Below are 115343 nucleotides of genomic sequence, written 5' to 3'. Positions count from 1 at the left end.
AGGCCGGGGTGGGCCATCAGCAGTTGTTCTTTAACATAATCTGCCTGCCATAAGGCCAGCGCACTTTTGCGGGTGGCAATACGGATGGTAGTTCGGGAAACGGGTTGTTCACTCATGGGTAAATCCTGAAAAGCTTAGTCGAGCACAGTTTGCAGCCAGCGGCTGATATCCTGTATTTCCTGCACACATACATTATGTTGCATAGGATAGGTTTGCCAGGTCGCTGAAAAACCATTGTCTTCAAGTGCGGTATGAGCCATTTTGCCCAGCGAAGCCGGCACCACTTCGTCATGGATGCCATGGGCCATCATCACCGGCGTAGACTTGTTGACGTCACTGGCTTCTTCTGCCAGCTTGCCCGGTTTGCACATGTAGGTAGACAGCGCCATGATGCCTGCAATTTTATGCCGCAGACGGGTGCCCAGGTGTAGGGCAATCACACCGCCCTGAGAAAAGCCGGCCAGTACCATTTTTTCATACCGGAAGCCTGCTTCATGCTGGGCTTCAAGTAGTGCATTTACCATCTCTGCAGATTCGATGACGCCGGCTTCATCAGCGCGGTTATCGAGATCCATGGTTTTAATGTCGTACCAGGCACGCATACGCATACCGCCGTTAATGGTTACCGGACGCTCCGGCGCATGAGGAAACAGAAAACGCACTGGAAGAGCCGCCGGTATCTGCAGTTCGGGGACAATAGGGGCAAAGCCGTGTCCGGAGTCACCTAAACCGTGCAGCCAGATAACACAAGCCTGCGGGTTGGCGCCCGTATTTGCTTCTACGTAGGGTAATAAGGCTTCTTTCATAATGTCGCTTCTGTTACTCAATTCTTAGCGCTATGCTACCATTGCCGTCTGAAATCACCACAACATGATGACAAAAAGCAAGATTATGGCTTCTCTACTTGGTAATTTGTTTATTCTCGCAGCCCCTTCAGGTGCGGGAAAGTCCAGTTTAATTAAAGCATTGCTGGAAAAGCATGACGGAAATCAACAATATCCCATGCAGGTGTCAGTTTCTCACACCACCCGTAAGCCACGGCCCGGAGAAGTCGACGGCGTACATTATCATTTTGTCAGTCATGAGCAGTTTGAAGCGCTCATCGAGCAGGGCGTGTTCTTCGAATATGCTGAGGTGTTCGGTAACTACTACGGCACGTCCCGTGTGACCATTGAGCAAACTTTGCACCGCGGTATTGATGTGTTCTTAGATATCGACTGGCAGGGTGCCCGTCAGGTGAAAAAAATCATGCCGGATACCTGTGGCATTTTCATCCTGCCGCCTTCTACAGAAGTGCTGCGCCAACGGCTGACAAACCGCGGGCAGGACTCAGACAGCGTTATTGAAGGACGCATGCAGGAAGCGGTATCTGAGATGTCTCATTATGCTGAATTTGACTACGTACTGGTGAATGATGATTTCTCTGTGGCGCTGGCAGAATTAGAAGCCATTGTGTGTTCTCGGCGCCAGCGTACTGTTAAGCAGCAACTACGTCACAAAGCACTGATTGCTGATCTGGTGGGATCGTAAAAGATCTTGCTGATTAAACCTACAAAATACTAGGACTTGAAAGGCATGTGTTGTATACTGCGCGGCCATTTTGAGTTTTACGCTTTTATTCATTTTCGGAGAGATACATGGCACGCGTAACTGTAGAAGACGCCGTTGATAAAGTTGGTAACCGCTTTGACCTCGTACTGGTTGCAGCACGACGTGCTCGCCAGCTGGCAACCGAAGGTAAAGAAGCACAGGTTGATGTGCAAAACGATAAGCCGACGGTTACCGCTTTACGCGAAATCGAAGAAGGCCTGGTTACTGCCGATACGCTGGATCAAGATGATCTGCGTGATCAGGAAAGACAAGAAAGCGCGGATTTCGCTTCTGTAGCGAACATCCTGTCTGAGCAATAATCAGCGGATCGCTGCTGTCATTCAGACTATACAAACGCCAGTGAGCTTTTAATCGGGTTCACTGGCGTTTTGCTATTGGCATTCCCTACAATACTTCATTATTCTGTTTCTATTGGCTTTATTCGCAGGAAAGTTGTCTACACGTGTATTTATTCGAGGGTTTAAAACAAAAAATCTCTGAGTATCTGTCAGCAGAAAGGGTTCAGCTGGTACAGGACAGCTTTGTTTTAGCTCATGAAGCCCATGACGGACAGATGCGATCCAGTGGCGATCCCTACATTACTCACCCTGTTGCTGTGGCCGGTATTCTGGCTGATATGCATCTTGATCACGAAACGTTGATGGCTGCGCTGCTGCACGACGTGATTGAGGACACCCACTACAACCAGGAAGATCTGGCTGAAGCCTTTGGCGATACTGTTGCCGAGCTGGTGGAAGGGGTAAGTAAGCTGGACAAAATTGCGTTCAGCAGCAAGCAGGAAGCACAGGCAGAGAACTTCCGTAAGATGATGATGGCGATGGTGCAGGACATCCGCGTGATCCTCATCAAGCTGGCCGATCGCACTCACAATATGCGTACGTTAGGGGCGCTGCGTCCCGATAAGCGACGCCGTATTGCCCGTGAGACGCTGGAAATCTATGCGCCGATTGCCCATCGTCTGGGTATCCACGATATTAAGAACGAGCTGGAAGATCTTGGTTTTCAGGCTATGTATCCCATGCGTCACCGTGCCCTGAAGTCTGCGGTGAAACAAGCCCGCGGTAACCGCAAAGAAATTATCGATAACATCCGTCAGGAACTGGCTACCCGTCTCGGCGAGCACAAAATTGAAGGCGATGTCATCGGCCGCGAAAAGCATCTGTATTCAATTTACCGCAAAATGAAGAATAAGGAGCTGATGTTCAACGAAGTAATGGACATCTATGCATTCCGTATTGTGGTTGAAAGTGTGGACAACTGTTATCGCTCGCTGGGTGCCATGCACAGCCTGTACAAGCCCATCGAAACACGCTTCAAAGATTACATCGCGATTCCGCGCACCAACGGTTATCAGTCGCTGCACACGTCGTTAATTGGTCCTCACGGTATTCCGGTGGAAGTACAGATACGTACACTGGCCATGGATCAGATGGCAGATAAAGGGGTCGCAGCCCACTGGCTGTACAAGGAACCGGGTGACAGTGACACAACAGCCCAGCTTCGTGCCCGTAAATGGATGCAGTCGTTACTTGAGCTGCAGCAGAGCGCCAGTTCCAGTTTTGAATTTATCGAGTCGGTGAAAACAGACTTATTCCCTGAAGAGATTTACGTATTCACGCCGGACGGCCGTATTATCGAGCTGCCCATGGGCGCCACTGCCGTAGACTTCGCCTATGCCGTTCATTCGGACATTGGTAACACTTGCGTGGGTGTGCGGGTAGAGCGTCGTAACTACAGCCTGAGTAAGCCGCTGGAAAACGGCCAGACGGTAGAAATTATTACCTCGCCGAAAGCCAAGCCGAATGCTAACTGGCTGAACTTTGTGGTCAGCGCCCGAGCCCGTACCCGCATCCGCCAGTATCTGCGCAGACAGCATTCGCAGGAAGCGGTGAATATGGGTAACCGTCTGCTTCGTCATGCGCTCGGTACAGTGAAACTGGATGATATCAGTCAGGAAGATATCGACCGGGTGGTTGCGGAAACCAAACATCAAACCTTCGAAGATTTGCTGACAGATATTGGTCTGGGTAATGAACTGAGCGCCATTGTTGCCCGGCGCCTGCTGGGTGAATCGGCAGAGATCCCTGATAAGAAAGGCAATGTGGCTATCCGCGGTACAGAAGGCCTGCTGGTGCACTATGCCCGCTGCTGCCATCCTATTCCTGATGATGAAATTGTGGCGGTACTCAGCCCGGGCCGTGGCATGACGATTCACCAGACAGGTTGTAAAAATATCCGTAAACTGGCTAAAGAAGAGCCTCAGCGTGTGCTTCCCATGCAGTGGGACGATACGCCACAGGGCGAATTTAAGGCTTCGCTGCGTATTGAACTGTACAATCACCAGGGTACACTGGCGAATCTGACCAATATGATTTCCAGCTGCGATTCCAACATTATTGGGCTCCAGACAGAAGAAAAAGAAAGTAATATTTATTTCATCGATATTGAATTAACGACACATAACCGCGTGCATCTGGCGCGAATTATGAAGAAGATCAGAACCATGTCAGAAGTGCAGAAGGTCTCGCGTCACAGTCAATCCCGACACTAATTTACACAGGATTCAACATGGCTAAAGCAATTATTCAGACCGATAAAGCGCCACAGGCGATCGGCACATACAGTCAGGCAGTTAAAGCAGGCACCACCGTTTATTTGTCTGGCCAGATCCCGCTGAACCCGGAAACCATGGAAATCGTATCTGACGATTTTTCCGAACAGGCTAAACAGGTTTTCGAAAACGTAAAAGCGGTTTGTGAAGCTGCTGGCGGTACTATCAACGATTTGGTTAAGGTAAATATCTTCCTGCCGGATCTGTCTCATTTCGCCACGGTAAACGAAATCATGGCGCAATATTTCACTAAGCCTTATCCGGCCCGTGCCGCCATTGGCGTGAAAGAACTGCCAAAAGCATCGCAAATTGAAATCGACGGCATCATGGAATTGCCTGAGTGATTTCACAGGTATAAATATGAAAACCGCACATAGTTGCGGTTTTTTTATGCCTGAAGGACGGACGATTTCACTGTTTATCTCCGGAAATGAAAATAGTTTGAAAGATAACGCTACAGGCGCAGGTCTCTTTAAATTCAAAACCTGAGGAGAGTGTTATGCGCTTAATTTTTATGTTGTTACTTATTGTTGCCGGCGGGCAGGTGTTCGCGGCAGCAATGCCGTCAAAGTCCCCGGATGAAGTTCGTCCTTTACTGGAAGGCATGACAGTGCCCGATGTAGTGGTATCTGATACAGGTGGTGCGCCGTTCAGTTTAAAAGCGCTGCTGATGCAAAAGCCGTCAGTGGTGTTGTTCTATCGCGGCGGCTGGTGCCCGTATTGTAACCGTCAACTGGCGGGCCTGAAGGATATCGAAAAGCCTTTATCAGATCTTGGCTATCAGATCCTGGCAATTTCACCCCAGTCATTAGAGCAGTTAACGTCACAAAAGCTTGAAAGTGAATTTGCAGCAAGGCTGTTGTCTGATGCAAAACTGAACGCCCTGAATGCGTTCGGGATCAGCTATTATGTGGATGATGAAACAGCAAAGCGTTACAAAGGCCATGGCATCGCCCTGACAACCGATGAGACAGGAAAGCCCGTCCTGCCGGCACCTGCTGTGTTCATCGTCGATACTGAAGGTAAAATTCAGTTCAGCTACGTTAACCCTGATTATAAAGTACGGCCATCTCCGGCATTGATCCTTGCTGCAGCAGAGGCAATTGCCAAATAAACCTGTCTTTTCTTACAAGGGCTGCCGGACCTGAACCGGCAGCCCCTCGCAAACCTGGTATGAATGGCTTACACTGCGCCTATCCGCAAATAAATATGCCTTAATTATCATGCAGTCACTCGCTCAAACACCCATTACCACGTTGAAAGGCGTCGGCGCAAAGGTGGCTGAGAAGTTAACAAAAATAGGTCTGCACACCGTACAGGATGTCCTTTTTCATCTGCCATCCCGTTATGAAGACCGCACCCAGGTTTACGAGATTGAAGATTGTAAGCCGTTTACTCACGTGAGTATTCAGGGTGAGGTAAAAACCGCCGACATTCAGTACGGCAAAAAACGCATGTTTGTGGTGAAGGTGTCTGATGGTACGGGCACCATCACGCTTCGTTTTTTCCATTTCGGCGCGGTTCAGCGCACCATGATGACGCCTGGCAACGAAGTGCGTTGTTTTGGCGAAATCCGGACGGGTAAATGGGGGCTGGAGATGATGCACCCTGAATTTGCTCTCATCGGCGAAGACGACGGCGAAACAGAAGATACTCTGACCCCGGTTTATCCCACCACAGAAGGTGTTAAGCAGCTCACGCTGCGCAGCCTCACCGATCAGGCGCTTAAACTGCTGGAGAAAGGCGCATTAAGCGATCTGCTACCGCAAGGCATGTATGAAGGACAAGTGTTGCTGGCAGATGCTCTGAAGCTCGTTCACCGTCCGCCACCGGATGTTCCGCTGGAAATGATAGAAGAAGGCCGGCACCCCGCGCAGAAGCGTCTTATTCTCGAGGAATTACTGGCACACCACCTGAGCGTACTGAAGGTGCGTCAACAGGCACAGGCCCAGCCGGGTATCGCCATTCAGATTAATCAGTCTCTGATTGACCAGCTACTGGGTAATCTGCCGTTTTCGCCCACCGGCGCACAGCAGCGGGTAGTCAACGACATTCAGAAAGACATGGCCATGAATTGCCCGATGATGCGGCTGGTGCAGGGAGATGTGGGCTCAGGGAAAACTCTGGTGGCAGCGCTTGCTGCGCTATCCGCGATCGGTGCCGGTTATCAGGTTGCCCTGATGGCACCTACAGAACTGCTGGCTGAGCAGCATGCCAGCAACTTCCGTGACTGGCTGTCACCACTGGGCATCGAAGTAGGCTGGCTGGCCGGTAAATTGAAAGGTAAGGCCCGGCAGGAAGTACTGACACGTCTGGCGTCCGGTGAAATACAAATGCTGGTGGGCACGCATGCCATATTCCAGGAGCAGGTGGAATATCAGCAACTGGCACTGGTCATCGTGGATGAACAGCACCGCTTTGGTGTACATCAGCGTCTGGCGTTAAGGGAAAAAGGTGAAAAGCAGGGGCGCTTCCCCCATCAGTTGATTATGACGGCCACGCCTATTCCCAGAACGCTGGCGATGACAGCCTATGCAGATCTTGATACGTCCGTGATTGATGAGCTGCCCCCCGGCCGTTCACCGGTAACCACGGTTGTGCTTCCTGATACCCGCAGAGGGGATGTCATTGCCAGAGTCTATGAAGCCTGTCATAACCAGGGGCGACAGGCTTACTGGGTGTGTACACTCATTGACGAATCTGAAGTGTTGCAGTGTCAGGCGGCTGAAGATGCTGCTATTACCCTGAGAACCGCTTTGCCGGATTTACGGGTCGGGCTGGTACACGGCCGCCTCAAGCCGGCAGAAAAGCAAGCAGTCATGGATGAATTCAAACGCGGTGAGCTGGATTTGCTGGTGGCTACCACGGTTATTGAAGTGGGCGTGGATGTGCCCAACGCCAGTATTATGATTATCGAAAACCCTGAGCGCCTTGGTCTGGCACAATTGCACCAGTTACGCGGCAGGGTGGGGCGTGGCGCGGTAGAGAGTCAGTGTGTGCTGATGTACTCAGCCCCGTTATCCAAAACAGCGACGCAACGTCTGGGCGTGCTCCGTGAATCAAACGACGGCTTTTACATTGCCCAGAAAGATTTAGAAATCCGGGGCCCTGGAGAATTAATGGGGACAAAGCAAACCGGTATTGCAGAAATGCGTATTGCCGATCTCGTCCGCGACGCGCAGTTAGTGCCTCAGGTACAAGCTATCGCTGAAAAATTGTGGCAGGACTATCCAAGCCATGCTCAGGCGATAATTAACCGCTGGATTGGCTTTAAGGAACAATACGGTAATGCATAACATTCCGGTGTTTATTGACGAAACGCAAAGCGAAGAACAACAGAACCAGTTAAAAAGGGTTGCAGAGCTCTGGCAGTTCAGTGTGCAGAATACGCTGCCAGCCGGGCTGGCACTCACCCTGGAAGACGGCAAGCTGGCAGTAAAAGATTTTTCCGAAGCAAAGCAGCAGGGCGTGTTTGTGGATTTCCTGTCTGGTAGCAGCGTGTATCGCCAGCAACATGGCGGCGGTAAAAAGGAACCCATTGCCAAAGCGGTGGGCGTGAAAGGTCAGGAAGTGCCTGTAGTTCTGGATGCAACGCCGGGGCTCGGGCGGGATGCCTTCGTGCTGGCGTCGCTGGGCTGTCGTGTAGTGATGATGGAACGCTCTCCTGTCGTCGCGGCTTTACTGGCCGACGGCTTGCACCGCCTTTCTATGCAAGCACCTGAAATGGAAGAAAAATTCAGGCTGATTCACGGTAACAGTATTGAATGTATGAATACATTGGATGAGCAAATAGATGTAGTTTATCTTGATCCAATGTTTCCACATCGCAAAAAATCTGCTTTAGTAAAGAAAGAGATGCGGGTCTTTCAACAATTACTGGGCAGTGACGACGATGCTGACAGTTTGTTAGCACCGGCAAGGGAACTCGCCGGAAAACGTGTTGTTGTAAAACGTCCCGCGTATGCAGAACCGCTGGCCGATGTGCCGCCTGCTATGGCCATCACCAGTAAAAAGCACCGTTTTGACGTGTACATTTCCACTCACTAGGAGAGAAGTATGATTAACGTTGGCAGTACATTGCCTGAAGTAACCTTTGGTTTGTTAAAGGATGGCAAGACAACCAACCCGCACACCAATGATATATTTGGCGGCAAACGCGTTGTAGTATTCGCCGTACCCGGCGCTTTCACCCCGACCTGTTCTGCGGCGCACCTGCCCGGCTATGTCGCCCTTGCTGACAAGATTAAAGCCAAAGGAGTCGATGATATTGTCTGCATTTCAGTAAATGATGCTTTTGTGATGGATGCGTGGGGAAAGTCAGCGAACGCGGAAGAAATTACTATGCTTGCTGACGGTAATGCGTTTTTCACCCGCACGATTGGTCTTGATATGAATACCAGTGACTTTGGCGGTGTGCGCAGTATGCGTTATTCCATGCTGGTCGAAGATGGTGAGGTGGTAAAACTGAATATTGAAGATCCTGGCCGTTTTGAGGTGTCTGACGCAGAAACAATGCTTAACAGCCTGTAAATAATCTTAATGCATTCAAATGATGGAGTTGACTAATACTTTAGTCGATTTCATCACTTATCTCCCTCCCTTTATTGTTCTGTATCTACCAGAAATTCATTGATTTTATAAATGTTTAGTAAGCGCTATCTATTTATGCGTTTTTTACAACATTTAATGTACAGTATGCGCCATTCTGCTATTCTTAAGGAATAGAGCGGTATACCTTTGCAGGTGAAGATTATTTGGTACTTCACGAAGAAACCATTAATCATCCGTGCGCTCATGCTGACAGGGTAAGTTGAGCAGCTCAAACGGAACCATGGAGGGAAAGTATGTTGAGCAAAAACCAGAAGTTTGGTGTCTATCTGATATCCAAATCATTATCTTCAGATGAAGCTAGCGACGAACAGGTCATCCTTTTCAAGCATCTTTTGCAAACCTGTGGTTATGAAATCACAGAACTCACATCTATAGAACAGTTAGAAACCACCTCCAATCAGGACCTCATTTTTTACGATGCCGCTAAGGCTGAAGAAAAAATGGAAGCGTTTTACCGTTATCAGGGCTTTGCCCGCTGGATTCTCTTTAATCTGGAACACGGCGATATTGATGAATGTGAGGCCATCATTGCGGGTGTGGAGGGAACCTTCTATACCTCTGACTCACCTGAATTATTACTGAAAGGTGTGCGCCGGCTGGCCAAAATGGATGTGTGGTTTAAACGCAACTCTATTAACGAGGCATTACGCCGGTTACGGCAACAAACCCGTAAAGCCAATGCGGCTATTGCCCGTCCCAAAGAGTTAAATAAAATGGCACTGCATCCCAAGCTTACCAAGCGGGAAGTGACCATTATCGAGCTGGTGGCACAGGGTTCGCAGAATCAGGAAATCGCTGATCAGCTGCATATCAGTGTGAATACGGTAAAAACGCATATATACAGTATTTTCCGTAAAACCCATTCGAGAAACCGGATTGAGTTGCTCTCCTGGTCACAGCAATTCGTCAGCGAGTACTCCTGACGCTTCAAGAATCTTACCGGGCACACTATAATCCGGCTTTTGAATTTGCCGGAGTCAGTTTGTGATCCAGAAAGATGTCATTGTAATCGGTGCGGGCGCTGCCGGATTGTTCTGCGCAGCGCAGGCGGGTAAGCGTGGCCGCGCTGTCGCTGTGCTGGATCACGGAAAGAAAGTCGGGCGTAAAATACTCATGTCCGGCGGCGGACGGTGTAATTTCACCAACATGTACGCTGAACCGGCCAATTTTCTGTCTGCAAATCCTCATTTCTGCAAATCTGCTCTGAGCCGCTATACCCAGTGGGACTTCATCTCACTGGTGAGCGAATACGGCATTCCCTACCATGAGAAAACCCTCGGCCAGTTGTTCTGTGATAACAGCGCATCAGACATCGTAGATATGCTGGTAAAAGAATGTGATAAAGCCGGTGCTGAAATCGTTACCCGCTGTGAGATTCTGAGTGTGGAGAAAACCGGGGCCGGCTATACGCTGAGCACTTCGCTGGGCGATTATGTTTGCGAATCCCTGGTTATCGCTACAGGCGGTCTGAGTATGCCGAAAATTGGCGCTACGCCATTCGGCTACAAAATTGCAGAACAGTTCGGCCTGAAAGTCCTGCCAACACGAGCTGGCCTGGTGCCCTTTACATTGCACGACAAAGACAAGCAGGCGCTGGAAGCATTGAGCGGCATCGCTGTCGATACGTCAGCAAGTTGTAACGATACATCTTTCCGCGAAGCGATGCTGTTTACTCACCGGGGTTTAAGCGGCCCGTCTATGCTACAAATATCGTCTTACTGGCATCCGGGGGACACCCTGCATATTGACTTACAACCTGCCATGAGCGCCGCTGAATATCTGACAGCCGCTCAACAGGATACACCCGACGCGCAACTCTCTACGGTACTCAGTAAGCTCTATCCCAAACGGCTGGTACAAACCTTTATCGACACCCGGCAGTGGCCTAACGAACCGGTAAAACGCCTGACCCACAGCCAGATAGCGGAAATCGACAATACCTTATCTGACTGGCAAGTCACGCCCAATGGCACAGAAGGCTACCGCACCGCAGAGGTGACACTGGGCGGCGTAGATACAGACGAACTGTCGTCGAAAACCATGATGAGTAAGAAAGCCGAAGGCTTATTCTTCATTGGCGAAGTGGTAGACGTTACCGGCTGGCTCGGTGGCTACAACTTCCAGTGGGCCTGGAGCAGCGCCTGGGCTGCAGGGCAGTATGTTTGATTCTTTTTTAGCATGTTCTAACTTTTTATATTGGGAGTAAAAATATAGGCTTTGGTACAGCTTACACATAATAAGTTGTTGCGGTATGTTAATTACGTATCCGGGCAACTTTCGAAATATGCCAAAGAGATACTCAGTTAGATAACTATAGGGAAATTTATTATGATTGAATTGAATCAAGTTGAAATTGAAGAAGTGTCCGGAGGTATTGTTGTAGCTCTGTGGGCATTATTAATTACAGGTTATGGATCTGGAGCCTTTGACCGAATCGGTAGTGAAATTGGCGCAGGACTTTATGATGGCTTACATAAGGTGCCTTAAAATATGAAAGATTTAACTAACGAAGAAATTCTGGTCGTATCCGGGGGCGAAGGTCTTTTCTATTATGTAGGTTATGGTATAGGAAGTGGAATAAGAGGTTTGAACCAATTTGGAAGCTGGCTTGGTTCAGAAGTCTACGACCTAACTCATAATATTCCATGATTTACTTAACTCTAATCAATATAGTCAATTTAGAGGGAAGTCGATGTGGAAAAAATATTCAAAAATTGAAAATATAGGTTTTTGGTTTATTCTTATCTTTATTTCTTTGATGTTAGTTGACTATTTTTTCTTTAGTAGTTAACTGAATTGCAATTAGAGTTTTGATACACTCTCTCAAGATAATATTCTCACATCATTGTGCAAGAAATAATGTGTTCATTTTAAAAAGTGACTTTTAAATTAAAAGTCACTTTTTTATCTCGATATCAGCTTGAACTTCAGTCTATTGTTCTAGTCGTTTTATGATACTTGAGTGGATGAATGTTTTCACCATCCCGGATATGGGATAGTGACTTTACCCGATCAGGCCTTGGGCTCGTTGATGGTGGTGGTGAGCTGTTCGGCTTTGGTTTCTATCTCAACTTCAACGGCGGCGCTGCCCTGAACCGCATTCTTTGAAACGCTGGCCGGGGTTACGGCGCTGATGCCTTTTAACAGGCGGCCAAGAATGTCGGCTCCGGTGATGATGCGGGGTTGTGCACCCCAAACCAGCACTACGTCAACATCGATGGTGCCATCGTCATGGGCGTCCAGTGTTTCCTGTGCTTTCAGGTGCCACAGCACTTCGGATAACATCAGAGATTCATCCCGCATCTACTCAACGCCTTCGCGGCCCAGCCAGCCATCAAGCAATAATGCGGAGGGCTTGGAAACGGGGTACAGGATGATCTGATAGAAACGCATTACCGGTGATAACACTGACGCCATACGCATGGCATTTCTGGAGAAATAAGCCTGCGGCATGATTTCACCGAAAATGGTAATAAAACCGGCAAAGCAAATAGTGTTAACCGGAATTTTTATCGACACGAAAGAATATGGGAATCGTAGCGTATTAAACAGGAACTGCCAGTACAATCAAGCGCAAACGGGGATTGGGCGTCATATCATTAAACGGATAACAGGTGATAAGCTGGATTTCATCTTTGTTCCGTTCGATGAACCAGCGGTGGTTGTGTGAATCGACAATATTGGTCTTGCTCACCCGATAGGTACGCCATTGTCCGTGGCTGTCCTGGATCTGAAAGGTATCTCCTGCCTGCACATGTTTCAGAAAGTTGAAATGGGTGTCACGGTGACCGGAATACACCTGTGTGCCGGTTTCCCCGGGCAGTGCGGTTCCGTCTATGTGGCCGGGGCCAAAGGCCAGGCTGCTGCCATGACTCCCCGACAACATATACAGGCGCTGGTTGTGGCCGGGAAAAGTCAGTACGGCCACGGGCCAGGTATCTGACCATGACCAGGGTTTAACAGAGTGGCCGGTTGCCATGGTTTCTTCCCATGCATCTGCAATAAGCCGTTGCGCTAATACTGCCTTTGCCGCAATCCATAATGTATTGCCAAAACACAGAATGCCGGTTACCAGAAGCAGAGCGGGGAGTGCGGTCTTCAGAAAGTTTGCTTTTATCCTCACTGCACGGCCGCCTTATCTTGCTTTTATCCGTTGCCAGAACAGTAAGGCGAGGCCGGCAACAATACACAGTATACCCAGCCAGAGTGTCAGTTCCGCTGTGGTGGCGGTTTGCGGATATTGCAGTTGCTGATGTGACATGCCCTGCGGCAGTTGATTCGCTACCCGCAGACGAAGCGGTGGACGGGGGCTGTTTTCATAAGTCACCGGTGACTGATCGATAGCAACAAATGAGGTAAAGCGGGACAACAGACTGTGTTGCAACGCCACCGCTGTCACTTGGTCTTTAACGTCTTCTTCGCTGAGAGAGCCGCTTCGCCCTTCATCTTCAATATGGGCAATTTTTTGTCTGGCCCAGTGTGCGCCGGCGCCGCTACCCTCCGGCATATCCGATGACGTGAGCGTTTGCGACCAGAGCCGACTGGCGGTTTCACCGCTTACGGTGACACTGCTGACAGGCGTTTTTGTGGAGGCAAAAGACAGCAGGGGTTCGTTAAGATACAAATCCGGCGTATTTGCAGGATATACCTCTGCATCTTCCGGCCAGCCCGGCTGGATGTTTTTGGCTGCACTGTGGTTAAGCTTTGCGAACAGACTGTTCATCTGCGGGGCAATATCCTGCGGATTGGCAATAAATTCATAGGTGCCACGGCCAGCCTGCGCTGCCTTGTGCATGAAGTAACTGTTGGGAGCAGAGCCAATCCCCACTGTGAATAACCGCGATGTGCCTGCGAAGTTGCTGATCAGGCTGAACAGCTCCGCCTCGTTACTTACAGCTCCGTCAGTAATGAATACCACCTGGTGGAGGCGTTCATTCTGCGCATTCTGTGAAAAGGCCGCAGTCAGCGCAGGTAACATTTGTGTGCCGCCATCGGCCTGCAACTGATTTACCCATTGCCGCGCCGCTTGTCTGGCGGGAAGCGTTGCAAAATTTGCCTCTGCGAACATCAGCGAAAAACGGTCACTAAACGCGATGATGTTAAAACGGTCGTTATCCTTAAGTTTATCAATGGCTGCAATCAGACTGGATTTAGCCTGAACAATTGACTGTCCCTGCATAGAACCCGATGTATCAATGACAAATGTGATGTCGCGGGGCAGCGTTTGCGGCTGTGTGATGGCCGGGGGCATCACCATTAGCAGGGAAAAATAATCATCACCGGATTGCTCGGTAAAAAGGGCTGCGACCGGTTCTGCAGAAGGGGCCGGGAGCCAGCGAAGCACAAAATCACGGTCCATTTCACTATGACCCTCTTTAAGTGTGATAGTGAACTTGTCGTTCTGTCTTGTCAGATCGATGTCATGATACAGTGCATACACCGAGGTAAGCGGCATGCCACCGTTCAGAGCAATAGTGAGTGCCAGAGGATTCGTCTTTCCACTGCCCGGCAGAATAAACGGCGGAAAAAGATCCGCAGGGTCTGCATACCCGGTGGTTGCCCGGGTCTCCGTTTCAAGGCTGTTCATGTTCATACCCGGCATGTACCTGGGTGTCAGTGTTGTTGGCAGCCTCCATGAGAATTCGCCCCGGCGGAACTCTGCAATATCAAGAAATTGCAGTGTGACCTCTATGGTTTCTCCCGGTGCGATATGACTAACTTGCTGGGTAAACAAATTGGGGCGCTGCTGTTCAGTCAGTGCAGCCCGTTTTCCCTGCACCACGGCGTCGCGGTAAAGGCGCCGGGCTTCCTGTCGTGGCTTGATAATGCCTTCAATCACCCGTGAGCCGGAACGGATAGTCATATGAGTAACAGCCGCCTTGTCCGGCAGCGGAAAGGTGTACACACCATTGGCCGGCCCGTCGCTCTGGTTTTTAAAAATCTGCCGGTACGTCACGTTCACCAGTACACCGTTGATCTGAACATCTGCATCCGTGAGTACATGTAAAGCGGCCTGCCCGTTTGCGTTGTTGCTTTGTAACATCATATTACCGGACTGATAGCGGGGTAGTGTGTCAGCAAACGAAGCAAAAGCCGGCCACATGAAGAGTATCAACAGCAACAAATTAAAGTGGCTGCGGGCAGGGCAGCGGCGGCTGGGGTTCGTGAGCATGAGCGTCTTCCGTTACGGTGTGTAGGATTATTTCAGCACCGTAATCTGGCAAGCTTGCGGAGGATATGTGGCGAAGAAGCAATGAATTCAGGCGAATTATGGAGTAAAGTGAAAGATAATCCTCTACACACAGCAACACGGTTCTGAGTTATCTATGTCGCACCGGACTAGCCGTAGAAACAGCATGTTAACAGCACCTTACCGGTGGTGTTTAATGCTGGGTGCCTGTGTGAGTCTGACGCTTGGGTTTATTGGAGTGGTCGTGCCGGGTATGCCGACAACGGTCTTCGTGCTGATTGCTGCCTGGCTGGCGGCCCGCAGTTCACCGTCGCTGGCTTTATGGCTGGACAATCACAAAGTCACCGGGCCGATAATTCATCACTGGCGAAACGGACGCTGTATGCCGCGCAGTGCAAAATATGCTGCCACGGCAGGTATGTCATTGTCAGCGGTGATCATGGCAGTAACAGCTACGCCGGTTTGGGTGATGGCCGGTACGGACATCATGATGTTGTGTGTGCTTATCTGGTTGTGGCGTCTGCCGGAACCTGAGTTGCCGGATGGCAAAGCCTGACATGACACTCTCCGCTGGTCATGAAGCAACACTCAGACACTTACAACTGACACTCTATGCGATGCAAAGCCGGTTTGAAGCGGGGATCAGCGAATTTGAGCTTATCAGCCTGTTACAAAAACCACCGTATTCGCTTTTCGATGAAACCGCTTTGCGCGACAGCCTGGCGCTTTTCCGTTGTCACTTTATTCTGTTCCATTGTCTTTACCGTCTTCAGGATGAGTGGCTGGCGGAAAAGCAGGGCTTACTGAACATCCACACGACGGCCATCCGGCTGGAACCCTTAGCGGAATCAACAAAAACCCCGGCACTGGCGGATCCGCTGCGGGATTATTATCTGAACTGGGATAATTTTGACAGCACCGGCAAAGAAGATGTGGATGCGCTGATAGACAGTTTCTGGGTCAAAATGGGCAGCGGCATTCACATGTCCGCAGACGAAAACACGATTAATGAAGCACGCAATGTGCTGGAGATCGCACCGGATATACGACTGACCCGCAGCCTGATAAAGAAACAGTATCGTCATTTACTGCACAGGCACCATCCTGACAAAGGCGGGGAGAATCCCGTTGCTGCTGAACTGGTGAGGGCCTGTGAAGTATTACTGAGTGCGGTTAAGCGGGAACCGCTGGCCTAAACATTATCGGTACGTAATCCGCCGAAATAGATTTTCATCAGGATGGGGGCTTTCGTGGTGATGTCGAAGGCTTCCGGCGCTTCCAGATATTCTGACAAAATACCACGCATAAAACAGTTCATCGCCAGGGTGTAATCTTCCGGTGTAATGTCCGCAGACAGCTGGCCTAATTTAATGGCCCGTTTGTAGTAGGCAGAGAACGCCTGAATCTTTTCGTATTTTGCCGTAGTGTGCTTTTCCTGACTACACTTTAAGTCACCACTGTAATCACATTTTAACATGAAAAGTGTAAGTGTTTTACGTAGTTGCTCATCTTGATCGAGATCGAGGAAAATGTTCGTACATAACTCCTGTAACTGACCGACAGGATTGGGGTGTTCAGCTTCCAGTCCTTCCATGATCCGTTCGATAAAAGGAGTATGCAGGTTCTCATGGAGCGCATCGAAGATCTCCATTTTGTTTTTAAAGTGCCAGTACACGGCACCCCTTGTCACATCTGCCTTGCGGGCGATTTCTTCAAGGGATGCTTTGGCGACACCGCGCTCTGTAAAAACATCGACAGCGGCCTTTAATATGGTCTGTTTTGTGAGCTCAGCATCTTCTTTTGTTCTGCGCATCGTATTCTCCGCGAGATTGACAACATACATACAAGAACGTATCTTTAGAAGGTAAACCTTTAATGTGCAATTGTCCAGCCCCCGTGGCTGTATCAGGAAGACTTATTGTTATGAAAAAACTGTTTTTAACTGCCGTCACAGCGATAGCGCTGGCCGTTGCCGGTGGCTGTTCTGACCAAAACGGGCAACAGGCCGCTCAGGCAAGCCAGGGTGGTCAGCAACCCGCACCTTCTGTGTCTGTAGTGACAATTGCCAGTCAGCAGGTAGAGCACACGGTTACACTGCCCGGACGTGTAAGCCCGATGCGCCAGTCGCAGGTGCGTCCGCAGGTAGAGGGTGTGCTTACCGAACGCTTGTTTGAAGAAGGTGCACTGGTGGAAAAAGGCCAGCAACTTTACCAAATCGATGACGCCCGTTTTGCTGCGCAGCTCGCCAGTGCGAAAGCTGATCTGAAAAGCGCGCAGGCGAGTTTGAAAACGCTGGAAGCCCGCTCAGCCCGTTATAAAGATTTGCTCAGCCGCAACGCCGTCAGCCGTCAGGAGTATGATGATGCACTGGCTGAGGCCGAGCAGGCAGAAGCGCAAATCAGTGTCGCCCAGGCCGCGGTAGATTTAGCCAAAGTGGATTTAGACTACACCAAAGTGTATGCCCCTATCAGCGGTCAGATTAGCCGCAGCTATGTCACCGTCGGTTCGCTGGTAACAGCCAATCAGGAACAACAACTGGCTACCATTACCCAGTTGAATCCGGTTTATGTTGATATGCAGCAAAGCGGCAAAGGTGTTCTGACACTGCGTAAAGCGATGCAGCAAAGTGGCACTCTGCCGGTGAAGCTGATTCTGGATGAAACCACAGGTGAAGCGTATGAACATCAGGGTGAACTGAAATTCTCTGAAGTGACGGTAGATGAAACAACCGGTGCGGTTGCACTGCGTGCAGAACTGCCTAACCCTGATTCACTGTTGATGCCGGGTCTTTTCGTGAAAGCCACCGTGGTGCTGTCTAACACCGATGAGTTACTGGTACCGCAACGTGCGACCACACGTCAGCCAGACGGTTCGATGGTGGTCATGACGGTGAATGCGTCGGACAAAGTTGAGCCCCGCCAGATCACTGTATCAGGTGCATGGCAGGATCAGTACATGGTGAAAGGTGGCGTGCAGGCTGGTGACAGAGTCATTGTGACCGGTTATCAGAAAGTGCAGCCGGGTATGCAGGTGAATGCTAAACCCTGGCAGGCCGGTAACGCTCAGGCGAAAAACGGACAGTAAGCGCGACTAATTTTCAGGCAGGAACACATTCTTTATGGCACGTTTTTTTATTGATCGCCCTGTGTTTGCATGGGTGCTGGCTCTGATCACAATCATGGCCGGCCTCTTGTCTATACAAGGTCTTCCCATCGAACAGTATCCCAAGGTTGCCCCTCCCTCGGTAACTATCAGTGCGTCTTATCCCGGCGCCTCTGCGGAAACTATCGAAAATACCGTCACCCAAATCATTGAGCAAAGCCTGTCGGGTATCGACAATCTGCGTTATTTCACATCAAGCAGTGAAAATACCAGGATGACGATTACCCTGACCTTCGAGCCTGGCACTGACCCGGACACCGCGCAGGTTCAGACTCAGAACAAGGTACAAAGCTCCGTCTCCCTGTTACCTACACAGGTTCAGCAGCAGGGCGTAACCGTGACTAAATCAAACGATACTTTTGCTGTGGTTATCGGTTTCTACTCAAAAGACGGGCGCTTGTCTCAGTTTGATTTGAGTGACCTGCTGGTATCAGAATATCAGGATCCCATTTCCCGTGTGAACGGCGTGGGTACAACCCGTGTATTCGGTGCCCAGCGTTCTATGCGTATCTGGCTGGACCCTGACAAACTGTACAGCTACAACATGACGCCTGTGGATGTTCAGGGCGCAGTACAAACTCAGAATACAGACATTTCAGCGGGACAACTGGGTGGTCTGCCGGCCATTGAAGGTCAGCAAATCAATGCCACTATCACGGCGCAGTCTATCCTGCGTACCGTGGAAGATTTCGAAAATATTGTATTGCGGGTTAACACTGACGGTTCACAGGTGCGCGTGAAAGACGTGGCACGGGTTGAACTGGGCTCTGAAAACTACAGCTACATTGCCCGTTATAACCGTCAGCCGGCGTCCGGTATGGCAGTATCGCTGGCAACAGGCGCAAATGCACTGGACACCATTGAAAGGGTAAAAGCCAAAGTTGAAGAAATGGCAGTGAACCTGCCTGACGGTGTTGAAGTGGTGTATCCGGTTGACAGCTCGCCGTTCATCAAACTTTCTATTGAATCAGTGGTTAAAACCCTGCTGGAAGCCATTGTTCTGGTATTCTTCGTGATGCTGCTGTTTCTGCAAAACTGGCGGGCGACACTGGTACCCACCATTGCCGTACCTGTTGTACTGATGGGAACATTCGCGGTTCTGTTTGCCTTCGGCTACAGCATTAACGTACTGACCATGTTTGCCATGGTTCTGGCCATCGGTCTGCTGGTGGATGATGCCATCGTTGTGGTAGAGAACGTTGAACGTATCATGGAAGAAGAGGGGCTTTCTGCCAGGGAAGCAACCCGTAAATCCATGGGACAGATCACCAGCGCGCTGGTGGGTATTGCTGTGGTGCTTTCCACAGTGTTTATCCCGATGGCTTTCTTCAGCGGCTCTGCCGGTTCGATTTACCGTCAGTTCTCAATCACTATTGTTGCAGCCATGACCTTCTCGGTACTGGTAGCCATTATCTTGTCCCCGTCTTTATGTGCCGTACTGCTGCGCAAAAAAGATGTGATGAACAAGCGTGAAACAGGCTTCTTCGGCTGGTTTAACCGTAACTTCAACAAAGGTCGTGACGGCTACGAGCGCGCGGCTGTGGGTATGGCGGGTAAAATCAAACGCTTCCTGCTGATTTACGTGGTACTGGTTGGCGGCATGGCATTTATTTTCAGTCAACTGGCAGGCTCGTTCTTACCGGATGAAGATCAGGGGCGGGTAATGGTACTGGTTAATGCTCCTCCGGGCGCAACAGCCGGCCGTACGCTGGAATCGATGAAGACGGTGGAAGATTTCTTCCTGGACACCAAAGGCGATGTGGTGAAAGACATGTTTACCATTGTCGGCTTCAGTTTCACCGGTGCTGCGCAGAACTCAGGGATGGCCTTTGCTCACCTGGTCGACTGGGAGAAACGGGACGAGTCCAGCAGTGCGTTTACCGTTATTAACCAGGCCTACGGTGCTCTGGGGCAAATCGAAGATGCCATGGCATTCCCGATTTTACCGCCACCAATCCGTGAACTGGGTAACGCAACAGGCTTTGACTTCCAACTGGTCGATCGCGCCGGTAACGGCCACGAAGCTTTGATGAATGCCCGTAACCAGTTCCTGGGCATGGCGGCGCAGAATCCGAAGCTGGTTGGTGTACGTCCGAATGGCCTGAGCGATGTACCTCAGTTCAAGATTAACATCGACAGTGAAAAAGCGTCTGCACTTGGCTTGTCACTCAGTGATATTAACAGCACGCTCAGCATCGCCTGGGGTTCTACTTACGTGAATGACTTCATTGACGCCGGACGTATCAAGCGTGTGTATATGCAGGCTGATGCCGCTTACCGTATGGATCCTGAAGATCTGGAAAAATGGTTCGTGCGCAACAGCGATGGTGACATGGTAGCGTTCAGTGCGTTCTCTACAGTAGAGTGGAATTACGGCTCACCTAAACTGGAACGTTTCAACGGTGTGTCTGCTGTGAATATTCAGGGTAGTCCTGCACCGGGCGTATCGTCTGGTGAAGCAATGGCCGTGGCACAGGAACTGGTGAAGCAGTTACCACCGGGCTTCGGTCTGGAATGGTCCGGCTTGTCTTATGAAGAACAGGCCGCCGGCTCACAGGCGCCTATGCTTTATGCATTGTCTATTCTGGTGGTATTCCTGTGTCTTGCTGCACTTTATGAAAGCTGGTCTGTACCATTCGCCGTTATGCTGGTAGTACCGTTAGGTATTTTAGGTTCGGTAGTCGCCGCGTGGTTATTCGGTTTGCCGAACGATGTTTACCTGCAGGTAGCGTTCTTAACCACAGTGGGTCTGGCAGCGAAAAACGCCATTCTGATTGTGGAATTCGCTAAGGAACAGTACGAGCACGGTATGGACTTGATGGAAGCGGTATCGACTGCCGCCAGGCAACGTTTTCGTCCTATCCTGATGACGTCCATGGCCTTCATTCTGGGTGTAACGCCGCTGGCTATTTCCTCCGGCGCGGGCTCTGAAAGCCAGAACGCTATCGGTATCGCTGTAATGGGTGGTATGTTCGCCGCAACCTTCCTGGCTATCTTCTTCGTACCTATGTTCTATGTAATGGTCGTGAAGTGGTTTGGCGCAAAGAAAGCCACTGAAGAAGAGTAATCCGTAGCACTTCTGAATGACGCCGCCCTGCAGCTTGCAGGGCGGCGTTTTTATTTCCCGCCTTTTAAACGTCTTGCGTGTCTGTTCCGTGTCCGCTTTTAGTCTTAAAAATTAATTCCGATCAATACCTTCAGAGCAGAATATGGCAAGATGCCGGTCATGCTGTAAAACGTATTGATGCGGAGAATGCTGACATGGCTGTGGTTTTACCTCCAAAACCGGTATGGAACCAACTCATCAAATCGGGCTGTCGTGTATTTGTAGGCGGTAATGCCTCTGTACCTTATGCTCTCATTCAGGATCTAATCGATCACAGTACAGGCTTCAGTGACATTGAAATGGTGCACATGCTGGCGTTGGGCGACACGCGCTGGGCAAAGGAGCAACACCGGCAGCTTTTTAAGGTAAACACCTTTTTTATTGGCGGCGAAGAAGTGCGCCGTGCTGTGGATGAAGGAAGGGCTGATTACACGCCTGTATTCTTATCTGAAATATCCAGTCTGTTTACTGACGGCACACTGCAACTGGATGCGGTGCTGGTCAACGTGAGTCCGCCGGATGAGCACGGTTACTGCTCGTTAGGTGCATCGGTGGATATATGTATGTCGGCTGTCCGGCATTGCGATATTGTGATTGCGCAAATCAATGAGTCTGTTCCGCGCACATCAGGACATTCCTATATTCATATCAGCGAAATTACAGCATGTATTCAGGCGGACCAGGAGCTGGTTGAGGTAGCCCCGCCACCCATAGACAGTATTACTGAAAGGATTGGGCAATATGTGGCGATGCTGGTGGAAGACGGCTCAACCCTGCAATTCGGCATCGGTAAAATTCCCAGCGCCACATTAAAGTACCTGCTGCACCATAAAGACCTGGGTATTCACAGTGAAATGCTCACAGACAGTATTATTGAAGTGATTGAGTCCGGTGCGATTTCCAACCGGAAGAAGACTTTTCACCCTGGCAAAGTGGTGACCAGTTTTGCTATCGGTACCCGCAAACTATATGACTTCATTGATAACAACCCGCATATTGAGTTTTACCCCAGCAGTTATGTGAATAAGCCTACCAACATCGCCAAAAACGACAAAATGGTAGCCATAAACAGTGCTCTTGAAGTGGATCTCACCGGACAGGTGGTGGCTGATTCCATTGGTTACGATTTTTACAGCGGCATTGGCGGGCAGGTGGATTTTGTCAGCGGCGCATCTATGAGTAAAGGCGGTAAGCCCATCATTGCTTTACCTTCTACGGCAAAAAACGAAACGGTATCCCGTATAAAGCCCTGTATCACAGAAGGGGCGGGCGTGGTGACCAGCCGCGGGAATGTACACTACGTGGTAACTGAATACGGCGTGGCGTCTTTGCGGGGCAAGAGTATCCGCGAACGGGCCATGGAGCTTATCCGTGTGGCGCACCCGAAATTCAGGGGGCAGTTACTGGAAGAGGTCCGCAAGAATTACTGGGTGCCCCATTATCAGGAAAAGTACCCGACGGATATTCCTGAACTGGGCGCAATTCAGTTACAAAAACTGGTGATTCAGGGGGAGACCTATTATCTGCGGCCGCTGAACCCGGCAGACGAACGTCGTCTGCAGGAGTTTTTCTATTCCCATACGAAAGAGACGCTGCGCCTGCGTTACAACTATGACCCTAAACAAATGTCACGGGAGAAATCCTGTAATCTGGTGAGTGTGGATCAGCGCACTGATGCGGCCTTGTGTATTGTGCGTCAGGAAGGTTCGCGGATCACGATTCACGCGGTGGGCCGGTTCTACTTTAATCCTGAAGATAATTCCTGCGAAGCAGCATTTGTTACCCGTGAAAATCAGCAAGGGAAGGGCATGGCCAAGTTGCTGTTGTCCCGACTGATTGATATCGCCAAAGCCAGAAAGATGCGCCGCATGCTGGCCTATGTGCGGGCTGAAAATAAGCCGATGATTGCGATTTTCGAGAATGCTAATTTTAAGCGCCTGTTTTCCAGTGATCCCAGCGATGTTGAACTGGAATTGAAACTGGAGGATGAAGCGTGACAGTGAGGATATTTCGCGGCAAGGACTGCCTGCATCATGATGTGGGGCATGACCATCCGGAATCCCCGGACCGCTTGTATGCCATCGACGATCAGTTACTGGCGTCAGGCCTGGAAATGACCTGCCAGCATGCCGATGCAAAACCTTGTAAAAAGGAACATCTGGTCTTAGCCCATGACCCCTACTATGTCGACAGTATTTTTGAACGCTCGCCGAAAACGGGTCTGGTGTGGGTGGAAGACGATACCGGTATGACCCCCATTACGCTGAGCGCTGCGCTGTATGCTGCCGGAGCCGGTATTGATGCTGTTGACTGGGTAATGGACGGAGAGGACCGGCAGGCATTTTGTGCCGTGCGCCCGCCGGGTCACCACGCAGAATACGCATCGGCCATGGGATTCTGCCTGTTTAACAACATTGCTGTCGCCGCCCGTTACGCATTGAAACAATATGATTTAAGCCGGGTAGCCATTGTGGATTTTGACGTACACCACGGTAATGGCACGGAGAATATTATTGCTGGTGATGAGCGCATTATGATGTGCTCATCGTTCCAGCACCCGTTCTATCCCCATAGCGGCGCACCGGTTTCTGCCAGCAACATTCTCGGTGTGCCACTGGACGCGGGAGCTACGGGTGAAGCATTCCGGGAAAAAGTGTCTTACTGGTTCGATGCACTGAAGAACTATGAACCCGAGCTGATCCTGATTTCTGCAGGGTTCGATGCCCATGCAGAAGACCACATGGCGCATTTACGGTTGCGGGAAGACGATTACAAGTGGATCTCCGCAGAACTGCGAAAAGTCGCTGATGCCTGTTGCCACGGCAGAATCGTGAGCACACTGGAAGGTGGCTACAACCACAGTGCCCTGGCCCGCTCCGTTGTCGCTCACATTAAAGGCTTACAGGGCGACGCTAACGAAACCGGCGGCGCGTGATTCTGGTTTGCATTGGTGGTCGTTTTCGCGTGCGGAGAGAGATATTGCCTGCAAAACTCTTTACAGAAAGTTAGTCTGCCTGGTGTTCGTAAAGAGCCGCAGGGAGCAAAGTAACCCGCAAAACCGTCAGCCGCATGGATGCGGCTGCCGAGCTTCCAGGGATGGATTTACAGCGAGTTTTGCGGGTTACTTTGCTCCCCGCTCTGCGCACCACTCCGCCGTCAGCTTCTGACTGCGCAATAGCAGCCTTCGCCGGCTATGTTCAGCATGGCGCCGTTGAAATCCGGTTTTTGTACTTCTGCGGCGATAGTGGTGACAAGATCATCGCCGGTATAGCAGCCGAGTCCTGTTGCATAAGCACCCAGATACCGGAGCTGGTTTTTACTGTCGATGACGGCAACGGCTGGAAAGCTGGGGATTTCAGCAACGAGCGAAGAATATTCGTTGATGTTCAGTGTTTTAAAATTGTAGCCGCCATCCTGCAGCAGGTTTGTCAGCTCTTTCTGATGCTGCCGGCTCAGGGAATTGCAGAAACAAGGCGTGTCTGCTTCAAGGTGAACGATGGTGCCGGGAGTGATGCCGGCCTTTGCCATTTCAGAAACAAAACGTGTATCGAAGTCTTTGTCCTGCGAAGCGGATGTGAGGAAAAGGTCGGGATCAAAAGGGACTGTCTGATTCCCGCCGTACACCCACAGACCGGTCATTAATAAGCAAAGCCAGACAATCATCAACAGCCAGCTGGCTTTGCCCTTCATCATACGCTGAATTTCTGTATGGCTGCCTGCATGTCCCTGCACAGTGAAGAAAGTTGTACTACCTGTTGCTCAAGTTGCGCTGCTGTGGCGGCTTCTTCCTGAGACAGCTCGTGCATTTTCGCCGTACTTTCCGCAATAGACTGGGAAGCGGCTTCCTGTTCAACGGCAGAACTTGCCACTTCAGTCATGTGCTCAGAGGCCGACGAAATTTGTCCTTCAATTTCAGACATGGCTGAGCTGGCATTGGAGGAATCTTCTACTGCCTTGTCTACCAGAGTAATACAGGTCTGCATCTGCTCCACGGAGCTGGCGGTGCTGGCAACTAACTGTTCGGTAATGGTGGTGATTTCATCCGCACTTTCTTTCGAGCGGATTGCCAGCGTGCGAACTTCGTCTGCTACCACCGCGAAGCCGCGACCATGTTCGCCGGCACGGGCGGACTCAATTGCCGCGTTCAGTGCCAGCAGGTTTGTTTGCTCGGCTACCGCGGTGATAGAGCGCATGGCATCTGAAATGTTACTGCACCGTTCATTGAGTTCGGCATTGGTTTTTGCTGCCTGAGTCAGCACACTCTTAAGTGAAGCGATGGAGCTTGCCGTTGCATCTATGGCTTGCTTTGAATCGCCGGTGAGTGAGGAAGCCTGACTGGTTTTATCGTTGGCAAGTTGGGTTCTTTCTGTCGTCAGCTGCATCGACACTGCAATTTCTTCAGAGGCGGATGAAACGCTGCTGACCTCATTGGCACTTTCGGCACTGGTACGGCTCAGTTCTACCGTGGCTGACTTTATGACTTCACTGGACGAGGCCACTTTGTCAGTTAACTGGCGGGCGTTGGCCACCAGAGACTTAATTTGCATGAGCAAATCAGCAAACTGACTGATGCCTTTGTTGTCCTGCGGGATTTTAATAGTCAGGTCAATGCGGTCCCGTTGTGCGAGTACCTGAGATACCGTATTACTGAGGGCAAACGCATTGACGCCTTCGTCGTGGGAGCGTTTGGCAACATACATAAGCGCCACACATTCAGCAATAGCGAACAGGGCATGTAAAACCAGAATGAAGAAAGTGATGTGCCCTTCTTCAAAGATGAAAACACCCGCTCCCTGAGTCTGCAGTACGAAAAAGCCGATGTGATGAACCGCAACAACGGCGGTAGAAATGCCAATTACCAGCCAGTCGCGGAATACAACAAGGATGGCCAGAAGAACGAATATTTCGAAGTGCCACTCAATGAGGCCAAAGGTCTGGTTAATGTGCAGTGCTGCCATCAACTGCACGGCAATGGCGATTGTCGCCCTGCTTAGCAGAGAGCCCGGTTGGGTAAAACTGAAAAACAGCGGCAGTGCGACAATAGGAATACCGAAGATAAAGGCGGGTAACAGTTCGCCGGTGTAAAAACCGATTGCTACAGCAAGCGCAAACTGTACGGGCAATATAATGCGAAAGATTCTGTGACCGTCAAGAATCCAGGGATATTGCATGGGGCGTCCTAAATGTAAATATCTACGCACTGAGTATAGGACAACTTTCTGTCAACGATGTGCGCCAGATCAAATTATTGCATAGCATAGTACGCATATGTGTACTGCTCCATGGCACTTTTGTCTAATCAGGCGCAATTGTCGCTTAAATTGTTCGTTTTACAGCCACCGCTTCCACAGCATCGCAATCAGCATAACCACGGCCAGTCCGCCCATTGCACTCATCAATAGGGTAAACGCGCCCGGAGATTCTGTACCCGGCAGTCCGGCTACATTCATGCCGAATACGCCGGTAAGAAAAGACAGTGGCAGGAAGATGGCGGTGACCATGGACAGTACATACATTCGCATTCCTTGCTGGTCAGCAATCCGGTTTCTCAACTCGTCTTGCAGGACGACAGCACGCCATGATCCAGCTGCATAGCCCTCGGGCGGGTTTCAGGCGCACACAGCGCATCACTGATGGCGCTGGTTACTGATAAATCTGCCAGAATAGCTGCAGAGTCAAGTGCGTCACTTTGTACGTGCACCCATTTGTATTCATCAGGCTGGCAGGGCTTTGTCAGTTCGTTCTGCTCAAGCGCCCGGGCATTGCCGTCAGCTGAGATAATGTAGGCGGTTAAAAATGCTGTACCCGTCATAATATGGGATCCCTGTGCTGCGTTAATTTTTGTGTCTGTGTTAAAGTAGCGCGAGCTAAATTTACCACGAGGTCTTATGCGTAATCTAACCCGTTTCACCTTTGCGTTAACTGTAGCAATGATGTTTTTTGTTACGCAGGCACAGGCATTTACGTTTCGTTTGTCTCAGCAGGACCTGAATCAGGTTGTGCGGATGACCTTTCCGCAAACGCAGTATTACCAGGATATGAAGGTTGTTATCAGCGACCCGTCATTGTTTCTGCAAGCTGATAATAACGTGGCTGTAGAAGTGAATTTGCTGGGTACGCAGGGCGGTCAGAAGATGGAAGCGGCAGCCAGATTAAGTGGTGAACTGTTTTATGACGGCAGTAAAGGCGAGTTGCAGATCATCCGCCCCAAACTGGATGATTTTAACGTGCTGAGCAGCACACTGGAAAATGAGAAGGACATCCTGCGCTGGGCTGAACAGCTTAAAGGGCAGTCTGCACCGGTGATCCTGCTGGTGAATTTTAAAGATCTGAACCTGTCTATACTGGGTAACCGTTTGCCACGGGATATGCGTGTGGAAAGTGGTCAGTTGGTTATCGAATTTTAATCTGTCCGGACGGAGTAGTTATGTCTGTGATTGCTTTTCTTTCAATGGATACGTCGGCCCTTGAAGATTTCTTCGTTTACGATGAAATGCTTATCCCTCATTTCAACGCACATGGCTACGATGTTGAAACCGTTGCCTGGCGGGATGGATCCGTGGACTGGAACAGATTTAGCCATGTGATTGTGCGAAGTCCCTGGGATTATCAGCAGGATCCTGATGGATTTATGGCGTGCCTTGAGCGCATTGAAGCTTCACAGGCCACGCTTCACAACCCCTTGTCTCTCATGAAGTGGAACATTGAAAAAACGTATCTGCAGTCGCTGGAAAGTCAGGGCGTACCGGTAGTGCCTACAAGTTGGGCAGACTCTTTTTCGGCAGACTGGTTTGTTAAGCAATTTGAAGTATTCGAAACAGACGAGCTGGTGATCAAACCGGCGCTGAGCGCTAATGCTGACGATACGTTTCGCATTCATCGTCGTGATGCAGCAAACTACACCGCTCAACTGAGTGAGCTTTTTCATAACCGTAAGTTAATGGTGCAGCCTTTTTTACAAAGTGTTACCGGCGAGGGTGAGTACTCACTCTTTTACTTTGGCGGGCAGTACAGTCACACTTTGTTGAAGCAACCTCAGGAAGGAGACTTCAGGGTGCAGGAAGAGCACGGTGGCAGGTTATCCGCTTTTACCCCTGATGCTGGCATGCTAAGTGTGTGTGAAGCAGCACTCAATGCTATGCCTGACAGCTATCTGTATGCGAGAGTCGACCTCATCCGGACTGATTCAGGCTGGGCAATTATGGAGCTGGAACTCATTGAGCCATCGCTCTATTTTAATATCGATGAATCCTCCGCCGCCCGTTTTGTTGATGTGTTTGTAAGCCGTCACGGTGAAGGCTGAAGAAAACAAAAAAGGGCTGCAGCCGGACTGAGCCCTTATTAATAAAACGCGGCGTTAATCTTTGTCCCGCATTCTCGCGCCGTTACTTACTTTCTCCCGGCTTTGCTGATGATATTGCGGCCGTGGAGCCGATTGTTGGCGGGAGACATTATTTTTCCCCGCATACTGATTTCTGCTCACGGCTGCGTCTCTGCCATTTCCCTGTGCGGCGTAGCTGTTCTGAGCCCTGTACTGTTTAACCTGACGTTCCTGCTGTACCGGCTGCGTGTAGCGCTTTACGTCCGGCGACTGGCGTACAATGTTGTTAGTCTCCGGTCCTTTGGCCCGTGGCTCAATCTGACGGTATTGTTTGTCCGGAGTACTGCGCTTATCTGTTTCATTGCCGGTATACCGTTTCACATGTTTCTGGCTGACCGGTTCCTGTCTGTTAACAACAGAGCGGCTTACAACAGTGGGCGCGCTGCGGGAAGAGCTGTTGTAGTCCACTTTATGCCTCACAGGCCGGGCGTCATTGATGTAACGGGTGTTTTTCGTGCTGACGACGCGGTCTGAATAGCGCACCCGGCGATGCTCCGCACTATGTTGCCATGGCTGATAATCACGGCTGTAAGAGCGCTTGATGTCACTACCATAGTAAAAGCGCTTCACCGGCCGGCGGGTAACAATCACATGGCGATCGTGCCAGCTGATACCACCGAAATAGAAGGTAGTAGACAGCCGGATCCCGGGATTCCAGTAGAAAGACGCGGTTTGATGGTAGTGAACAGGGTGATGCCAGTACACAGGGGCGATGGCCGGATGCCACCAGCTGCCGTAAACTACCCGCGTATCGTAGTAGGGAACATACACAATTTCTTTGCGTACCGGTTCAATAACAATCACTTCACGATCACGCTCAATGCGCTGATATTCATTGTTTGTCAGTGTGCCGGCATTCAGTGCGTGCTGACGCAATACCTGAACTCTGGCCAGTACACGGCTTTGACTGATTAGTACATTGTCGCCAAGGGCCTGTAGCCAGTCGAGATCATTGCTTAAAGTATGCAGTATGTCGCTGAAAGGTACGATTGCTTTAACGCTGGGATCCCAGTTGAAATCTTCAATTGCGTCTTCCACTTCCTCACTGTCCATTTCTGCATGAGCCTGACGCCAGCGGTCAGCAGCCACCACTTCCAGAGGATAAGTGGATGCAATGAGAATGTGGGTAAGAATGGTGTCCGGATAGAGGGCAACCGGCGCCAGCAAACTGTCGAGTTCAGCATCGGTATAGGTCGCATTCTGCTGCTGTATCTGCTGTGTTGCAGCACTGAATGCTGTGGATGGCAGTACCAGGGTTCCGGCAGCCAGAGAAGCGATAACGGCAAAGGTAACAGGTTTCATAGTCACTCCGTTATTCCGCAAAATGTCACGGAATGTAGTCAGTATATGAAACGTTATAGCCGGTTATACATTAACCAAACCTGAACCAACCCGTTACGGGTGGTTCAGGTTTGTCAGAATTATTTGAACATGTGAGGGTCGAAAACGTGGCCGAGCTTTTCGGTTTTTGTTTTCAGGTAATGTTTGTTGTCTTTTGTCATGCCGTGATCGATGGGCTTTCTGGCAACAATTTCAACGCCTAAGTCTTCCAGCGCTTTCAGTTTGCGGGGATTATTCGTCATCAGCTCTACTTTGCCGATTTTCAGTGTATCCAGCATGAGTTTACAGATATCGTAGCTGCGTAAATCTGCATCAAAACCCAGATGCTCATTCGCTTCTACGGTATCCATGCCGCTGTCCTGCAGGTTGTAAGCGCGGATTTTATTCAATAGGCCAATACCCCGGCCTTCCTGGCGCAAATACAGAATCACACCGAAACCGTGGTCGACAATATTTTGCATGGCCTTTTCCAGTTGGAAGCCACAATCGCAACGTGTACTGAATAAAGCATCACCGGTAAGGCATTCTGAATGAATACGAATCGGCACGGTGTCGCTTTCTTTCCACGAGCCGTAAGATAATGCCACATGTTCCTGTCCGCTTAATTCAACAAAGCCGTGAATGCGGAATTCACCCATACGGGTAGGGAGTTTGGCGGAACTGATATATTCGTACTTCGGTTGCTTACTGGTCATTGCACTTCTATGCCTGCTGTTACATCCACGATAATGTGGGGATGATGTGCTATTTTACAAGATTAGCGCCTGAGCATTATAGCAATTGTTTATGGATTAGTGCTGAGTATCACAACCTGACAAAATTATCCAGCGGAGCGGGGTGAGCAATTGCAAAACCCTGAGCGAAATCCACACCAATGGCACGCAGGGATTCCATCGCCAGCGCGCTTTCTACGTATTCGCCGACTGTCGACATGCCAATGGCCTTGGCCACATCATTGATAGACGACACCAGTACCTTATTCACCGGACTGGTATGCATGTCCTGAACAAAGCTGCCATCAATTTTCACGCAATTAACAGGCAAATCCCGTAAATAGCCGTAGGACGAGAATCCGGTACCAAAATCATCAAGGGCAAATTTACAGCCTAACTGTTTAAAAGTGCGGATAAATTCTAATGTTCTGTCCATCTGCACAATGGCGGCCGTTTCAGTAATTTCAAAACAAATTTTACTGTAAGGCACATTGTGTTGCTCAAAGGCTTTCAGGATTTGCAGTTTCAGATTTTCATCTGCCAGTGCCGTGCCGCACAAATTAATATTGCACTGGGCAAGGTTAGCCAGTTGAACAGGATGCGCTCCCAGCCAGCTGAGCGTATGGGTAACAACCCACTGGTCGATGAGGGGAGAAAGATCGTATCTTTCTGCTGTTGGCAGAAATGCTGCCGGTTCGTAGATCTGGCCCCGGTCCCCCTTCATACGTACAAGAATCTCAAAGTAATCACCGCCGGCTTCCGTTTGCAGAGGCATGAGCGGCTGGTAATAAAGTTCAAAGCCGCCGGATTGCAGGGCAGACTGAATGCGTTTTACCCAGTCGAGTTCTTCGGTGTAACGTTGCAGCGCTTCATCATTGCCTTTTAACTGATGTATGCAATTTCTGCCGTTCCGCTTGGCCATATAACAGGCATTATCTGCCAGACTTAACAGATGCTCCGCACTGGCATCGATTTGATCACTGTTCACCATGCCGATACTGACACCCAGGTTAAATACCTGGTTATCCCATACAAACCGGTAAGCCTGCACCGCATTCAGCATCTTGTTACCACACAAGAATGCTGATTCTTCTGTTTCAGTTGTGTATAAAGCCGCAAATTCATCGCCTCCCAGTCTGGCCAGCAGGCCCCGGTTGCCTAATGTGGATTTCAGCAGGCTGGCAATTTCTTTAATGAGTCTGTCACCTGCTTTATGACCACAGGTATCGTTAACTGTTTTAAATCTGTCCAGGTCGAGGTATTGCAGGATAACCGGCGGAGAGTTTTCTTTACGTGCCTGCATCGCGCTGGCCAGTTGCAATTCAAATTCTCTGCGGTTCATCGCGCCGGTGAGGGAATCGTGGCTGGCGAGGTATTGCAGGCTCAGGTCCATTTCTTTGCGGCTGGTGATATCAAATACCGAACCATAAAGGTAAATATCGTCACTTTCCCGTTTTAACTGACAGGAAAGAGAAAACCAGAACTCACTGCCATCAGCCCGGGTACCGCGGATTTCTTTTCCCAGAATCACATTTTTCTCAAGCAACTCGGCGACCAGCGCCTTACGGTCATTTTCATCTGCATAGAAGGTGGCTGTGTTGGTGACAGATTTGAGCATATCGCCTTCACTGTCATAGCCAAATACGGCACACATAGCAGGGTTGACCGTTTTGAGCTTGCCATCAAGGGTAGAGGTATACAGCCCTTCTGCGGCAGTGCGGAACAGATCGTAAAAGCGCTGGAGATCAGATATCCGGCGGCGCTGGGTAGAGAGCTGATCATCACTCACCGTGCGCTCTTGTATTTCAGCACCAATTCCCAGTGCCATCACCGACAGCACCACGATAAGGATTTCCGGGACCGGTGACACATCGTCAAAAGATATCCCGTTTACCATGTTAGAAAAACAATGGGTAAACGCCACCATGAACAGCCCCCAGGCCAGCAGGTATATGAAGGTGAGGGACGGAATACGGCGATCGCGATATATCAGTGCTTCAAGGGCAAACAGAGTGGTAAATACAGGCATTGCAAAGCAGCCTGTACTGAACGTGAAGAACGGATTACCTAATGCCAGTGCGGCAATAGCCAGTGCGCCAAGGGCGATACTTTGCAGAAGATGGACACGCTGAGGCACACGGGTGAAGAAGTGGCGGGTCAGCTTCAAAAGAACAAAACACACCATCAGCATCAGCAGAGTGAATATAATTTCAAAGTGTTGTTGCAGGCCGCTGGCAATAACCAGTTCCCCTTGCACCCAGACCAGAATTAACAGGCAATTTGCGGCCAGTGCTGACAGCCAGAATCTGCTGCGGGTTTGTTTATACAACCAGGTCAGCAAGAAATAGCCGAACAGCACGGTCAGTGAACCTGTGGTAAGGCCGAAAAGAAGTAAATTATTTTGTTGCCGCTCCGCCAGCTTTTGGGTGTCCCATAAATACACCGGAAATGCGCGGAAGCCATGATCTTTCAACCTGACAGCCAGTGTGGTAGTGACACCGGCCTGTAAGGTTACAGGAATAACCAGTGCGCCCTGCCGGTAATACTCTGCTGCCGGTTCAGATGCGGTTAAAACCGTGGCGCTTAGCAGGTTGCCACGGGCGTCCAGCGTGTAGACACCGGCCTCATCAACGCCGGGCTTTTCAATACTGACTACCAGTGACGACGCACGGTCGAGAACGGAATGGACATCAATGAACTGCCATAACGCCTCGCCATCCTCAAGGGGCATTAATGAATCGCTGACAGGCAGGTTTGAGCGGTTCTTCAGGGCTTCTGAGGGGGTGAGGTTGTCGCCGGCAACATAAACCGGTACTTCGGCATTCAGGTTGACTGACACAAAATCGCGGGATAGAAGTTTATCGGCGGCAATACTGCACAGCGGACTGAATAACAGCCCGGTAACTATCAGTAACACTGTGACAAAAAAATTGCCGGCTCCCGCCCGCTCAGCACGTCTCATTCCCTGCTCGCACCATCTTGTTTTGATTGTTTTTTATACTAATACAAACCTTGCAGGATCACGAATCCTATTTTGAGTTGATGCGCTGCCATAAAGTGTCTGTATTACTCGCGACGCCGCCAGCGGGCTCCAGCCACATGGCATCACATAACCATTCAATGCAAAGGAGAAAACGTAATTCTCCGGCAGAATAAATAACCTGCATACGATCTGCGCCCCATTCAGGAGGCTGGGGCACAGCATCCAGTAGTGCACCTAACCGGTTAGCAAAATGGGTTGCTCTGGCCGGTGTATCAGGCAGGGGAAACGCCAGTAAAATAAGTTCGTCCTGCCTTTTGGCTTGTTGTTTCAGAGCTTCTGCTGTTAACTGCTGCACGACAGCATACCTCCGCGGGTTTGTTTTGATGGTGTACTGAAAGGGTGGCTGTCCCATCGCGTATCGAAGGGCGAAATACATGCCTCCAGCAATTGCTCACAGGTTGTAAAGTCGCCGCTTTCTGCATCTTCAATGGCTTGTTGTAGAAGATGGGTTCGCGGGATCACCGCCGGATTAAACGGGCGGATATCCTCAGGCTGCGTTGTCTGTTCAAATCGTAATGAACGGTAATTTTGCCACCAGTTATCAAACGTTTCACGATCAGCAAAATCATCACGTAGCGGACAGCGTGAATCTGCAAGGTTTGTAAGTGCCAACTTTCTAAAAGAAAAAGTGTAGTCTGACAGTTGCTGTTCCAGCATATTAAGCCACTGATTAACCACAGGCATGGAAGAGGGAGAGGTGCTTTCCAGTCCCATCCGCCGGCACATCGCATTGCCGAACTGACTGATAAACGCCGGTTCGTAGCGTTGCAGAGCAGAGCGGATTTCGTCTACGGAGCAGTGGTCAGAAAAGCAGTGCGCCAGTACGTTCAGATTCCACAGGCCAATACCAGGTTGCTGATCAAATGCGTAGCGTCCCTGATGATCAGAGTGGTTAAAGACGGCATCAGCCTTAAACCCGTCCATAAATGCGTAAGGCCCGTAATCAAAGGTAATCCCGTGCACAGACATATTGTCGGTATTCATCACGCCATGGGCAAAACCGTGAGTTTGCCACAACGCAATCAGCCGTGCGGTACGTAAAGTGATGGCCGTGAGCAGGGCCAGATGAGGATTTGCAGCATCGAGGCATTCCGGGAAGTGGGTAGCCAACGTGTAGTCAAACAGTGCATTGAGCTTGTCTTTTGCGCCGCTGTGGAAGAAGTATTCAAAATGCCCGAAGCGTATGTGACTTGGGCAGGTGCGGATCATCATCGCTCCCTGTTCCGGCTGCTCCCGGAAAACGGTTTCTGCGCTGCTGAAGAGGCACAAACTTCGTGATGAGGGAATACCAAGGGCATGCAATGCTTCGCCGCCAATGTATTCGCGGATCGTTGAGCGTAATACCGCGCGGCCGTCTGCGCCTCTGGAATAAGGTGTCGGACCGGCGCCTTTGAGGTGCAGGTCTGTTACTTTGCCTTCTGTATCCACCGCTTCTGCCAGCAGTAAGCCGCGGCCGTCGCCAAGAAAAGGGTTCCACTGGCCAAACTGATGACCACCATATTTCTGAGCCACTGCGCTTTCGCAAAGTGCTGAGCTTTCATCCGCCAGTAACGTGGTAATGTGATTATCTGTCCACCATGCCTCAGGCAGGCCCAATTGTGCCGCCAGTGGCCGGTTCACCAGGCGCAATTGTTGTTGCTTAAGCACTGCCGGTTTTACAGGGGAAACCATGGATGACAGTGCGCTGGCATAACTGTGAGTAAGCTTCATGGGGGCCTTAAGAAATTCGGGAAAATTAGTCTGATGTGTTTTGATACTGATTTCCAGTTAACATCAGGCTATGTAGATTACTAAAAATTAATTATAAACTCAGCCCCGGAAGAGAGCGTAATCAATAATAATCCCACTAACCACGGCAATCCCACTCAACAAGGAGTATTGAGACGTGTTAACGATTCATCATTTAAATAATTCGCGGTCGCAACGGTTACTCTGGTTACTGGAGGAGCTGAATGTTGAGTACAAATTGGAGAAATACCAGCGGGATGCGAAGACGGGTCTTGCGCAGGTGGAGCTGAAAGCGGTACATCCACTTGGCCGTTCTCCGGTTCTGACCACTGAGAATGTGTCTCTGGCAGAGTCCGGCGCCATTGTTGAATACGTGGTGCGGCATTACGGAAATGGCGCATTTGCTGTGCCGGAGGAAGAAAGTAGCTACCAGCAATATCTGTTCTGGCTGCATTTTGCTGAGGGATCGCTGATGCCTCCCAGAGTGGCGATGCTGGTGTTCTCAAAAGCAAAACAGAAAGTACCGGCGCTGTTAAGACCACTGGCGAAAAAAATCCTCGACGGCATTATGGACGCTTACTACAAGCCGAATCTTATCCAGAGTTTAAAATTCACCGAGTCCCATCTGCAGAATCATGCCTGGTTCGCAGGTACGGAACCCACCGGCGCTGATGTGCAGATGCTGTTTCCGCTGGAAACACTGGTTGCCATGGGGCAGGCTGATGATTATCCGGCGATTAAGGCGTGGGTGAAAAAAATTCATGACCGGCCTGCCTATCAGCGGGCGCTGGAAAAAGGCGGTGAGTACGATTATGCCTGAGATTTCAGAGGTAACGGTGTGCCGGCTCAGTCGTTCAGAGTACTTTCGAGATAATCGTTTATCATCTGCAGGAACGCTTCACCATAGCGTTCCAGTTTGGTTTTACCCACGCCGCTGATATCCAGGAAATCGTTAACCGTAGTCGGGGTTTTCGCCGCCATATCTGCCAGCGTTGCATCACTGAAAATAACGTAAGGCGGTACGCTGTGCTCTTCAGCCAGTGACTTACGCAAATGCTTAAGGCGCTTGAACAGTGCTTTATCGTAAACAGCGGGCGCTTTACTTACCCGTGCATCAGGTTTAAAGCTGAGCCTTGGCACTGCCAGTTCAAGAGGGACTTCCCCTTTAAGTACAGAACGGGCATTCTCGTTTAGTCTGAGCATGGCACCGGCGGTTAAATCGACTCTCACCAGACCTTTGTGGATTAACTGGTTAATCATACTGTGCCAGTATCCGTCAGGCTTTTCTTTACCAATACCATAGGTGCTGAGCTGGTGGTGGCCGGCTTCCTGAATGCGCTTCAGTGCCTTGCCCCGTATCACGTCGATAACATATTGCGAACCGGCCTGTTGATTCAGGCGTAAAATACAGGACAGGATCTTCTGGGCGATAACCAGCCCGTCAATCAGCTTCGGCGGGTCAATGCATATATCGCAGTTGCCACAGGCGGTATCACTGTACTGAGAAAAGTAATTCAGCAGCACCTGACGGCGACAGGTTTGCGCTTCGGCAAATGCTTCCATTGACGCAAACTTTTGAATCTCCACATCCAGCCGGTCCGTTGCTTCTCCCTGGTCAATCCACTGGCGTACCCTGGCGGCATCTTTTTCATCGAACAACAGCATGGCTTCAGACTCCAGCCCGTCACGTCCGGCCCGGCCTGTTTCCTGATAGTAATTTTCAATACTTCGCGGTACATCATGATGCACCACGTACCGCACGTTAGATTTGTTAATGCCCATACCGAAAGCCACGGTGGCAATGACAATGTCCACCTGATCATTCAGAAAACGGCGCTGAACATATTCCCGCTCGTCTGCATCTTTACCGGCATGATAGGCGGCACAGCTGATGCCTTCGCGGTGTAGTTTTGCATGAAGGTCGTCCACTTTCGCGCGGCTGTTGCAATAAATAATACCGCTGCCATCCTGCTGTTTTACGTAATCCCGTACCTGGTCAAAGGCTTTATATTTGGGCATGACACGGTAGCGGATATTCGGCCGGTCGAAGCTGCCTTTGTATACAAACGGATCCTGAAGATTAAGCTGCACCAGAATATCGGCTTGTGTGGCTGCATCTGCCGTGGCGGTTAATCCGATTACCGGAATAGAGGGAAAACGTTGTTTCAGCAGACCGAGAGCACGGTAATCCTGTCTGAAGTCATGACCCCAGTGAGACACACAGTGCGCTTCATCCACGGCAAACAGTGAAACCGTTTGCGACTGCAGAAAAGACATCAGCCAGGAAGTGAGCAATTTTTCCGGCGAGACGTATAACAGTTGCAACGTGCCACCGGTAATGCGGCTGAGTACTGATTGCTGCTGTTCCTGATCCTGTGTGGAGTTGATGTACGCAGCACTCACCCCGGCTTCCCGCAGTTGTTCGACCTGATCCTGCATCAGTGAAATCAATGGAGAAACTACTACCGCAACCCCTTCTCTAACAAGCGCAGGAATTTGGTAACAAAGGGATTTACCGCCGCCTGTGGGTAATAACACCAGAGCATCCCGGCCATCAACCACCGCATTGATAACGGCTTCCTGGCCGTCTCTGAATTTGTTGTAGCCGAATACCTTCGACAGCACTTCAAGAGGTGTCGCAGTATCGCTTTCCGGCAATTTTTCAGGGGTGGGGGATTCGATAATCGTCATTGCCGGGGGATTTTACGTGTTTTCGCGCAAGTGTTCACGGCATTTGCAGTACAGTTTGCTATATGTTGTTGTGTTAGCGGAAAAAAAAGCTAACATCAGCAGCATCGAATGTGAAGGAGAGTAATATGGCTGAACCGTTACCCGATCTGATTGAAGAACTCGTATCAGAGGCGCAAAACGACGATCCCGCTGCCGTATTAACCACACTGGCCAGTGAAGACGATGTTTCTGTTGCAACAGTCCTTGAATCGTTACCGGTAGAGCACCGGATTGCCACCTGGGAAGGCTTGCCCCGGGACAGAAAAATCGACGTGCTGGTAGAGATGCGTAGCGATCCGCGGGAAATCCTCATCGACGCCACGCCTGACAGTGAATGGTCACTGATGTTTGCCGACATCGAAGCTGAATCACTGCTGGAACTGATGGATTCACTGCCGTCACGGTTGATTGATCTCGCATTTAAAGCACTGGATACCCAGCAACAGGTATTCTTCCGTGAAGCGACACAGTTCAGTGATGACGAAATCGGTCACTGGCTCTCCCACGAACAACTGGTATTGCCTATCAACGCAAAAGTGCGTGATGCATTGCGGCTTATCCGCCGTAATGTGCCGGGGCACTGTGACACCCTTTTTCTGACCAACCGCTCCGGTCAGTTTTCAGCAGCGGTAAAGCTAACCAAAGTGTTCGGCGCGCCGGAGCATGTGCCTCTGGTGGAGTTGACGGTTGAGAATATGCCTGTGCTTAAGGGGACCGACGATACCACCGCGGCGTCTTTGCAATTACAACGTTCGGGCTTTGCATCATTACCTGTGGTGGATGACTGCAATAAGTTACTGGGACGGCTGGATGTAACGTCCGCCAGTGAGCTGGTGAATGAAAATTATGAACGTCAGGTGATGGCATCTGCCGGTATGGATGAAGACGAGGATTTATTCTCGCCTGTCGCGAAGAGTGCCCGCAACCGTGCACTCTGGTTGGGTATCAACCTGCTCACAGCGTTTCTGGCGTCCTGGTTTATCGGTATGTTTGAAGGCACGTTACAACAGGTTGTGGCACTGGCGGTGCTGATGCCGGTGGTTGCCAGTATGGGCGGCATTGCCGGCAGCCAGACACTCACACTGATTGTCCGTGGTCTGGCACTTGGGCAGGTAACCAAAGCTAACTTCCGTGCCCTGATGATGAAAGAGCTTAAAGTTGGCGGCCTGAACGGCGTGATCTGGGCCATCATTATTGGCATAGTGGCCTCTTTCTGGTTCTCAAGTGCGGCGCTGGGCGTGGTGATTTGTCTGGCAATTCTGGTGAACATCGTGTCAGCAGCCCTGGCCGGTGTATTTCTGCCTGTGTTGCTGGAAAAACTGAATATCGACCCTGCGCTCAGCGGCTCGGTGATCCTCACCACCGTGACCGATATTGTAGGATTTGTTGCCTTTCTTGGTCTGGGTACCCTGTTTCTGCTCTAGCGCCGGCAGACCATCATAAGTGCCCGGCATTTTACCGGTACAGACTTGCTTCGGTTTGTACCGGCAGGAGACAATGTAACTTTCTCTTCTAACAAGGAACGTCATTGAACGACTTGCAAAGCCTTGCAGCATCCCGCGCTACCCGTACCGGTGTAATTTGTGCCATCACGGCCTACATGATGTGGGGCGTAGCGCCGGTCTATTTTAAACAGCTTCATGTTCTGCCGGCCATGGATGTGCTGATGCACAGAATTATCTGGTCTGCGGTCATTCTGCTGGTGTTAGTGCTGGCACTGAAGCAAGGGCCAAAGGTGATGGCAGCACTGCGCAGCCGCAAAGTGATGCAGGTGCTGTTTTTTGCGGGTTTACTTCTGGGAGCAAACTGGCTGCTTTTTATCTGGGCGATCAACAATGACCATTTGCTTGATGCCAGTCTGGGTTACTATATCAATCCGCTGATCAATGTGTTCTTCGGCCGTTTGTTCCTGGGTGAAGTGTTGCGTCCGGCGCAGAAAGTGGCGGTTGGTCTGGCTGCAACCGGCGTCACTATTCTCATTGTGACTTATGGTCAACTTCCCTGGATTGCGCTGGTGCTGGCGATGACTTTCAGTGTGTATGGTTTGTTGAGAAAGAAAGTGGCGGTGGACTCATTGCCCGGACTCTTCATTGAAACAACCCTGTTGTTACCTTTCGCGCTGATTTACTGGGTAGGGTTTGCCAGTGAACACAGCAATATGTTGCATAATGACTGGCAACTTAATGCACTGCTGTTTGCGGCGGGTATTGTAACCACTGCGCCATTGCTGTGCTTTACTGCCGCAGCCCGCCGTATCATGTATTCCACGCTGGGGTTCTTCCAGTATATCGGACCGTCAATCATGTTTATGCTGGCGCTGTTTGTTTACGGCGAGCCCTTTGATATGACCAAAATGGTTACATTTGTTTTTGTGTGGCTGGCTTTGGTGGTATTCAGTACCGATTCGTTGCGGGCCTACCGTCAGCAACGTAAAAAGCTTCAGATTGCGCGGGAGCAAACCTGATTACGACCCTGAGATTTGGCGGTGTAAAGCAGTTTGTCTGCATCGCCGAGCAGGGTTTCAAGGTTGTCATCGAAAGCACTGATTAATCCGATACTCGCTGTCACACTAAGCAACTTATCTTTGTAGAGTACCGGAGTTTCTGCAACTACCGCGCGGAAATTTTCAATCCGCCTGAGGGCATCTTCAGATGCCATATCCGGCAGATAAATACAGAACTCTTCACCGCCGAATCGTGCTGCCGGTACATCGTTAAACAGCGAGCTGATTAACTCTGCCACCGTTTTCAGCACGGCATCACCGGCATCGTGGCCGTAGGTGTCATTAATGCGTTTGAAATGGTCAAGGTCTACAAGGGCCAGTGACTGGCGTTCCACATGCTGGCGGTAGCGGGTGGCTACCGTGTAGAAAAAGTGACGGCGGTTCGGCAGGCCTGTCAGATAGTCAGAATTGGCGACCCGGCGGATGGTTTCCACGCTTTCCAGCAATTCAAGGTTTTGCATCACCCTGCACAGAAACTCTTCGTGACAGAAGGGGCTGCGCAGAAAGTCATTGGCACCGCTTTTGAGGAATGTTGCCGGCAAAATACCGGATTTTCCTGACGCAATACCGATAATCGCCATTTCTTCTTTAGCATATGCGCGGCGTAATTCCGCAATGTACTGGACGCCCTGGTCATCATCAATGCTATAGTCGATGAGCATCAACTGAATGTAGGGGTGTTCAGCAAGGTGCTCCTGCGCCTGCGCTTGTCCGCTGGCTGAGTAGACCAGGAAGTTATGTCGGCGGAGCAGGGAAACCATGGCCTGACGACTGCTGCGCTTGTCGTCCACCACCAGTACACCCACACTTTTGTTTTTATCGAGTCTGGCCAGAAGGCGGCTCAGATAGTCATAGATCTGATGATTTTCCTTTACCAGATAATCCACAATTTCTCTGCTGAGTATCGCTTTGCGGGTATCGTCGCTGGCGTTGTCGGTAACGACAATGGTGGGCACAAAAGCATTGATGGTGAAATCAATGGCTTCTCCGTGAGGAGCATCAGGCAGCGCATAGGCTACCACGGCACAAAGATATTCTTCAGGCATGGACGCAGAAAAGCGCATCTGTGCCTCGCTGAGAGAATTTGCCCCTTCGGGAATTAAACCGGCTTTTTTCACCAGTTTGGACACGAGCTGCAAGCTTTTCTGGCTATTTTCAATGACCAGTACTTTTCTTTGCATATCGTGCCTCAGTTGAATGAAATCGCTGCTTTAGCGGTTAATTAAATAATATCGGCTGACCGCAGGTGAAATTTAGAGTGGCTGCAATTTAGCATAGGCCAGTACCAGCCATTTGCTGCCGAATTCGTCGAAATTCACCTGCACTCTGGCGTGATCGCCGGAACCTTCATAGTTCAGTACCACGCCCTCACCGAATTTGCGGTGCATGACACGCTGACCCAACTGAAACCCGGTTTGTTCAAAACTTTCGTGAGACGTTGCCCTTGAAAAGCGGTTATGAACAGGGCGGGATACAGTTGATTTTAGCCGTACTTCTTCCACGCATTCCGAAGGAATTTCGCGGATAAACCGTGACGCCGTGTGATACTTGTCCTGACCATAAAGCCGGCGGCTTTCCGCATAGGTAATAAAGAGCTTTTTCATGGCCCGTGTCATACCCACGTAGGCCAGACGGCGTTCCTCTTCCATACGGCCGGGCTCATCATTGGTCATCTGGCTGGGGAACATGCCTTCTTCAACACCGGCCATAAAAACCAGCGGAAACTCCAGGCCTTTGGCGGTGTGAATGGTCATCATCTGAACCGCATCCTGGTCGGTGTCAGCCTGTGTTTCACCGGCTTCCAGTGAGGCATGAGCCAGAAATGCACTCAGCGGCGTCATTTCATCGGCTTCTTCCGGCACGATAAACTGCTTACAAGCTGTGACCAGTTCCTCAAGGTTTTCCAGGCGTGCCTGTGCTTTTTCACCTTTTTCAGCCTGATACATGGCATATAAGCCGGAATGTTTGATAGCTTTGTCGGCCTGTTCTTCCAGTGGTAAATCTGCCATTGCCTGTTCAAGATCGGTTATCAGTACAATAAAACTCTGCAAGGCGTTAGCTGCACGTCCTTTCAGGGAACCGTCGGTAAGTAACAAATTACTGGCCTGCCACAACGAGCAGTTGTGCGCTCTGGCCGTCTCACGGATAGCTGACAGGGTTTTCTCACCCATGCCGCGGCTGGGTGTATTAACTACCCGCTCATAGGCAGCGTCATCATGAGGGTGGTTAACCATGCGCAGATAACCCAGCGCATCTTTAATTTCCTGGCGTTCGAAGAATCGCAGACCACCGTAAATCCGGTAAGCCAGTCCTTCATGCAACAGCGCTTCTTCCAGTACACGGGACTGGGCATTGTTGCGGTATAAAATGGCACTTTCACTCAGGGCATTACCCTGCTGCAGCCAGCTTTTAATTTGCGACACAATAAAGCGGGCTTCATCCAGTTCGTTGAAACCGGCATATACAGATACCAGTTCACCGTCAGCACCGTCAGTCCAGAGCTCTTTGCCGAGCCGGCCGGTGTTGTTGTCGATCACCGCGTTTGCGGCTTTCAGAATTGTGCTGGTGGAGCGGTAATTCTGTTCAAGACGGATGGTTTCCGGCTTCGGGAAGTCCTTCAGAAACTTATGTATATTATCGACATTTGCACCCCGCCAGCCATAAATTGACTGATCGTCGTCGCCGACGATCATTATGGTGTTTTCGCCGGTGCTGCACAGCATGCGAAGCCAGGCATACTGAATGTTATTGGTGTCCTGGAATTCGTCGACCAGTACCGCACGGAAACGTTTTTGATAGTGAGCCAGAATCTCCGGATTACGGGCCCACAACTCATGCGCCCGCAAAAGCAGTTCGGCAAAATCAACCAGCCCGGAGCGGTCACAGGACTCTTGGTAGGCCGCATAAATATCGCGCATCTTCTGCTGGGTATGATCGTTATGGGTATCGATGTGCTGGGGTCTTAAGCCTTCATCTTTATTGCCATTGATGTACCACTGTACCTGTCTTGGCGGCCAGTGTTTCTCATCCAGATTCAGCGCTTTCAGAATACGGCGGATCAGCCGGTACTGGTCGTCAGAATCCAGAATTTGGAAATTTTCCGGCAAGCCGGCTTCGGCGTGATGTGCTCTGAGTAGACGATGCGCCAGGCCGTGGAAGGTACCCATCCACATGGTGTGCATGCTGCGCTTCATCAGATGTTCAATCCGGCCGCGCATTTCCTTGGCTGCTTTATTCGTGAAGGTTACCGCCAGAATTGAAAATGGCGCGATGTTCTCTACTTCCATCAGCCAGGCGATGCGGTGAACCAGTACCCGTGTTTTGCCACTACCGGCGCCTGCAAGCACCAGCATGTTCGACTGAGGGGCAGCAACGGCTTCGCGTTGTTTGTCATTTAGGTCGTCGAGAAGTAAAGATACATCCATCGGGCAGATCACCAGCGTAATTAATTTCAGACCGGCAGATTATGCCAGAGCAGGCTGTGAATTTATACAGTAAGGCAAAGGGAATCACTATTCTACCGTGCCATGTGACTGATGTTAAAAAGAAGTCTCAAAATTAGACTAAAGGCTAAGTGTGTGGAAAATATACACTTTGTTAGAGTTTACCTGTACAGTGCTATTCACACAGGAAATAGTATTCAAGGTGTCGGGTGCGTAGCGTAAATAAAATGGCTATGCGCGGAGGGTAGGAAACCTTGCCCTTTTTGCGCCTTAAATGACGGGATAGTCATGGATTACAACGTAGATAACGAAACCATTGATTTCGATAAACTGATTATCGAAATTTATGACGCAGCACTCACCCGTAAATGGGGCAGAGTGCTGGCGCAGTGCAATAAAGTGTTTCTGGCCAACAAAACATTTCTCGTACTTCGCGATGTGATCAACGACAGAGAAGTTGCCTGGCGTATGAAGACCGCCGGTGACGGTTGCCCGTCCTTTCCACCTGAAGTAGATTTATCTTCACTCTCCGCCCTGAAACCTTTTTTCTTCCGGCTTCATGAAGGGGATATCTTTGATACCTGTTCACCCGCATTTCGAAGTTCAGAATATTTTACAGCTATTGCAGGGAAAGTACTGACTCCGCTGGATGCAGAAAAAACACTGGCAGCACTGGTGTTGCGGGACGAACGCTACGAAGCATATCTTGGTGTATGCCGTCCGGAGCAGGATGACGATTTTTCAAAATACGAAGAAGTTGCTTTCAAACGTTTAGTGCCGCACTTTGTCCGCGCAGCCCGTTTCTTCCGTGATGAAGAAATATTTCGTCAGCAAAGACAACTGGCGCAGGGCGTTTACGAACACATTAAAACGGCATTTGTGGTGTGTGACAGCCAGTTAAGGGTGCAGGCCTGTAACAGTCAGGCAGAGCAATACCTGAATTCAGGTAAAGCCGTTGCGCTCAACAAAAAACGCCTTGTTTTTGCCATGCCACATCAGCACACCCGTTTTTGCGACAAAGTTCAAGCTTGCCTATCAGGCGCTGAGAAGGACGAAGTGGTGCACGTTGTTGATGATAACGTGGACGTGATTGAAATCTTCCATATTCACCGGCTTGCCTCTCAGGCAGAAGAGGAGCGGCGTGAGCCGTTAGCCGTTGTAAATATTGTATCCAGAGGAAAACCGGACTGGCAGAACATTCAGTCTTGCTACGCGCTTAACAAGCGGGAAGTATTGATTGCGCGCATGTTGTATAAGTGCGCTTCCTACCGTGATATTGCAGCGGCTGCGGGACTGACTACCGGTGAGGTGGATATTCAGGTACAACGTCTGATAAAAGCCATGGGCGTTAAAAATGAAGAAAACCTTATTGATAAGCTGGCCATGTTTTCCGGTACCGCACCGAAGTTCGCTTAATCTGTCTGCCTGTTCTTAAATCTGTTGTCGTGGTGCTTGTCGTAAGAGGAGTAACCGCTATCGCCTTGCATGGTGTTTTCGGACACTGGTTTGCACCATCTGCTGTAAAGTACGTATGAAATGCATATCTTCGACTCCGGAGCGTGCGAGCAGTGCAACTTTTCAAATCCCGCGAGGCATCTTCCACCGATGCCACATCCCTGACAGATTTTTCTTTGCTGGCGTGGTGGCAAATCCTTAAACGCACATACAGCAAACAAAATGCTCATAATTTATCGCTGGTGGCCGCCGGAGTGGCTTTCTATTTCCTGCTCGCCGTATTCCCGTTGCTTACTGCCGTTATTTCTCTGTATGGTTTGCTGGTCACACCGGAACAGTTGCAAAGCCACATGGCACATCTGGTGGATGTGGTGCCTGCTGACAGCCGTTACATTGTTGAGGAGCAACTGACCAAACTCACCGGAAATTCTGACTTTGCGCTCAGTTGGGGGGTCTCTCTGAGCTTGCTGCTGACAATCTGGAGCAGCAGTAAAGGTGCGAATGCGTTAATCACGGCGTGCAACATTACGTACAACGAACCTCACGGCAGGATGTTTCTGAAAGGTTTGCTGGCGCGGCTGGTACTGACCATTGGTATTATCGCCTTCGTGATCGCCGCATTACTGTGTATTTCTGTGTTGCCCGAGTGGATAAGCTACTTAGCCGGTTCTGTACTGAACGAAAAGGCGGCAACCTGGCTCACATGGCCTGTACTTATATTCCTGTTTAATGTCGCACTGGCAGCACTATACCGGTACGGACCCCACCGGAGACCGGCAAAATGGCGCTGGGTAACCGTAGGCTCGGCGTTTGCTTCGCTGGTGTGGGTGATTGCGTCTTTTGCGTTTTCTGTGTATCTGAACGAATTTGCTTCGTATAACAAAACCTACGGATCGCTGGGAGGGATTGTTATCCTGCTGATGTGGTTCTATCTGAGTGCTTACATCATTTTGCTCGGCGCGGAACTCAATTCAGCTACCGAATACCAGACCGATAAAGACAGCACTGCCGGCGAGGAAAAACCGAAAGGAGAGCGTGGGGCTTACGTAGCTGACCATTCACCTTCCGATAGTCAGACGAAGTGATCAGTACGCGGACAAAAAATGGAGCGCATTGAGCGCTCCATGTGAGGTATTAAGAGGGGATGATTGCTACTAGTTGAAGTAACGGTCCACTTCTTTTTCAGCTTCATCGCGGCTTTTGCCATAAGCTTTCTGAATTTTGCCTACCAGTTCTTCACGGCGGCCATCAATTTTATCTACATCATCGTCGGTGAGTTTTCCCCACTGTTGCTGAACTTTACCTTTTAACTCTTTCCAGTTACCTTCGATACGATCGCTGTTCATATCTTTCTCCTGTTTCAAAGTTTAATGATGTTACAAAATTCTGTCTGGACCGGTTTAACGGGTCCGGGCATGATCTGTCTGACGCACTGTGCAATCAACTTATTGCGAAGTCTTACGCCGGCAGTTACCCATACACAATCAACTCTTATTCCAGTTTTCTGGTGCTGAGAATAAGTCTCTGAATTACGGTTGTTATTTTATATTCCTTTTCGCTATAGCCGGAGAGAGCGGGCAGGCGTAGGATGTAGAACTTTCACGGTGCCGGCCAGTGATTTCACGGTCTGCGGTGATATTGAAATTTTGTAATGTGCGATCGGTTTGCCGGTGATGTGAGTAGAAATTGATGTCGTTGAACGATAATCCTCACCGGTTGATAACATGATGCTTGATCTGTGACGTTCAGCCCTTATCTTTCAGGCTTATTTCGGGGCCTTTAAGTTTTCACGCACTTACGCCAAACCAGGAACACCTATGCAAGTATCAACAAGAAACGCCGGCTTCTGGCTTACGCTTAAAAGCGAAGCGCAGCACATTGCTGACAACGAACCTTTGCTGGCGAGTTATATACATGCATGTATTCTGACCCATCATAATTTTGAGTCTTCACTGAGCTTTATTCTGGCGAATAAAATGGCTGACGATGTGATGCCGGCCATTGCTATCCGTGAAGTGTTTGATGAAGCCTACCTGCTTGACCCGTCTATTACGGAAGCGGCCATTGAAGACATCAAAGCCGTGTTTAACCGTGATGCTGCGGTGAAAGATTACTTAACGCCTTTGTTATATTTCAAGGGCTTTCACGCCGTGCAGACTCACCGTATGGCGCATTACCTGTGGCAGCGGGGCCGTCATCAGCTGGCATTGTTTTTACAAAGCCGGAATTCAGAAACATTCGGTGTCGACATTCATCCCGCTGCAAAAATTGGGAAAGGGGTGATGTTTGATCACGCTACCGGCATTGTGGTGGGTGAAACCGCAGTGGTAGAAGACAATGTCAGTATTTTGCAGAGTGTAACGCTGGGCGGAACGGGTAATGAATCCGGCGACCGTCATCCGAAAGTGCGCCAGGGTGTGCTGGTAGGTGCCGGTGCAAAAATTCTTGGCAATATTGAAATTGGTGAAGGGTCAAAAGTGGGAGCCGGCAGTGTGGTGCTGAACGATGTGCCGCCGCATGTGACTGTGGTAGGTGTGCCCGCTAAAGTTGTGGGTAAACCAGCCTGTCAGCGTCCCTGCGATTCCATGCGCCAGAATTTCCTCGAAGACAGCGAAGCTGCAACCGGTAAATAGTTTACCTGCCCGGTGCACAGCAGTGCCGTCCTGAAGTCGTTTGCTGTGCTGTTAAAGGCGTTTACTGTCAGGTAAACGCCAGCAATTCATCCAGCGACGATAATTCCACATGAGGAAGCAATGTGGCTGCCTCACGGTTCAGGAGCATGTCGCGGTTTGCTGCAAGCCATGCCGCCTGATATCCCGCTTTCACTGCACCCATAACGTCTTTTTCCAGATTATCACCCACGTGTAAAATCTGGCCCGGCGCTAACGACAGCATCGCCGCCGCTTCATCGAACATATGAGCGGACGGCTTGGCCGGACGGGTTACACTGGCGTGCAACACCACATTAAAGTACGCTGACAGTCCGGTTTTATGCGGGTCAACATTGCCATTGGTTATCGCAATCAGCGGCATTTTCTCTGCCAGTTGAGCCAGTACGCTGTGAACGCTGTCATCCAAAGTGAAATCGCTGCGGGCGTCATAAAAGCAGTCAAAACACGCTTTCGCGGCTGTCTCCAGTGCTTCGGGATCCTGAATATCCTGTTCCAGCGCCTGCCTGAGTGTATGCATGCGCAACTGACCCATATCTGAAGCCAGCGCGGGCTGTGCCTTGATCAGACCCCGCTTTATATCTGTCCATTCCTGCGGCGAAAGCTTTGCCGTTTGCGGATATTCCGCAGCAATATAATGCTTAAGAGTTGCTTCCGCCCGTTTGATAATGGGGTCATTGTTATAAAGTGTATCGTCCAGATCGAATGTCATGGCTTTCACTGGTGCTAAAGGCCGGTAAAATCGCATGGGACCTCGGTGTTAATTAATAAGTTATTTCTTCCTGGCGCGGGGGTGCGCGTTATCGTATACCTTCGCCAGGTGCTGAAAATCCAGATGCGTATAAACCTGCGTGGTCGATAAGTTCGCATGACCAAGCAATTCCTGCACTGCCCGCAGATCACCGCTTGATTCTAATACGTGAGTAGCAAAGGAATGGCGCAGTTTATGAGGATGTACAGTCTGATTCATATTCTGAGACTGAGCTAACTGATTGAGACGGTTTGCCACCTGACGGTTTGAGATCCTCGTCCCCCGTTTGCTCACAAACACGGCCGGCTCATAGGGCGATGCATACTGGCCCCGTACTTTTAACCAGGCATTCAGGGCTTTGGTCGCCGTGCGTCCAAGTGGCAGGATGCGCTGCTTATTTCCCTTACCGGTGACTTTAAGCGTCCCGTCGCCCTGACAATCAGCCAGGCGCAGGCCGGTCAGTTCATTCAGGCGTAACCCGCATCCGTAAAGTAATTCGGCCATTGCCATATCGCGACATTCTATGCCTTCATCCTGTGGCGAAGACAATAATTGTTGCATGTCATCCACACTGATTTGCTTTGGCAGAGGCTTGCCCTGTTTCGGCGCCTGAATACCCTCCACAGGGTTGCTGAACAGTTGTTCGTTACGCATCAGGTAATGACAGAATGTTCGCAGGGCAGAAAGCTGTAACGCAATGGAGCGGGCGTGCTTGCCCTGTCGTTTAGCGATGGCCATGACCCGCTTAACATCTGAAGGGGTCAGTCCTGACCAGTCTTCAAGGGCCAGTTCAGTGGCAATGGCGGTAAGCTGGCGGCGATAATTGGAAACGGTATGCTCTGATAATCCCCGCTCGATATCGAGATGCAAAAGAAATTTGTCCAGCCATTGCTGGCATGCATCACTGAGGCGAGGTTCGGGCGCCGCCGGTTGCATTAATATCCCAGCATGCCCGGCATGGTAATGTTCAGCACTTCCTGCAACTGTTTCAGCAGCAGAGTATCCATATCCGGCGTAAAGTGGGAGGCATCGTCAGAGCCTACGGCCAGAATGCCCATATCGTGATTGTCACCCAGTAAAATCAGTGCGACAGATTCTGCGGTTTCTTCACCAAAGATCACTTGTCTTTCGTGCTGGCTTAAACGGCCGAAGAAGAAGGTACTGTCTTTAAAGCGTTTTTCGATGATGAGTCTGCGTTGCAGCTCCTGCATGGCATGAGGGCCTTTAAACAGTTGCAACACTACTGAGTGAAGATTAAGACGTTCCTGCAGAACAGATTCCAGTTTGTACTGGATTTCCGATACAGATTTACAGCGTAACAGTTCGACATTCAGATCCGTATAAACGCGGTAAATTTTTTCGTTTTGTTTGGCCACGCCGATGAGCTGGTTGAGTTTATAATTTAGCTGACGTACCTTCTTGCGAAGCTGTTCGCTCTGGCGTTCAACTAAAGATACAGCCCCTTTTTCCTCATGAGGAATCACCAACCGTTCAAGAATGTCCGGATTATTGGCGAAAAAGTCGGGATGCTTTAATAAAAAAGCACGCACTTCTTCTGCTGTCAGTCCGAACGCTTCGTCGTAATTGGGTTCCAGTGTTACCGGTCTTTTACTTTGACCTGAAGCATCACTCATAGATTAATCTGTCCGTCGTAAATGTGCTCAGCGGGCCCGGTCATCTTGAGTGCCGAGTCCTCGCCCTGCCAGCGAATACGTAAACTGCCGCCGGGTAAATCTACCCTGACTTCCTTATCCAATTTTCCCTGAACCTGTCCGACCGCTACAGCGGCACATGCGCCGCTGCCGCACGCCAGGGTTTCCCCTGCGCCACGTTCGAATACCCTGAGCTTCACATGGTCTTTCGACAGTATTTGCATAAAGCCAACGTTCACCCCTTCCGGAAAACGTTCGTGACGTTCCAGTAACGGGCCGACTTCATGCACACCGGCGGTATCGACATCGTCGACTTCCATTACACAATGGGGGTTACCCATGGAAACGGCGCCTAAAAATACTGTACGTTCCTCAACACGGAAAATGTAGGTCTTTTCCTGTTTATTGGCGACCAGAGGTACTCTGGCTGGTTCAAAGTCAGGTACACCCATGTTCACGGTGACCTGTCCGTCTTTTTCCAGGTACAACACCATTTTTCCTGCCTTGGTGCTGACCTTAATTTTATTGCGGTTGATTAACCCTTTCATTTTGACGAAACGGGCAAAACAACGGGCTCCGTTTCCACACTGAGAAACTTCCGAGCCGTCTGCATTGAAGATGCGGTAATGAAAATCCTGTTCAGGATCATAGGGAGGTTCTACCAGCAACAGCTGGTCAAAGCCAATACCAAAGTGCCGATCAGCGAGTTGCTGAATCTTCTCCTTTGAAAAGAAAACGTTCTGGGTAACGTTATCGATGACAACGAAGTCGTTGCCCAGCCCGTGCATTTTGGAAAATTGAACTTGCATTAAGCGCACATCTTTCTTATTTGTATTTCTCTAGTTTACGTAAGTTTGCACTCACCTTTCCAGAGATCTTTTTGATTTTCTCGTTCACGCACCACAATTACCTGGTCACCATCCACCATAATTTCCGGCGGGCGGCAGCGGCTGTTGTAGTTTGAGGCCATAACAAAACCATAGGCGCCGGCGCTGCGAACCGCCAGTAAGTCTCCCGGTTTTATTGCCAGTTCACGGTCTTTACCTATGAAATCACCGGTTTCACAAATCGGTCCCACCACATCGTAAATACGTGGTGTGGCATCGGTTTCCTGCTCAACACGTACGATGTTCTGCCAGGCTGAATATAACGACGGGCGGATTAAATCATTCATCGCAGCGTCAACGATGGCGAAGTGTTTTTCATCGCCTTCTTTCACGAATTCAACTTCGGTGATCATAATGCCGGCATTCGCAGCAATAGCGCGGCCGGGCTCCATGATCATCTTTAAGTTTTCGCGGCCAGCCATCTTTTCTACCATGGCGGCGGCGTATTCTTTCGGATGAGGCGGTGTTTCGTTATTGTAAGTTACGCCCAGGCCACCACCCACATCGAGGTGGGAAATGGTAATACCTTTAGCGGCAAGCTCATCAATGAGCTTTAATAATCTTTCAAGGGCATCAACAAATGGCTCAATAGAGGTCAGCTGAGAACCAATGTGGCAGTCCATGCCCTTTACTTCAAGGTTTGACAGACTGGCGGCCAGTTCGTAAGTCGCAACGGCACGTTCGCGGGGAATACCAAATTTATTCGCTTTCAGTCCCGTGGAGATATACGGGTGAGTTTTGGCGTCCACATCCGGATTAATACGCAATGAAATAGGAGCTTTTACGCCCATTTCTGCGGCAACGCTGTTAATGCGCTCCAGTTCCGGTTCAGACTCAACGTTGAAACACAGAATGCCTTTCTCCAGCGCATAACGAATTTCTTCAGGCTTTTTGCCTACACCGGAAAATACCACTTTCTTTGCATCACCACCGGCTTCCAGTACCCGTGCCAGTTCCCCGCCGGATACGATGTCAAAGCCTGAACCTAATTTTGCCAGTACGCTCAGCACGCCTAAGTTTGAATTGGCTTTTACGGCGTAACAAATCAGGTGAGGGTGTCCGCCCAGTGCCTGGTCAAATGCATGCCAGTGACGCTCAAGGGTGGCGCGGGAATAAATATACGCAGGTGTACCGTGTGCTTTAGCGATGTCAGATACTGCTACATCTTCAGCAAACAGTCGCCCGTTTTGAAAAGCGAAAAAATCCATTACTGAGTGTCTCCGGATTGGTCGGCGGGTGTTCCGGCTGGAGTTTGCTGGTTGTCCTGAGACTCTTCTGGAAGATAGAGTGCCCCGCGATAGCCGCATGCTGACAGACCACTAATGAATATCAGCAGCACGATTAAAAAGAAGGGTTTTCTGCGCACAACGAACCCGCATAGAAAGACTAAAATTGCTGCTATGATGGCACTGCGGTGCTAAATTGCAAGCGTCAATAAACGCTCTTTCGTTTTATCGCCATATTCCACTTGTTCCCACAGTGCATTGCACAGAGAACGGGTGTCACTGAGGTCACCCTGTTTCAGCCAGTTGAGCAGCAGTGACGGGTCATGAGGGAACTGAATGGCCTCATTTTCCGGTGCATCCAGCCACTCTTCCACAATGTCAGTGTCGAGCTGAAAAAGGGAATGACATAGTCCCATTTTATCTAACGTGAGTACGTTCGATAATTGTTCAAACTGGCCGTGTAACGGCTTAATCAGCAGCTTTTTGCCCAGATGTAATGCTTCACTGGACAGCTCAAAGCCGCCGTTGGCGATCACACCGTTGCAATGCTGTAAGTGATGCTGAAAGCCAGCCTTGGAAGGAGGATTCCAGCTGATATGGCCGCTTTCGTAATGGCCCTTGATTGACGGGTGATAGCACACAAATTGCTGGTCGGTTAACGGTTCCAGCATCAGGCGGATGTCATCCACGTGTTCAAAAGGCAGATAAACCAGAACATGACTCTTTGACGGTGAGGCAAGGCGTTCATCTGCGACAAACGGCGGCACGATAGGCTGATTAAAGTGAAACCAGTGTACGCCCAGCTGTACTTGCGTGGGAGCAAAGTACTTCAGGATGAGCTTGTTGATAATACCGTCGCCGGCTTTCGGGACGGTATAAGTGAAACATGCCTGATGGCTGATAGAGATAGACGGCAGTCCCGCACGTTTTGCGGCCCAGGCGGTGACCGGTTCAAAGTCGTTGATCAGAAGGTCATAGCCGGTGACATCAAAGTTACGCACATCCTGCCAGAACTTACCGGGGCGGTTTGCTTTGAGTGTTGCAATGCGGTCTACCTGACCGTGACTGGTAATAAAAGTAAGACCACGGAAGGTGCGGTACGGACCAAATACCTCCATGTCGAAGTACTTGTCTTCATCCCGTCCGGAAAATACAAAATCAACGGTGAAGTCGTCGCGCTGTGCAAAAGCTGCAGCCATAATGCGTGCGCGGGCAATATGACCGTTGCCGGTCCCCTGCACGCCGTAAAGAATTCTCATACTACCCCAGTATCATTAAGCTCGCAGAAGCAATGGTTAAGCCCAGAAGTGCACCGGCTATCACGTCGGTAGGGTAGTGCACACCCAGCAAAATACGGGATAGTCCAATCAGCGCAGCCCAGCTGTAAGCCAGAATGGCAAAAGGCGGATAAAAATGCGCTACGATGCTGGCCATCAGCCAGGCCGCGGCGGTGTGGCCGGATGGCAGACTGAATTTATCTGACGGCGTAACGTGAGCCGTGAAGTTATTCAGTAAATCGCAGGGGCGGGGACGCTTGAACATACGTTTCAGCACCACATACACCGGCAGTTCGAGTCCGTAGGCCATCAGTGCGGTATACAGGAACAGTTCGCCGTGTTCAGGCTCGAAAGCCCACAGCAGCATACCGATGATGAAGTACAAATAGCCGTCTCCGGTTTTTGACAACCAGATAACGCCGGTACAGTTACGCTTTTGTGTGAGTCTGTAAAGCCAAAAAAACAAATCAGTATCAGCTTTGGTCAAGGATTTCCGGTTCAGCACGGCCCTGGCCTCATTACAATTGATTACAATATAAGCTAATCAGCATGTGTGAATCTGCCGTGACAAAAAAAAGAAACCTTTATGACAGGCCGCAGAGATTTACCGAAATAAGCGGAAGCGAGGTATTTTTATTATGGTAATTAGTGCTATGCTAACAACAGTTCTGACAACGCATCTTCTCTTTCCAATCAATCACCTTAGTAAACTTCCATGCCGTTTTAAAAACGGATGCAGTGAGGGTGTTGGCGGAATCGCGGGTCAGTGTTTCTTTTCCGGTAATTAAGGCACAGTGATGGACTATAACACTTCTGAATTATGCGATTTATTTGCAGACAGCGTAGATGTGGTCGACCCCATGTTTGTCAGTTATGGCGGACGTTATTCGTTTGGTGGTGAAGTCACAACCATTAAGTGTTTTGAAGATCGCGGGTTGATAGACCGCGTACTGGCGCAGCCAGGTGCAGGAAAAGTATTGCTGATTGATGGTGGCGGTTCTACCCGCCGTGCATTACTTGATGCCGCTTCAGCCCAGCTTGCAATCGATAACGACTGGGAAGGCATCGTTTGTTACGGCAGTGTCCGTGAAGTGGATACTCTGGCAGATTTAGACATCGGTATTCTGGCTGTGGCGTCAATCCCGGTGAACGCGGAAACGGAAAGTACCGGTGAGGTGGATGTGCCGGTTAATTTCGGTGGTGTAACCTTCCTGCCGGAAGATCATCTTTATGCTGACAGCACAGGCGTTATTTTATCGCCGGAGCCGCTGGATCTAGACTAAGCCTGCTGGCTTCACTGAGTTTTCAAAAGAAACCTTCCCGGTTTGACCGGGAAGGTTTTTTTATGGACTTATTTCGTGTTTGCAAACACGTTGTTCAGGTACGCGGCAATGCGGACACCGGCCTGCTGCAAACGGGTTTTTGCTACGGGCAGAAAGTCGTAAACATAGTCATAAGCCATGTCGTTGGCGTCTTCAGGATAAATAGTATCGCGGATTTCCGTGCTTTCCTTTATCCACACATTGGCATCAAGCGCCTGCCAGTCTTTCAGGTTCTTCGTGGTGATTTTCTTATCCAGCCAGTCTGTCCACTCCGTGTAGGACAACTGCTTTGAGTCCAGCATTTTTGAGTCCCACACGGTATGCAGGTTACTGTCCTGCCAGAAGAAGCGTACTTTGACCGAGTTGCCGCCTCTGTCAGTCCCGTTACCAGCGTGCAAAGGCTGATGGAGATCGCCAATGATATGCACAATAAAGCGCAGCGCGACCTGGCGGTCTTCTCTGCTGGCTTTGGTGTCTTTCAGTACCGTGGTGAAATGCTGAAGTGCCGTGTACGCATCTCCCTGTTCAGGTGCTCCCACTTCATGATATTCATGACCTTCCGGCACAGTAACATAGTGCCACGGGGGCGAAGTTTTACGCCAGAATTCACCGGGGGCTGAACGCATTTCGTCAGGATACGTAGACGCTTCAGCCAGAGATTCATTTGGCAGAAGCTTAACAATGGCCGCTTTGGCAGCGGGAGTCAGATGTTTTTCTGCAATTGCGCCGGTAACACGGTGACCGGTTTGTCCCCAGCCAAAGGCGGGCAGGCTCGTCATCATGGTCGATGCCAGGCAGAAAGAAAGTGCAATAGTCCGTTTAGCAAACGCCTGCATGAAAGTTCCTCTTTTATTTGTCGTTATGGTGTTGATAGCCCCAGCGCATCATTAATGTCTGATCGACGCCCAGGTGGTCCAGAATTCTGGCTACCACGAAGTCGACCAGGTCGCTGATTTGTTTTGGATTATGATAGAAGCCGGGCGAAGCGGGCATGATTGTCGCACCGGTTTGTGACAGTTTTAGCATATTTTCCAGATGGATAGACGAGAGCGGCATCTCACGGGTAACAAGAATAAGTTGTCCCCGTTCTTTTAACACCACGTCGGCAGCTCGTTCGATAAGATTGTCGCTGGCACCTGTTGCTATGGCTGACAGTGTGCCGGTTGAACACGGGCACACCACCATCTGTTTAGGTGCTGCAGAACCCGATGCCACAGGTGAAAACCATTCTTCCTTGCCACACACACGGATCTGGTTTTCACGGGCACCGAAGCGTTCACTGAAAAACGCACTGGCGGCATCCGGTTTCGACGGGATTTTCAATTCTTCTTCGGTAGCAAAAACAACCTTCGCGGCTGACGAAATCAGCACAAAAATGTCGTAATCGGCTTTGACCAGTATTTCCAGCAGGCGCATGGCATACGGTGCACCGGACGCACCAGTAATCGCCAGAGTGATGGTTTTATTTGTCATAGCGTTTTCTGCTTCCTCAGGAATGTGTGACTTCAGCACTGGCCAGTGCATCCAGCAGTCGTTGGTGAATGCCTTCAAAACCACCGTTGCTCATCACCAGTACATGGTCGCCCGGCCGGCTGATGGATTTCACCTGCTGCACAATACTCTCTACGTCATGATAGCAGTAAGCCGGTGTGTCACTGTGTTTGGCGGTCTCTGCCAGTGACCATTTCATCCCGGCAGGTTCAAACAGCAGCACTTCGTCAGCCTGTTGCCAGCTGTTGCCCAGAGTATGTTCGTGTACACCCATTTTCATCGTGTTCGAACGGGGTTCCAGAATAGCGATAATGCGGGCTTTACCCACTTTGTTCCGTAAACCCTGAATGGTGGTGGCGATGGCCGTGGGGTGATGGGCAAAGTCATCGTACACCGTAATGTCATTCACGGTGCCTTTGGTTTCCATACGGCGCTTCACGTTTTTAAATGTGGCGAGGGCTTCGATAGCCTGCGCAGTTGCCACTCCGGCATGATGCGCTGCTGCAATAGCCATCAGGGCGTTATTCACGTTGTGCTGGCCCACCAGTGACCAGTTAACCGTACCGGCTTTCTCTCCGCGGAAAAGTACATCAAAAGCACTGCCATCAGGAGTCAGCAGATTGGCTTCCCAGTCTTTTCCGGTAAATTGCTGTTCAGACCAGCAACCTTTATCCAGTGTGGCCTTCAGCGGTTTGTCTTTTTGCGGTGACAGGATCAAACCATTTTCCGGCACCATGCGAACTAAGTGATGGAACTGGGTTTGAATGGCTGCAAGATCAGGGAAAATATCTGCATGATCGAACTCAAGGTTGTTCAGGATCAGCGTACGCGGACGGTAGTGAACAAACTTAGAGCGTTTATCGAAAAAGGCACTGTCGTATTCGTCCGCTTCGATGACAAAAAATGGACTTTCGCCAATGCGGGCAGACACACCGAAGTTCTCCGGAATACCACCAATCAGAAAACCGGGCGCCAGGCCGGCATGCTCAAGGATCCACGCTACCATGCTGGAGGTGGTGGTTTTACCATGGGTGCCGGCGATACCGATCACCCACCGGGAGGTAAGCAGGTTGTCTAACAGCCATTGAGGACCGCTGGTATAGGGAAGATTGCGGTTTAAAACATACTCAACAGCAGGGTTGCCCCGGGACATGGCATTGCCGATGATAACCATATCCGGTGCCGGTTCGAACTGAGCGGGGTCATAGCCCTCTGTTAACTCAATGCCCAGCGCTTCCAGCTGAGTGCTCATTGGCGGATAAACATTGCGGTCGGAACCGGTCACCTTGTGGCCTAGCGATTTGGCGATTGCGGCGATACCACCCATAAAGCTGCCGCAAATGCCGAGAATGTGAACGTGCATAAGAATCCTGTGTACGATTAAGGTGGCTACTTTAGCAGAACTCCCGGTGTGCACGCCAATACCAGAGTACGCAGCAATGTAAGAATAAGCCGTTTCCCTGTGGTCCATTCGCGGTTACAATCGTTTTAATTACATTTGCTACCAGCCAGCGGAACGAAAACACCGGCATACAATAATAAAGCAAAGTGATTCAGATTGGCTTTTGGACACTGGCGGGAATGCCGGCGCAAAGCGAATCATTACCCTACATAAATAAACAAGGCTATTGCACACAATGAAACGTTTAAATTCTCAACTACAACAAGACGGCGCTCCTCTTGAGCTTATTTTGCTTATCCGTACATTGCTGGCGGGCTGTAAGGAAATTTCTTTCCGTGTCAGTCAGGGCGCTTTGGCGGGGGTATTAGGTTCGACGTTGAGTGAAAACGTTCAGGGGGAAACCCAAAAGAAGCTGGACGTGATTTCTAACCAGATATTGAAAGATACTTTACGGGATTCCGGCTATGTAAAAGCCATTTCTTCTGAAGAAGAAGACACGGTGGTACCGTGCAACCCTGAAGGCAACTACCTGGTAAGTTTTGACCCGCTGGATGGCTCGTCAAATACTGAAATCAACAGTCTGATTGGTACTATTTTCTCTATCGCCCATGCACCGCAGTGGATGGAGCCCGACGACCCGTCTGCGTTTTTACAGCCCGGTACACAAATGGTTGCTGCCGGTTATGTACTGTATGGTCCGTCAACCATGATGGCGCTGACTACCGGCCGTGGCACACACATTTATACTCTGGATAAAACCCACGGTGGTTTCCTGTTAACGCACCCCAATGTGCAGGTGCCTGAGCAAACATCCGAGTTTTCAATCAACGCGTCTAATCAGCGCCACTGGGAAGCGCCGATGAAAGCTTATATTGCTGACTTGCTGGCGGGCACAGACGGTCCCCGTGAAAAGAATTTCAACATGCGCTGGGTGGCGGCGATGGTGGGCGATATTCACCGTCTGCTTTGCCGGGGCGGTATTTTTATGTATCCCTATGACAACCGTAACCCGTCTAAAGCCGGTAAACTGCGTTTATTATACGAAGCCAACCCGATGGCATTTCTGATGGAACAGGCCGGTGGCCTGGCCGACACGGGTACAGGACGTATCATGGAAGTGATGCCCACCGAAATTCATCAACGTGTACCGGTGATTTTAGGTTCCAAAGAAGAAGTGGAAACGTGCCTGAGCTATCACGCTAAAGCGGAATAGCGCACATTCAGCACAAAAATACTGAAGACTGCTTAAGACTTGGGTCTTAAGCAGTTTTTATTTTACGGTAGTCACCGTATACTTAGGCGCGATTTTGCCGTGAAAGGGAATACAGTGTGTTTGTTTTCCCGGACAAATCCCGTTTTTAATTTAACAAATCAAAGGATTATTTCATGAGCCTTAACAACGTTCCTGCTGGTAAAGATATGCCAGAAGTGGTGAATGTCATCATCGAAATCCCAGCTCACGCTGACCCGGTAAAATATGAAGTAGACAAAGACACCGGTGCAATGTTTGTTGACCGTTTCATGGCTACCTGCATGCACTATCCGGTAAACTACGGCTACGTGAATAACACACTGTCTTTAGACGGTGACCCGGTTGACGTACTGGTTATGACGCCGTTCCCGATTATCAGCGGTTCTGTGATCAAGTGTCGTCCTGTTGGTGTTCTGAACATGACTGACGAGTCAGGTACTGACGCGAAAGTTCTGGCAGTGCCGGTAGACAAGCTGTCTACGATTTACCGCGACGTGAAAGACATCAACGATGTGCCAGAGCTGACTAAACAGCAAATCGAGCATTTCTTCTCTCACTATAAAGATCTGGAGCCTGGCAAGTGGGTTAAGATCGACGGTTGGGCAGATGCAGAAGCAGCGAAAGCTGAAATCGTATCCAGCGCCAAGCGTTACGAAGAAGGCGAATAAGCCTTTCTTTCCGCAGATTGAAAAAGCCCGGTTCGCCGGGCTTTTTTGTGCGTATTGGATCGCGATCTGATCTGTAGCTGCACGTTGAGACATTGAGACTGCCCCTTCAGATCCCGATGTAGTAGGATTATTTCCACAAGCCAAACTTTTATGGTATTGGCGGAAAGCAATCAAAAAAGCGTTGACTATTGATTATTGTCGAATTGATAGACACCTTATGGTTTCTGCGCTGTGTTGGTATCAAAGGCTTTAATTTGTTGGCGCCGGAGGGGCTGACAATGCAGTCATCAACGCCATGTATACAAACAATGCACAAAGTTATCCACAGCCTTGTGCATAAAAAAGACTTGATTTGCGGGTAAAAATGATCAATGCGATCCCCGGATCAAACCGGAGGACAAATGTTTTCGCGGTTGATTGTGATCCCGGTGTGTACTTTGGAATAAATTCGGGGTTCAGGCCGTGTAGTTTGGACAACCCGGAGCTATGCTTTAGTTCAGGGTTTGTATATGATTTCAGAGCAGACTGTGAAATCCGTTGATCGTGCGGATTTGGCGTCCGGCTGCCGGAGATTAATGTGAGTTCAGATATTCAGAAGTTGCAGCAGCAAATTGCATTGTTGCAGAGAAAATTGAGTCGTGAGCAGCTGGCGCGTACGGCGGCTGAAGACATGCTCAATAATTACTCCCGCGATGCCTATCTGGCAAACCAAAACCTGCGCCGTGCTCTCAGCGAAACCCGCGCTATATATCATCAGTTGCTGTCTCAACTTCCTGACAGTGAGGCTGATACATTTAAGCAATCAGCCAAGCCTTCCTCTGACAGCATAGCCATGGTGGACCGTATGACACTGCTTAGTCAGCTTGCTGCGGGTATTGCTCATGAAATTAATAACCCCATCGGCTTTATCAAAAGTAACTGTGAAATTCAGGAATATATGCTGAAGGATGTGTTCGATGCCTGGGATGAACTTAAAGATGAGTTAAATAAGGACAGCACCTCTGCAGCCACATTACCCGCAGACATGGAGTTGAAATACTTACTGCGGGATGTGAGAGAAATGCTTTCAGACATGCAAAAATCATCTCTGGAAGGCGCTAACCGTATTGCTGAAATTGTTTCCTCACTGCAGATTTTTTCTTCTCCGGTTACCGTGGAACGTAACTGGGAAGATGTAGACGATCTTCTTGAGTTTGGTCTGGAGGATATCATCAAGCGAATTCCTGCAAATGTTTCTCTCAATTTCGATGCGTCGGATTCCCGCTTGCAGGTACTGGTTAACAGGAAACAGATCAGGCAGGTGCTTGAGGCAGTAGTTGAAAACGCAATTGATGCCTGTGTATCCGGCGGCACAATCAGTATCGCTGTTGCTGATCTGCCTGGCGCAGTTAAAGTGTTTATAAAAGACAATGGTGAAGGAATAAAGCCTGAGCACATGCCATTAATTTTTACGCCTTTCTTCACTACCCGTCCTCCCGGCAGCGGCACAGGCCTTGGCCTTTCTGTGGCGCAGGCTTTGATGGAATCTCATAATGGTTGGATAGATATTCAGAGCGATACCGGTTCCGGAACCACTGTGACCCTCAATTTCCCTCTGCAGTGATAACTCTATGTATTTACATTAGTAAATGCTGACTTTTCAAACTCAGTTCCGGGCTGTAAACTCCGTTCCTTCTATTTTTTTATAGGTCAATTACTCGAAAGTCTAAATATAGGCTAAGGTTAATGTGACCCTTAACCAATTTCTGAGAACGCAGGGATGTGAGTCAATTATATGCGAAATAATCAACCGGTTACCCAGAAGCTTTACAACATTCCTCAGCACTACCGGCTCATTTCATCTACCGATACACGTGGTGTGATCACGCACTGCAATGATGAGTTCGTTGAAGTCAGTGGCTTCAGCCATGATGAACTGATTGGAAAAAACCATAATATTGTGCGCCATCCGGACATGCCGCCCGGTGTGTTCCGCGAAATGTGGGATACCTTGTCTGCCGGCAATATCTGGATGGGACTGGTAAAAAACCGGCGCAAAAACGGAGACCATTACTGGGTTTCGGCGTTCGTGACCCCGGTTTTTGAAAATTCTCAGATCACGGGTTATGAATCAGTACGTGTGCCGGCCTTGCCGGACGAAATTGCCCGTGCAGAATACCGTTACGAGCGGCTACGTGAAGGTAAGTCCAGTACGTCAGCCGGTGAACTGGCCGTTCACTACATGAAGAATTACCTGCCATTTATCGTGATGGGTCTTATTACCGTGGCGGCCTTATTCGCCACAACGGGTGTGTTGCCTGCTGTCATCGCTGCCGCAGGTTTCGCGCTGTGTAGTTTTTGGATGGCTTCTAAAATTAAAGGTGACTGGCAGGCGCTTATTGATATTTCTCCTGACAGCTATTCGAATCCGGTGGTATCGCAAACCTATTTTGCCGACTTCGGTAACCGGTCACGTGCCAAACTGGTTTTGGGATGCGAACTTGCGCGCAGCCGCACAGCTCTTGCCCGCATTCAGGATGCCGCCGGGGGGTTGGATACGATTGCCAACACCACCCATCAACAGGCCGAAATCACCAGTACGGCTGTCGTGCAGCAAAACGAGGCAACGCAAAACATTGCTTCAGCCGTTAACGAGATGTCGCAGGCTATTCAAAGTGTATCAGAGCGGGTTGACATGAACGCCGACAGCGCCCGTTCTGCTTCTAAGAATGTGGAAGCCGGTAATCAGAAGGCGGATGAGGCGTTATCTGCCATCATGGCGCTTAAAGAAGCGGTCAGTTCTATTTCGGTCACTGTGCAGGAACTGGCGCAGTCCACGAATGATATTGGTGAAGCTGCCAGTTTAATATCGACCATTGCTGAACAGACAAACCTGCTGGCACTGAACGCCGCCATTGAAGCAGCCCGCGCCGGCGAGCAGGGACGAGGCTTCGCTGTAGTTGCTGATGAAGTACGGTCACTGGCATCAAAAACCAGAGAGTCCACAGATAAAATTCATAATATTATCCATGTTCTGGCTGAGCGGTCAGAACGTGCTGTCAGAGTATCCAATGACGGTATGGCATCAGCCGAGCAGGGCACGGCCATTGTTGAAGATACCCGCAAAACACTGGCAGACATTAATCAGGCCGTGAGTGTTATTGCAGATCAAACCTTCGAAATGGCCTCCGCTGTAGAGCAGCAAAGTTCTGTGGCAGAACACATCAATCAGCAAGTCGTAGAAATTGCCGATGGTGCCAAAGATACCCAGCGGGCATCAGAATCATCATTAGATGCCAGCCAGCGTCTGCGTAAAACCGTTAACGAAGTACACTCGGTTATCACCCGCTTTACCAATAAGCGGAATGTAGTGTAACCCGCTTTTAGTTTTTACTGTTTGCCTGTAGCTTTACCACTTCTGCTGATTCGGCGTCGAGGACGTCATCAGCAGAAGCGCCTTTGAGCAATTTGCCTACGGCATCTTTATTCTTTGCCAGCATGACAGACAGATTCTCAATCACGTCGTCTTCCAGCTTGATACCTTTCGCACCGATGTAAGCAGCCAGATTGTCTGCCGCATCCAGCATTTTGTCATACTGATCAGCTTCCTTCTTGTCTGTAGTGACCAACTTTTCTACCCCTTTATGCGAAACAACATATTGCACTGTAATAGCCATGATGGTTCTCCGATGTCGAACGTAAAATGAAATTTAATTTTAACCTGATTCGTAATTACTGTATAAATAAACAGTATCTGAGGCAACTGTTTTTTGTACTATGTTGAGAATTATTCCGGTTATTGCACAGGCTGGTATCACCGGCTTCGAGTCCCCGGCTGCCGAATACCGTCAGCTCGGGCTTGATCTCGACGAGCTGCTTATCGACCATCCCACTGCTACATTTATTGGACAGGCACAGGGAGAGTCGATGACCGGCGTGGGCATTTTTGATGGTGATTTACTCATTGTCGACCGCGCTGCTGCACCCACTTCGCTGGATGTGGTGGTGGCCAATTTGAATGGTGTGTTTGTGTGTAAGCTGTTCGATCGCAAAGCTATGGTTCTGGTATCGCCCGGCAAACACCAGCAGCCTTACGTGTTGGGGGAGGGAGATACCTTCGAAGAAGAAGGCATTGTTGTCCGTTCTGTCAGAATGCATCGCTATACCAGGCAGTTAAGACAATGTTTGCGTTAGTCGATGCCAACGGCTTTTATGCGTCCGCCGAAAAGGTGTTTGACCCCGCTATCCGTGACAAACCTGTGGTGGTACTGACAAACAACGATGGCTGCATTTGTGCATTGTGCGACAAGGCGAAAGCCCTCGGCGTAAAGAAATTCGGCCCGTACTACAAGGTACAGAAACTGCTGGAACAAAAAGGGGCAGTGATCAGGTCGTCTAACTATGAGCTGTACGACTATTTGTCCAACCAGATGATGAATATTGTTGGCGGTTTTGCACCTCACCAGCATGTGTATTCTATCGACGAGTGCTTTTTGTATTTTGATAACTGGCAACCACCAGAAGGATGGCACACCTACGGTGAAACCATCCGGCGTGCTGTCTGGCAGCAGTTGCGTCTGCCTGTGGGAGTGGGTTTCGGGCTTACGCCGACGCTGGCGAAGGTAGCCAGCCATGCGGGTAAAAGACTGGGAGATAAATCCGGCATTGCGGTGCTTGCTGAAAAGACACAGATCCAGCGCACCTTACAGGAAATGTCGCCGCAAGATGTGTGGGGGATTGGCCGGCGTATCGCGGAAAAGCTGGAAAACAGTGGTGTGCGCTCTGCGTGGGAGCTTGCCTGCGCAGCGCCTAAAAGTATCCGTAAGCAATTCTCTGTAGAGATTGAACGTACCGTGCGGGAGCTTAACGGCGTTACCTGCATTGAATGGGAAAGTCATCGTCCTAAAAAACAGCAAATCTATGCTACCCGCGCTTTTGGCCACCCAGTTATGGACCATCAGAGTTTACGGCAGGCACTTTGCTGGCATGCTGAGCGGGTAGCTGAAAAGCTCAGGAAGCAAAATTGTACCGTGAAAACCCTTACCCTTTTTGCCCATGCGAACCCCTTTGCCGCCAGCGGACATTATCATAAAGCTGTACAGCACCGTTTTGCCATTGCCACGGCGGATACGCGAATGCTGTCAGAAGCCGCCGGTAATGCAGCTGATTCATTATATAAAGAAGGCGTGTTGTTTCATAAGTGCGGCGTGGGAGCAATTGAAATTCAGGATGAAGATGTAAAACAGCCGGATTTGTTCGCACAAAGTGAAGGGAATACAAAGCTGATGGCATGCATGGACGCCATTAACAGAAAATACGGCAGCAGTACCATCGGCATCGCGGCGAAAGGTGACCATCAACCCTGGCGTATGAAGCGGGCGTATTTGTCTCCTCAGTACACAACTAACTGGCGGCATTTACCCCAATGTCAGTGTTGATGACATAAATGTTAGATTCAAAAGCGACATGGTTCGCTACACTAGGGATGTATCAAATGCCTGGCAACAAAGGGGAGAAAAGAGATGAAGTTAGATTTGACGAATGTCAGCGGAGTGATATTTGATTTAGACGGTACGCTGGTGGAGTCTGTCCTCGACTTTTCTCAAATGCGCCGGGAAATTGGTTGCCCTGCCAGCGAAGATATTCTTACCTTTATCGATAACCTGCCTGATGAAACCTCAAGAGCATCGGCACATCAGGTCATTCTGGAGCACGAAATGGCCGATGCTGAGAATGCGAAATGGTTGCCGGCAGGAAAATACATGGTAGATGCCGTCATCAATGCTGATTTGCCCGCTGCCATTGTTACCCGCAACTGCAAACAGGCCACAGCGCTTAAAATCAGCAACAATCAAGTCCCCATTTCAACCGTACTCACCCGCGAATGCGCCCCTGCCAAGCCCGATCCCACGGCACTACTTATGATTGCCGGGCAATGGCAAATAGCCCCCGCACATATCCTTTATGTGGGAGACTATATCTACGATCAGCAAGCCGCAGAAAATGCGGGCATGCAGTGGTTGTTGGTTTAATCTAAACTTGAAGGATAAACAGGTAACTTAGGAGGAGCCTTTGGTATTACGGCCGAAGTCTGCTCAATCGTATTTGTCTCCGGTAACGTTCCTCCACTGATTACCTCCAAAATATCGGCATTACCCAACTCATCCGATGCGTTAATTTTATACAATATTTCCATTGTAATCTTCTCCATGTTTATGATTAATATAAATAAGAACTCATTAAAAGCGTGATGATTATCTCGTTTTTCAAAACAATGGATTGTCTTAAAAGGTCATGGAGTGTCCAAAATGAAGTTTTTTGGTGTATTTGTCCTATTTTGTATATTAAATGTCTCATTGAGTGTAATTGCCTCCGGTTTCCAGTCTGAACTTGACTATTCCTACGAATCTCCTGACCTGACCATAGGTATCCCCTCTGCGATAATTGTATCGGAAGACGGTGTCTGGACCGGCGGTGAGAATGGGTTAATGGATATAAGGGCCGGAGAATTATTAAAATTCTCAAAGGCAAAAAATAGTGCAGGAATATCGACATGGGTAACTGATATCGACCGCCTGAATAATCGCTATTTGCTTATAAGTGTTTATGGGAATGGTTTGTACTTAATGGATACAAGTAGCAACGAAGTAAGGCCTGTTAACACATCAGGTATTAAGAACAGAGGTTTTTGGAAAACAGATATCGGCCGCGACAAAATCATCGTTAGTACGCTCTCTAACATCCACATTTATGATATTGCGACAATGCAGGAGAGTTCAAATTTAAGGGGTAAAGGAATTGTCATTGGTGACCAGGTCGTTGATTTGGCAGTTGACGATTCATCAGACGGAATTTGGTGGATTGACAGAGATGAAGGACTTTTCTTCTATTCTTTTGCTAACGAATCGTGGGCACAATTTAATCTCTCAATCGAGCCTTCTCAAAAACTGCATACACTGACCATTGACGAAGAACACCTGTACATTGGCGCAGATAGTGGTGTGCTTATTTTTAATAAGATGACAAAAGGTGTGAGATTAGTCAGTTCCAGAAATATTCCCGACGAGGATTCACAACCAGTCCGTTCAATTTTCATCGATCAGAATGAGAAGGTATGGGTGGCAGCAGAAAATTTATATTATCTGGATTTGAAACAGGAACAACTGATAGCACACGAATTTTTGCAAGCTGAAAATGAACTTCTTATAGTCACAGATATGGCTGAAGACAGATATGGGAATTTATTTGCAGTTGATACAACCCATGGCCTGGTTGTCCTTTCTGATTTAATCACATCCATCTCCGCTACGAACCTGCCATTCACCGGGCAGGAGGTAATGTCTGTAGAATCCATGGCTAATTCAGATACTCTGCTTTTAAGAAATAATTCTCAAGTTGCTGTTACGAGCATTTCGGAAGATAGCGAAATGGAGAATACTATTTTCCAGGTTGAAGGAAGAAGGGTGCTCTATGGTCATGAGGCTGTATATCTGTTTGATGATGAAGTTAACCTTTATCCGTTAGATAAAGAAGTAACTGAAAGCCATTCCCCTTCCGGCATATCAGTAAAAATCGACGAAGTAGTTTTTAAGAGTGTTTTAGAGGCATTTGAGGTAGGCGGGATAATCTACGCGCTGGTTCAGGATTCAGAAGGGAACAAGTTGCTTAATCTCAGCCATGGCTACAAAGAAGTATTACCTTATTTCATTTCAAATATACGAAGAACGACAAATGATTCTTTAATCCTGACCGTTGACGGAGTGGGGATTTTCGAGATTGCAGGTAACTCCGGAATAAAGCAAATTGACTTCGGAATATCTCACCAATATCAGGTATATACATCTATTTATTCTGATAATGAAAGTTTACTGATCGGTACATCAGGTAACGGATTCCTCTTTAAAGATTTAATATCAGGCGACGCCGGGATAAAAAATTCCGGCCCCGGATTCATTCGTGATGTTGTTTCTTTGGATAAATACTGGCTTGTAGCTGCAAACAACGGATTATTCGCTATTGGTAAAGAGCATGGAGAAAACATTTTTATAGGAAAGAGCTTTGGAATTACCGATTCAGACTTTCAGTTTGACGGGATCGAGGTTACGAAGAACTTCATCTTGGTAAGGGGTGACAAGCAAAGCAATTTGCTTGAAAAAAATAGCTTTTTGGGAAATCTGAAGCAACTCAGTCAGAATAAGCACAACATCGATACATCAAAGATTAAAATTGAAGTTGCTGATAGTTCTGTGGAAATGCTGGGTAGCGAAAAGGGGATCTCCACTGTAGAAGGCAGTTTTACAATTGGTCTTCCTTCGACAAATTATGTTGCCAGAGGTTTACTCAGCTACGAATACAAATTGACGGGCAGAGATTCCGACTGGATCAAATTAGCTCCGGAAGAAAGAATAATTACTTTAAGCGAGCTTCCTGTCGATAGTTACTCGCTGAAGATCCGCATTCACGACCCCAGAAGCCATGTAGAGCAACCTGTTACTACTATCCCATTGAACGTACTTCCACCGTGGTGGCGCACGTGGCAGGCAATGATGGTCTATCTGTTGATAGTCATTATTGGTCTTTATCTCGCTTACAGAAGCTATTTGAAACGGGTTGATGAACAGGGGGCTATGCTTACAACGCTGGTGGAAGAGAAAAATAGTGTCATTCAGGATACCAACCAGTTTATGCAGCGGATGCTGCGGAATAAACAACGTGCCATGGCGAATTTGTCACACGAAATCCGTACACCACTTACGCTTATACTCGGGCCCTTGAAGGAAGTGCTGGAAGCGCCGGATTCAGACAAAACGGTGGAGCGGGTTGAGCTCGCTACGCGAAATGCAGACCGGATCAGTGTGCTGGTTGACCAGATGCTGGAACTGGAAAAACTGGAATACATCAAGACTCTGCCTCCCCAGCATTATGAGCTGGATCATGATATGCCCCGCATCATGTTTGACTTAAAAGCATACGCGGCGCTGAAAAAACACCAATTAACATGGCAGTGCTCTGGCCAGAAGCGAATTACGTTATTCACTGACAGTCTCGAAAAAATTCTCAGTAACCTGGTCTCCAACGCAGTGAAATATACACCTGAAGGCGGAAAGATCGGCGTATCGGTAAAACAGCGGCAGTTGCAGCTGGTCATCGAAGTGAGTGACAACGGAGCCGGCATGACTGAAGAGCAGGTGGATAAGATTTTCGACCGTTACACCCGTCTGGAAAATGAAGCCGAAGGTACAGGTGTGGGGCTGGCGCTGGTGAAGGAACTTGTTATTGCTAACGGCGGGCATATTAAAGTGGAATCTGAGCCCGGAGCCGGTTCCTGTTTTACCGTATTTTTGCCTATGACGGGATCAACAACAAAGTCGCAGGCCATAGCGAAGGAAGTGAAAGAGAACCCGGCACGTCATTACAACATCGATCGTGAACTGGTGGGTGAAGGAAAAGTCATTCTGGTAGTGGATGATAACGAGGAATTGCGCACCTATATCCGGGACTTACTGGGAGGCGTTTATCGTTGTCTGATGGCATCGAATGGCAAAGAAGCGCTGGATATCATTGCCAGAGCAAAGCCTGACCTTGTTCTGACTGACTATAAAATGCCGGATATGGATGGTCTGGCTTTCGCAAAAGCCCTGCGCAGAGATGACTCTCTGGCGAGAGTGCCGCTAATTTTCATGTCTGCCTTTGGCGATCCTAAAAGTATACGGCTGGCACTTGAAGCCGGTGCCGACAGCTATATGACCAAGCCGTTAGAGAAACCGCTGTTGCTATCCAGAATAAGTAATTTATTTGAACGCTATCAACCTGTGGAGCCGGAGGTGACTGAACATGTCACAGAAGAACCAGAGGACGAATTACCCGAATTTGAAAATGAGCAGGGGCAGCGGTTCTATTTTAAAGCACTGGAATTAATGGAAAAACACTATGGAGATGAAGATTTCACAAAACCTGTGTTCGCTGAAATGATGGCGGTCAGTGACAGGCATCTTCAGCGCTTGTTCCTGTCGTCTTTTGACAAGCCATTCAATGCCGTGATCAGAGAATTCAGACTTGAAAAGGCCAGAGGCATGCTGGAAGAGGGGATGCAAATCACTCAGATTTCTTACGATACAGGGTTTGCTTCACCTTCCCACTTCAGCAGGGCTTTCAAAGACGTTTACCATACAACGCCGTCGAAATATCAGAAAGAGCACTATCACTTCAAACGAAAGGCGTAGAAGCGGGCTAAGCTACGCACACGGTCTTTTTATCGTTCTGCCCCGGATTCAGCTATTTGAATCAAATCCTGTTGCAACGGCCTTGTCAGCCAGTCCGTCATCGTCCGCAGTCGTTTCGTTTGCAGCTTTACCGGCGCATAGAGTAAGTGTACCGGCAGCGGGTGAGGCTCATAATCCGGAAGTACGATAACCAGTTTGCCTGCCTGCACCAGTTCCGCTACCTGATAGTGCAAAAAACGACAAAATCCCACGCCACTGACACAAGCTTCTAACGCTGCATCCACCTGATTGGTGGTAAGACGACTGCTGAGGGCAATCTTCTGACTCTTCCCGCCTTTTGTGAACATCCACTCTGACGGGCTTTCCAGTACGCTTAAATGAATTGCCGGCAAGCCGTTGAGTGAATCCGGTGACAACACTGACTGGTGAGCAGACAGAAATACAGGGCTGGCACAAAGCACATGGCGCATGGTGCCCAGTTGTCTGGCAACCAGATTATGATTACCGATGCGTCCTATCCTTACCGCTACGTCCACGCCTTCACTGAGCATATCCACCGGCCGGTCCAGCAGTAACAAATCTACCTGCATTTTCGGATACCGTGACAGGTACTGGCTGATCTTAGGCATGACATGGCGTTTGCCGAAGGTGACCGGTGCCGTCACTGTGACTTTTCCCTGAGGTTCCGTTTGCCGGTCTGTCAGGCGACTCTCAGCTTCTGTAACTTCGGCCAGTATTGTCTGACAGCGGGTGTAGTATTCGCGCCCCTCATCAGTAATGACAATACTGCGTGTAGTGCGGTGAAATAACCGCACTTCGAGATGATTTTCAAGGGCCGCCAGAGTGCGTACTACGGATGTCAGAGATGTGTTCAGATGCTCTGCTGCCCCGGTCAGGCTGCCCTTGTCTGCGATGGTCACAAACACCTGCATGGCTTTAAACTTGTCCATAACCCTTCTATTAGTGCGAAAAACGGTTTACTGAAATTAACTATCGCATCTTTATTGCGATATGCATACGGTTTAACGTGAAACAAATCGTTAACAACGTGGTGGAAAATACATGAAGCTTTATGATTTGGAATTATCAGGAAACTGTTACAAAGTGAGATTATTCGCGGCTCTGGCGAACATTGAGCTGGATATTGTGCCGGTGGATTTCATTAATGGTGAACACAAAAGTGATGCCATGCTTGCCCTGAACCCCTGGGGCGAAATTCCGGTGCTGACAGATGGCGATATTACGCTCAGAGATGCTCAGGCCATCCTTATTTATCTCGCCCGCAAGCACGACCTTGAAAGCTGGTTGCCGGCAGATGCTCAGGGTATGGCAGAAGTGCAGCAATGGTTGTCAGTGGCGTCGAACGAAATACAGCATGGTCCGAACGCCGCACGGCTGGTAGATAAATTTGGTTATGCGCTGGATAAAGTCACCACGCTGGGTACCTCTGAACGTATATTAATGTTACTTGAGCAGCGTTTGTCAGTGCACGACTGGCTGGCGCTGGAGCGTCCGACAATAGCCGATTGCGCGGTAATGCCTTACGTGGCGCTGGCCCCTGAAGGTGGCGTGAGTTTATCAGATTACCCTGCTGTGAACCGATGGATTGCACGTATCAAAGAATTGCCGGGGTTTGAACCTATGCCTGGTGTTGAATAATTCCCAGCTGTCATGCTGCGCCTGTCAGAAGGTGCAGCATCATATTCTGATGTCCTGCCTGATTATTGAACGAAAACACAGCAAACCATAAATAATTGCTTAACAGTGCATAAATATTCATTAATTTAGACTTTTTACTAATACGAAGGTCAGGTATATTTTTGATAAAAATGCGTCTCGCAAAAAATAAAAGCAATAAGCGCGACAAGGAGGCGTTTCCGATCCGGTAATCCGGCACGGGGTTGCAACCTACGATATGGAAATAAAAGACGCCACAAAGGCGCGATAAATCCAAACTCATTAAAAAATCAGGACAACATTATGCGTAACTGGCTTCCAGCTGTTGCTTTACTCTTGCCGTGCCCGGTATTTGCTCAGGCGTCTGCCGATACGGGCGATACCGCCTGGATCCTCACTTCAACTGCACTGGTACTGTTTATGACATTACCGGGGTTATCCTTCTTCTATGCTGGCCTGGTACGCAGTAAAAACGTGCTGTCGGTACTGATGCAATGTTTTGCTATTGCCTGCGGCGCATCGCTTATCTGGCTGATTGCCGGTTACAGCCTGGCGTTTGGTGAAGGAAACAGCTTCATCGGCGACTTTTCAAAAATGTTCTTAGATGGCGTGACGAAGGACAGTTTGTCCGGCACCATCCCTGAAGCATTATTTTTTATGTTCCAGCTCACATTTGCGGTTATTACACCTGCGCTGATGGTGGGCGGCTTTGCCGAGCGTATGAAGTTCTCTTCCGTGCTGATATTTGCGCTGGTGTGGCTGGTACTGGTTTATCTGCCAGTTTGTCACTGGGTATGGGGCGGCGGCTGGCTGGCTGAAATGGGACTGCTGGACTTTGCCGGTGGTACCGTCGTCCACATTACTGCAGGTGTGGGGGCTCTGGTGGCAGCACTGGTGATTGGAAACCGTACCGGCTACGGCAGTGCTTCCATGATCCCTCATAACCTGACGATGACCGTCGGCGGCGCTGGTATGTTATGGGTAGGCTGGTTCGGCTTTAATGGTGGCAGTGCTGTGGCTGCAAACGGTGATGCTGCAATGGCGATGCTGGTGACTCATATCAGTGCGGCAGCAGGTTCGCTGGCATGGATGACACTGGAATGGAAAAAATACGGTAAGCCTTCTGTACTGGGTATTGTCACCGGTATGGTTGCCGGACTGGGTACAATTACGCCAGCTTCGGGGTTTGTTGGCCCTGCGGCCGGTCTGGTTATCGGTTTATCTGCCGGTGTGATTTGTTTCTACTGCACCAACCTGATCAAACAGAAATGGAAAATCGACGATTCTCTTGACGTTTTCCCTGTGCACGGTGTTGGCGGTATTCTGGGAACGTTCCTTGCCGGGATCTTCTGCTCACCAGATTTAGGGCTGTTCAGTGGCTATGGTTTCGGTGGCGGCAACACCAGTATTTCTGAGCAGTTAACCGTGCAGGTGATTGGTATTGTGGCGGTATTTGCTTACACAGCCGTGATATCCTGGTTACTGCTTAAAGTGGTATCTGCCATGACTAACGGTCTGCGTGTGGATATGGAAACCGAGCAGAAAGGCCTGGATATCTCAAGCCACGAAGAGCGCGGATATAATCTGTAATCCCGCTGCTTTGCTGTGAACAGACGCCGCGTTATGACACGCGGCGTTTTTTCTTCACAAAGAATGCTGCTTACAATCATTCGGCTCATTCGTAATGAATAAAACCGTCTGATCAGGGTTCACATTCTGTGCGGAGCGTGTAAAAATTCTGTGAATGTTATCGGTAACGTTAAGCGTATTTTCCACACAAGGAACCAGTATGTATAAAAAATTACTCACCGCGGGGGCGTTAAGCTTCAGCTTACTTTCTCCTATTGCCATGGCGATGGATGCCACATTTGCCAAAAATGGTGTCACTGTAAATGGTGCCGGTGATGATGCTGTGTGGCAGGAAGCGCAATGGCACCCGCTGGAGCATCTGATGGTAGGAAGCATGCCATCTAAAGAGGATTTCTCCGGTCGTTTTAAACTGGCATGGGACGAAAGCAAGCTCTATCTGCTGGTGGAAATTGTGGATGATGTTCTCATTGATACCCATCCGGATCCAAAGGATAAATACTGGGATGATGATTGTCTGGAAGTGTTCATAGACGAAGATGCATCAGGCGGTAATCACCAGTACAGTTATAATGCCTTTGCCTATCATATTGCGCTGGATGGCAATGCTGCAGACTTTGGTGATGAAAATGATGGCAATGGCGTGGTGTTGCTGAACGATCATGTGGAAAGTGAGTGGCACCGCGATGAATCATCACCGTATACCATTACCTGGGAAGTGGCGATTGATATTTATGATGATTCATTCAGTACCGCTAAGCCGGGCGAACCGCTGTCATTAGAAGAAGGTAAGATAATGGGGTTTATGCTGGCTTATTGCGATAACGACGGCAGCCCTGAGCGTGAACACTTTGTGGGTTCTCATGAAATTACGCCGGTTAACGGTGATAAGAACCTGGGTTTCATTGATGCCTCGGTGTTTGGCAAAATTACGCTGGTGAAGTAATCAGGTAAAAGAAGTAGCAGCGGCGTACTGCTACTTCATTTTCTTTTTCAGTTCCCTGGCAACCTTTGCCGATTCAAAGGCTACACTTTCCTGATCGTCAAAATGAGGATGACGGGTAAGCTCACACATTAGTTTCGGGATGTCTTTTAGCGGCAGCACATGTGACGGATGGTCGTTCATCACAGCATTCAGCGGCAGGTAGGGAGCATAAGCATCTTCCGGTGACTGTGCCACGGTGATACCGCCCTGTGCCGATGTTTCCCGTAAACCCTGAACACCGTCGTCCAGATTCCCGGTAAGCAATATGGCAACCGTTCTGTCGGAATACTCCCGCGCAGCAGATTTAAACATCACATCGATAGCTGGGCGCCAGTAAGACTCATCAGGGGTTTCATAAAACTTAATACGGTTGTCCTCCACCCCTATGTGAAGATTATCCGGAGGCAGATAGATATGACCTGATCTGACAACCTCTCCTTCAACAGCGTTTTCCACGGTCAGCCGGGTTTTCGCCTGCAATACCATGCGCATATCACCGGCTTTGATATCGCTGTTTTTTATCCGGTGTAACAACAGGAAAACCGGAGCAGGAAAGTCGTCAGGCAGATTTTCCACAAGATGAATAAACGCCTTAACGCCACCTAATGAGGCGCCGATAAAAAATACCGGACTGACCTCAGGGTATCTGACCACGCTATCAACTTGATTTTCCATCCAAATATTTCTCCAGCAAGCCATGAAGTTTAGCTATTTCTACGGGCTTGGGAAGAAAATCGCTCATTCCGGCCTGTTTGCAGCGGTTGATGATGTCCTGATGAACATGGGCGGATACTGCTACAACCCGGGTATTCTGAAGCTTGTCACCGGGGAGTTTTTTAAACTCTTCGAAAAAGGTAAAGCCATCCATTTCGTCCATCTGCAAATCCAGCAAAATAAGTGCATAAGTGCTGTCTTTCACTTCATTGAGGCCTTCTTTACCATTGCGGGCTACATCGTACTGCACACCCAGCTCATCCAGGTAAGACGACAAAATGAAAATATTGGCTTCGTTATCCTCGATAATGAGTACCCTATGGTCGCCTGTTTTGCGAAGCTTAAGCTGGCTCACCGGTACATTGGTGACGGCTTCCCTGACCACCTTGGGCGTTTGCAAGGGCAGATTAATTGTAAAGGTAGTGCCTTTGCCTTCTTCACTTTCAACGTCGATGCTGCCGGCCATCAGACTAACCAGTTCTTTGACAATAGACAGCCCGAGGCCGGAGCCGCCGAAGCGTCTGGCAATGCTTGAATCTGCCTGCGTAAACTTATCGAATATTTGTTTGATATGTTGCTCAGACATACCAATTCCGGTATCCGAAACTTGCAGAACCAGTTGATAAACCGGTTTGTCCCAGTGACCTTTAGCAATAATCTTTATTGTGCCGTTTTCAGTGAACTTAATGGCATTTGACAGCAGGTTAGTGACTATTTGCTGTATTCTTAACGGGTCGCCGATAAATGTGTCTGGCAGATCTTTGTCAAAAACAGCCGAAATTTTGCGGTCGCTGTTCACATTATCCATGGAATACAAGTCAATGAGATCGCGGATGATGGCTTTGGGCGAAAATTCCGTATATTCCAGTGACAGCTGCCCGGATTCCAGCTTGGCAAAATCCAGCAAGTCGTTGAGTAGATCCCGTAACTTCTTCGTGGCGTTATCGAGAATTTTGAGCAGCCTGGCCCGCTTTTCTTCATTATCAATTTGCAGGCCGAATACTTCATTTACACCCACAATAGCGTTGAGAGGTGTACGAATTTCGTGGCTGACATTAGCCAGAAACTCTGTCTTCGCCAGGTTGGCTTTCTGAGCCTGTTCCCGTTTCAGATCCAGCTCTTTTTGCTGATGCACCAGTTCGGTATTGTCGATGAAACTGAGGATCGCGCCTTCAATCGATTGGTTGGTTGCGTAGTAGGGGGTGATGTGCACCCAGAAATGTTTGTCTTTATATTCTGCCTGGATGGTTTGAGTACCGGCAGTAGACGCCACTTGTTTAATGACTTTATGCAGATCAAAGCTCTCGAACCGCTCCTGAAGACGTTCGGCGAAGTGTTCCAGATCCGTTGTTAAAGAGAAGAACTTTCGGGCAGCCAGGTTTGCCCTGACAGCATTCGAATCACTGTCAACACATACCAGCGGGAACTGCAGTGAATTCTTGATATTAACCAGTTGATTCGTCACCTGCTCCAGTGAGGTGGTTTTGTCATTTAACTGGTCGTTCATCGTCACTAATTCTTCATTAGTGGACTGCAGCTCTTCGTTAGTGGTTTCCAGTTCCTCGTTAGAGGACTGCAGCTCTTCATTGGATGATTGCAGTTCTTCGTTCATGGACTGCAATTCTTCGTTAGATGTCTCCAGTTCTTCCACTACGGTCTGGATGTGCTCCCGCGCCATTGAAAGTTCGTCTTCCAACTCTTTAATGCGCTCTGACGATTCGTCATGAATTTCCTGACTTGCCGGCTTTTGTACATCAGCCGTTCTGGTAAAACAGACAAGCAGGAACTTCTCATCCTGCTCTTCTATTTGTACCGGCATCACCTTCATTCTCACCTGGCAAGGTTCACCGTCAATGGTCAGGCGGCGTAACTGACTTTCAGACTGCTTTTTGGTCCGGGTCACTTTATATACCAGAGGCCGGATTTCATGGCGGAACATTTCAATGACAATCTCGTTTAAGTTAAACGAGGGTTTGCCTTTGGGAAACTTAATATAGTGGGCACTGTTACCGTATATGTGCTCAACATCCAGGTTATCGTTAATTAATACACAGGCATCGCCGAGTTGCTCTACCAGTGCATCCGGTAAGCTCGGCGGCCGGGAGGTGTCTGCAACGCGCTGAGGTAACTCTCCGATAGATACAGAAGATTTGCCGCTTAAATGGAACCGTTGCGGATTAAACGAAGTAACGCTGCGCTTCTGGAAGATTTTGTCCTGAGAGTTCACAGAACGGAATATATCCGTTACCTGTGATGTACTTTCAGATTTCCCTAAGAACAGGTGACCGCGTTCACGCAAGGCGTAATGGAAAATACGGTACACCTTCTTCTGTAATTCCTGATCGAAGTAAATCAGCAAGTTGCGGCAAGTGATCATGTCGATGCGCAGGAAGGGAGGATCGTCAATAATATTATGACCGGAGAAGAGAATGATGCGTTTGAGTTCGTCTATGACCTCATAAGCATTTCCTTTCTTTTTGAAGTATCTCTCTTTGTATTCTTTCGGCACATCCGCCATGGATGCTTCGCTGTACAGGCCGCGTCTGGCTACTGCCAGTGCATCAGTGTCTACGTCTGAGGCAAATATCTGGTGCTCTTCGCTACTGATTTTATCCGGCCCGCCAAGTGCTTCTGACAGCATGATGGCCAGACTGTAAGCTTCTTCACCGGTAGCGCAGCCAACCACCCATAAGCGAACCGGTTCGCCGGAGGATTTACCTGATGTAATGTCCTCAAGAACAGGGGCCAGTTGACTGAACGTAGCGGGGTCGCGGAAAAAGTTGGTCACAGAGATGAGAATGTCTTTGTATAACATCCGCACTTCTTCTGAATCGTGGCTCAGCAGTTCCACGTAGTCGTTAAACTCGTCCACCTTCCTGGCCAGCATTCTGCGCTCAATGCGTCGCTGTAGCGTCGCCTTTTTATAGTGTTTGAATGATACACCGCACTGTTTCCTGACAATATTGACCAGGTCGATGAACTTATCCTGTACCTCGTCGGCTTCAATTTTTACTCTGAGTTCCTGTGGCAACTTGGTACTGAGATCTTTAAGGTGTTTGCCGATCCCGGAAGGGCTAAGACAAAAATCCACGCATCCGGTGTCAATTGCCGAACGGGGCATGCCATCATAACCGGCGGACCTTGCGTCCTGCGCATAGGTGATGCCACCATTGGCTCTGATCACCTTAATACCATGAGCGCCGTCAGTCCCCGTGCCTGACAAAATCACACCAACCGCATGCTCTTTTTTCGCTTCAGCCAGCGAGACAAAAAGTGCATTAACCGAAGGCTTGGCCAGAGAAGTAGTTTCTTTATCTGACAAATACAGTTTATCGCCCTGAACGGTGACGTCATATTTAGGTGGCGTGACATGAATGACGTTGGGTTGGGCAAGCATTCCGTTGGTAATGGTTTTGACTTTCAGCCGGGTATTACGCTGAACCAGTTCAGTCAGTTTACTTTCGTGTTTAGGAGACAGGTGCTGGGCGATGATATAAATCATATTTGAATCGCCGGGGAGCTCCTCACACAGATTTTGTATGGGTTCCAGTCCACCCGCTGAGGCACCAATACCTACCCAAAAATAACGCTGTTCAGGTGACGGAGATTGCATCTAACCAACTTGAAGATAAAGAAATATTGGCCTCATCTTATCATTTAGTCTAACGAGATCCATCAAAACTGGTGTTGGATTATGGTTTACGGAGCAGGGGCGGGCATCACAAGGTCATACAGGTCCGCCAGCGCAGGAGACTGCGCTGCAGCACTCTTTAGCAGCGCCGCATGAGGGTTCACTTCTGCAACGGTAAACAGCACATCGCCCAGTGTATTTTGCATGGCAAGGCCGGTGTAGGTTGTTCTGCTTAACGTGCGCTTTTTCAGCAGGGCGAAGGTGTCTCCGACGACCACGCCGTCTGCACTGCCCATACCAATCACCAGTTCACCTGACAGCTTGTCGACAACCTGCGTTACTGTGGCCTCGCAGGTGATAATACTGGTAATGTCGGACACGGCAGCATTCACAGTGTTCAGTGCCACACGGCCAAAGTCGCCGCGCCAGAACAAGCTGTTATTGGTATCTACACTTTGTCCTTCCGGGTAGCTCCAGTCCGCTTCGGCATGGTAGCTTTCCTGAAACAACAGGGAGTTTCTGAAGGCATCGACAACATACACATCCAGGGTAAAGTTTCGCCGTCTTGATACATCATCATCGTCTTCAATGTTGATTTGTTCGAACAGGCTGATGTCGCGGATATAGCCAAACACAATGAACTGCCGCCCCTGGGTTTGTGCCAGATAGGAGGCTTTGTCATAAATAATCTGCGGCGTCAGCGAGTTGAACGCGCTGGTGGAGGCAAACGCCTTGTCCAGCAACTGCACATTGAGCTGTTGTTGCTGGCGGATTAACTGTTGCTCCAGCCGTTTACTGATTTGGTGACCAAAATCGTAAATATCGCCGTGGGCAGCCTGTCTGGGTCGTAATAACTGAAATTGTGTCACCAGTACAGAACGGCTGTATTTGTCACTGTCACAGGCAAAAATAGGTGTGATATTTACTTTGACGGAAACAGTGAGGTAGCCGTCCTCTAATGTTTCATCGATGATTTCGACCCGCTGAATACGTCCTGTGGAGTGGATTTCGGCCTTGCTGCTGATGAGCAGTCCGTTTAAAACCACATCTTCAGCCGTAATGAGGCTGCCTGATTTAAAGGATGCATCGGCGATAGCATTTTTTATGGCCATAATGCGAACATCGTCCAGCGGTGCATTTTTAACTGCCAGCTTCGCTTCGCCCTGTACCCATTCTGCATAGACGGGACAAGACAGCATCACCATCGCAACGATGGCAAATAAACAGCGGATTAAATACATACAGCTACCCGAAAATAGAAAAGAGTTTGCTTAACAGGCTGCGTTTCTGATTATCCTGCAGCTCGCCTTTACCGCTGTATTCAATAAGTGCATTACCGACTTTTGCAGAGCTGACGGTATTGTTCACATCAATGTCTTTAGTCCTTACCTCGCCGGAAAAACGGATAAATTCCTTCCCCTGATTCATGGTGATCCACTTTTCACCGGCGACCACCAGGTTGTTGTTCGGGAGTACTTCTACCACGTAAACCGTGATCTTGCCCTCCAGGGTATTGGACTGGCTGGCATTAGCAGAGCTGTTAAATTCACCACCCTGTTCATGGTCAACATTTAAATCGTCATCGCTGATGTGTATCGGACCTGCGTTCACAGTAAGCGGTTGGATCTGAAAGCTCGCGCTTTTGTCTTCGTTGTAGTCGACAGACTTTTGCGAAGATGTTTGTTCGTCCAGTTCTATCAGCACCATATCGCCTACACGGAAGTTGTGATGCAGCTCGTACAAGCCCGCTGCATTGTCCGGGTCAAACAGCGAACCTGTGGGAACACGGACTACCGCCACAGTCTGACTGCGCGGCGGACGGAAAGTGGCTTCCCCCTGGGAGACTTCCTGCTGACTGGTATCAATGGCGCGCTGTTTTACGTTCGGATTTGTCGGACTGGACGCCACCACTTCCTCTTCTTCAGACAGGGTTGATGTGCAGCCTGCCAGAGCCAAATGTAAAGAAGCGAAAATCAGTAAATACTGGCATTGTAATTTCATAGCTGTTTAACCAAATGTGCTTGCTGTGCACGAAATTTATTATGTTTTATATGGAGTAAATGGCCGCCGTCCTTTGCGATTCGAAACAAATACTAACTGACAAACTCGTAAAAACACGCTCAAACATGAGCGATTTGCGAAACCTTTACAATGTTGACAAATGCCTGCCGGGTAGGGGGATTTATGCGTATTTTCGATGCAATTGGCGATTATTTTACAACAGCTGATGAGTCCGCTCAGGCCGTTTCAGACGTGGCAACTACCGCTGCGGAAGTGGTATCTGACAGTAACGGCTTTACTGCGATGCTGGCTATGCTCACATCCGCTGACGATGACACACAAACACAGGCGCAGGACGCGACGATTGCGGATATTCAGTCTCAGTTCACCTCTTCACTGGGGATCCCGGGACTGGATGAAGACGTGCTGTCATCGCTGACATCAGACTCCGGGCTGGCAAAAATGCAGAACGCATTTCTGGCTATGTTGCAGGCTGATTTGCTCTCTTCATCTGAGGCATCCTCTGAAGACACCGGAGAGACTGCGGCCTCAGATTCTGAGGCTGAAAGTATTGCGCTGGCAGACGGGGAAACAGGCTGGGACAGCTTCATGAATGCCGCTTTCGGTGAGGACGGGGTCGACTGGAACGATGGCTTTGATGCGGTGAATCTGCTGCATCATATACCCATTGTCGCCGATGTGTATCAGTCGGTATCGTCAACAAATATCAGTGCGGTATCTGATCTGGCTGGCAGCTTTATGTACGGTGGTCCGGCTGGCCTTGCGTACTCTGCAGCGAACCTTACCGTGCAGGAGTTTACCGGCAGTTCGATTACCACAAACCTGTGGGAACTGGGTTACGACTGGCTGTTTAACCGTGACGTGACCGGTGGTAATGAAAGTTTAACTGAAGTCGTTGCCGGGGAAGGCGGAGAAGCTGTTGCCCATTCAGCTTATCAGTTTGCCAGACGGCAATTTGATGCTGATGCGGCGGAAGAAAGCGGCAACTGATTGCCGCTTTTTTGATTGTTAGCCGGTGAAGCCTGCCGGAATTGCTGAAATATTATTCGGCACCACTGACAATCTGGACCTGCGCCAGATCGGTGTCGCCCTTAATGACTTTATAAATGGCATCCTGCACCAGCGTGCGCATGCCATCTTTCATAGCCTGTTCTTTCATATCAGACACACTGCCTTCTTTATATATCAGGCCACGAAGTTCCGGCGTCATCCCTAACAGTTCGTGAACGCCGGTACGGCCACGGTAACCTGTTCCGCCACACTCTTCACAACCGTCCGCTTTATGCAGCATCAGAGGGGAGGGCAGATCCAATTCGTTAAGATAACTCTCACCGTACTGACGTTTAATAAACGCAATGTCATTTTCCGATGCAGGATATTGTTGCTTACAGCTTTTACACAGGGTGCGGATAAGACGCTGGGCGAGAATTCCCACACAGGCATCAGAGAAGTTCACCGGGTCAAGACCCAAATCAAGCAGACGGGTTATCGTTTCCGGGGCTGAGTTGGTGTGTAGTGTGGATAGGACAAGGTGACCGGTGAGTGATGCTTCAATGCCGGCATGAGCCGTTTCTTTATCACGCATCTCACCGATAAGAATAATATCCGGGTCGGCCCGTAAGAATGCCCGCAATGCATTAGCAAACGTAAATCCGATTTTCGGGCTCACCTGCACCTGTTGCAGGCCGGCCTGGGTAATTTCCACCGGGTCTTCTGCTGTCCAGATTTTCTTTTCAGGGGTGTTCAGATAACCGAGTACGGCGTGCAACGTAGTTGTTTTACCTGAACCGGTGGGGCCTACTACCAGCAGAATACCGTGAGGCTTGCGGATCATGCTCTCCAGCCGGTTCATATTAGATGGTGCCAGGTTCATCTTATCGATGGGCATAGCGCCGCCGGAGGCAAGAATACGCATTACCACGCCTTCACCGGCCACAGTCGGAATGGTTGCTACCCGAACTTCAACCAGCTGACCATTCATCCGGAAAGCCAGTTTCCCATCCTGAGGTACACGTTTCTCTGCGATATTCAGATTGGACAGGATTTTAATCCGCGCAATAACCGCACTGTGGTGAGACTGAGGTATCTGACTCATATCCCGGCACACACCGTCTATGCGCATGCGGACCCGTGTGGGGCCCCCTTTTTCGGGGTCAACGTGAATATCGGAGGCATTCAGTCGTTTAGCGTCGTGCAGTACACGGCTGACAAGGCGGACAACAGCCGGCGCATCGTCCGACATCTCATCGACCTGGTCTTCGCCTTCGTCATCACCGGCGCTGATTTCATCGAGGATCTCACTCATCTCGCCGGGCGCACCATTGCCACCGCCTTCACCCAGGTATTGTAAAACCTGATTAGGCAGCGCCACGGCGATTTCGTAACTGTCGATACCCATGGCGCTTTCAATTTCCATGAGCAGGGCGGCGTTATTCGGCTCTGCCATCAGAACAATAGGGCGCTCATGAACATCCGCAATCACGGCAACGAGGTTACGTTTCAGATAAGACAGGTTCAGGCGGCTGTCATTCTGAAACAGATGGTACTTTTCCGGCAGATAAGAGATATAAGGAACCTGATAATGCACCGAAAGGGTATTACCGATATCGTGTTCACGGATGCTGTGTTCAGACATAAGACGCTGCACAATCGTGCGCTGGTCGTTGGTGCTGTTCAACAGGTCTGTGAGCGCAGCGGGTGCTATCTGATTTTTATGCAGTAATAAGTCAAAGGGGTGATTAGTACCACCCAGCTCATAGCGGAACTTATTGCCGAGTAGCTCAGTAAGTTGTTTCGCGACGGTAAGGTCGCTGCCATTGAACGGACCGGTCTGCTTATTTATAAGCTGCATGACACCGAGCAGTACGCCGGCATTTAATACCGGTACACAAAGAATGTTGTTGGTCCGGAAGTTACTGCTCTTATCGAATTTATCTGCAAAGCGCAGGCGGGGATGAATGCCTTCGAGTTCTTCTTTATTATAGGGATCTGCAATGACGATGGGGCGTTGGGCAAGTGCCACGTAACCGGCAATGGACAGCGGCGAGATGGGTACTTTAATTTCCTGCGTCGCTTTACCGGTTTTGAACCGTGCTACCAGATCCTGGTGCTGACGTCTGCGCTGGAAAATACTCATTCGCTGTGCATCGAACAACTCAAGAATGATGGGTTCGATTTCACTGAAAGCATCTAATAATGACGAGTGCTTCGCCAGAATCGTATTAATTTTATCAAAAGCGAGCTGCTGACTACTATTTCCAAGCATAAATAAGGTATCTGTCTGTGACTTATAATACAAAAAGGCAGTGCTGCCCGGCACAACCCGGAACCGGTATACAAAGAAAAAACCGGTACCTATATAAAGAGGTTTCACAATAACCCTTTATGACCAAAGCGGCAACTTGACCGTCAGACCAGAAGCGACATTTACGCTTAATTACAGTCCGGGCCGCACCATTCTTTTCCGGTTCACACCCTGTTGAATAAAAATAGATCAGTTTTTCGCATTTGTGAGTTGCGCTTAACCGATAATTCTGTATAATTCGCGCCCACTTGCCCTGTACAACATGTAACAGGAGCATGGTTTCGGCCGCAGCTACACTGCTTTTAGGGTAGATGCCGAAGCTACAACAGCGAGTAATCGGTGACGTAGCGGGCGTGTCAGAAACAAAGAACAAGATTCCAATTGGGAATCACTGGTTTATACGCACATCTTTTCGTCCCATCTAAAGAGGGAGTGAGAAGATGATTTTTTTGTTCTTTCGATTGGAGCTTAATCGATGCCAAATCAAAGAATTCGTATTCGTCTGAAAGCGTTTGATCACAAGTTGATCGATCAGTCTACGGCTGAAATCGTAGAAACGGCGAAACGTACTGGTGCTCAGGTAAGCGGTCCTATTCCTCTGCCTACTCGCAAAGAACGCTATACAGTTCTGGTTTCTCCGCACGTTAATAAAGACGCGCGTGACCAATACGAAATCCGTACTCACAAGCGTTTGGTAGACATCATCGAGCCAACTGATAAAACAGTTGACGCGCTGATGCGTTTGGACTTGGCTGCTGGCGTTGATGTTCAAATCAGCCTGGGCTAATAAGAGAGGGTATTAACAATGGCGATTGGTCTAGTCGGTCGTAAAGTGGGTATGACCCGCATCTTCACTGAAGATGGCACGTCTATCCCTGTGACTGTTATTGAAGCGACCCCAAACCGTGTTACTCAGTTACGTACTGAAGAAACTGACGGTTATCGCGCTCTTCAGGTTACTGCTGGAACTAAGAAAGCGAACCGCGTAAACAAAGCTGAAGCAGGTCACTTTGCTAAAGCTGGCGTTGAAGCAGGCCGCACTCTGGTAGAATTCCGCCTGGAAGATAACGAAGGTGCCGAAATTGAAGTGGGCAGTGAAATCACTGTTGAAATCTTCAACGACACTAAAAAAATTGATGTAACTGGTACTTCTAAAGGTAAAGGTTTCCAAGGTGCAATCAAACGTTGGAACTTCAGTTCTCAGCGTATGACTCACGGTAACTCTTTGTCTCACCGTGCACCTGGTTCAATTGGTCAAAACCAATCACCTGGTAAAGTTTTCAAAGGTAAGAAAATGGCTGGTCAGCTTGGTAACAAGCAAGTGACTACCCAATCTTTGGAAGTAGTACGTGTTGACGTAGAAAATAACCTGATCCTGGTTAAAGGTGCCGTACCTGGCGCAACTGGCAACGATGTAATCGTAAAGCCAGCTGTTAAAGCGTAACGTCTGGGGAGTGAAGTGATGGAATTAACATTGAAAGATGCGCAAAGCGCTCTTGAAGTATCCGAAGCGACCTTTGGACGTGAATACAACGAAGCTCTGGTTCACCAGGTAGTTGTAGCATACGGTGCAGGTTCTCGTCAGGGTACTAAAGCGCAAAAAACGCGTTCTGAAGTACGTGGTGGTGGTAAGAAGCCATGGCGTCAAAAAGGTACTGGCCGTGCACGTGCCGGTACAATCCGCAGCCCAATCTGGGTTGGTGGTGGCCGCGCATTTGCTGCTAAGCCTCGTGACTTTGATCAAAAAGTTAACAAAAAAATGTACCGCGGTGCTATCAAAAGCATCCTGTCTGAACTGATTCGTCAAGACCGTCTGGTTGTTGTTGAGAAGTTCGCAGTAGATGCGCCTAAAACTAAGGCTCTGGTAGCTAAGCTGAACGAACTGGAACTGAACGACGTTCTGATCGTAACTCCTGAAGTTGATGAGAACCTGTTCCTGTCTGCACGCAACCTGTACAAAGTTGATGTACGTGACGTTGCGGGTATTGACCCGGTCAGCCTGATCGCTTTTGAAAAAGTGCTGATTACTGCTGATGCAGTTAAACAGCTTGAGGAGGCGTTAGCATGAACGAAGAACGTCTACTGAAGGTGCTGAAAGCACCTCACGTTTCAGAAAAGTCTACAATGGCGGCTGAAGCCAGCAACACTGTTGTATTCAAAGTAGCTAAAGACGCGAACAAAGCTGAAATCAAAGCAGCAGTTGAAAAACTGTTTGAAGTTGAAGTAGCTGACGTACGCACTGTGAACGTTAAGGGTAAAACCAAGCGTCACGGCATGTCTTTCGGTAAGCGTAGCGACTGGAAAAAAGCGTATGTATCGCTTAAAGAAGGTCAGGACATCGACTTTGTCGGTGGCGCTGAATAAGAAGGGGATTAGAAATGCCATTAATGAAAGCTAAGCCAACTTCTGCCGGTCGTCGTCACGTTGTTCAGGTTGTTAACCCTGATCTGCACAAAGGTGCTCCTTATGCGCCTCTGTTAGACAAGAACAACAAGTCTGGCGGCCGTAACAACAATGGTCGTATTACCGTACGTCACATTGGCGGTGGTCACAAACAGCACTACCGTATCGTAGATTTCAAGCGTAACAAAGACGGCATCCCTGCCAAAATTGAGCGCTTAGAATATGATCCTAACCGTTCTGCAAACATTGCTCTGGTATTGTATGCAGACGGTGAGCGTAAGTACATCCTGGCACCTAAGGGCCTGCAAGCTGGTGACACTATCCAGTCAGGTTCTGATGCTGCAATTAAAGCAGGTAACGCCCTGCCTATGCGCAACATCCCTGTAGGTACAACAGTACACGCTATCGAAATGAAGCCTGGCAAAGGCGCGCAAATCGCTCGCTCTGCTGGTCAATACGCTCAGATCCTGGCACGTGAAGGTAACTACGTTACTTTACGTCTGCGTTCAGGTGAAATGCGTAAAGTATTGTCTGACTGCCGTGCAACAATCGGTGAAGTTGGCAATGCAGAACACATGCTGCGTTCACTGGGTAAAGCTGGTGCGACTCGCTGGCGTGGTGTTCGTCCTACAGTCCGTGGTGTTGTAATGAACCCGGTTGATCACCCGCACGGTGGTGGTGAAGGACGTACATCAGGTGGCCGTCACCCGGTTACTCCATGGGGTGTTCCTACTAAAGGTAAGAAAACCCGTAGCAACAAGCGTACTGATAAGCTTATCGTACGTCGTCGTAACAAGTAATAGCGAGGATTCACCATGCCACGTTCTCTCAAGAAAGGTCCATTTATCGACCTTCACTTGCTGAAGAAGGTAGAGGCTGCAGTGGAAGCGAACGACCGTAAACCAATTAAAACCTGGTCACGTCGTTCGATGATCATCCCAGATATGATTGGGTTGACCATTGCGGTCCATAACGGTCGCCAACATGTACCTGTCATCGTAAGTGACGAAATGGTCGGCCATAAGTTGGGCGAATTTGCGCCAACGCGTACTTACCGCGGCCATGTCGCGGACAAGAAAGCTAAACGTTAAGGGGTAGGAAATGGAAGCATTAGCTAAACATCGCTTTGCCCGCACGTCGGCTCAAAAAGCACGCTTGGTTGCGGATCAAATTCGCGGCCTGCACGTTGAAAAAGCTCTTGAAGTTTTAGCGTACAGCCCGAAGAAAAGCGCAGCATTAGTTAAGAAAGTACTGGAGTCTGCTATTGCTAACGCAGAGCATAACGAAGGTGCTGACATCGACGAGCTGAAAGTTGCGAAAATCTTCGTTGACGAAGGTCCAACGATGAAACGTATCAAGCCACGTGCCAAAGGCCGTGCCGATCGTATCTTTAAGCGCAGCAGCCACATCACTGTAGTTGTAGCGGATAACTAGGAGTAGAAAATGGGACAGAAGGTACATCCTACAGGTATACGCCTGGGTATCAGCAAACCATGGACTTCGACCTGGTACGCTAATACTGCAGACTATGCAGACAACCTGTATAACGATCATCAGGTACGTCAGTATCTGACTAAGCAGCTGAAAAACGCTTCACTTTCTAAAATCGTGATCGAGCGTCCTGCTAAGAGCATCCGTGTGACTATTCACACTGCTCGTCCGGGCGTTGTTATCGGTAAGAAAGGTGAAGACGTAGAAAAACTGCGTAATCACGTATCTAAGCTGGCCGGTGTGCCTGCTCAGATCAACATTGCAGAAGTACGTAAGCCAGAGCTGGATGCACAGTTAGTAGCTGACAGCATCTCTAGCCAGCTGGAGCGTCGTGTAATGTTCCGTCGCGCCATGAAGCGTGCGGTACAAAATGCAATGCGCCTTGGTGCCAAAGGTATCAAAGTTGAAGTTAGCGGCCGTCTGGGCGGTGCAGAGATTGCACGTTCTGAATGGTACCGCGAAGGCCGTGTTCCTCTGCACACTTTCCGTGCGGACATCGATTACGCGACTTCTGAAGCTTTAACTACCTACGGTATCATCGGTACTAAAGTTTGGATCTTCAAAGGTGAGGTTCTGGGCGGTCTGCCTACAAACCAGGAGCCGGCTGCGCCAGCTCAACCTAAGAAGAAAGGCCGCAACGCTAAGCGAGAGGGCTAAATCATGTTACAACCAAAACGCATGAAATTTCGTAAAATGCATAAAGGTCGTAACCGTGGTCTTGCTATTGCTGGTGGCAAAGTAAGCTTCGGTACTTATGGCCTGAAAGCAGTTGGCCGTGGTCGTATGACTGCACGCCAAATCGAAGCAGCGCGTCGTGCTATGACTCGTCACGTTAAGCGTCAAGGTAAAATCTGGATTCGGGTTTTCCCTGACAAACCAATTACTGAGAAGCCTCTTGAAGTGCGTCAAGGTAAAGGTAAAGGTAACGTTGAGTACTGGGTATGCCAAATTCAACCTGGCCGTGTTCTGTACGAGATGGAAGGTGTTCCTGAGTCTCTGGCACGCGAAGCGTTTGAACTGGCAGCGGCAAAACTGCCATTTAAAACAACCTTTGTAACTCGGACGGTGATGTAATGAAAGCGACTGAACTGAAAGAAAAAAGCGTAGAAGAGCTGAACGCAGAGTTGTTAAACCTGCTACGCGAACAGTTCAACTTGCGCATGCAGCATTCAACTGGTCAGCTTGAAAAAACAGACCAGCTGAAGAAAGTGCGTCGTAACATCGCGCGTGTTAAAACCATTCTGACTCAAAAGGCTGATGCGTAATGACTGAGCAAAAAATTCGTACAGTACAAGGTCGTGTGGTTAGCAACAAAGGTGATAAGTCTATCACTGTTGTTGTTGAGCGTTTCGTTAAACACCCTATCTACGGGAAGTTCATCAAGCGTTCTACTAAGCTTCACGCCCACGACGAAAGCAACGTTGCTAACGAAGGCGATACAGTCACTATCCGTGAGTGTCGTCCTGTTTCCAAGACTAAGACTTGGACACTGGTTGACGTTGTAGAAAAAGCTAGCATGTAATTGCTCGTTCTTTTCTTAAAAAAGCCCGGTTAATCCGGGCTTTTTTGTGCCTGCAATTTGCCATTCATAATTACTTACATACTCTTCCGGCGCGAATCTCTGTTTAACGATATCCTTTGTGTTTTAAAATAGTGTTACTGTGCGTGTGCGAAAACACATATCTGCACTGACTTCACAGCGCAATAAGAAATAATAATGAATAACACGGAGACGGAAATGAAACCCAATATGAAAACCCTCGCAGGCTTTGCACTGAGCCTGGTAGCTGCATCTATCATCGGATGTTCACCTGCCAGCGAAAAGATGCAGGAAACCACTGCTCCTGTTGCAGCGGAACAAACTGCGCAATCAGAAACCGAAAGGCTTAATGCCTGGTTTGAAGAGCAGTATGAGAAGCAACTGCAAATGTCACCCATCACTCTAACCATGCGTGGCCGCAAAGAGCGCTACGGTGAAATTGATGATGCATCGGAAAAAGCTGCTGAAGAGCGTTTTGCCATGCTGGAAGCCGCTGTTGAAGAAATGAAATCCACCTTCGATTACGACAAGCTGGATGATGCGGCAAAGATCTCATGGAATATCCTGGTTTACTCCTATGAACAGGATAAGCTGATGAAGCCTTTTGAGCGCCGTGAATATATCTTTAATCAGATGTTCGGTATGCACACGTCCCTTCCTACAGTATTGATTAATTATCATAAAGTGGAAAGCGAACAGGACTTAAAGGACTACGTAAGCCGCCTGGGTGAAACCGGTCGGGCGATGGAGCAGTTAATCGACCGCGCGCGCATCAACGCCGATGAAGGTGTGAAATCACCGTACTTTGCCTATCAGGGCGTCATTGAACAAAGTAAGGGCATTATCTCCGGAAAGCCCTTTGATGACTCTGAGAACGACAGCGCACTGTATGCAGATTTTAAAGCCAAAGCACAATCTCTTGTGGACGCCGGTGAGCTGACACAGGAGCAGGCTGAAGGTTACCTTAAAGACGCCGAAACCATGCTTACCACTAAGCTTGGGCCTGCATATCAAACGCTGATTGACTGGTTTGAAGCTGATCTGCCTTCGCTGGATAAGAATGCTAAAGGTGTTTGGGCACTGCCGGACGGCGAAGCCTATTACAATGCCATGCTTGCACGCTCCACTACCACAGACATGACTGCGGATGAAATTCACGAACTGGGTTTAAAAGAAGTCGCCCGTATTCGTAAGGAGATGGAAAAGGTAAAAGCAGAGCTTGGGTTTGAAGGTTCTCTTCGTGAGATGTTTGATTACTTCCGTGAAGATAAAACCGATGAACGTCTCTATTACCCGAATACCGATGAGGGCCGTGAGGGTTATCTGAGTGATACCCGTACCTACATCAACAACATGAAAGAAATGCTGCCTGATTACTTTGGCCGTCTTCCTAAGGCAGACCTTGTGGTGAAACGGGTTGAGCCTTTCCGTGAGCAACCGGGTGCTGCACAGCATTACTATCCCAGCTCTCCTGATGGTAAGACGCCTGGTGTTTATTACGTGCACCTGATTGATATGACCATGATGCCAAAAAGCGAAATGGAAGCGATTGCTTATCATGAGGGTGTACCGGGCCACCACATGCAAATTGCCATTGCTCAGGAACTGGAAGATATTCCCACGTTCCGCACACAAATGTTCTTCACCAGTTATGTGGAAGGCTGGGCACTTTATGCAGAGCGTCTTGCCAGCGAAATGGGCGCTTACAAAGAACCGGTAAATAACTTTGGCCGTTTGCATTCTGAAATGTGGCGTGCAATCCGTCTGGTTCTGGACACCGGAATTCACGCGAAAAAGTGGACAGAGCAACAGGCTGTAGATTACTTCATTGATAACTCGCCAATTTCTGAAGGTCAGGCGAAATCAGAAGTACAGCGCTATTTTGTCATGCCGGGTCAGGCAACCGCTTATAAAATCGGTATGCTGAAAATTCTGGAGCTGCGTGAAAAAGCAAAAACTGCGCTGGGTGATAAGTTCGACATCCGCGGATTCCACGACCTGGTATTGGGTGGCGGTGCCGTGCCATTAAGCACGCTGGAGCTGATGGTAGACGACTGGATTAAATCTCAGTCTTAATGTTGCCAGAGGTTGTTCAGGGGCGTTCCCCTGAACAACCTGCTGCATACTATTGTCCGCGTTTAATTACGCGTTCGCATTTTCCCTTCCACTCATCGTCCAGTACATCCAGTTGCATATACTCTGCTGCTTTTTCAGGATTGCCCTTGTCATAAACGGCCGTCATTAAATCAGCAACGCTGACCGTTTTATCTGCTCTGGAAATCAGCTTTACTTCATCGCCGGTGTTCAATGTGCCTGTTTCAATCACTCGGAAATACCAGCCGGTAATGCCTTCATTTCCGACGAAGCGATCAAGGTTCTTTATATCGAAGCGTTGGGAAATTTTATTACAGGGGGCACGGGGTGCACCAACCTGTACAACTATCTCACCCATCTGCCAGACGTCTCCGATGAATACGTTAGTGTCGTCCATGCCTTCAACTATCAGGTTTTCGCCAATGGTGCCCGGGACAAAGTTACCCTCAGGAAACGCTTCTGATAAACATTCATAACCACGGTGACTGAATTGATGGAGCACTTTCTCCGGGCCACCGTGCAGCTTTTTATTACCCTGTTCGTCTTCCTCAGTACCCGACATCAGTACAGTGAGAAAAGGAACGGGTTGTTTCTGAATGGCGCTGGGCGCTCCCCGCGGACCAAAGGGGACCGGTTTAGCTGCGTATAAAGTTTCGATATGCATGATAGTTTCCACAACAGAGAAGGGTTAGCGTGTTACTTTAAAAAAAACTCCAGCGTATTTAAACCTTTTACATGTCGTCTGCGACTAACCTGAAAACACACCGGATAAAACGGAATATGGACATGGCAGAGTCTGAAACGGAAGCCCACTCCCGTTCAGAACAACAATCAAACAGACTCGTAGCATTGGCTGTAGCCGGCGATCGTGATGCCTATCGTCAGATTTACGAAACACACGTGAACCGGGTTTACGCCCTTTGCTACCGGCTAACCGGAGACAAATCGCTGGCTGAAGATGCGACTCAGGAAGTCTTTATACAAGTATGGCGGAAGCTCGGTAATTATCAGGGACAAAGTCTGTTCAGTACCTGGCTGCACAGCGTGACCGCGAATGTAACTATCAGTTATATGCGTAAGCAAAAGAGCTGGATGCGGCGGCTATTCGATACCAATGAGCAAATTGACAACGAGGCAGGTGCAGCATCATGCAGCAGCGAAGTGGATCTGGAACGATATATCCGGCAATTGCCGGAGCGGGCACGGGTAGTGTTTGTGTTGCACGCCATAGAAGGTTACAGGCACGACGATATCGCCGTAATGCTGAATATTGCACAGGGCACCAGTAAAGCGCAGTTTCACCGTGCGCGGCAGCTATTAGAAGCGTGGATGGGAGAGAGTGATGTCTGATAAAGGGTCTGAACTTAATAAAGCGCTTAAGCGGCTGCCACAGGAAATTAAACCTGATCGTGATCTGTGGACCGGCATTGCGCTTTCTATCGAAGCCGGAGAAATGGAAATGCAGGAAGCCTCCGGAAAGGCGCCGGTGAACCGGTTGCGATATATGGCGATGGCTGCCAGCCTTTTACTGGTGACCTCCCTGTTTATCTTTATCAAGCCTTCTGAGTATTTCGGCAGCGACAGCGGCGCCGGAGATGCCCGGGGACAGGCTCTGGTGAATGTACTGAGCCGGCAACACGAACAGCAAAAACAACAACTGCTGGTGCGTTTTCAGGACCAGACAGCGGTCACTGACGACTGGCAGACACAAATTCAGGAACTTGAAGATGCTGCAGCAGCAGTAAAGCTTGCTCTGAAGCAGGATCCTGACAACACAGCGTTACTGGGTATGCTGCAGCATATTTATCAACAACAACTGTTACTGATTGAGCGGGTGCACGCGCCCAAATGGCAACAAATTTGATAAAAGGACCGACAATGCGGTTAATTCAACATTTACACCCCACAATAAAACAAACATTTCTGTTAGCGGTAATACCAGCAATCAGTTTCAATGCAATGGCCGGACAAAAGGTGGATAAAACGCTTACCACTTCCGCATCGCCTATTGTTGAAATAGAGCATGTGGCAGGCAAGGCAACGATCACCGGCTGGGATAAAAACGAAGTGAAAGTGACCGGCGAATTAGGCGAACGGACAGAAGCGTTTATCTTCGAGAAAAAAGGCGATGACGTCATTCTGAAGGTAGAAACGAACCACCGTAAAATTGACTGGCGGGATAAAAATCCGGGCGACGGTGATGATTTAACTATTTTTGTACCGGCTAAATCCGGTTTGTCTTACACCGCCGTTGTGGCGGATGTGGAAGCCAGCAGGCTGACTAATTCTGTTCAGTTCGATGTGGTCAACGGCGATATCGATGTGTCGGATCTGGCCGGTAAAGTGAAACTGGAATCAGTAAACGGAGATATTAAGCTGGATAACATTTCAGGGCTGCTTCAGGTCGAAACCGTCAATGGCAACATTTCCGGCAATCATGAAGGGGATAAAAGCACCCGGATCATCACGGTTAACGGTGATATCAAACTGAAAACGTCCAGCCCTGATGTGCAACTGGAATCCGTGAACGGCGATGCCAAACTGGAACTGTCTGAAATTGACGTGCTTTCTCTCACTACGGTAAACGGCGATATCACTGCCAGTTTAACGCTGGCAGAGAAAGGGGATGTGGATGCCTCGTCAGTTGGCGGAACACTGCATCTTAAAATGCAGAAAGGTGTGTCAGCGAGGGTAGAAATGCAGGCGCATGCCGGTGGCGATATCGTGAACAGGCTCACTGCAGATAAACCATCTTCAGCGAAATATGGTCCAAATGAATGGCTGGAATTTACGGCAAACGGGGGCAGAGCCACAATAGAAATGTCTACGGTTCATGGAGAACTCATTGTTGAGTAAAGGCTACGATGTTATTTTTATGTAAATAAACTGAACGAATCCTCTGGCTAAAAGACTAACTATCCGGAAACGACGATAAGCCGCAGGGTATGTGGCTTGTCGTTGAACTTTATACCCCCATATTCGTATACGTATGAAAATTATGGAGAAGTAGATGACAGCGCGTCGATTAAGCGCAAGAGGATGGTCACCGGTAGCCTGGTTCGCAGCCTTATTCTTAACTGCCGGCTCAGTGCTGATGAGTTGTGCCGTAAAGGAACCTGCCAGCGTGGAAGGTACCTGGGTAATCACCTCGTCGGTAACACCGGGCATTAGTGCTATGTTGCCTGAGCAGGCTGAAATGTGGCTGGGTCAGTCATTTCAGTACACCCCCGATAACGTGATCCTGGGACAAACGCAGTGTGGTCCCGCTGAGTGGAAAGAAACCTCTCTGTCCGGCGATGATTTTCTTCGCGAATATCATGTGTCGTTTGAAAGACTCGGCATTGTTGCCAATCGTGTAGCCCGTTTCGATGTCAGTTGCCACGGCGAACATGTACCCGGCCAGTCAATACTGGTTGCCGGTAAAGACAAAGCGTTTACTCTGTGGGACGGAGTTTTCTTTAAAATGGAAAAAGCCGGACCTGACCCGCAACAATTCGCCGGATAAAAAGCCCTCAGGCATTGCTTTTCGCTCTGATTCACGGAAAATATCAGATCCCTGATTTTTGGATGTGCGTATTGTGAAAGCTGTTTCCACCTCAAAAGACAAAAATGTCGAAAAGCTGAAAGTACCGCCGCACAGCATCGAAGCTGAACAAGCGGTGCTGGGCAGTATGCTTATCGATCGTGAGAGCTGGGATAAAGTCGCAGAACTGGTCACAGACGCAGATTTTTATAATCATTCCCACCAGGTCATATTCAAAGTTATTCTGAAATTGCTGGGCGAAAGTCAGCCTGTGGATTTGATCACTGTTTCAGAAGCCCTGGAACACCGCAATGAGTTAGAAGACGCCGGTGGTTTCGCTTACCTGGCTGAGCTTGCCAAAAATACCCCCAGTTCTGCCAACGTGACGTCCTATGCGAAAATTGTCAGTGAACGGGCAATTACCCGGGAGCTCATTGGTGTAGCCCACGAAATTGCAGAAGTGGGATACAACCCCGAAGGCCGGGACAGTGCTGATATTCTCGACATGGCCGAGAGTAAAGTATTTGAAATCGCCGAGAAGCGTACCGGTGAAAATGAAGGTCCCCGTGACGTCGACTCCGTACTGGATAAGACTATCAAGCGGCTTGAGTCGCTGATTGAAACCAGTAAAGAAGTGACCGGGGTAACCACAGGTTTCAGTGATCTGGATAAGAAGACCAGCGGATTACAGCCCTCCGACTTAATCATTGTCGCGGCCCGTCCTTCGATGGGTAAAACCACATTTGCCATGAACTTATGTGAAAACGCTATGATGGCTGAAACAAAACCTGTACTGGTTTTCAGTCTTGAGATGCCGTCGGAACAAATCATGATGCGTATGCTCGCATCACTCAGCCGTGTTGATCAAACCCGTATCCGTACAGCACAGCTGGACGATCAGGAGTGGGCCAGGGTATCCAATACAATGGCTATGCTGAAAGATAAAGATAACTTGTTTATTGATGACTCCTCCGGTCTGACACCCATGGACGTGCGTTCCCGTGCCCGTAAGCTGGCCAGAGAGCGCGGGGGGATCAGTCTCATCATGGTGGATTACCTTCAGCTTATGCGTGTACCTTCGTTAAGTGATAACCGTACGTTGGAGATTGCTGAAATCTCCCGCTCACTGAAAGCGCTGGCAAAAGAACTGGAAGTGCCTGTTGTGGCGCTGTCACAGCTGAACCGTAGTTTGGAGCAACGGGCAGACAAACGGCCGGTGAACTCTGACTTGCGTGAATCCGGTTCAATCGAGCAGGATGCCGACTTAATCATGTTTATTTACCGTGATGAGGTGTATCACGAGAACAGTGAGTATAAAGGTATTGCTGAGATCATCATCGGTAAGCAAAGAAACGGTCCAATCGGAACCAGCCGGTTAACCTTCCAGGGGCAGTTCTCCCGCTTTGATAACTATGCCGGTCCGGCATTTGATGACGAATATTAATCAGCCCGGGAAAGGTGAGTGCGTACCGGAAATGCTTAATTACTTTGCCAGATAAACAGACACAAAAAAGGCGCCGTAAGGCGCCTTTTGCATATCTGATTTGTTGAATTAACGCTTTTCAGGTACTTCAACAATCGCTGTTACGCGAATAGAGATACGACGGTTTACACGGTTAGCTTCTGCAGAGCTACCTTCCATCAGCAGTTCTGATTCACCGAAACCTTCAGTGCTCAGACGTGATGCATCGATACCATATTCGTTAACCAGTACATTTTTGAATGCTTCAGCACGACGCTCAGACAGCTCCATGTTGTAGCTTTCGGTACCTGGTGCAGATGCGTGGCCTTCGATTACCGCTTCAGTTTTACCGTAGCGCTTGAAGAAAGCAACGAAGTCTTCGATGTCAGCAGAGTGAGGTTCTGCAACTTCAGCACTTTCGTTTGCGAACAGTACACGCAGGTTGTGGGTTACTTCTTCTTTATCAAATACAGTACAACCGTCAGAATCAACTTTGTCGTTCATTGGTGTGTCAGGGCACAGATCTTTACCATCTGCTACGCCGTCTTTATCGCTGTCCGCGATAACAGCACAACCTTTAGAATCAACTTGCGTACCGGCAGGCGTGTTAGGGCACTGATCCATGCTGTTCAGTACGCCGTCATTGTCGCTGTCGCCGTCTACAACAGGCGCTGGCTTGCTGTAGCTTGAAGTTTTAGACTGGCCAAACGGGAATGCCAGACCTACTTTTACACTGTAATCGTAGTAAGAATCATCAAAATCACGGTAAGCAGCGATTTCAGTTGTCAGCTTAACGTCGTCATTGATGTCCCAGTGTTTACCAATACCAACATTGGCAAGGTTGTAGTTCTCGTCTAACAGCTGGCGCTTAACACCACCGAATACGTACCACAGGTCGTCTGGCAGGAAGTATAAAGCGTCAACACCGAACATGTGACCAGAGATGCTGTCTTTTGAACCCAGCACTTGTTGGTAGTCTAAATCCAGAACAGTATATTCACCACGCACAGCCCAGCTCTCGTCGAAACGCCAGCCGTATTCAAAACCGAAACCAAAACCGTCGTCCATCAGATCCGGTGCTGGCTTAGTTTCTTCCGTGTTGTAATACATGCCATGCAGCCCTAACCAGCTGTCAAATGGCTTGCCGTCTTCCTGAGCCGCTACGTTCGCAGATGCTGCAACAGCAAAAGCAAGAGCAGTAAATTTAAAAGTTTTGTTCATTTTCACATCCTGTATAACGTTGAGTGATTAGTAAAATCGAGTGGATGATAGCTCTTAGCACACGCCGTGCCAATAGACAAAAGAGCATAAAATAGATAATAACTAATATTATCGCCAAATTCCTTGCAAAGTGGCTATGATGCGCCGGTTGCCACCAGAATTGCGATGTTCGCCTAAAATTATGCCTTGCCAGGTGCCAAGTTGTAACTCCCCGTTTTTAACGGGAATTGTTACCTCACATCCTAATAAACTGGACTTAATGTGTGCGGGCATATCATCACTTCCTTCATAGGTATGTGTAAAATATGCCGTGCTTTCCTGTACAGTATGGTTAAACCACGCTTCCAGATCACTTCTCACCGACGGATCTGCATTTTCATTAATGGTCAGACTAGCACTGGTGTGCTGTAGCCAGAGGTGCAATTGCCCAATCTTTACATTGTGAAGTTCAGGCAGGGCGCGCTCTACGTGGGAGGTAATTAAATGAAAACCCCGCCTGAAAGCGGGGAGAGAGAATTCCTGCTGATGCCAGTTACTTATCAAAACAGATTTCCATATGCGCCAGACCCGCATCACACATAAACGGCATAATAAGCTTTGCACCATCTACCTGATGACTGATGGTATGTTGCTTTCCGGATACAACGATAGGCGTAGCCATACCAAAATCAAAGCCCTTTTCAGCAAGATCCCGTTTTGCGTTGCCGCAAATCATGTTGGTTACTTCACCCACCATGTCGCCAACTTCCGCATCCAGTTTCTCCGGACGTTCACCCACCATACGCTCCATAATGGTCAGCGCGAGATCTTCATCAAACGTAATCGACATTGACCCTTTTACCTGCGGACCCACCATGCCAATTAACCCTGAGACATCACCCTGAGCAACATCGCTTTGTTTTCTCTTGGGTTTTCCGGGCTTTAACGTGGTTTGTGCCATGGTTTCCATGACATTCAGTAAACCATTGATGAAAGGATTAACAAACTCAACATTCATGATTTTTTTCCTCAAGCTCCGCACTTTCTGCATCCTGACAATCTGCACAAAGGCCGTGAGCTTCAATTGTTTGCTTTGATACTTTGAATCCGTGCTGTTTTGCCTGACTGTCCAGCGTTTCCTGCAGCCCTTCTGACTGTATCTCGGCAACATCACCGCAACTGTCGCAAATTAGGAACTGTACCGGATGGTGACAACCAAAATGATGACATGCAACAAAAGCATTGGTCGATTCCAGCCGGTGAATGAAACCGAATTCCAGTAGAAAATCCAGTGCACGGTACACCGTGGCCGGTTTTGCGCTTGATTCCGTTTCCTTGAGGGCATCAAGTAATTCATACGCCCCCATAGGCCCGTGTTTACCCAACAAGATTTCATATACTTTTTCCCGCAGAGGGGTGAATCTTGCTCCCCGTTGTTCACAATAGGCACGGGCTTTATTAATGAGGGTAGTACTATTCATGATGTTTTACCGGCAAACGTCTGATTTTTTTTGTCTGGTGATCATGCGATTAAACAGCAGACTGCGTTCAATGCATCTGATTTCTATTCTCAGTATAACATTGGTCCGTACCTTAACAATGATATCGCGTTGAGTGAAATGCATTTACTGTAAATTGTTGTGTAAAAAAACTAAACTGGGCGGCATTCTCAGCGCCCACCGGGGTATGTTCAATGATCAAAGCGGTATCTGACCGGCAGTTGCAATCTGCTCAGGCACACTGGCTGATATTCAGCCGCGATAAAATACTCGTTCCTAAATCCACTACTTCACTTTATCTGGGCGGCTGGTCTGCACTGGAGTTTATTGCTCATCATCAGGCCAGCATTGTGGAACTGCCGCCGCTTTCAGAACATCATGCTGTGGGCGCGCCTGTCTACATTATTGATACGGGGGCAGAGCACATTGAACAGGATGACTGGGAACTGACATCTCTGCGTACCTTACTGGCGGCTGGTACTGATGAGCAATTTAATGTTCTGGCCAGAGCCTGGCAGTATGTGCATTTTCTGCGCACACATCGCTATTGCGGTCAGTGCGGGGCTAAGATGGAACAGGTTGACTGGGAAATGGCGATGCAGTGCCATCAGTGCAAGCACCGTGTCTACCCCCGCATCTCGCCTTGTATTATTGTTGCTATTTACCGGCATAATCAGATTTTGCTGGCCAAAGGGGTGAGGCACAAGGACACCAATATGTATTCCACCATCGCCGGATTTGTCGAAAGTGGTGAGAGCCTTGAGCAGGCGGTACACAGGGAAGTGGAAGAAGAAGTGGGCGTAAAGGTGAAAAATCTCACTTACTTTGACAGTCAGCCCTGGCCATTTCCTCACTCATTAATGATGGGTTATCTGGCAGAATATGAAAGCGGTGACATTGTGCCCGAAGAAGGAGAAATCGTTGATGCGCAGTGGTTCGATATTGATGCACTGCCGGACATTCCGCCCAAACTATCTATTGCAGGACGTCTTATTGAGGCAGTGTTGAATAAGCACAAAGGAGGATAACAGATAATAAAAAGCCCCGCGATGCGGGGCCTCAGGATTGTGCGTCGGTCCCTTTTAATGATGTTAAACAAAATTAAAGGGCTTCTTTATGTTGTGTCTATTATTATCGACATGTACTCAAGTAGCAAGACTAAAGTCTTATACTTTTGGTTATTTTTATGCCATTTGGTGTCAAAAACTGTGATTACTTGATCTGTGACCGCCGTTTCAACCTTATTTATTGGTATACTCCCGCCAGAATCAGTATTGAAAACAGAGGAAATGCATGACGGCTAACAGCCCTTCCACAGCGCGTCCGGCGCTGAAAAATGACAGATATCTACGCGCATTGCTGAAGCAACCTGTTGATGTAACGCCGGTTTGGATGATGCGACAGGCCGGTCGTTATTTGCCTGAATATAAAGCAACCCGGGCTGAAGCCGGTGACTTTATGTCGTTATGCAAAAACGCAGAACTGGCTTGTGAAGTGACTTTACAACCCCTGCGTCGCTTTCCTCTGGATGCTGCGATTTTATTTTCAGATATCCTGACGATTCCTGATGCAATGGGATTAGGTCTGTATTTCGAAGCCGGAGAAGGTCCGCGTTTTAAAAATCCGGTTACGTCAAAAGCGGATGTGGACAAAATTGGTATCCCTGATCCCGAAGGGGAGCTTCAGTATGTGATGAATGCTGTGCGCACCATCCGCAGAGAATTAAAAGGTGAAGTACCGCTTATCGGTTTCTCAGGCAGTCCCTGGACGCTGGCTACTTATATGGTAGAAGGCGGATCAAGCAAGGCATTCACGAAAATTAAGAAAATGGCATTCGCAGAGCCTGCGATACTGCATGCGCTGCTGAGCAAACTTGCCGACTCTGTCACCAGTTATCTGAATGCACAGATTGCTGCAGGCGCGCAGTCAGTGATGATTTTCGATACCTGGGGTGGTGTACTTTCTCCGCGGGATTACAAAGAATTTTCTCTTCAGTATATGGCACGTATTGTCGAAGGGCTGACCCGTGAAAGTGAAGGGCGCCGGGTGCCGGTGACACTGTTTACCAAAAACGGTGGCATGTGGCTGGAAGCAATTGCTGCGACAGGTTGTGATGCAGTTGGTCTGGACTGGACAATTGATATTGCAGATGCCAAAGCCCGCGTGGGGGATAAAGTCGCGTTGCAGGGCAATATGGATCCGTCCATGCTGTACGCGCCACCTGTGCGTATTGAAGAGGAAGTGGCGGGCATTCTGGCCGGCTTCGGTGAAGGCTCAGGGCACGTGTTTAATTTAGGCCATGGTATCCATCTGGACGTGCCGCCTGAGCACGCCGGCGTTTTTGTTGATGCGGTTCACCGTCTGAGTCGTCAGTACCACAAATAAAAACGACGCTGTTTTTCTTTTTGGAAGGGGCTACGCATCACGCGGCAGCCCTTTTTTTATTACCCGGGTGAGACGCTGCTGTTGCCGGTTGCTGACTGTTTCCCTGTCTTGCTTCCCTGCCTGTTGTGTCAGCGCCCAGTCAATGTGTTCCTGAACCATCTCTGACACACTTCCCGAACGACCTTCAAGAGCCGATACAATGGCTTCACTGGCCGATGCATTGCCCATGGCGACGGCAATATTACGTAACCATTTTTCATGCCCTATCCGCCGTATAGGTGAGCCTTCAGTATTCTTCAGGAACGTGGATTCATCCCAGGCAAACAGGGTGGTCAGAGGCTGACCGTGCAATTGCTTGCGGGCGTGGAAGTCTGTTTCTTCTGTAATTGCTGCATAGCGGTTCCAGGGACACACCAACTGACAGTCATCACAGCCGTATATGCGGTTTCCCATCAGCGGGCGATATGTTTCCGGAATCGGCCCGTTATTCTCAATGGTGAGGTAAGAAATGCACTTTCTGGCATCAACGGTATAAGGCGCGACGATGGCTTGTGTGGGGCAAATCGTCAGGCAGGCAGTACAACTGCCGCACCCTTCTTCTACCGGCTCGTCTACAGGCAGCGGCAGGTTGATGAACAATTCGCCGAGAAAAAACCAGGAGCCGGCTTCTTTACTGATAGTGAGGGAGTGTTTACCTGTCCAGCCGGTACCGGCTTTTTCAGCAATAGCGTGTTCCAGCACCGGTGCGGAGTCGACAAAAGGACGCCATTGCGCATCCTCAAACTGCGCAGATATTTTTTCACCCAGTTGTTTCAGACGTTGCCGCAGTACTTTGTGGTAGTCACGGCCAAGCGCGTACCGGCTGACATAACCAATATGATCATCAGAAAGATGGCGGGCAAAAGACGCATCCGGAGGAAGATAGTCCATGCGCACACTGATTACTCTCACGGTGCCGGGCAGTAACTCTGCGGGCCGGGCCCTTTTGGTGCCGTGCGCGGCCATATATTCCATATCACCGTGATAACCCTTTTCCAGCCATGCCATCAACTTCTCTTCATGCTGACTGAGATCAACATCACTGATACCCACATGCTGAAAACCTAGCGCGCGGCCCCAAGCCTTGATATCGTTTGTTAATCTATTGAGATCGATTGATTGCAACGCGGACATGGAAACTATGCTGGATACTAAACTCGCGACAAGCTTATCACATAAACTCTTTCGCGCCGAACAGGTAAGAGAACACGAACAGGCCGCAGCGGAGCAGTCCGGCTGTGATCTGGCCACCCTGATGGAGCGTGCAGGTGCTTCGGTATTCCGTCAGTGTCAGAGCCTGCTGCCAAACACCCACGTTTATCTTGTGATGGTAGGGCAGGGCAACAATGCCGGCGATGGTTATATCGCTGCACTGAAAGCGAAAGAAGCAGGCAAGCAGGTGCATGTGTGCGCCGTCGAACCTCACCGTATTCTTGAAGGCGATGCTGGCCGGGCACAAAAACGCTGGCTTGATGCCGGCGGAAAAATTGAAGTCTTCGATAAAGGCTTGCTGGATAAAGCAGGACTGGTTGTCGACGCGATGTTGGGAACCGGTATCACCAGTTATATCCGCAATGAATTTGCTGATATTATTGATGCTATCAATGCTCATGCTATTCCGGTGGTCAGTATCGATGTGCCCTCCGGTCTCGATGCTAATACCGGTCAGTCATTAGGTCGCTGTATTGAAGCTGATGTCACCGTCACATTCGTGGGTATTAAGCCCGGTTTATCTACCGGTGCCGGCAAGCAGTCCTGCGGTAAGTTAGTTTACGATGACCTCGGAATCGGTAAAGCCTTCTCTGAACTCGCCCGTTCGTCAGCCAGCTTACTGGATATCGAACAGTTTCGCGGTATGGGTCCACGTGCGGTACACAGTCACAAAGGTACATACGGCCGGTTATTGTGCGTTGGCGGCAATAAAGGCACTGCCGGGGCAATCCGTCTGTCAAGTGAAGCTGCGCTGCGAAGCGGTGCCGGCATGGTGCGGGTTTATACCCATGAAGCGTCAACCATTCAGGTCAGCGCCGGCCGTCCGGAGCTGATGGTGACAGATGAAAATCTGGAAGATGCGTTGAGCTGGGCGACCTGCGTGGTGATCGGACCCGGTCTGGGGCAGGATGACTGGGCAGAAACCGTATTTCAAACGGTGATGAAGCATTGTCAGACTCATCCGAAGCCGATGGTGCTGGATGCCGATGCGCTGAATTTGCTCAGCCGTCAGGCCACTGCGTATACCATTAATGACTGTATTTTAACGCCACATGCCGGAGAAGCGGCGCGCCTGCTGGGTGTGTCTGTGGATGATGTGGAAGCTGAACGCTTTAATTATGCCAGACAATGCGCCCAGCGTTATCATGCCACCTGTGTGCTGAAAGGCGCGGGAACCATTATTGATAACGAGCGGTCTACCTGGGTAAGCAAACACGGTAATCCGGGTATGGCAACGGCGGGTAGCGGTGATGTGCTCAGTGGTATCCTGGGAGCGCTGCTAGCGCAGGGGCTGTCACGGGATATCGCAGCAAAATATGGCGTCACTGTGCATGCTAAAGCCGGAGATGATCTGGCTGACTTGTACGGCCAACGTGGTATGATTGCCAGCGATTTATTTGACGCCGTCAGGGTGCTCATCAACCAGTAGTATTTGTTGAAGCAGAGTTTATGTCGTACGCAGAACATGTTTTCCGGTCAGATTCACCGGAAGCCACACAAAAAATTTCAGAGCAAATAGCCAGCGCTGTTAAGAGCAGACTGCCAGCCGGCCTGGTGATTTATCTGGAAGGCGACCTGGGCGCCGGCAAAACGACATTTTCCCGCTTTTTCATTCAAACACTCGGACACGCGGGGCACGTAAAAAGCCCCACGTATACCCTGGTGGAACCTTACGAACTGGATGAAGTCTCTGTTTATCATTTTGATCTGTACCGTCTGGCGGATCCTGAAGAACTGGAATTCATGGGGATCCGTGATTACTTCGGTGAAAAGAGCGTTTGTCTGATTGAATGGCCTCAAAAAGGGGCCGAGTTCTTGGCATCTGCGGATTTAGTGATTAGTATTAACTCACATGATGATGTGCGGACATTGCACATTGCCGCGAAATCAGCGGCCGGTGATGCTGTTGTTTGTGCACTGAGTGCCCCATAAAAAATAAAAAAGCTGACGAAAGGAAATTTTCAGGGCGAAATATGTTGCGCGTAATCGTTTACACAATCTGTTTGTGGTCACTGGCATGCGCTGCCTGGGCACAAAACCAGATTAGCGGAGTCAGGGCTGCACCTTCCGGTGACAGGACCCGCGTTGTGCTCGATCTTAAAACGGCGCCTGAATTTACCTATTTTTCATTAGACAACCCTGCCAGGCTGGTTATTGACCTTGCGGATACCGATAACGGCAGCGATTTGTCACAGGCTGATATCACCGGTGACCTGGTAAAGCGGGTGCGCCACTCAACACCAAAGAACAGTCAGTCAGCCCGCATCGTTATCGAAATGGCGAGAAAGGCAAAGCCTTCCATTTTTCCTGTTGAGCCTGATGGCCCCTACGGACACCGCCTCGTGGTTGACTTAATTGATCCGAACCCCGGCCCCGCTGCGCCACTGGCGTCGACTTCCGTCGTGCTGGATACGAAAAACAACAGTCGGGACCGCGATATTATTGTTGCCATTGATGCGGGTCACGGCGGTAATGACCCCGGTTCTATCGGCCGTGCCGGTACTTACGAAAAACACATTACCCTGAGTATTGCCAAATACCTTGAAAAACTGGTTAATGCGGAATCCGGCATGCGTGCAGTAATGACACGGGAAGGCGATTATTACGTCGGGCTGAACCGCAGACCAGAAATCGCCCGCAAAAGTAAAGCTGACTTACTGATTTCAATACACGCTGATGCCTTTACCACAGCCGGTCCGAGAGGCGGATCTGTGTGGGTATTGTCAATGCGCCGTGCTGATACTGAATTGGGTCGCTGGCTGGAAAGAACCGAACAGCATTCTGAATTACTGGGCGGCGCAGCAGAAGTGATTTCTGATAACGCCAGCGAGCGTTATCTGGCAGAAACCATTCTCGGTTTGTCCATGGATCATTCTATGTCAGCCAGCTACGACCTCAGTCAGAAAGTGATAAAAGAGTTGCGTGGCGTAACACGTATGCACAAGTCTTCTCCGCAGGCGGCCAGTCTCGCCGTTCTGACAGCGCCGGATATTCCGTCAATTCTGGTAGAAACCGGTTTTATCAGTAATCCGCAGGAAGAAAAAAACCTGAACTGGAGTGAATACCGCGAGCGGCTGGCTACCTCAATGTTTGAGGCAATCAAGACGTATTTTCGTCAGGTCCCGCCGGACGGCACCTTATGGGCTTCACAAAAATCCCGTAATTTAATTCACAAGGTTCGCAGTGGTGAGTCATTGTCCTTGCTGGCGCAACGTTACAATGTCAAAATCAGTACCATTAAAGCGGCAAATAACCTTAGCGGCGACACCGTACAGATTGGTCAGGAACTGACCATCCCGAGAACCTGAAACAAAGTCTGGAATTCCCTTGCCTATACAGCTACTCCCACCGCAGTTAGCGAACCAAATCGCTGCCGGCGAAGTGGTAGAAAGACCTGCGTCGGTTGTTAAAGAACTGATTGAGAACAGTCTCGACGCCGGTGCCACACGTATCGAACTGGATATTGAAAAAGGCGGGCATAAGCGCATCAGATTGCGTGACAACGGTGGCGGCATCTGTAAAGACGAATTACCCCTGGCGCTCAGCCGTCATGCAACCAGTAAAATTGCAACGCTGGATGATCTCGAACAAATCATGTCGTTAGGGTTCCGCGGTGAAGCACTGGCCAGTATCAGCTCAGTCAGCAGGCTGACTCTGACTTCCAGACCGGAAGATCAGGAACAGGCATGGCAGGCTCACTGTGAAGGTCGTGACATGGAGGTCACCGTGAATCCGGTTGCCCATCCGAATGGCACGACTATCGACGTGGCTGATTTGTTTTACAATACGCCGGCAAGACGCAAGTTCTTGCGCACTGAAAAAACCGAATATCAGCATATCGAAGATGTGGTCCGCAGGATTGCACTCAGCCATCCCGACGTGTCCTTTTTGCTGAAACACAACGGCAAGATGACAAAGCGTTATCAGGCTTCGTCATCTGATCCTCTGACTCGCCGTATCAGTGCGGTAATGGGGCAAAAGTTTCTGAGCAACGCGGTTTACGTGAAAACCGGCTATGACGGCATGACACTTGAAGCCTGGCTGGGCAACGAGACCATGCTAAGAAGCAGTACCGACAGCCAGTTCAGTTTTGTAAACGGCCGGGGTATGCGGGACAAACTCATCCTGCACGCAATCCGTCAGGCTTATGAAAGTGTGTGGGGTGTGCTGGAACAACCGTCTTTCGTGGTTTACCTGACCGTTGATCCCCGTGATGTCGATGTGAATGTGCATCCGGCTAAACATGAAGTCCGTTTTCAACAAAGCCGCCTTGTACATGATTTTATCTGTAAGGCTGTGGCTGACGCGCTCAGTGACGGTGACACCGGTGAGACTGCGCAATTTGATGAGCCGGAACACGATTACATTCGCCCCCTTGCACCGGCGCAGCCGCAGGGTACACATCAGAGGCATTCCCCGGAAAATAACGGATACAGCACAACAGCAACGCAATCCGTGCCGCGGTCTTCACAGTCTTTTGCTGGTTCCTCTGCCGGAACTGCACAGGGACGCTATCACGGAAGCGGGGCGGCAGGAGGAACGGGCCGTCACCGCAGTGCACCGGTGCCTGCCGCAACGGTGGCCGATTACGGGCAGCGCTACAGCACTTTGCTCAGCTCACAGATTGATACGCAGGAGACCTCTGCGTTATCATTCTTGCAGTTAAATGAATATGTAAGAATTTACTGTCATAAAAACAACTGTTTGCTTTTATCTGTAAACGCTATAATCGCCCAGTGGGTGGCGGCTCAAATTGAGCTGGCCGGCACATCGCAACCATTGCTGATGCCGGTATCAGTGGCCAACACGAATGTAAGTGAACAAACCGTTGAGGTTTTGCAGGATAACCACTTTGAAATCAGTCTGGTGGCAGGTAAATACCGGTTACAACAGGCACCTTCAGGATGCAGACATTTTCCCTGGGTGAACTGGTTTCCGGCCATGCTGACTTCCGGCGGGCAGAACCTGAATGATGTGCTAAAGTCTTTAATATCAGTGACAACCGTACCGGCTGATATTCTTACAGCAGTGTGGCACGGATTTGAATCGATGCCTGTCAGCGAACAGATTATTGTGCTGGAACAACAGGGGCGCAGCCAGCCTGCAGACAGATTAATAGAGACGTGGCCGGAATGAGTGAAAGTCAGAATATGAAGCCCGTCGTAAGTATTATGGGGCCTACCGCTTCCGGTAAAACAGGTCTGGCGCTGGAGCTGTCACAACGCGTACCTTGTGAAATTATCAGTGTTGACTCAGCACTGGTGTACAAAGGCATGGACATCGGTACGGCAAAGCCGACCGCGGAAGAACAGGCGCTGGCACCACACTGGCTGATTGATATTATCGATCCGTCAGAAACGTATTCCGTGGCGGAATTTCGCCGCGATGTCATTTCGCTGGTTAACGATATCCATCAGCGCGGCAAATTGCCAGTGCTGGTGGGTGGTACGATGATGTACTTTAATGCCTTGATAAATGGTATTTCGCCCTTACCTAAGTCTGACGATGAGGTGAGAGCGGGCATTGTCCGGGATGCCGGGGCGCATGGATGGCAAGCCTTACACGATGAATTATCTCGTGTAGACCCTGTAAGTGGCGCCCGCATTCACCCGAATGATCCGCAGCGTGTAACACGGGCGCTTGAGGTTTACCGGTCGACCGGCCGCAGCCTCACTGACTGGCAGGCCGAAAAAGGCGAGCCATGTCCTTTTCAGGTGACGCAATTTGCGATAGCACCGGAAGACAGAGCAGTGTTACACGGTCGTATTGAACAGCGGTTCGATATGATGCTTGAAGATGGCTTCATTGATGAAGTGAAGACATTGTTTGCCCGGGGTGATCTTCATGAAGATTTACCCTCTATACGTTCAGTAGGATACCGTCAGGCGTGGCAGTATTTACAAGGGCAACTCGACTATGCAGAAATGCGTGAGAAAGGTATTATTGCAACGCGTCAACTTGCAAAACGGCAGCTGACCTGGTTAAGAGGCTGGCCGGAACTGCACTGGCTTGACACGTTTGCTAACCATAATTTGACGAATATTTTGTCAAAAATCACACTTTAAGTGTTGGAGTGTGTTATACATTAAGCGCGGTGGCAAACGTATATGTTTGCCATGGAAATAATAAAAACTAAGGATATCAAATGGCTAAAGGGCAATCACTACAAGACCCATTCTTGAATGCGTTAAGAAAAGAGCGTATTCCCGTATCCATTTATCTGGTAAATGGGATCAAACTTCAGGGGCAAGTGGAATCGTTCGACCAGTTCGTGATTCTGTTGAAAAACACAGTTAGCCAGATGGTTTACAAGCATGCCATTTCAACGGTTGTACCATCACGTGCTATCACTATGCCTAGCTCAACCCAAGGGGATGCTGAAAATAGTAAAAGTGAATAATTTAAAAGGTACATTGCTTGTTTGACCGTTATGAAGCCGGTGAACAGGCTATTCTTGTTCATGTAAATTTTGCTGACGAGAACAGCAAAGAAGATCTCGCCGAGCTTGAATTGCTCGTATCTTCTGCGGGAGTGAATGCGGTAGACGTACTTACGACGTCGCGCAGTGCTCCGCATGCTAAGTATTTCGTTGGTTCTGGTAAAGCCGAAGAGATTGCTGCTTCTGTGAAAGCGCATGATGCTAATGTAGTGATTTTCAATCATGCGTTATCGCCGTCTCAAGAGCGGAATCTCGAAGCCATCTGCAAATGCCGGGTCTTAGATCGTACCGGCCTTATCCTCGATATCTTCGCACAACGTGCCCGGACACATGAAGGTAAGTTGCAGGTGGAACTGGCACAGCTTCGACATATTTCTACCCGGTTAATTCGTGGATGGACACACCTTGAGCGTCAGAAAGGCGGGATAGGTCTGCGTGGTCCGGGTGAAACACAGCTCGAAACCGACCGCCGGTTGTTACGTGGCCGTATTAAAGCCATTCTCCGTCGGCTGGAGAAGGTACAGAAACAACGTGAGCAAGGGCGCAGATCGCGCAAACGTGCCGAAATTCCCACGGTTTCTCTGGTTGGCTATACCAACGCAGGGAAATCGACGTTATTTAATACCATCACAAATTCCCACGTGTATGCAGCGGACCAGCTGTTTGCCACGCTGGATCCTACTCTCCGCAAAATTGACTTGCAGGATGTGGGGCCGGCTATTCTGGCAGATACCGTCGGGTTTATCCGTCATCTCCCTCACGACCTGGTTGCAGCATTTAAAGCTACGTTACAGGAAACTCAGGAAGCAGATTTACTGCTCCATGTTGTTGACGTGGCAGAGGCAAACTACCGTGAAACGATGGATGAAGTGAATGCGGTGCTTGAAGAAATTGAAGCAGATGATATTCAACAATTAATAATCTGTAATAAGATTGATAAACTTGATGAAATATCACCGCGTATAGATAGAGACGACGAGGGTGTACCTGTTCGTGTATGGGTGTCTGCTCATTCCGGAGAGGGGCTCGATTTATTGAGTAAAGCACTTACCGATTGCTTAGGACAGAGCATGGTAAGTTACACACTGCGGATCCCCCCGGCGCAAAGTAAATTGCGCGGGGTGTTGTATGATTTAAATTGTATCGCAAATGAGGCCTATGACGACGGCGGTGACTGGGTAGTGGATGTAAGAATGCCCACCAGCAACTGGAACCGTTTAGAAAAACGCCTTGATGACGGCTTGTCCGGCTATGTGGTACATCATTAAACGACAGATTCGTAACGACAGATTTTAAAATCAGATCCCAAAATAATTGAACGGCTGTTCATCGCGGGCAGCTTATTCAGTTATCGGGGGTTAACCACTTATGGAGTATCAGCATGGCTTGGAATGAGCCGGGTGGCAAAAATAACGACCCGTGGAAAAACCGCGGCGGTCGCGATCAGGGGCCCCCGGATTTGGACGACGTGTTCAAAAACCTGTTTGGTAAATTCGGAAAAATGGGCGGTGGCAACGGTGGTTCAGGTAAAAGCCTGGGCACAGTCGGCGCTGCTATTCTAATCGCGCTGCTGGCCGTAATCTGGGTGGTAAGCGGGTTCTATACCATCCGTGAATCAGAACGTGGTGTAGTGCTTCGTTTCGGTGAATATTCTCAGCAGGTAGAACCTGGACTTCGCTGGAAGCCAACCTTTATCGATACCGTTATTCCGGTTGATGTCACATCTATCCGCGACCAGGCTTCGAGCGGCTCCATGCTGACGGAAGACGAAAACGTGGTGCGTGTTCAGATGGAAATGCAATACCGCGTGGTAGACCCGTATCGCTGGACGTTTGCGGTAACCAGCCCTGAAATGAGCCTGAGCCAGGCACTCGACAGTGCAATCCGTTACGTTGTAGGTCATTCGCAAATGGATGATGTATTAACCGATGGCCGTGAAGTCACCCGTCAACGTGTTTGGGAAGAACTGCAAGCTATTCTTGAACCTTACGATCTTGGTGTCACCATCACTGACATGAACTTCCGTGATGCCCGTCCGCCTGAAGAAGTGAAAGATGCATTCGATGATGCTATCGCTGCTCAGGAAGATGAACAGCGTTTCATCCGTGAAGCCGAAGCTTATGCACGTGAAATTGAACCCCGTGCCCGTGGTCAGGTTAACCGGATGAACGAAGAAGCACAGGCTTACAAAGAGCGTGTCATTCTGGAAGCGCAGGGTGAAGTGGCCCGTTTCTCTGAGCTGCTGCCTCAGTTTGAAGCTGCGCCTCAGGTTACCCGTGAGCGTATCTATCTGGAAACGATGGAAGAAGTACTGGGTAAAACCAGCAAAGTGCTTGTCGACAGCAAAGGTGGAAATAACATGATGTATCTGCCGCTGGATAAAATGATGGAACAAAAATCATCATCTGCGCCGGCCCGTTCATCTTCGTCTTATCAGTCGCTGCCATCTTCATCCGGCAGTAACTCATCGGGCTCAGCAACGCAGAGTTCCGGTTTCCGTGACAGTCGTTTCGGTAACGGAGGAGAATAACGCATGAAGAACTTACTCATTGCAGTAGTAGTACTGTTTGTTATTTTGCTGTCCGGCTCGTTATTTGTCGTAAGCGAAGGCGAAAGAGCAATTGTTATTCAGTTCGGTAAAGTACAACGTGATGACGCCACCGGCGAAACACGCGTATTCGAGCCCGGCCTGCATTTCAAATTGCCGTTTATCGATTCTGTCCGTCGTCTGGATGCCCGCATTCAAACGCTGGATGATGTGCCTGATCGCTTCGTTACTTCAGAGAAGAAAGACCTTATTGTCGATTCCTATGTGAAGTGGAAAATTGCTGATTTCGCAAAATATTACCTCTCTACACAAGGTGGTAATAAGTTGCAGGCAGAGGCGCTTCTGAAACAGAAGGTGAACAACGGTCTGCGTTCTGAATTCGGTGCCCGCACCATTGCACAAATCGTATCCGGTGAGCGTTCTGCACTGATGAATCAGGCAATGGAACAAGCCAGCGAATCATCTAAAGAACTGGGTATTCAAATCGTTGACGTACGGGTTAAGCAAATTAACCTGCCTAACGAAGTCAGTAACGCGATCTTCCAGCGTATGCGTGCAGAGCGTGCTGCGGTAGCCCGTGAGCACCGTTCGGAAGGTCAGGAACAAGCCGAAGTGATCCGTGCAGATATCGATGCAAAAGTTACCGTTATGCTGGCAGACGCGGAGCGTAATGCCCGTCAGGTACGTGGTGAAGGTGACGCACTGGCAGCACAAATCTATGCAACGTCTTACTCGAAGAACCCCGATTTCTATAGCTTCCTGCGCAGCATGGATGCCTATCGTAAGAGCTTCAATGGTAAAGATGACGTGATGGTGCTTGCACCGGACAGCGATTTCTTTAAATACCTGGATAATTCCAAGGGTAAATAAATCGTAACTTACTGAAAAACCCGCTTTAAGCGGGTTTTTTTATGCCCTTAAAACCCACTGTCAGACGTTTTTTTCGTCGTCCTAAAGTATGGAAAATAGCCGCTTTACAGCCCTTTTGCTGCGAAGACGCTGTTTATTCGCTATACTGTGCGCGACATTATTATAATCAGGCTGCATAAAATGCAGATCTGAATAAAAACGACAGAGGTTTATCTTGAGTTCCAATCAGTCTCAGGTGCCGTCCCGCGGGGATGCTGCACAGAGCGGATGGTTCGCACGATTTTTGGCTACCGTTGAGTGGCTCGGGAATTTGTTGCCGCATCCGATCACATTATTCGCATTACTATCTGTATTCATCGTCATCTTAAGTGGCATCCTGGGCTACTTCGATGTGGCTGTGGCTGATCCCCGTCCTGAAGGCGCAAAAGGCCGGGAAGCAGACGGCATGATTGAAGTCATCTCGCTGATGAGTGCTGAAGGTCTTCAGCGTATCGTTACCGGTCTGGTGACCAACTTCACAAGCTTTGCTCCGCTCGGTACTGTGCTGGTGGCATTGTTGGGCGTATCAGTGGCAGAGCACTCCGGTATGCTTTCCGCGCTGATGCGCTCTCTGGTGATGGGTGCACCTAAGCGCGTGGTCACATTCGCCGTGGTGTTTGCCGGCATTCTTTCAAATACCGCATCTGAGCTGGGATATGTTGTCCTTATTCCGCTGGCTGCTATGATTTTCCATTCACTCGGCCGCCATCCGCTGGCCGGGCTTGCTGCTGCATTTGCCGGCGTGTCGGCGGGTTACAGCGCTAACCTGTTACTTGGCACCGTTGACCCGTTACTTTCCGGCATCACTGAAACCGCCGCGCATATGATTGACCCTGAATATGTGGTCGGCCCGGAAGTAAACTGGTATTTCATGTTCATCAGTACCTTTGTGATTGCCATCATGGGCACCTTTGTGACTGAAAAAATTGTCGAACCAAGGCTGGGTAAGTACAACGAATCGGTTGCGTCTGTGGAACTGGAAGGCCAGTCCATGGAAGCGCCAACGGCTCTGGAAAAGAAAGGTCTGAAAATGGCCGGCCTTGCATTCGTGGCAGTGTGTGCTGTGCTGGCACTTACCGTCGTACCTGAAAATGGCCCGTTGCGAAATCCGGAAACCGGCCTTATTACCGGGTCACCTTTTCTTAAAGGCATCGTCGCTTTTATTTTCATTACCTTTGCGATACCTGGTTTCGTATACGGCAGGGTAACAGGCTCGATGAAAAATGACCGCGATGTGATTAACGCCATGTCGAAAAGCATGGGAGCAATGGGTCTCTACATCACGCTGGTATTCTTCGCCGCCCAGTTTGTAGCCTTCTTTAAATGGACAAACCTTGGTACGTTCCTCGCCGTTAAAGGTGCTGCGTTGTTGCAGGCCGCGGGTCTTGACGGGCCGTCGGTGTTCATTCTGTTTATTTTAATGTGCGGACTGGTGAATCTGTCGCTGGGTAGTGCCTCGGCGCAGTGGGCTGTGACTGCGCCCATTTTCGTACCCATGCTGATGTTATTAGGTTATGCACCGGAAGTGATTCAGGCTGCATATCGTATCGGCGACTCGGTTACCAACGTGATCTCGCCGATGATGAGCTATTTTGGTCTGATCCTCGCTATGGCGGCTAAGTATCGTAAGGATGTCGGAATGGGCACTCTGATTGCCATGATGCTGCCTTATTCTATGGTATTTATCCTTGGCTGGTCGCTGCTGTTTTTCTTCTGGGTATTCCTTCTTGGTATGCCTGTTGGACCGGGTGCGGCAACCTTCTATACACCTTAACGAAATGTAATGTCCCTGAGGCCGGCGAATACCGGCCTTTTTTATTGGCGACCCGCAGCGATAGTAATCGCTTAAACTGAATCAAATAATCGTTATAAATGTCTGATTCCGGGGATCAAAATTGTCTCAGGTTCAGTATAATTAATTGTCTTTTTGATTAGTTGGCAGCGATTCCAGGTAAAGCAGCATGAAATATATTAACTCTACCCATTTCACACATGGCCAGGCAGACCGGCTGGGCGTGCTGATCACCAATTTAGGTACACCTGAGCAGCCGACTAAAGCAGCGCTGAAGCCTTACCTGAAAGAGTTTCTTTCCGATCCCCGGGTTGTCGAAGTTCCCCGCCTGATTTGGTGGTTCGTACTCAACGGGGTGATCCTTAACTTCCGGCCCGGACGGTCTGCAAAAGCCTATTCCACAGTGTGGACAGACGAAGGTTCACCGTTAATGGCGATCACTAAGGCTCAGCATGCAGCA

At 49.4% G+C, this 115343-nt stretch carries 113 protein-coding genes and 2 pseudogenes (2 of these 115 cut by a window edge); 70 read left to right on the top strand and 45 right to left on the bottom strand.

Features of this window, described 5'->3' with window-relative positions:
* Both hemC and ACXAGR_RS07290 read right to left on the bottom strand, forming a co-directional pair.
* On the bottom strand, positions 1–116 hold the 5' end (the start) of the coding sequence (gene hemC / locus ACXAGR_RS07295; RefSeq protein ID WP_474849008.1) for a hydroxymethylbilane synthase. The gene continues 826 nt to the left of window position 1, outside the view; only the first 116 of its 942 coding nucleotides appear in the window; it begins with the start codon at positions 114–116; its stop codon lies beyond the left edge, outside the window.
* Between the two features lie 18 nt (positions 117–134).
* Positions 135–806, bottom strand: a complete 672-nt coding sequence (locus ACXAGR_RS07290) for an alpha/beta hydrolase (protein WP_474849006.1) — start codon at positions 804–806, stop codon at positions 135–137.
* Positions 807–891: 85 nt separating this feature from the next.
* Here ACXAGR_RS07290 and gmk point away from each other — a divergent pair, with 85 nt between their 5' ends.
* The 13 genes from gmk to ACXAGR_RS07225 all read left to right on the top strand — a co-directional run bounded on the left by gmk (position 892) and on the right by ACXAGR_RS07225 (position 11482).
* The gene (gene gmk / locus ACXAGR_RS07285) at positions 892–1530 is read left to right on the top strand and encodes a guanylate kinase (protein ID WP_474843695.1); all 639 of its coding nucleotides are present in this window, start codon (positions 892–894) and stop codon (positions 1528–1530) included.
* Positions 1531–1637: 107 nt separating this feature from the next.
* A complete protein-coding gene (gene rpoZ / locus ACXAGR_RS07280) occupies positions 1638–1910 on the top strand; it encodes a DNA-directed RNA polymerase subunit omega (RefSeq protein ID WP_119499763.1) in 273 nt (90 codons plus the stop codon).
* Between the two features lie 143 nt (positions 1911–2053).
* Entirely contained in the window at positions 2054–4162 is a 2109-nt protein-coding gene (gene spoT, locus ACXAGR_RS07275) for a bifunctional GTP diphosphokinase/guanosine-3',5'-bis pyrophosphate 3'-pyrophosphohydrolase (RefSeq protein WP_474849004.1), read from the top strand.
* A 17-nt stretch (positions 4163–4179) separates the two neighbouring features.
* The gene (locus tag ACXAGR_RS07270) at positions 4180–4566 is read left to right on the top strand and encodes a RidA family protein (protein ID WP_119499765.1); all 387 of its coding nucleotides are present in this window, start codon (positions 4180–4182) and stop codon (positions 4564–4566) included.
* A gap of 16 nt (positions 4567–4582) precedes the next feature.
* Entirely contained in the window at positions 4583–4711 is a 129-nt protein-coding gene (locus ACXAGR_RS07265; protein ID WP_474849003.1) for a hypothetical protein, read from the top strand.
* A gap of 10 nt (positions 4712–4721) precedes the next feature.
* Positions 4722–5336, top strand: coding sequence for a peroxiredoxin-like family protein (locus ACXAGR_RS07260; RefSeq protein ID WP_474849001.1), 615 nt, complete (start codon positions 4722–4724; stop codon positions 5334–5336).
* A 109-nt stretch (positions 5337–5445) separates the two neighbouring features.
* Positions 5446–7518 carry an ATP-dependent DNA helicase RecG gene (gene recG / locus ACXAGR_RS07255; protein ID WP_474848999.1) on the top strand — a complete coding sequence of 691 codons (2073 nt, stop codon included), beginning with the start codon at positions 5446–5448 and terminating at the stop codon, positions 7516–7518.
* Positions 7511–8269, top strand: coding sequence for a class I SAM-dependent methyltransferase (locus tag ACXAGR_RS07250; RefSeq protein ID WP_474848997.1), 759 nt, complete (start codon positions 7511–7513; stop codon positions 8267–8269). Before recG ends, ACXAGR_RS07250 begins: the two co-directional genes overlap by 8 nt.
* Positions 8270–8278: 9 nt before the next feature.
* A complete protein-coding gene (locus ACXAGR_RS07245; protein WP_474848995.1) occupies positions 8279–8752 on the top strand; it encodes a redoxin family protein in 474 nt (157 codons plus the stop codon).
* Between the two features lie 314 nt (positions 8753–9066).
* Entirely contained in the window at positions 9067–9756 is a 690-nt protein-coding gene (locus tag ACXAGR_RS07240) for a helix-turn-helix transcriptional regulator (RefSeq protein WP_474843684.1), read from the top strand.
* 61 nt (positions 9757–9817) lie between these two features.
* Positions 9818–10999 carry a BaiN/RdsA family NAD(P)/FAD-dependent oxidoreductase gene (locus ACXAGR_RS07235; protein WP_474848993.1) on the top strand — a complete coding sequence of 394 codons (1182 nt, stop codon included), beginning with the start codon at positions 9818–9820 and terminating at the stop codon, positions 10997–10999.
* 162 nt (positions 11000–11161) lie between these two features.
* Entirely contained in the window at positions 11162–11320 is a 159-nt protein-coding gene (locus ACXAGR_RS07230; RefSeq protein WP_349583324.1) for a hypothetical protein, read from the top strand.
* Positions 11321–11323: 3 nt separating this feature from the next.
* A complete protein-coding gene (locus tag ACXAGR_RS07225) occupies positions 11324–11482 on the top strand; it encodes a hypothetical protein (protein ID WP_349583327.1) in 159 nt (52 codons plus the stop codon).
* Positions 11483–11845: 363 nt separating this feature from the next.
* Here the strand turns inward: ACXAGR_RS07225 and ACXAGR_RS07220 are convergent, their stop codons facing one another.
* The 4 genes and pseudogenes from ACXAGR_RS07220 to ACXAGR_RS07205 all read right to left on the bottom strand — a co-directional run bounded on the left by ACXAGR_RS07220 (position 11846) and on the right by ACXAGR_RS07205 (position 15005).
* Positions 11846–12136, bottom strand: coding sequence for a hypothetical protein (locus ACXAGR_RS07220; protein ID WP_474848991.1), 291 nt, complete (start codon positions 12134–12136; stop codon positions 11846–11848).
* A gap of 6 nt (positions 12137–12142) precedes the next feature.
* Positions 12143–12352 (bottom strand): annotated as a pseudogene (locus ACXAGR_RS07215) (DUF21 domain-containing protein); the annotation flags it as partial.
* Between the two features lie 25 nt (positions 12353–12377).
* Entirely contained in the window at positions 12378–12956 is a 579-nt protein-coding gene (locus ACXAGR_RS07210) for a class GN sortase (protein WP_474848989.1), read from the bottom strand.
* Between the two features lie 12 nt (positions 12957–12968).
* A complete protein-coding gene (locus ACXAGR_RS07205) occupies positions 12969–15005 on the bottom strand; it encodes a marine proteobacterial sortase target protein (RefSeq protein WP_474848987.1) in 2037 nt (678 codons plus the stop codon).
* Positions 15006–15189: 184 nt separating this feature from the next.
* Here ACXAGR_RS07205 and ACXAGR_RS07200 point away from each other — a divergent pair, with 184 nt between their 5' ends.
* Positions 15190–15579 carry a YbaN family protein gene (locus ACXAGR_RS07200; protein WP_474843672.1) on the top strand — a complete coding sequence of 130 codons (390 nt, stop codon included), beginning with the start codon at positions 15190–15192 and terminating at the stop codon, positions 15577–15579.
* On the top strand, positions 15566–16219 hold the full coding sequence (locus tag ACXAGR_RS07195; protein WP_474848985.1) for a DNA-J related domain-containing protein: 654 nt from the start codon (positions 15566–15568) through the stop codon (positions 16217–16219). Before ACXAGR_RS07200 ends, ACXAGR_RS07195 begins: the two co-directional genes overlap by 14 nt.
* On the opposite strand, the gene ACXAGR_RS07190 is transcribed toward ACXAGR_RS07195, so the two are convergent.
* Positions 16216–16836 carry a TetR family transcriptional regulator gene (locus ACXAGR_RS07190; RefSeq protein ID WP_474848983.1) on the bottom strand — a complete coding sequence of 207 codons (621 nt, stop codon included), beginning with the start codon at positions 16834–16836 and terminating at the stop codon, positions 16216–16218. The genes ACXAGR_RS07195 and ACXAGR_RS07190 overlap by 4 nt on opposite strands.
* A 110-nt stretch (positions 16837–16946) precedes the next feature.
* On the opposite strand from ACXAGR_RS07190, the gene ACXAGR_RS07185 reads away from it, so the two are divergent.
* The 4 genes from ACXAGR_RS07185 to ACXAGR_RS07170 all read left to right on the top strand — a co-directional run bounded on the left by ACXAGR_RS07185 (position 16947) and on the right by ACXAGR_RS07170 (position 24226).
* Positions 16947–18107 (top strand): efflux RND transporter periplasmic adaptor subunit, encoded by a 1161-nt coding sequence (locus tag ACXAGR_RS07185; RefSeq protein WP_474843666.1) that lies wholly within the window; start codon positions 16947–16949, stop codon positions 18105–18107.
* A 34-nt stretch (positions 18108–18141) separates the two neighbouring features.
* Positions 18142–21252 carry an efflux RND transporter permease subunit gene (locus tag ACXAGR_RS07180; RefSeq protein WP_474843665.1) on the top strand — a complete coding sequence of 1037 codons (3111 nt, stop codon included), beginning with the start codon at positions 18142–18144 and terminating at the stop codon, positions 21250–21252.
* A gap of 194 nt (positions 21253–21446) precedes the next feature.
* A complete protein-coding gene (locus tag ACXAGR_RS07175; RefSeq protein ID WP_119503259.1) occupies positions 21447–23288 on the top strand; it encodes a GNAT family N-acetyltransferase in 1842 nt (613 codons plus the stop codon).
* A complete protein-coding gene (locus ACXAGR_RS07170; RefSeq protein ID WP_474848981.1) occupies positions 23285–24226 on the top strand; it encodes a histone deacetylase family protein in 942 nt (313 codons plus the stop codon). The genes ACXAGR_RS07175 and ACXAGR_RS07170 overlap by 4 nt, the downstream gene beginning before the upstream one ends.
* Positions 24227–24447: 221 nt before the next feature.
* Here the strand turns inward: ACXAGR_RS07170 and ACXAGR_RS07165 are convergent, their stop codons facing one another.
* The 4 genes and pseudogenes from ACXAGR_RS07165 to ACXAGR_RS07150 form a co-directional block, all read right to left on the bottom strand.
* Positions 24448–24984: a DUF6436 domain-containing protein gene (locus ACXAGR_RS07165; protein WP_474848979.1), complete on the bottom strand. Its 537-nt coding sequence runs from the start codon at positions 24982–24984 to the stop codon at positions 24448–24450.
* Complete coding sequence (locus ACXAGR_RS07160; RefSeq protein WP_474848977.1) at positions 24981–26462, bottom strand: methyl-accepting chemotaxis protein; 1482 nt, start codon at positions 26460–26462, stop codon at positions 24981–24983. Before ACXAGR_RS07160 ends, ACXAGR_RS07165 begins: the two co-directional genes overlap by 4 nt.
* 159 nt (positions 26463–26621) lie before the next feature.
* Positions 26622–26867, bottom strand: a pseudogene (locus ACXAGR_RS07155) (CorA family divalent cation transporter); the annotation flags it as partial.
* A complete protein-coding gene (locus tag ACXAGR_RS07150) occupies positions 26840–27103 on the bottom strand; it encodes a hypothetical protein (protein ID WP_474848975.1) in 264 nt (87 codons plus the stop codon). The gene ACXAGR_RS07150 and the pseudogene ACXAGR_RS07155, both read right to left, overlap by 28 nt.
* Before the next feature lie 76 nt (positions 27104–27179).
* Between ACXAGR_RS07150 and ACXAGR_RS07145 the strand changes: the two genes are divergently transcribed.
* Both ACXAGR_RS07145 and ACXAGR_RS07140 read left to right on the top strand, forming a co-directional pair.
* Positions 27180–27698, top strand: coding sequence for a YceB family lipoprotein (locus ACXAGR_RS07145; RefSeq protein ID WP_474843656.1), 519 nt, complete (start codon positions 27180–27182; stop codon positions 27696–27698).
* 20 nt (positions 27699–27718) lie between these two features.
* Positions 27719–28594, top strand: coding sequence for an ATP-grasp domain-containing protein (locus ACXAGR_RS07140; protein ID WP_474843654.1), 876 nt, complete (start codon positions 27719–27721; stop codon positions 28592–28594).
* A 54-nt stretch (positions 28595–28648) separates the two neighbouring features.
* Here ACXAGR_RS07140 and ACXAGR_RS07135 read toward each other — a convergent pair whose 3' ends face one another.
* From ACXAGR_RS07135 to ACXAGR_RS07115, 5 genes are all read right to left on the bottom strand, one after another.
* Positions 28649–29974, bottom strand: a complete 1326-nt coding sequence (locus ACXAGR_RS07135; RefSeq protein ID WP_474848973.1) for a DUF3300 domain-containing protein — start codon at positions 29972–29974, stop codon at positions 28649–28651.
* 119 nt (positions 29975–30093) lie between these two features.
* Entirely contained in the window at positions 30094–30708 is a 615-nt protein-coding gene (ribA, locus tag ACXAGR_RS07130; protein WP_474848971.1) for a GTP cyclohydrolase II, read from the bottom strand.
* Between the two features lie 109 nt (positions 30709–30817).
* Positions 30818–33688 carry an EAL domain-containing protein gene (locus tag ACXAGR_RS07125; RefSeq protein WP_474848969.1) on the bottom strand — a complete coding sequence of 957 codons (2871 nt, stop codon included), beginning with the start codon at positions 33686–33688 and terminating at the stop codon, positions 30818–30820.
* A 67-nt stretch (positions 33689–33755) separates the two neighbouring features.
* Entirely contained in the window at positions 33756–34064 is a 309-nt protein-coding gene (locus ACXAGR_RS07120) for a hypothetical protein (protein WP_474848967.1), read from the bottom strand.
* The gene (locus ACXAGR_RS07115) at positions 34052–35479 is read right to left on the bottom strand and encodes a protein adenylyltransferase SelO (protein ID WP_474848965.1); all 1428 of its coding nucleotides are present in this window, start codon (positions 35477–35479) and stop codon (positions 34052–34054) included. Before ACXAGR_RS07115 ends, ACXAGR_RS07120 begins: the two co-directional genes overlap by 13 nt.
* Positions 35480–35654: 175 nt before the next feature.
* On the opposite strand from ACXAGR_RS07115, the gene ACXAGR_RS07110 reads away from it, so the two are divergent.
* On the top strand, positions 35655–36317 hold the full coding sequence (locus ACXAGR_RS07110; RefSeq protein WP_474848963.1) for a glutathione S-transferase: 663 nt from the start codon (positions 35655–35657) through the stop codon (positions 36315–36317).
* 26 nt (positions 36318–36343) lie between these two features.
* Here the strand turns inward: ACXAGR_RS07110 and recQ are convergent, their stop codons facing one another.
* Complete coding sequence (recQ, locus tag ACXAGR_RS07105; protein ID WP_474843642.1) at positions 36344–38188, bottom strand: DNA helicase RecQ; 1845 nt, start codon at positions 38186–38188, stop codon at positions 36344–36346.
* Between the two features lie 125 nt (positions 38189–38313).
* On the opposite strand from recQ, the gene ACXAGR_RS07100 reads away from it, so the two are divergent.
* On the top strand, positions 38314–39651 hold the full coding sequence (locus ACXAGR_RS07100; RefSeq protein ID WP_474848961.1) for a magnesium transporter: 1338 nt from the start codon (positions 38314–38316) through the stop codon (positions 39649–39651).
* A gap of 113 nt (positions 39652–39764) precedes the next feature.
* Positions 39765–40691, top strand: coding sequence for an EamA family transporter RarD (rarD, locus tag ACXAGR_RS07095; RefSeq protein WP_474849485.1), 927 nt, complete (start codon positions 39765–39767; stop codon positions 40689–40691).
* Here rarD and ACXAGR_RS07090 read toward each other — a convergent pair.
* Positions 40667–41911, bottom strand: coding sequence for a GGDEF domain-containing response regulator (locus ACXAGR_RS07090; protein WP_474848959.1), 1245 nt, complete (start codon positions 41909–41911; stop codon positions 40667–40669). The genes rarD and ACXAGR_RS07090 overlap by 25 nt on opposite strands.
* Before the next feature lie 72 nt (positions 41912–41983).
* Positions 41984–44155, bottom strand: a complete 2172-nt coding sequence (gene uvrD / locus ACXAGR_RS07085; RefSeq protein WP_119499795.1) for a DNA helicase II — start codon at positions 44153–44155, stop codon at positions 41984–41986.
* A gap of 306 nt (positions 44156–44461) precedes the next feature.
* On the opposite strand from uvrD, the gene ACXAGR_RS07080 reads away from it, so the two are divergent.
* On the top strand, positions 44462–45589 hold the full coding sequence (locus ACXAGR_RS07080) for a helix-turn-helix transcriptional regulator (protein WP_474848956.1): 1128 nt from the start codon (positions 44462–44464) through the stop codon (positions 45587–45589).
* 152 nt (positions 45590–45741) lie between these two features.
* Entirely contained in the window at positions 45742–46713 is a 972-nt protein-coding gene (locus ACXAGR_RS07075) for a YihY/virulence factor BrkB family protein (RefSeq protein ID WP_474843632.1), read from the top strand.
* 69 nt (positions 46714–46782) lie between these two features.
* Here ACXAGR_RS07075 and ACXAGR_RS07070 read toward each other — a convergent pair whose 3' ends face one another.
* Positions 46783–46974 carry a CsbD family protein gene (locus tag ACXAGR_RS07070; protein WP_119499797.1) on the bottom strand — a complete coding sequence of 64 codons (192 nt, stop codon included), beginning with the start codon at positions 46972–46974 and terminating at the stop codon, positions 46783–46785.
* Between the two features lie 471 nt (positions 46975–47445).
* Between ACXAGR_RS07070 and cysE the strand changes: the two genes are divergently transcribed.
* Positions 47446–48261, top strand: a complete 816-nt coding sequence (gene cysE / locus ACXAGR_RS07065; protein WP_303573561.1) for a serine O-acetyltransferase — start codon at positions 47446–47448, stop codon at positions 48259–48261.
* A 67-nt stretch (positions 48262–48328) separates the two neighbouring features.
* Here cysE and ACXAGR_RS07060 read toward each other — a convergent pair whose 3' ends face one another.
* The 8 genes from ACXAGR_RS07060 to ACXAGR_RS07025 are packed head-to-tail and all read right to left on the bottom strand — an operon-like array spanning position 48329 to position 54577.
* The gene (locus tag ACXAGR_RS07060) at positions 48329–49045 is read right to left on the bottom strand and encodes an HAD-IA family hydrolase (RefSeq protein ID WP_474848954.1); all 717 of its coding nucleotides are present in this window, start codon (positions 49043–49045) and stop codon (positions 48329–48331) included.
* A 24-nt stretch (positions 49046–49069) separates the two neighbouring features.
* Complete coding sequence (gene xerC / locus ACXAGR_RS07055) at positions 49070–49984, bottom strand: tyrosine recombinase XerC (protein WP_119499800.1); 915 nt, start codon at positions 49982–49984, stop codon at positions 49070–49072.
* On the bottom strand, positions 49984–50682 hold the full coding sequence (locus ACXAGR_RS07050) for a DUF484 family protein (protein WP_119499801.1): 699 nt from the start codon (positions 50680–50682) through the stop codon (positions 49984–49986). The genes xerC and ACXAGR_RS07050 overlap by 1 nt, the downstream gene beginning before the upstream one ends.
* A complete protein-coding gene (dapF, locus tag ACXAGR_RS07045; RefSeq protein WP_119499802.1) occupies positions 50679–51509 on the bottom strand; it encodes a diaminopimelate epimerase in 831 nt (276 codons plus the stop codon). Before dapF ends, ACXAGR_RS07050 begins: the two co-directional genes overlap by 4 nt.
* 35 nt (positions 51510–51544) lie before the next feature.
* The gene (lysA, locus tag ACXAGR_RS07040; protein WP_119499803.1) at positions 51545–52795 is read right to left on the bottom strand and encodes a diaminopimelate decarboxylase; all 1251 of its coding nucleotides are present in this window, start codon (positions 52793–52795) and stop codon (positions 51545–51547) included.
* Entirely contained in the window at positions 52795–52953 is a 159-nt protein-coding gene (gene lptM / locus ACXAGR_RS07035) for an LPS translocon maturation chaperone LptM (RefSeq protein ID WP_119499804.1), read from the bottom strand. Before lptM ends, lysA begins: the two co-directional genes overlap by 1 nt.
* A gap of 51 nt (positions 52954–53004) precedes the next feature.
* A complete protein-coding gene (locus tag ACXAGR_RS07030) occupies positions 53005–54072 on the bottom strand; it encodes an MJ1255/VC2487 family glycosyltransferase (RefSeq protein WP_474848952.1) in 1068 nt (355 codons plus the stop codon).
* 1 nt (position 54073) lies between these two features.
* A complete protein-coding gene (locus ACXAGR_RS07025; protein WP_442858437.1) occupies positions 54074–54577 on the bottom strand; it encodes a phosphatase PAP2 family protein in 504 nt (167 codons plus the stop codon).
* Between the two features lie 310 nt (positions 54578–54887).
* Here ACXAGR_RS07025 and rraA point away from each other — a divergent pair, with 310 nt between their 5' ends.
* Complete coding sequence (gene rraA, locus ACXAGR_RS07020; protein ID WP_119499806.1) at positions 54888–55373, top strand: ribonuclease E activity regulator RraA; 486 nt, start codon at positions 54888–54890, stop codon at positions 55371–55373.
* A 68-nt stretch (positions 55374–55441) separates the two neighbouring features.
* Here the strand turns inward: rraA and ACXAGR_RS07015 are convergent, their stop codons facing one another.
* The 3 genes from ACXAGR_RS07015 to mpl are packed head-to-tail and all read right to left on the bottom strand — an operon-like array spanning position 55442 to position 58266.
* Positions 55442–56248 carry a S1/P1 nuclease gene (locus ACXAGR_RS07015; RefSeq protein WP_474848950.1) on the bottom strand — a complete coding sequence of 269 codons (807 nt, stop codon included), beginning with the start codon at positions 56246–56248 and terminating at the stop codon, positions 55442–55444.
* Positions 56249–56261: 13 nt separating this feature from the next.
* Positions 56262–56885, bottom strand: coding sequence for a flavin prenyltransferase UbiX (locus ACXAGR_RS07010; protein ID WP_474848948.1), 624 nt, complete (start codon positions 56883–56885; stop codon positions 56262–56264).
* 16 nt (positions 56886–56901) lie between these two features.
* Complete coding sequence (gene mpl / locus ACXAGR_RS07005) at positions 56902–58266, bottom strand: UDP-N-acetylmuramate:L-alanyl-gamma-D-glutamyl-meso-diaminopimelate ligase (RefSeq protein ID WP_474843616.1); 1365 nt, start codon at positions 58264–58266, stop codon at positions 56902–56904.
* Positions 58267–58540: 274 nt separating this feature from the next.
* Here mpl and ACXAGR_RS07000 point away from each other — a divergent pair, with 274 nt between their 5' ends.
* The 4 genes from ACXAGR_RS07000 to ACXAGR_RS06985 all read left to right on the top strand — a co-directional run bounded on the left by ACXAGR_RS07000 (position 58541) and on the right by ACXAGR_RS06985 (position 63580).
* Entirely contained in the window at positions 58541–59518 is a 978-nt protein-coding gene (locus ACXAGR_RS07000; protein WP_119499809.1) for a class 1 fructose-bisphosphatase, read from the top strand.
* Between the two features lie 173 nt (positions 59519–59691).
* A complete protein-coding gene (gene ppa / locus ACXAGR_RS06995) occupies positions 59692–60225 on the top strand; it encodes an inorganic diphosphatase (protein ID WP_303573571.1) in 534 nt (177 codons plus the stop codon).
* A gap of 577 nt (positions 60226–60802) precedes the next feature.
* A complete protein-coding gene (locus ACXAGR_RS06990; RefSeq protein WP_474843613.1) occupies positions 60803–61828 on the top strand; it encodes a sensor histidine kinase in 1026 nt (341 codons plus the stop codon).
* A gap of 171 nt (positions 61829–61999) precedes the next feature.
* The gene (locus tag ACXAGR_RS06985; protein WP_474848946.1) at positions 62000–63580 is read left to right on the top strand and encodes a methyl-accepting chemotaxis protein; all 1581 of its coding nucleotides are present in this window, start codon (positions 62000–62002) and stop codon (positions 63578–63580) included.
* A gap of 7 nt (positions 63581–63587) precedes the next feature.
* On the opposite strand, the gene ACXAGR_RS06980 is transcribed toward ACXAGR_RS06985, so the two are convergent.
* Positions 63588–63881: a YebG family protein gene (locus ACXAGR_RS06980; protein WP_119499813.1), complete on the bottom strand. Its 294-nt coding sequence runs from the start codon at positions 63879–63881 to the stop codon at positions 63588–63590.
* Between the two features lie 100 nt (positions 63882–63981).
* Here ACXAGR_RS06980 and ACXAGR_RS06975 point away from each other — a divergent pair, with 100 nt between their 5' ends.
* The 4 genes from ACXAGR_RS06975 to ACXAGR_RS06960 all read left to right on the top strand — a co-directional run bounded on the left by ACXAGR_RS06975 (position 63982) and on the right by ACXAGR_RS06960 (position 70427).
* Positions 63982–64398 (top strand): S24 family peptidase, encoded by a 417-nt coding sequence (locus ACXAGR_RS06975; protein WP_119499814.1) that lies wholly within the window; start codon positions 63982–63984, stop codon positions 64396–64398.
* A complete protein-coding gene (locus tag ACXAGR_RS06970; RefSeq protein WP_474848944.1) occupies positions 64386–65642 on the top strand; it encodes a Y-family DNA polymerase in 1257 nt (418 codons plus the stop codon). The genes ACXAGR_RS06975 and ACXAGR_RS06970 overlap by 13 nt, the downstream gene beginning before the upstream one ends.
* A gap of 84 nt (positions 65643–65726) precedes the next feature.
* Positions 65727–66236, top strand: coding sequence for an HAD family hydrolase (locus tag ACXAGR_RS06965; protein WP_474848942.1), 510 nt, complete (start codon positions 65727–65729; stop codon positions 66234–66236).
* Between the two features lie 276 nt (positions 66237–66512).
* Positions 66513–70427: an ATP-binding protein gene (locus ACXAGR_RS06960; RefSeq protein WP_474848940.1), complete on the top strand. Its 3915-nt coding sequence runs from the start codon at positions 66513–66515 to the stop codon at positions 70425–70427.
* A 29-nt stretch (positions 70428–70456) separates the two neighbouring features.
* On the opposite strand, the gene ACXAGR_RS06955 is transcribed toward ACXAGR_RS06960, so the two are convergent.
* The gene (locus tag ACXAGR_RS06955) at positions 70457–71377 is read right to left on the bottom strand and encodes a LysR family transcriptional regulator (RefSeq protein WP_474843601.1); all 921 of its coding nucleotides are present in this window, start codon (positions 71375–71377) and stop codon (positions 70457–70459) included.
* 112 nt (positions 71378–71489) lie between these two features.
* Here ACXAGR_RS06955 and ACXAGR_RS06950 point away from each other — a divergent pair, with 112 nt between their 5' ends.
* Entirely contained in the window at positions 71490–72086 is a 597-nt protein-coding gene (locus ACXAGR_RS06950) for a glutathione S-transferase family protein (protein WP_474843599.1), read from the top strand.
* Between the two features lie 10 nt (positions 72087–72096).
* Here ACXAGR_RS06950 and ACXAGR_RS06945 read toward each other — a convergent pair whose 3' ends face one another.
* Positions 72097–72387 carry a hypothetical protein gene (locus tag ACXAGR_RS06945; protein ID WP_474843597.1) on the bottom strand — a complete coding sequence of 97 codons (291 nt, stop codon included), beginning with the start codon at positions 72385–72387 and terminating at the stop codon, positions 72097–72099.
* A 20-nt stretch (positions 72388–72407) separates the two neighbouring features.
* On the opposite strand from ACXAGR_RS06945, the gene ACXAGR_RS06940 reads away from it, so the two are divergent.
* The gene (locus ACXAGR_RS06940) at positions 72408–73694 is read left to right on the top strand and encodes an ammonium transporter (protein ID WP_474843595.1); all 1287 of its coding nucleotides are present in this window, start codon (positions 72408–72410) and stop codon (positions 73692–73694) included.
* Between the two features lie 199 nt (positions 73695–73893).
* A complete protein-coding gene (locus ACXAGR_RS06935) occupies positions 73894–74637 on the top strand; it encodes a CBM9 family sugar-binding protein (RefSeq protein WP_474848938.1) in 744 nt (247 codons plus the stop codon).
* Between the two features lie 30 nt (positions 74638–74667).
* Here the strand turns inward: ACXAGR_RS06935 and ACXAGR_RS06930 are convergent, their stop codons facing one another.
* The 4 genes from ACXAGR_RS06930 to ACXAGR_RS06915 form a co-directional block, all read right to left on the bottom strand.
* Positions 74668–75351 (bottom strand): chemotaxis protein CheB, encoded by a 684-nt coding sequence (locus ACXAGR_RS06930; protein WP_474848936.1) that lies wholly within the window; start codon positions 75349–75351, stop codon positions 74668–74670.
* Complete coding sequence (locus ACXAGR_RS06925; protein ID WP_474848934.1) at positions 75335–79003, bottom strand: CheR family methyltransferase; 3669 nt, start codon at positions 79001–79003, stop codon at positions 75335–75337. The genes ACXAGR_RS06930 and ACXAGR_RS06925 overlap by 17 nt, the downstream gene beginning before the upstream one ends.
* An 86-nt stretch (positions 79004–79089) precedes the next feature.
* A complete protein-coding gene (locus ACXAGR_RS06920) occupies positions 79090–80262 on the bottom strand; it encodes a flagellar assembly protein T N-terminal domain-containing protein (protein ID WP_303575236.1) in 1173 nt (390 codons plus the stop codon).
* Positions 80263–80266: 4 nt separating this feature from the next.
* A complete protein-coding gene (locus ACXAGR_RS06915; RefSeq protein ID WP_474848932.1) occupies positions 80267–81022 on the bottom strand; it encodes a flagellar basal body L-ring protein FlgH in 756 nt (251 codons plus the stop codon).
* 183 nt (positions 81023–81205) lie between these two features.
* Between ACXAGR_RS06915 and ACXAGR_RS06910 the strand changes: the two genes are divergently transcribed.
* Positions 81206–82033, top strand: coding sequence for a hypothetical protein (locus ACXAGR_RS06910; protein WP_474848930.1), 828 nt, complete (start codon positions 81206–81208; stop codon positions 82031–82033).
* A gap of 52 nt (positions 82034–82085) precedes the next feature.
* Here the strand turns inward: ACXAGR_RS06910 and ACXAGR_RS06905 are convergent, their stop codons facing one another.
* Entirely contained in the window at positions 82086–84308 is a 2223-nt protein-coding gene (locus ACXAGR_RS06905) for an ATPase, T2SS/T4P/T4SS family (RefSeq protein WP_474843581.1), read from the bottom strand.
* Between the two features lie 514 nt (positions 84309–84822).
* On the opposite strand from ACXAGR_RS06905, the gene rpsJ reads away from it, so the two are divergent.
* From rpsJ to ACXAGR_RS06845, 12 genes are all read left to right on the top strand, one after another.
* Positions 84823–85134, top strand: a complete 312-nt coding sequence (gene rpsJ / locus ACXAGR_RS06900) for a 30S ribosomal protein S10 (protein ID WP_008845776.1) — start codon at positions 84823–84825, stop codon at positions 85132–85134.
* Positions 85135–85152: 18 nt separating this feature from the next.
* Positions 85153–85791: a 50S ribosomal protein L3 gene (gene rplC / locus ACXAGR_RS06895; protein WP_119499828.1), complete on the top strand. Its 639-nt coding sequence runs from the start codon at positions 85153–85155 to the stop codon at positions 85789–85791.
* Between the two features lie 18 nt (positions 85792–85809).
* Positions 85810–86415 carry a 50S ribosomal protein L4 gene (rplD, locus tag ACXAGR_RS06890; RefSeq protein ID WP_119499829.1) on the top strand — a complete coding sequence of 202 codons (606 nt, stop codon included), beginning with the start codon at positions 85810–85812 and terminating at the stop codon, positions 86413–86415.
* Entirely contained in the window at positions 86412–86711 is a 300-nt protein-coding gene (gene rplW, locus ACXAGR_RS06885) for a 50S ribosomal protein L23 (RefSeq protein ID WP_119499830.1), read from the top strand. Before rplD ends, rplW begins: the two co-directional genes overlap by 4 nt.
* A 14-nt stretch (positions 86712–86725) precedes the next feature.
* Positions 86726–87550 (top strand): 50S ribosomal protein L2, encoded by an 825-nt coding sequence (rplB, locus tag ACXAGR_RS06880; protein ID WP_119499831.1) that lies wholly within the window; start codon positions 86726–86728, stop codon positions 87548–87550.
* Positions 87551–87565: 15 nt separating this feature from the next.
* On the top strand, positions 87566–87841 hold the full coding sequence (gene rpsS / locus ACXAGR_RS06875; protein WP_119499832.1) for a 30S ribosomal protein S19: 276 nt from the start codon (positions 87566–87568) through the stop codon (positions 87839–87841).
* 10 nt (positions 87842–87851) lie between these two features.
* Entirely contained in the window at positions 87852–88184 is a 333-nt protein-coding gene (gene rplV / locus ACXAGR_RS06870) for a 50S ribosomal protein L22 (RefSeq protein ID WP_119499833.1), read from the top strand.
* A gap of 9 nt (positions 88185–88193) precedes the next feature.
* Positions 88194–88898 carry a 30S ribosomal protein S3 gene (rpsC, locus tag ACXAGR_RS06865; RefSeq protein ID WP_119499834.1) on the top strand — a complete coding sequence of 235 codons (705 nt, stop codon included), beginning with the start codon at positions 88194–88196 and terminating at the stop codon, positions 88896–88898.
* Between the two features lie 3 nt (positions 88899–88901).
* Complete coding sequence (rplP, locus tag ACXAGR_RS06860) at positions 88902–89315, top strand: 50S ribosomal protein L16 (RefSeq protein ID WP_070125803.1); 414 nt, start codon at positions 88902–88904, stop codon at positions 89313–89315.
* Positions 89315–89506, top strand: coding sequence for a 50S ribosomal protein L29 (gene rpmC, locus ACXAGR_RS06855; protein WP_119499835.1), 192 nt, complete (start codon positions 89315–89317; stop codon positions 89504–89506). Before rplP ends, rpmC begins: the two co-directional genes overlap by 1 nt.
* Positions 89506–89763: a 30S ribosomal protein S17 gene (gene rpsQ, locus ACXAGR_RS06850; RefSeq protein WP_119499836.1), complete on the top strand. Its 258-nt coding sequence runs from the start codon at positions 89506–89508 to the stop codon at positions 89761–89763. The genes rpmC and rpsQ overlap by 1 nt, the downstream gene beginning before the upstream one ends.
* Before the next feature lie 216 nt (positions 89764–89979).
* Positions 89980–91857 carry a DUF885 domain-containing protein gene (locus ACXAGR_RS06845; protein ID WP_474843575.1) on the top strand — a complete coding sequence of 626 codons (1878 nt, stop codon included), beginning with the start codon at positions 89980–89982 and terminating at the stop codon, positions 91855–91857.
* Between the two features lie 49 nt (positions 91858–91906).
* Here ACXAGR_RS06845 and ACXAGR_RS06840 read toward each other — a convergent pair whose 3' ends face one another.
* Complete coding sequence (locus ACXAGR_RS06840; RefSeq protein ID WP_474848928.1) at positions 91907–92539, bottom strand: MOSC domain-containing protein; 633 nt, start codon at positions 92537–92539, stop codon at positions 91907–91909.
* A gap of 122 nt (positions 92540–92661) precedes the next feature.
* Here ACXAGR_RS06840 and ACXAGR_RS06835 point away from each other — a divergent pair, with 122 nt between their 5' ends.
* The 5 genes from ACXAGR_RS06835 (at position 92662) to dnaB (ending at position 96842) form a co-directional block, all read left to right on the top strand.
* A complete protein-coding gene (locus ACXAGR_RS06835) occupies positions 92662–93225 on the top strand; it encodes an RNA polymerase sigma factor (RefSeq protein ID WP_474848926.1) in 564 nt (187 codons plus the stop codon).
* Positions 93218–93739 (top strand): hypothetical protein, encoded by a 522-nt coding sequence (locus tag ACXAGR_RS06830; RefSeq protein WP_474843569.1) that lies wholly within the window; start codon positions 93218–93220, stop codon positions 93737–93739. Before ACXAGR_RS06835 ends, ACXAGR_RS06830 begins: the two co-directional genes overlap by 8 nt.
* 14 nt (positions 93740–93753) lie before the next feature.
* A complete protein-coding gene (locus ACXAGR_RS06825; protein ID WP_474848924.1) occupies positions 93754–94731 on the top strand; it encodes a DUF4097 family beta strand repeat-containing protein in 978 nt (325 codons plus the stop codon).
* 154 nt (positions 94732–94885) lie between these two features.
* Positions 94886–95380 (top strand): hypothetical protein, encoded by a 495-nt coding sequence (locus ACXAGR_RS06820; protein WP_474843565.1) that lies wholly within the window; start codon positions 94886–94888, stop codon positions 95378–95380.
* 73 nt (positions 95381–95453) lie between these two features.
* On the top strand, positions 95454–96842 hold the full coding sequence (gene dnaB / locus ACXAGR_RS06815) for a replicative DNA helicase (RefSeq protein ID WP_119503267.1): 1389 nt from the start codon (positions 95454–95456) through the stop codon (positions 96840–96842).
* 108 nt (positions 96843–96950) lie between these two features.
* Here dnaB and ACXAGR_RS06810 read toward each other — a convergent pair whose 3' ends face one another.
* From ACXAGR_RS06810 to ACXAGR_RS06795, 4 genes are all read right to left on the bottom strand, one after another.
* On the bottom strand, positions 96951–98081 hold the full coding sequence (locus tag ACXAGR_RS06810; protein ID WP_349583555.1) for an OmpA family protein: 1131 nt from the start codon (positions 98079–98081) through the stop codon (positions 96951–96953).
* 108 nt (positions 98082–98189) lie between these two features.
* Positions 98190–98624, bottom strand: a complete 435-nt coding sequence (locus ACXAGR_RS06805) for a secondary thiamine-phosphate synthase enzyme YjbQ (protein WP_474848922.1) — start codon at positions 98622–98624, stop codon at positions 98190–98192.
* Positions 98614–99078, bottom strand: a complete 465-nt coding sequence (locus tag ACXAGR_RS06800) for a chemotaxis protein CheX (protein ID WP_474848920.1) — start codon at positions 99076–99078, stop codon at positions 98614–98616. Before ACXAGR_RS06800 ends, ACXAGR_RS06805 begins: the two co-directional genes overlap by 11 nt.
* The gene (locus tag ACXAGR_RS06795) at positions 99068–99541 is read right to left on the bottom strand and encodes a transcriptional repressor (protein WP_119499844.1); all 474 of its coding nucleotides are present in this window, start codon (positions 99539–99541) and stop codon (positions 99068–99070) included. The genes ACXAGR_RS06800 and ACXAGR_RS06795 overlap by 11 nt, the downstream gene beginning before the upstream one ends.
* Positions 99542–99753: 212 nt before the next feature.
* On the opposite strand from ACXAGR_RS06795, the gene nudC reads away from it, so the two are divergent.
* Both nudC and hemE read left to right on the top strand, forming a co-directional pair.
* A complete protein-coding gene (gene nudC / locus ACXAGR_RS06790; protein WP_474843560.1) occupies positions 99754–100587 on the top strand; it encodes an NAD(+) diphosphatase in 834 nt (277 codons plus the stop codon).
* A gap of 265 nt (positions 100588–100852) precedes the next feature.
* Positions 100853–101944, top strand: a complete 1092-nt coding sequence (gene hemE, locus ACXAGR_RS06785) for a uroporphyrinogen decarboxylase (RefSeq protein WP_474848918.1) — start codon at positions 100853–100855, stop codon at positions 101942–101944.
* 30 nt (positions 101945–101974) lie between these two features.
* On the opposite strand, the gene queG is transcribed toward hemE, so the two are convergent.
* Entirely contained in the window at positions 101975–103117 is a 1143-nt protein-coding gene (gene queG / locus ACXAGR_RS06780; protein WP_474848916.1) for a tRNA epoxyqueuosine(34) reductase QueG, read from the bottom strand.
* Between the two features lie 7 nt (positions 103118–103124).
* On the opposite strand from queG, the gene ACXAGR_RS06775 reads away from it, so the two are divergent.
* From ACXAGR_RS06775 to hemH, 11 genes are all read left to right on the top strand, one after another.
* Positions 103125–104624 (top strand): NAD(P)H-hydrate dehydratase, encoded by a 1500-nt coding sequence (locus ACXAGR_RS06775; protein WP_474843554.1) that lies wholly within the window; start codon positions 103125–103127, stop codon positions 104622–104624.
* Between the two features lie 20 nt (positions 104625–104644).
* Entirely contained in the window at positions 104645–105127 is a 483-nt protein-coding gene (tsaE, locus tag ACXAGR_RS06770) for a tRNA (adenosine(37)-N6)-threonylcarbamoyltransferase complex ATPase subunit type 1 TsaE (RefSeq protein ID WP_474848914.1), read from the top strand.
* A gap of 41 nt (positions 105128–105168) precedes the next feature.
* A complete protein-coding gene (locus ACXAGR_RS06765; RefSeq protein ID WP_474843550.1) occupies positions 105169–106503 on the top strand; it encodes an N-acetylmuramoyl-L-alanine amidase in 1335 nt (444 codons plus the stop codon).
* Positions 106504–106522: 19 nt separating this feature from the next.
* The gene (gene mutL, locus ACXAGR_RS06760; protein WP_474848912.1) at positions 106523–108331 is read left to right on the top strand and encodes a DNA mismatch repair endonuclease MutL; all 1809 of its coding nucleotides are present in this window, start codon (positions 106523–106525) and stop codon (positions 108329–108331) included.
* Positions 108328–109260: a tRNA (adenosine(37)-N6)-dimethylallyltransferase MiaA gene (gene miaA, locus ACXAGR_RS06755; RefSeq protein ID WP_474843546.1), complete on the top strand. Its 933-nt coding sequence runs from the start codon at positions 108328–108330 to the stop codon at positions 109258–109260. Before mutL ends, miaA begins: the two co-directional genes overlap by 4 nt.
* Before the next feature lie 80 nt (positions 109261–109340).
* A complete protein-coding gene (gene hfq, locus ACXAGR_RS06750) occupies positions 109341–109595 on the top strand; it encodes an RNA chaperone Hfq (protein WP_119499852.1) in 255 nt (84 codons plus the stop codon).
* Positions 109596–109612: 17 nt separating this feature from the next.
* A complete protein-coding gene (hflX, locus tag ACXAGR_RS06745; RefSeq protein WP_474848910.1) occupies positions 109613–110902 on the top strand; it encodes a ribosome rescue GTPase HflX in 1290 nt (429 codons plus the stop codon).
* A 113-nt stretch (positions 110903–111015) separates the two neighbouring features.
* Positions 111016–112164: an FtsH protease activity modulator HflK gene (gene hflK / locus ACXAGR_RS06740; protein WP_474848908.1), complete on the top strand. Its 1149-nt coding sequence runs from the start codon at positions 111016–111018 to the stop codon at positions 112162–112164.
* A 3-nt stretch (positions 112165–112167) separates the two neighbouring features.
* Positions 112168–113052, top strand: a complete 885-nt coding sequence (gene hflC / locus ACXAGR_RS06735) for a protease modulator HflC (protein ID WP_474843541.1) — start codon at positions 112168–112170, stop codon at positions 113050–113052.
* Between the two features lie 214 nt (positions 113053–113266).
* Complete coding sequence (locus tag ACXAGR_RS06730) at positions 113267–114865, top strand: AbgT family transporter (RefSeq protein WP_474848906.1); 1599 nt, start codon at positions 113267–113269, stop codon at positions 114863–114865.
* Positions 114866–115052: 187 nt separating this feature from the next.
* On the top strand, positions 115053–115343 hold the beginning of the coding sequence (gene hemH, locus ACXAGR_RS06725) for a ferrochelatase (protein WP_474848904.1). It continues 789 nt past the right edge of the window; the window shows 291 of its 1080 coding nt (coding positions 1–291); its start codon is at positions 115053–115055; its stop codon lies off the right edge, out of view.

The sequence above is a fragment of the Alteromonas sp. ABH4_457 genome (genome assembly GCF_056160625.1).
The sequence above is the reverse complement of the archived record's forward strand: the minus strand, read 5'-3'. Positions and strand labels throughout refer to the sequence as shown.

Excerpts from the sequence above, each read along its gene's own strand:
- recQ (WP_474843642.1), bottom strand. The coding sequence starts at position 38,188 with ATGACGATTATCGAATCCCCCACCCCTGAAAAATTGCCGGAAAGCGAT.
- ACXAGR_RS07015 (WP_474848950.1), bottom strand. The coding sequence starts at position 56,248 with ATGCAGGCGTTTGCTAAACGGACTATTGCACTTTCTTTCTGCCTGGCA.
- ACXAGR_RS07145 (WP_474843656.1), top strand. The coding sequence starts at position 27,180 with ATGCGTAATCTAACCCGTTTCACCTTTGCGTTAACTGTAGCAATGATG.
- ACXAGR_RS06925 (WP_474848934.1), bottom strand. The coding sequence starts at position 79,003 with ATGCAATCTCCGTCACCTGAACAGCGTTATTTTTGGGTAGGTATTGGT.
- ACXAGR_RS06955 (WP_474843601.1), bottom strand. The coding sequence starts at position 71,377 with ATGGACAAGTTTAAAGCCATGCAGGTGTTTGTGACCATCGCAGACAAG.
- ACXAGR_RS06940 (WP_474843595.1), top strand. The coding sequence starts at position 72,408 with ATGCGTAACTGGCTTCCAGCTGTTGCTTTACTCTTGCCGTGCCCGGTA.
- xerC (WP_119499800.1), bottom strand. The coding sequence starts at position 49,984 with ATGCAACCGGCGGCGCCCGAACCTCGCCTCAGTGATGCATGCCAGCAA.
- ACXAGR_RS07250 (WP_474848997.1), top strand. The coding sequence starts at position 7,511 with ATGCATAACATTCCGGTGTTTATTGACGAAACGCAAAGCGAAGAACAA.
- ACXAGR_RS07050 (WP_119499801.1), bottom strand. The coding sequence starts at position 50,682 with ATGAGTGATGCTTCAGGTCAAAGTAAAAGACCGGTAACACTGGAACCC.
- ACXAGR_RS06810 (WP_349583555.1), bottom strand. The coding sequence starts at position 98,081 with ATGAACAAAACTTTTAAATTTACTGCTCTTGCTTTTGCTGTTGCAGCA.
- ACXAGR_RS06765 (WP_474843550.1), top strand. The coding sequence starts at position 105,169 with ATGTTGCGCGTAATCGTTTACACAATCTGTTTGTGGTCACTGGCATGC.
- rpsQ (WP_119499836.1), top strand. The coding sequence starts at position 89,506 with ATGACTGAGCAAAAAATTCGTACAGTACAAGGTCGTGTGGTTAGCAAC.
- ACXAGR_RS07135 (WP_474848973.1), bottom strand. The coding sequence starts at position 29,974 with ATGAAACCTGTTACCTTTGCCGTTATCGCTTCTCTGGCTGCCGGAACC.
- ACXAGR_RS07205 (WP_474848987.1), bottom strand. The coding sequence starts at position 15,005 with ATGCTCACGAACCCCAGCCGCCGCTGCCCTGCCCGCAGCCACTTTAAT.
- rpoZ (WP_119499763.1), top strand. The coding sequence starts at position 1,638 with ATGGCACGCGTAACTGTAGAAGACGCCGTTGATAAAGTTGGTAACCGC.
- ACXAGR_RS07010 (WP_474848948.1), bottom strand. The coding sequence starts at position 56,885 with ATGACAAATAAAACCATCACTCTGGCGATTACTGGTGCGTCCGGTGCA.
- ACXAGR_RS07115 (WP_474848965.1), bottom strand. The coding sequence starts at position 35,479 with ATGAAGCTTACTCACAGTTATGCCAGCGCACTGTCATCCATGGTTTCC.
- ACXAGR_RS07225 (WP_349583327.1), top strand. The coding sequence starts at position 11,324 with ATGAAAGATTTAACTAACGAAGAAATTCTGGTCGTATCCGGGGGCGAA.
- ACXAGR_RS07245 (WP_474848995.1), top strand. The coding sequence starts at position 8,279 with ATGATTAACGTTGGCAGTACATTGCCTGAAGTAACCTTTGGTTTGTTA.
- ACXAGR_RS07030 (WP_474848952.1), bottom strand. The coding sequence starts at position 54,072 with ATGAGAATTCTTTACGGCGTGCAGGGGACCGGCAACGGTCATATTGCC.
- ACXAGR_RS07000 (WP_119499809.1), top strand. The coding sequence starts at position 58,541 with ATGAAACGTTTAAATTCTCAACTACAACAAGACGGCGCTCCTCTTGAG.
- ACXAGR_RS07260 (WP_474849001.1), top strand. The coding sequence starts at position 4,722 with ATGCGCTTAATTTTTATGTTGTTACTTATTGTTGCCGGCGGGCAGGTG.
- miaA (WP_474843546.1), top strand. The coding sequence starts at position 108,328 with ATGAGTGAAAGTCAGAATATGAAGCCCGTCGTAAGTATTATGGGGCCT.
- gmk (WP_474843695.1), top strand. The coding sequence starts at position 892 with ATGGCTTCTCTACTTGGTAATTTGTTTATTCTCGCAGCCCCTTCAGGT.
- ACXAGR_RS06960 (WP_474848940.1), top strand. The coding sequence starts at position 66,513 with ATGAAGTTTTTTGGTGTATTTGTCCTATTTTGTATATTAAATGTCTCA.
- rplV (WP_119499833.1), top strand. The coding sequence starts at position 87,852 with ATGGAAGCATTAGCTAAACATCGCTTTGCCCGCACGTCGGCTCAAAAA.
- ribA (WP_474848971.1), bottom strand. The coding sequence starts at position 30,708 with ATGACCAGTAAGCAACCGAAGTACGAATATATCAGTTCCGCCAAACTC.
- ACXAGR_RS06915 (WP_474848932.1), bottom strand. The coding sequence starts at position 81,022 with ATGAAATTACAATGCCAGTATTTACTGATTTTCGCTTCTTTACATTTG.
- ACXAGR_RS07190 (WP_474848983.1), bottom strand. The coding sequence starts at position 16,836 with ATGCGCAGAACAAAAGAAGATGCTGAGCTCACAAAACAGACCATATTA.
- ACXAGR_RS07195 (WP_474848985.1), top strand. The coding sequence starts at position 15,566 with ATGGCAAAGCCTGACATGACACTCTCCGCTGGTCATGAAGCAACACTC.
- mpl (WP_474843616.1), bottom strand. The coding sequence starts at position 58,266 with ATGCACGTTCACATTCTCGGCATTTGCGGCAGCTTTATGGGTGGTATC.
- rpsC (WP_119499834.1), top strand. The coding sequence starts at position 88,194 with ATGGGACAGAAGGTACATCCTACAGGTATACGCCTGGGTATCAGCAAA.
- ACXAGR_RS06795 (WP_119499844.1), bottom strand. The coding sequence starts at position 99,541 with ATGAATAGTACTACCCTCATTAATAAAGCCCGTGCCTATTGTGAACAA.
- recG (WP_474848999.1), top strand. The coding sequence starts at position 5,446 with ATGCAGTCACTCGCTCAAACACCCATTACCACGTTGAAAGGCGTCGGC.
- ACXAGR_RS06800 (WP_474848920.1), bottom strand. The coding sequence starts at position 99,078 with ATGAATGTTGAGTTTGTTAATCCTTTCATCAATGGTTTACTGAATGTC.
- ACXAGR_RS07270 (WP_119499765.1), top strand. The coding sequence starts at position 4,180 with ATGGCTAAAGCAATTATTCAGACCGATAAAGCGCCACAGGCGATCGGC.
- ACXAGR_RS06935 (WP_474848938.1), top strand. The coding sequence starts at position 73,894 with ATGTATAAAAAATTACTCACCGCGGGGGCGTTAAGCTTCAGCTTACTT.
- rpmC (WP_119499835.1), top strand. The coding sequence starts at position 89,315 with ATGAAAGCGACTGAACTGAAAGAAAAAAGCGTAGAAGAGCTGAACGCA.
- rplP (WP_070125803.1), top strand. The coding sequence starts at position 88,902 with ATGTTACAACCAAAACGCATGAAATTTCGTAAAATGCATAAAGGTCGT.
- ACXAGR_RS07290 (WP_474849006.1), bottom strand. The coding sequence starts at position 806 with ATGAAAGAAGCCTTATTACCCTACGTAGAAGCAAATACGGGCGCCAAC.
- queG (WP_474848916.1), bottom strand. The coding sequence starts at position 103,117 with ATGTCCGCGTTGCAATCAATCGATCTCAATAGATTAACAAACGATATC.
- ACXAGR_RS06980 (WP_119499813.1), bottom strand. The coding sequence starts at position 63,881 with ATGGCTATTACAGTGCAATATGTTGTTTCGCATAAAGGGGTAGAAAAG.
- ACXAGR_RS07060 (WP_474848954.1), bottom strand. The coding sequence starts at position 49,045 with ATGCGATTTTACCGGCCTTTAGCACCAGTGAAAGCCATGACATTCGAT.
- hflK (WP_474848908.1), top strand. The coding sequence starts at position 111,016 with ATGGCTTGGAATGAGCCGGGTGGCAAAAATAACGACCCGTGGAAAAAC.
- ACXAGR_RS07070 (WP_119499797.1), bottom strand. The coding sequence starts at position 46,974 with ATGAACAGCGATCGTATCGAAGGTAACTGGAAAGAGTTAAAAGGTAAA.
- hfq (WP_119499852.1), top strand. The coding sequence starts at position 109,341 with ATGGCTAAAGGGCAATCACTACAAGACCCATTCTTGAATGCGTTAAGA.
- rpsJ (WP_008845776.1), top strand. The coding sequence starts at position 84,823 with ATGCCAAATCAAAGAATTCGTATTCGTCTGAAAGCGTTTGATCACAAG.
- ACXAGR_RS06965 (WP_474848942.1), top strand. The coding sequence starts at position 65,727 with ATGAAGTTAGATTTGACGAATGTCAGCGGAGTGATATTTGATTTAGAC.
- ACXAGR_RS07080 (WP_474848956.1), top strand. The coding sequence starts at position 44,462 with ATGGATTACAACGTAGATAACGAAACCATTGATTTCGATAAACTGATT.
- uvrD (WP_119499795.1), bottom strand. The coding sequence starts at position 44,155 with ATGGATGTATCTTTACTTCTCGACGACCTAAATGACAAACAACGCGAA.
- cysE (WP_303573561.1), top strand. The coding sequence starts at position 47,446 with ATGCAAGTATCAACAAGAAACGCCGGCTTCTGGCTTACGCTTAAAAGC.
- ACXAGR_RS07100 (WP_474848961.1), top strand. The coding sequence starts at position 38,314 with ATGGCTGAACCGTTACCCGATCTGATTGAAGAACTCGTATCAGAGGCG.
- ACXAGR_RS06920 (WP_303575236.1), bottom strand. The coding sequence starts at position 80,262 with ATGTATTTAATCCGCTGTTTATTTGCCATCGTTGCGATGGTGATGCTG.
- nudC (WP_474843560.1), top strand. The coding sequence starts at position 99,754 with ATGATCAAAGCGGTATCTGACCGGCAGTTGCAATCTGCTCAGGCACAC.
- ACXAGR_RS06820 (WP_474843565.1), top strand. The coding sequence starts at position 94,886 with ATGACAGCGCGTCGATTAAGCGCAAGAGGATGGTCACCGGTAGCCTGG.
- ACXAGR_RS06970 (WP_474848944.1), top strand. The coding sequence starts at position 64,386 with ATGTTTGCGTTAGTCGATGCCAACGGCTTTTATGCGTCCGCCGAAAAG.
- ACXAGR_RS06775 (WP_474843554.1), top strand. The coding sequence starts at position 103,125 with ATGCTGGATACTAAACTCGCGACAAGCTTATCACATAAACTCTTTCGC.
- ACXAGR_RS06845 (WP_474843575.1), top strand. The coding sequence starts at position 89,980 with ATGAAACCCAATATGAAAACCCTCGCAGGCTTTGCACTGAGCCTGGTA.
- lysA (WP_119499803.1), bottom strand. The coding sequence starts at position 52,795 with ATGGATTTTTTCGCTTTTCAAAACGGGCGACTGTTTGCTGAAGATGTA.
- ACXAGR_RS06835 (WP_474848926.1), top strand. The coding sequence starts at position 92,662 with ATGGCAGAGTCTGAAACGGAAGCCCACTCCCGTTCAGAACAACAATCA.
- ACXAGR_RS06945 (WP_474843597.1), bottom strand. The coding sequence starts at position 72,387 with ATGAGTTTGGATTTATCGCGCCTTTGTGGCGTCTTTTATTTCCATATC.
- ACXAGR_RS07185 (WP_474843666.1), top strand. The coding sequence starts at position 16,947 with ATGAAAAAACTGTTTTTAACTGCCGTCACAGCGATAGCGCTGGCCGTT.
- ACXAGR_RS07125 (WP_474848969.1), bottom strand. The coding sequence starts at position 33,688 with ATGAGACGTGCTGAGCGGGCGGGAGCCGGCAATTTTTTTGTCACAGTG.
- ACXAGR_RS06825 (WP_474848924.1), top strand. The coding sequence starts at position 93,754 with ATGCGGTTAATTCAACATTTACACCCCACAATAAAACAAACATTTCTG.
- rplC (WP_119499828.1), top strand. The coding sequence starts at position 85,153 with ATGGCGATTGGTCTAGTCGGTCGTAAAGTGGGTATGACCCGCATCTTC.
- ACXAGR_RS06950 (WP_474843599.1), top strand. The coding sequence starts at position 71,490 with ATGAAGCTTTATGATTTGGAATTATCAGGAAACTGTTACAAAGTGAGA.
- rpsS (WP_119499832.1), top strand. The coding sequence starts at position 87,566 with ATGCCACGTTCTCTCAAGAAAGGTCCATTTATCGACCTTCACTTGCTG.
- hemE (WP_474848918.1), top strand. The coding sequence starts at position 100,853 with ATGACGGCTAACAGCCCTTCCACAGCGCGTCCGGCGCTGAAAAATGAC.
- tsaE (WP_474848914.1), top strand. The coding sequence starts at position 104,645 with ATGTCGTACGCAGAACATGTTTTCCGGTCAGATTCACCGGAAGCCACA.
- ACXAGR_RS06910 (WP_474848930.1), top strand. The coding sequence starts at position 81,206 with ATGCGTATTTTCGATGCAATTGGCGATTATTTTACAACAGCTGATGAG.
- rplW (WP_119499830.1), top strand. The coding sequence starts at position 86,412 with ATGAACGAAGAACGTCTACTGAAGGTGCTGAAAGCACCTCACGTTTCA.
- ACXAGR_RS07265 (WP_474849003.1), top strand. The coding sequence starts at position 4,583 with ATGAAAACCGCACATAGTTGCGGTTTTTTTATGCCTGAAGGACGGACG.
- ACXAGR_RS06840 (WP_474848928.1), bottom strand. The coding sequence starts at position 92,539 with ATGCATATCGAAACTTTATACGCAGCTAAACCGGTCCCCTTTGGTCCG.
- ACXAGR_RS07165 (WP_474848979.1), bottom strand. The coding sequence starts at position 24,984 with ATGATGAAGGGCAAAGCCAGCTGGCTGTTGATGATTGTCTGGCTTTGC.
- ACXAGR_RS07200 (WP_474843672.1), top strand. The coding sequence starts at position 15,190 with ATGTTAACAGCACCTTACCGGTGGTGTTTAATGCTGGGTGCCTGTGTG.
- ACXAGR_RS06930 (WP_474848936.1), bottom strand. The coding sequence starts at position 75,351 with ATGGAAAATCAAGTTGATAGCGTGGTCAGATACCCTGAGGTCAGTCCG.
- ACXAGR_RS06975 (WP_119499814.1), top strand. The coding sequence starts at position 63,982 with ATGTTGAGAATTATTCCGGTTATTGCACAGGCTGGTATCACCGGCTTC.
- ACXAGR_RS07160 (WP_474848977.1), bottom strand. The coding sequence starts at position 26,462 with ATGCAATATCCCTGGATTCTTGACGGTCACAGAATCTTTCGCATTATA.
- ACXAGR_RS07140 (WP_474843654.1), top strand. The coding sequence starts at position 27,719 with ATGTCTGTGATTGCTTTTCTTTCAATGGATACGTCGGCCCTTGAAGAT.
- ACXAGR_RS06830 (WP_474843569.1), top strand. The coding sequence starts at position 93,218 with ATGTCTGATAAAGGGTCTGAACTTAATAAAGCGCTTAAGCGGCTGCCA.
- ppa (WP_303573571.1), top strand. The coding sequence starts at position 59,692 with ATGAGCCTTAACAACGTTCCTGCTGGTAAAGATATGCCAGAAGTGGTG.
- dapF (WP_119499802.1), bottom strand. The coding sequence starts at position 51,509 with ATGCAAGTTCAATTTTCCAAAATGCACGGGCTGGGCAACGACTTCGTT.
- ACXAGR_RS07220 (WP_474848991.1), bottom strand. The coding sequence starts at position 12,136 with ATGCGGGATGAATCTCTGATGTTATCCGAAGTGCTGTGGCACCTGAAA.
- ACXAGR_RS07150 (WP_474848975.1), bottom strand. The coding sequence starts at position 27,103 with ATGACGGGTACAGCATTTTTAACCGCCTACATTATCTCAGCTGACGGC.
- rplD (WP_119499829.1), top strand. The coding sequence starts at position 85,810 with ATGGAATTAACATTGAAAGATGCGCAAAGCGCTCTTGAAGTATCCGAA.
- ACXAGR_RS06905 (WP_474843581.1), bottom strand. The coding sequence starts at position 84,308 with ATGCTTGGAAATAGTAGTCAGCAGCTCGCTTTTGATAAAATTAATACG.
- hflC (WP_474843541.1), top strand. The coding sequence starts at position 112,168 with ATGAAGAACTTACTCATTGCAGTAGTAGTACTGTTTGTTATTTTGCTG.
- ACXAGR_RS07180 (WP_474843665.1), top strand. The coding sequence starts at position 18,142 with ATGGCACGTTTTTTTATTGATCGCCCTGTGTTTGCATGGGTGCTGGCT.
- ACXAGR_RS07230 (WP_349583324.1), top strand. The coding sequence starts at position 11,162 with ATGATTGAATTGAATCAAGTTGAAATTGAAGAAGTGTCCGGAGGTATT.
- ACXAGR_RS06985 (WP_474848946.1), top strand. The coding sequence starts at position 62,000 with ATGCGAAATAATCAACCGGTTACCCAGAAGCTTTACAACATTCCTCAG.
- ACXAGR_RS07240 (WP_474843684.1), top strand. The coding sequence starts at position 9,067 with ATGTTGAGCAAAAACCAGAAGTTTGGTGTCTATCTGATATCCAAATCA.
- rplB (WP_119499831.1), top strand. The coding sequence starts at position 86,726 with ATGCCATTAATGAAAGCTAAGCCAACTTCTGCCGGTCGTCGTCACGTT.
- ACXAGR_RS07175 (WP_119503259.1), top strand. The coding sequence starts at position 21,447 with ATGGCTGTGGTTTTACCTCCAAAACCGGTATGGAACCAACTCATCAAA.
- rraA (WP_119499806.1), top strand. The coding sequence starts at position 54,888 with ATGGACTATAACACTTCTGAATTATGCGATTTATTTGCAGACAGCGTA.
- ACXAGR_RS07090 (WP_474848959.1), bottom strand. The coding sequence starts at position 41,911 with ATGCAAAGAAAAGTACTGGTCATTGAAAATAGCCAGAAAAGCTTGCAG.